This is a genomic window from Novosphingobium sp. YAF33, assembly GCF_052113265.1.
GTDB lineage: Bacteria > Pseudomonadota > Alphaproteobacteria > Sphingomonadales > Sphingomonadaceae > Novosphingobium.
Genome location: NZ_JBFRCW010000005.1, coordinates 1 through 115,343 on the forward strand (window position 1 = coordinate 1; position 115,343 = coordinate 115,343).

The following is a 115,343-nucleotide window of genomic DNA, read 5'->3' on the forward strand; positions in this document are numbered from 1 at the left end:
GGGGGCCTTCTCTACCAGCGAACGCAAGTGCATCATCGGATCGGTCATCGTGATTCCTTCCGTCAGGTTTGAGCTTCACAACCCAAACCTACCCGAAAATCACGGTGACCACCTCAGCCTTCAGCTACACCACGTCCTGGGACACGATCGCATGAAGGACCTGCCAAACGATTAATCCGTCGACATAAAAKCGCTACGTAAACTTCCTTATTGCAAGGGAGTGCGGACATGTGGATAGGCCCGCCGCGTTACATGCTTGCGCGCCCATTTACCTTTGAAAGGCGCGCAATGCCTGTAAGTCATTGATTTACGGCGGATTAGCAATTTGGGGTGCGATCCGTCCGGCAATGACGAAATGGGGTTAGATTTTTGGTGGGGCACATGACGGAATCCAAGCAGAAGAATCGCAAGAGCGCTGGCACCGCGGCGCCGGCAACGAGTGGGCCGCAGGTCAATGGCAGCCTTCCGCTCTATCGGGACCCGCGCCCGGTCAACAGCGCGACGCACGCCGATGCGGCTGTGATCGTCGCGCCGACCGACTTCGGTTTCGCAGCCGGCGCGCCGATGGTCCAACTGACGGTCGACGAGTTCGAGCGGGCCGGACTCGACTATCCGATCCTGTTCTTCGGCGAAGATCGTCAGCCCTACGCCGTCACCGGCCTGGAAGCCGAGCACAACCTGTTCGTATCCGAGGGCCGCTATCAGAATGGCGCTTACATCCCGGCCTATCTGCGCCGCTACCCCTTCGTTTTCGCGCGCGACGAAGGCAGTGATCGCCTGATCCTCTGCCTCGACCACGCTTCGGGCCGGGTCGGCGACAAGGATGCTGAAGATGCGGTCCGTCTGTTCGAAGGCGCCGAGCCGACCGAACTGACGCTGCAGGCGCTGCGTTTTTGCGAGAGCTACGAGGCCGCACAGGCCCGTACCGGCGTGCTGATCGCGCTGCTGGACGAGCTTGACCTGTTCGAGATCAAGCGCGTTCACTACACGGCACCGGAAGCTGCCGAGCCCAGCCTGCTGGTGGAATTCCGGACCATCGACCGGACCCGCTTCGAAGCGCTTTCGGCCGAGCAGTTCCTGCGCCTTCGCGACGCCGGTGCGCTGCCCGCCATCCACGCGCAGATCGCCTCGCAGGCGAAGTGGGACGCTCTGGCCGCCGTTACCCGCGCGACCTGATCCCTGCCGGATCGAAGGCCGTCCAACCTGCGCCGTCCATGCGGCGCGGGAAGGGCGGACTCGGCGCATCGGGGCGCCGAAACCAATCGGAAATAATTTCCTAACACGCTGATAAGCAGGAAATTATTTCGTCATTTTCTATGTGTTGTTCCGGATTCCTGCTGCGCCAGAGCTGGCGTACAGCACGGGAATCCCGCTCCCGAGGGGCGGGGCCGGGGCGACTTGCCGAATAGGCACCCTGGGGGCTTACCGTGAACACTTCTGAACCTTTCGCTGGCCGTTCCACCGCGAGCAAGGGTGAAGCGCGCCGCGCGCGCACCTGGCGCGCAAGCGCCTCGGTCGCCACTCTTGCAGCGATGATGGTGATGAGCGGCGTGATGCCGGTCCAGGCCTGGGCCCAGGCGTCTCCGGCGCCCAGCCCGACCCCCACACCTACCCCCACCCCGATCGTCACGCCTCCGGTAGGCGCGCAGATCAAGAACCCCGTCACCGGGGCCTTCGAAACGGTGACCGAACAGCTGTCACCCGCGCAAGTGAAGACGGATGCCGACAACGTCATCCTGCTGGCAAGCGAAGTCGGCCAGACGTTCGAAGTTTCCGGCACGACTTACACCGTTACCGAAGTCCAGACGGATACCAACGGCGTCGTGACTTCGGTCAAGCTGTCCAATTCGGTCAACGACAAGATCAGCGAAAACGCGGTCGTCACCTCGATCGCCCCGGCGGCGAATGCGACCGGCGCCGACCCGATTTCGCTGCCGAGCAATCCCGGCGACAGCACCTACCGCAACGTCCAGCGCGGCCGCGGCGGCGGCAACGGACATATAGGCCTGCTGTTCATATCGGCAGGCGACGGCGGTTCGGGTGCCAATGGCCCGGCGATCACCGATAACATTTCGGGCACCATCTCGTCCCAGTCCAGCGGCCTGGCTGCGGTCATCGTTCAGAGCATCGGCGGCAACGGCGGCAACGGCGGCGACGGCTATCTCGGATCGGACGGCGGCACCGGTGGCACGGCTGGCGTGGGCGGCAATGTCAGCCTGGTCAGCACTGCCAATGTGGTGACCACGGGCACCAGCGCTTACGGCATCCTGGTCAGCAGCTCGGCCGGCAAGGGCGGTGCGGGCGGCGACGGGTTCCTTTCCGGCGGTGGCTCGGGTGGCGGTTCGCCGGGCGTGGGCGGCAATGCGAGTGCCACCAACAACGGCACCGTAGCCACCAGCGGCGCGGGCTCCATCGGCATCCTCGCCCAGAGCCTGGGCGGCACGGCGGGTAGCGGCGGCGACAGCTACGGCCTCGTCGCGTCCAGTGGCGGGGGCAGCTTCGGCGGCAAGGGCGGCGACGTCGTCGTCAATCAGAACGGCGTGGTCCAGACCTCTGGCGAAGGCGCGCACGGCGTTCTCGCGCAGTCGGTGGGCGGATCCGGCGGCAGCGGCGGTACCAGCGGCGGCGTCTTCGCCGATTCCAGCTCGGGCGGTGCAGGCGGCCCCGGCGGCAATGCCACGATCACCGCAGGCGCCAATTCCTCCACGAAGACGACCGGCGACTATGCCCATGGCTTCTTCGCACAGTCGGTCGGCGGCGGTGGCGGCAACGGTGGCACGACCATCGGCGCAGTCGCGCTGGGCAGCGCCGGCAGCCAGGGCAGCGATGCCGGCACGGTCAACATCGCCATTGCCGAAGGCGCCTTCGTATCCACCGCGGGCCTCGGCTCCTACGGTGTCATGGCCCAGTCGATCGGCGGCGGCGGCGGCAGTGCGGGCGTCACCGGCGGTCTCGCGGCGCTGGGCGGTACCGGCGCGGGCGGCGGCAACGGCAGCACCGTCACGGTGTCTTCGGGCGCCACGATGGTGACGACGGGAGAATCTGGCAAGGGCATCTTCGCGCAGTCCATCGGCGGCGGCGGCGGCTCGGCTTCGGGCACCGGAGGCCTGGTGTCTCTGGGTGGGTCCGGCGCGGGCGGCGGCAATGGCGGGCTGGTTCAGATCACGCAGACCTCGGGCGGTTCGATCACCACGTCCGGGGCCTGGGCGGATGCGATTTTCGCGCAGTCGGTCGGCGGTGGCGGCGGTTCGGGCTCCGGCTCGGTCGGTCTCGTGGGGCTGGGCGGCAAGGGGGCGAGCGGCGGCCTTGGCGGCACCGTCATTGTCGACAACCAGGGCGCGTTGAAGACCACGGGCGACTACGCCCGCGGGATCTTCGCGCAATCGGTGGGCGGCGGCGGCGGCGCGGGCGGCAATTCGACCGGGCTCGTCGGCATCGGCGGTAGCGGCGCAGGCACCAGCCCCGGCGGCAATGTCTCGGTGACCAATGGCGGCTCGATCTCGACTGCCGGGGTACGCTCGATCGGTATCCAGGCCCAGTCGGTCGGCGGTGGCGGCGGCGACGGCGGCAGCTCCACCGGCCTGATCTCCATCGGCGGATCGGGCGGCGGCGGCGGCAACGGCGGCGTGGTCACCGTTTCGAACAGCGGCACGATCACCACCAAGGGCGACAAGGCGCTGGGTATCATCGCCCAGTCCATCGGCGGTGGCGGCGGCAACGGCGGCTCGACGACGGGCGTGCTCGCCATCGGCGGTGACGGCGGCAACGGCGGCCAGGGCGGCAAGGTCGTTCTCAACCAGACCGGCCTCGTGTCGACCTCGGGCGACGATGCGACGGCGATCTTCGTGCAGTCCATCGGCGGCGGCGGCGGCAACGGCGGTTCGGCGGTTTCGGCGGGGCTCTTCGTGAGCGCCGCTTTCGGCGGTTCGGGCGGCGGCGGCGGCGCCGGCGGCGACATTTGCGTCAACACCAATTCGGCCTGCACCACGGCCAGTTCGAGCATGGGCTCGGCTTATATCGAGACCTTTGGCGAGCGTTCGACAGGCCTCTTCGCGCAGTCGGTCGGCGGCGGCGGCGGCAACGGCGGCTTCGCGCTTTCGGCCTCCGCGGGCCTTGGCGCGACGGCCTCCATCGCGTTCGGCGGTTCGGGCGGTTCGGGCGGCTCGGGCGGTGCGGTGCGTCTTGGCCTTCAGGGCTCCATCGCCACCAAGGGTGACCTTTCCGACGGTATCTTCGCCAGCTCGGTCGGCGGCGGCGGCGGCAATGGCGGCTTCTCGGTCGCCGCGGGCGCCTCGCTCGGCGGATCGCTGACGATGAGCTATGGCGGCGCGGGCGGCGTGGGCGGCACGGGCGGCCTCGTCGATGTCGCCAGTGCCACGCAGATCACCACCGAAGGCGAACAGTCGCGCGGCATCTTCGCGCAGTCGGTCGGCGGCGGCGGCGGCAACGGCGGTTTCGCGGCCAGCGCGGCCCTCGGTGTCGGCGCGATCACGTCGACTTTCGGCGGCGTTGGCGGTGCGGGTTCCGACGGTTCGACCGTCAGGGTCGTTTCGGTTGGCAATATCTCCACCAAGGGCACTCAGTCCGACGCGATCTTCGCCGAAAGCATCGGCGGCGGCGGCGGTAACGGCGGCTTCGCGGTCGGCCTGGCAGGCGGCGCTGCAGGCGCTGTCAGCCTGACGTTCGGCGGCGGCGGCGGCAATGGCGGGGCGGGCGATGACGTCTATGTCTCCTCGACCGGCGATCTCGCGACCGAGGGTGCCAGCTCCAACGGCGTATTCGCGCAATCGGTCGGCGGCGGCGGCGGCAACGGCGGCTTCGCGGTGTCCGGCTCGGCCGGCGGCGTCGGCGCGATGTCGGCGGCATTCGGCGGTAGCGGCGCCAATGGCGGCATGGCCGGCAAGGTGACGGTGGACAGCACCGGCACGATCACCACGATCGGCGCTCTCTCCAATGGCATCCTCGCCCAGTCGATTGGCGGCGGCGGCGGTAATGGCGGCTTCTCGGCCGCAGTTTCGGGCGGCGGGATCGGCGCCGCGGGCGTTTCCATGGGCGGCGCGGGCGCCAATGGCGGCAACGGTGACGAAGTTTCGGTCACTTCGGACGGCGGCATCTGGACGCAGGGTGCGGCTTCGGCGGGCATCCTCGCACAATCGGTCGGCGGCGGCGGCGGTAACGGCGGCCTGGCGATTTCGGCCAGCGGCGGCTGGGCAGGCGGGGCCTCGCTGGCGTTCGGCGGCGGCGCGGGCAATGGTGGCACCGGCGGCAAGGTCACTCTTGTCAGCACCGGTAACATCCTGACCGAGGGCGACAGCGCGCAAGGCCTGTTCGCACAGTCGGTCGGCGGCGGCGGCGGCAACGGCGGCGGCGCCATCGCGGCTTCGGGCGGCCAGGGCGGCGGTATTTCCGCTTCGTTCGGCGGCGAGGGCGGCGACGGTGGCTCCTCGGGCGATGTCGGCATCCGCAGCATTGGCGACATTCAGACTCTCGGCGACAATGCCGATGCGATCTTCGCCCAGTCTCTGGGCGGCGGCGGCGGCAACGGCGGCTTCGCCATCTCGGCGGCGGGCGGCCAGTTCGGCGCGGTCAGCCTGTCGATGGGCGGCTCGGGCGGCGTCGGCGGTTCCGCGGGCGATGTTTCGGTCGATTCCGATGGCGACTTGACGACGTCGGGCGACTTCTCGGCCGGCGTGCGCGCGCAGTCCATCGGCGGCGGCGGCGGTAACGGCGGCTTCGCGATCTCTGCATCGGGCGCCCAGTTCGGCGCCGTTGCCCTTTCCTTCGGCGGTAACGGCGGCACGGGCGGCGCGGCGGGCGATGTCACGCTCGTTTCGACCGGGGACATCTGGACCGAAGGCAACTATTCGCAGGGCCTGTTCGCGCAGTCGGTCGGCGGCGGCGGCGGTAACGGCGGCTTCTCCGTCAGCGCCGCGGGCGCACAGTATGGCGCAGCAGCGATTGGGTTTGGCGGCACCGGGGGCACCGGCGGCGCGGCGGGCGACGCTGATCTCACCAACACCGGCGACATCGTCACCAAGGGCGACTTCAGCGCCGGCGCGCAAGTCCAGTCCATCGGTGGCGGCGGCGGCAATGGCGGCTGGAGCGTCAGCGCGGCGGGCGGCCAGTACGGCGCGGTCGCCATCGGCTTCGGCGGCAAGGGCGGCGCGGGCGGCACGGCGGGCGACGTAACACTGACGTCCACTGGCCAGATCGGCACGCTGGGCGACCAATCAAGCGGCCTCGTCGCGCAATCCATCGGCGGGGGCGGTGGCAATGGCGGCTTCTCGGCCGCCGTGGCGGGCGCGCAGTACGGCGCGGCGGCGCTCTCGTTCGGCGGCACTGGCGGCACCGGCAACGATGCCGGCACGGTCACGCTGGCGAACACCGGCGACATCTACACCGAGGGCACGCTCTCCAACGGCATCTTCGCGCAGTCGGTCGGCGGCGGCGGCGGCAACGGCGGCTTCTCGGTCGCTGTCGCAGGCGCGCAATACGCATCGGCGGCGCTGGCGCTCGGTGGCTCGGGCGGCTCGGGCGGCGCGGGCAAGGCGGTCTCCGTCGTCTCCGCAGGCAATATCACCACGCTGGGCGACCAGGCGGACGGCATTCTGGCCCAGTCGATCGGCGGCGGCGGCGGTAACGGCGGTTTCGCCATTTCCGGCACGCTGACGACCAGCAGCGACGGCATTTCGGCTTCGGTCGCCATTGGCGGCAAGGGCGGTTCGGGCGGCGAGGCGGGCGATGTCTCGCTCGTCAGCACCGGCGATATTTCGACCAGCGGCGCCAGCGCGGTAGGCCTGTTTGCGCAGTCGGTTGGCGGCGGCGGCGGCAATGGCGGCTTCGCCGGCGCGCTCTCGTTGTCCGTGGGCAATGCAGTGGCCGTCGGCATCGGCGGTTCGGGCGGTACCGGCAACACGGCGGGCAACGTCTCGCTGAACTCGACCGGCAATGTGGCCACTTCGGGCAACCTTGCGGCGGGCATTCAGGCCCAGTCGATCGGCGGCGGCGGCGGTAACGGCGGCTTCAGCCTGACCGCCTCGGCCACGGTCGAAGGCCAGTCGATCGGCAACAGCAGCGGCGGCACGGGTGGCAGCGGCGGCCTTGCCGGGCATGTCGACGTGACCAGCCTCGGCACCGTGCAGACCACCGGCGAATTGGCCAACGGCATTTTCGCGCAGTCTGTCGGCGGCGGCGGCGGCAATGGTGGTTTCTCCGTCAGCGCCAGCCTGTCTGCCAAGGGCGATTCCGACACCCAAAGCGTCGGCGGCAATGGCGGCAGCGGCAACGATGCCGGGATGGTCAGCGTCTCCGCCACGGCGGGCGCCAATGCAGCGATCCTGGATTACTCCGTCGTCACATCGGGAACGGGTTCCAACGGCATTCTGGCGCAGTCCATCGGCGGCGGCGGCGGTTCGGGCGGCTTCTCGGTCGGCGGTGCGTTCTCGGGCGAGGGCGACGCAGCCTCGAACCAGGTGGGCGGCAGCGGCGGCGCGGGCGGCAACGCCTTGACCGTGGAGGTCGTCAATGTCGGCAAGATCCAGACCAGCGGCAATATCGCCAATGGCGTGTTCGCCCAGTCGGTCGGCGGCGGCGGCGGTAACGGCGGCTTCTCGGTAGGCGCGGGCGTCTCGATCAAGGGCGACGCATCGTCGAGCGTCGGCGGCGGCGAAGGCGGCGCGGCGGGCAATTCCGACGATGTCAGCGTGGACACCACCGGCACGATCTACACCGAAGGCGCGGCCTCCAACGGCGTGCTGGCGCAGTCGGTGGGCGGCGGCGGCGGCACCGGCGGCTTCTCGGTCAGTGCCGGCTTCAGCGCGGAAGGCGATTCCACCAGCGACAGCGTTGGCGGCGGCGGCGGATCGGGCGGCAACGCCGGCAACGTCGCTGTCGTGGCGCGTGAAGGCATCACCACCAAGGGCGATGGTTCCAACGGCGTCTTCGCCCAGTCGGTCGGCGGCGGCGGTGGATCGGGCGGTTTCGCCGTGGGCCTCGGCGTCTCCATCAAGGGGGACGCGGAATCGAGCGTTGGCGGCGGCGCCGGTTCGCTCGGCGGCACGGCGGGCGACGTTGCGGTCACCACCGAAGGCACGATCTGGACCGAAGGCGCGGCGGCAGCCGGTATCTTCGCGCAGTCGGTCGGCGGCGGCGGCGGCAATGGCGGCTTCTCGGTCGGCGCGGGCTTCTCCAGCGAGGGCGGCTCCTCGTCCACCAGCGTTGGCGGTGCCGGTGCGGGCGGCGCGACGGCGGGCAACGTCTCGGTCCATGCGGACAGCGATATCCAGACCAAGGGCACCGGTTCCAACGGCATTCTTGCCCAGTCGATCGGCGGCGGCGGCGGTAACGGGGGCTTTGCCGTGGGCCTTGGCGTCTCGATCAAGGGCGACGCGGATTCCAAGGTCGGCGGCGGCGGCGCGGGCACCGGCTCGGACGCGGGCGATGTGACCGTGACCGGAACCGGCACGATCGTCACACTGGGTGACCAGGCCAACGGCGTCTTCGCGCAGTCGGTSGGCGGCGGCGGCGGCAACGGCGGCTTCTCGGTCGGTGCGGGCCTCAGCCTCGACGGTACGGCGACCAGCGACAGCGTGGGGGGCTCTGGCGGCGGCGGCGGCAATGCCGGCACCGTCACCGTGGACCGCACGGGCGACATCGGCACCAGCGGCGCCAATGCCAACGGCATCCTGGCCCAATCTGTGGGCGGCGGCGGCGGCAACGGCGGTTTCGCCGTGGGCCTTGGCGCATCCATGAAGGGCGATGCGGAATCGAGCGTCGGCGGCGGCGAAGGCGGCACCGCCGGCGACGGTGCGGACGTGTTCGTTTCCGACGTGGGGACGATCGTTACCAGCGGCACCAATTCCAACGGCATCTTCGCGCAGTCGGTCGGCGGCGGCGGCGGCTCGGGCGGCTTCTCGGTCGGCGCGGGCTTCAGCCTCGAAGGCGGGGCGACCAGCACCAGCGTCGGCGGTTCGGCTGGCGCGGGCGGCAGCGCGGGCACGGTTTCGGTCAGCCATGACGGCGATATCCAGACCTCCGGCGCTTCGGCCAACGGCATTTTTGCGCAGTCGGTGGGCGGCGGCGGCGGTGTCGGCGGCTTTGCCGTGGRCCTCGGCGCCTCGATGGATTCGGATGCCAAGTCCAGCGTCGGCGGCGGTKCGGGCGGGGCGGCCGGTTCGGCTTCCGATGTCACGGTTGAGCAGACCGGCACGATCATTACTGCGGGCGCGGCGGCCAATGGCGTGCTGGCGCAGTCGATCGGCGGCGGTGGCGGTGTCGGCGGCTTCTCGGTTTCCGCAGCGCTCTCCTCCTCGGGCGGCGCGGCCTCGGATTCGACCGGCGGCGCCGGTGGCTCCTCGGGCAATGCCGGAACGGTGAGCGTTTCGGTCCAGGGCGATATCCAGACCGACGGCGCCCAGGCGCGCGGCGTGGTGGCGCAGTCGATCGGCGGCGGCGGCGGTTCGGGCGGCTTTGCCGTCGGCGCCGGTGCCTCGATCGAGGGCGACGCAGAATCGGCGACCGGCGGCGGCGCCGGCGGATCCTCGGGCAATGCCGGTGACGTCAGCGTGGCGGTGGACGGCAATGTCGTCACCAAGGGCGCCGCATCGGTAGCGCTGCTGGCGCAGTCGATCGGCGGCGGCGGCGGCGCTGGCGGCTTCGCCGTCGGCGCGGCGCTCTCCAGCAGCGGCGGCGCGACCGCGGAATCGACCGGCGGTGACGGCGGCTCGGCAGGCGACGCAGGCAATGTCAGCGTCACGCACACCGGCGGCATCGAGACGTTCGGCGCGCAATCGGGTGCGATCCTGGCGCAGTCGATCGGCGGCGGCGGCGGTTCGGGCGGCTTCTCGGTCGGCGGCGCGCTGAGCGTCGAGGGCGAGGCGAACTCGACTATCGGCGGCGGCGCGGGCGGATCGGCTGGCAACGCCGGCACGGTGGACGTGGCCAATACCGGCGACATCTTCACTCACGGCGCCAATTCCACCGGCGTGGTCGCGCAGTCGATCGGCGGGGGCGGCGGCAACGGCGGCTTCTCGGTTTCGGCGGGCCTCGCCCTTTCGGGCGCGGATGCGGTGTCCAGCTCGACCGGCGGTGCGGGTGGATCGTCCGGTTCGGCCGACGATGTGACCGTGACCTCGATCGGCAACATCAAGGTCGATGGCGATCACAGCCGCGGCATCGTCGCGCAGTCGATCGGCGGCGGCGGTGGCACCGGCGGCTTCTCGGTCTCCGGCGCGATTGCCACCAAGGGCGCGGGCGCGTCCGACAGCGTCGGTGGTGCCGGCGGTGCGGGCAATGCGGCGGGCAATGTCACGGTCCTTTCGGCGGGCCAGATCCTGACCTCGGGCGACGCCACCAATGCGGTGCTGGCCCAGTCGATCGGCGGCGGCGGCGGTGCGGGCGGCTTCTCGGGCAGCCTTGCGGCGGCGCTGGGCGGTGGCTCGGCGGTCAGCTCGGTCGGCGGCGCGGGCGGAGTGGGCTCCGACGCGGGCAATCTCGACCTGACCCTGAGCGGGGCGCTCGGTACGCTGGGCAATGGCTCGGCGGCAGTCGTCGCGCAGTCGATCGGCGGCGGCGGCGGCGTGGGCGGCTTCTCGCTCGGCTTGGCGGCGGCTTCGGACGGTGAGGGCGCGAGCGCAGTCACCGGCGGTTCGGGCGGCGACGGCGGCGTGGGCGGCAATGTCCTCGTCTCCACCAGTGCCTTGATCCAGACCCACGGCGCGCTGTCCGACGGCGTGCTGGCGCAGTCGATCGGCGGCGGCGGCGGTTCGGGCGGCTTTGCCGTGGCAGGCACGCTGGCGCTCGGCGAAAAGGCGGCATCGAGCGCCACCGGCGGCGCGGGCGGTTCCGGCCAGAATGCCGGCACGGTCACCGTGCAGAACACTGGCGATATCTATACTTTCGGCGCGGCATCGAACGGCGTGGTTGCGCAGTCGATCGGCGGCGGCGGCGGCACCGGCGGCTTCTCCGGCTCGCTGACGATCTCCTCCACTTCGGAAGCGGTCGCCAACAGCTTGGGTGGTTCGGGCGGCGTCGGCGGCGATGCCGGTTCGGTCAAGGTCGTGACCACGGGCAATATCCAAGTCCTGGGCGATCGCTCCACGGCCATCGTGGCGCAGTCGATCGGCGGCGGTGGCGGCTCGGCGGGCTTCTCGCTGGGCGCGGCAGCCTCGAAGGCGGCTTCGGCCAGCGACGCGGTGGGCGGCAGCGGCGGCGCGGGTGGTGACGGCGGCACGGTGGAAGTCGCCAACGGCTCGACCGGCACGGTCGTGACCACCGGCAACTTCGGCTATGCGATCCTTGCCCAGTCGATCGGCGGCGGCGGCGGTTCGGGCGGCTTCGCCACGGGCGGCGCGCTCTCGCTGTCCGAAGGCGCGACCTCCTCGGTCGGCGGCGGCGCCGGCGGTGCGGCCGGTGACGGCGGCAATGTCGGCGTCAACAACTACAGCCTGATCCAGACCAGCGGCGACGGCGCCGTGGCGGTCTTCGCGCAGTCGATCGGCGGCGGCGGCGGCTCGGGCGGCTTCGCGGTCGGCGCGGGCCTCGCGGGTGGCAGCGACAGCACGCTGTCCAACGCCATCGGCGGCGGCGCGGGCAGCGGCGGTTCGGCGGGCACGGTCTCGCTCTACAACGACGGCACGATCCTGACGCAGGGCGCCAACGCGACGGCGGTGCTGATGCAGTCGATTGGTGGCGGCGGCGGCAACGGCGCCTTCGCGGTCAGCGGTGCGCTGGCCAAGGGCGGCGCGGCGAACAGCTCCATCGGCGGTGACGGCGGCACGGCGGGTTCGGCGGGCGATGTCACGCTGGTCAACTCGGTGAATGCCACGATCGTCACCGAAGGCGCGATGTCGATTGCGGTACAGGCCCAGTCGATCGGCGGCGGCGRCGGTTCGGGCGGCTTCTCGGTCGGCGCGGGCCTCGCCCTCGAAGGCGATGCCAGCTCGGAAGTCGGCGCAGGTTCGGGCGGCGCGGGCGGTTCGGCCGGTGTGGTATCCATCGACAACGCGGGCGATATCGGCACACGCGGCGACGGTTCGCTGGCAGTGCTGGCGCAGTCGATCGGCGGTGGCGGCGGTTCGGGCGGCTTTGCCGTCTCGGGCGGCCTCAGCGTCAAGGGCGGCGCGGCCAGCAATGCCATCGGCGGCCAAGGCGCGGGCGGCGGTGACGGCGGCCTCGTTTCGGTCACCAGCAGCGGCACGATCCAGACCCTGGGCGCCAATGCGACCGCGGTACTGGCCCAGTCGGTCGGCGGCGGCGGCGGTACGGGCGGGTTCTCCGCCGGTGCGGCAGCGGCCAGCGCGGATGCGGCCTCGAACCTCGTCGGCGGCAGCGGCGGCGCGGCAGGTGCGGGCGGCGACGTCACGATTGCCAACAACGGCGGTACGATCACGACTGACGGCGATTTGTCCTACGCGGTCTATGCGCAGTCGGTCGGCGGCGGCGGCGGTTCGGGCGGCTTTGCGGCCGGCGCGGGCCTCAGCCTCGAAGGCGATGCCGAATCCGGTGTGGGCGGCGGCAGCGGCGGTGGCGGCGGTGCTGGCGGCCTCGTCAGCCTCGACAACACCGGCACGATCGCGACCAAGGGCGCGGGCTCGGTGGCGGTCTTCGCCCAGTCCGTGGGCGGTGGCGGCGGCGCGGGCGGCTTCGCGGTGGGCGCTGGCCTGACCGCGCAGGGCGGCTCGGTATCCGACAGCGTCGGCGGATCGGGCGGCGCGGGCGGAGCCGGCGGTGTGGTTTCGATCACGACCGACGGCCTGGTCCAGACCGAGGGCGCCAATGCGACCGCGATCTTCGCGCAGTCGGTCGGCGGCGGCGGCGGCAAGGGCGGCTTTGCCGTGGGCGCCTCGGCGTCCAAGGCGGACAGCGCCTCGACCGTGGTCGGCGGCAGCGGCGGCGCGGGCGGCGATGGCGGCGAAGTGACCGTGGCCAATGGCGCGGACGGCGAAGTCGTCACGCTGGGCACGCTCTCCTACGCTGTGTTCGCACAGTCGGTAGGCGGCGGCGGCGGCCAGGGCGGCTTCTCGGCCGGTGGCGCGCTTTCGCTTGAGGGCGACGCCAATTCCTCGGTCGGCGCGGGCGACGGTGCCGGGGGCGGCATCGGCGGCGTGGTTTCGCTGAGCAACGCCGGCAAGATCGGCACGGCCGGGGATGGTTCCATCGCGGTCTTCGCCCAGTCCGTGGGCGGTGGCGGCGGTGCGGGCGGCTTCGCGGCGGGCGGCGGCCTGACGATCGAAGGCGGCGCGGCCTCCAACGCGGTCGGCGGTGCTGGCGGTGACGGCGGTGCGGGCGGCGTGGTTGCGCTGGTCAACACCGGATCGATCCGTACTGAAGGCGCCAATGCCACGGCGGTCTATGCCCAATCGGTGGGCGGCGGCGGTGGTGCCGGCGGCTTCTCGGTCGGCGCCAGTGCGTCGAAGGCGGACAGCGCCTCGAATACGGTGGGCGGCTCGGGCGGTGCTGGCGGCGACGGCGGCGAAGTCTCCATCGACAATGGCGCGAACGGCGCGATCACTACCCTGGGTGACTTCTCCTACGCGGTCTTCGCACAGTCGGTCGGCGGCGGCGGCGGTTCGGGCGCCTTTGCGGCCGGTGGTGCGCTGAGCCTCGAAGGCGATGTCGACTCCAGTGTCGGCGGCGGCGCGGGCAGCGGCGGCGGTATCGGTGGCAATGTCACGCTTTCCAGCCTCGGCGCGATCCAGACGGCGGGCGAGGGCGCGATTGCGGTCTTCGCGCAGTCGATCGGCGGCGGTGGCGGTGCGGGCGGCTTCGCGGCCGGTGGCGGTCTCTCGGCCGAAGGCGGCGCGACCTCGAACACGGTCGGCGGCTCGGGCGGCGCAGGCGGCAGCGGCGGCACGATCGCGCTGGACAACGGCGGTTCGATCCTGACGCTCGGCAGCAATGCGACCGCGCTCTTTGCGCAGTCGGTGGGCGGCGGCGGCGGTGTCGCTGGCTTCTCGACCGGCGGCGCAGCGTCCAAGGCCGGTGCGGTTTCGCAGGCGGTTGGTGGCGACGGCGGCACAGCGGGAGACGGCGGTGACATCACCGTCAGCAACGCGGCCGGCGGCAAGATCGAGACCGACGGCGCTATCTCCTACGGCGTCTTTGCGCAGTCGGTTGGCGGCGGCGGCGGCGCGGGTGGCTTTGCGGCCGGTGGCGCACTGGCGCTGGGCGACGACGTGGAGAACGGCGTCGGCGGCGGTATCGGCGGCGCGGGCGGCCTTGGCGGCACGATCGCGGTCGACAATGCCGGTCAGATCGTCACGCTGGGCGACGCTTCGATCGCGGTCTTCGCGCAGTCGATCGGCGGCGGCGGCGGTGCCGGTGCTTTCGCGGCGGGCGGCGGCCTCTCGGCCGAAGGCGCTTCGGCCAGTTCGTCGGTCGGCGGAGCCGGCGGCGACGGCGGTGCGGGCGGCGCTATCACGGTCTCCAACAGCGGCCTCGTAGCGACGGCCGGCGATCAGGCGGTGGCGATCCTTGCCCAGTCGGTCGGTGGCGGCGGCGGCGTCGGCGGCTTCGCCGTCGGCGGCGCGGCTTCGCAGCTCGATGCCGTGTCCGACACGATCGGCGGCAGCGGCGGGGCTGGCGGTATCGGCGGTGACATCACCGTGGACACCAGCGGCGCGGTCTATACCGAAGGCGCCTTTGCGTACGGCATCCAGGCGCAGTCGATCGGCGGCGGCGGCGGTAACGGCGGCTTTGCGGCCGGCGCGACCGTGGCGCTTACCGGCGATGCGCAGTCCACCATCGGCGGCGGTGCCGGCGGTGGCGGCGGCCTGGGCGGAACGATCGCGCTGACCAACAGCGGCACCATCGAAACGCTGGGCGCCAGCGCGGTTGCGGTCTTCGCCCAGTCCGTGGGCGGTGGCGGCGGTGCCGGTGGCTTCGCCGGCGGCCTCACCGGCTCGGGCGACGGCGCTTTCGGCTCGACCATCGGCGGCGCCGGTGGCGATGCCAGCCAGGGCGGCGACATTGCTGTCAGCAACAGCGGGCAGATCCATGTAGCGGGTGCCAATGCGGCGGGCGTCTTCGCCCAGTCGGTCGGCGGCGGCGGCGGCCTTGGCGGCTTCTCGCTGGCGGCGAGCGGTGCGGTCTCCAGCTTGTCCAACACGCTTGGCGGTTCGGGTGGAGCCGGCGGTGACGGCGGCGCGATCAGCGTTACCAACGCGGCAGGCGCGACCATCGTGGTCGATGGCGACTTGTCCTACGGCGTCTTCGCACAGTCGATCGGCGGCGGCGGYGGTTCCGGCGGCTTTGCGGTCGACGGCACGATTGCCACCGGCGGCGCGGTCAATTCGGCCCTCGGCGCAGGCTCCGGCGGCGGTGGCGGCAATGGCGGCGCGATTACGCTGACCAATGGCGGCAACGTGCTGGCGCAAGGCGCGGGCTCGGTCGCGGTCTTCGGCCAGTCGGTCGGCGGCGGTGGCGGTTCGGGCGGCTTCGCGGGCGGACTTTCCGTCGGCGCAGGCGGTGCGATCAGCCAGAGCGTGGGCGGCGCAGGTGCCGGCGGCGGCAACGGCGGCGATATCGCAGTCATCAACAGCGGCACGATCCAGACGCTGGAAGCCAACTCGATCGGTGTCTTCGCGCAGTCGATCGGCGGTGGCGGCGGCCTGGGCGGCATGTCTATCTCCGGCTCGCTCAGCACCGGCAGCTCCACCACGACCAGCCTCGGCGGTTCGGGCGGCGCGGGTGGTGACGGCGGCACGATCACGGTCAGCAACAGCGGCGTGATCGATGCCAAGGGCGACTTGTCCTACGGCGTCTTCGCCCAGTCCATCGGCGGCGGCGGCGGCACGGCGGGCATGGTGGTCTCCGGCACGCTCAGCACCGGGCTTGGCGGCATGACTTCAGCTCTCGGCGGCAGCGGCGGCGCGGGCGGCAATGGCGGCGACATCACCGTCACCAACACCGGCGCGATCCTGGTGGAAGGCGCGGCTTCGGTCGGCATCCTGGCCCAGTCCATCGGCGGCGGCGGCGGTGCGGGCGGCTTCACCGGCTCGCTGGCCGTCACCGGCGGCTCGCTGAACACGCAAGTGGGCGCGACCGGCGGCGCGGGCGGCGATGGCGGCGACGTCACCGTCACTTCCACCGGCAGCATCGCCACCCTGGCGGACGATTCCATCGCAGTGCTCGCCCAGTCCATCGCGGGCGGCGGCGGCCAGTCGGCCTATGCCATCGCGGCGCAGGCGGGCGCGTTCGACGGCGTCAACCTGACGCTGGGCGCGCAGGGCGAAGGGATCAGCGGCAAGCAGGGCAAGGTCGTCGTCAGCCTCTCGGGCGGCATGCTCCAGACGGCGGGCGCGCTTTCCTACGGCTTGCTGGCCCAGGCCATCGGTGCGGGCGGCGGCAATGTCGCGCTCTCCGTGCCCGATCCGCTGGAAGTCGGCTCTAACGGCCTGACCCTGCAACTCGGCAGCACCGGCGGCGTCGCCGGTGACGGCAATGTGATCGACGTGACGAACGCCAACGAGGTCCAGACCAAGGGCGCAGGCGCCATCGGCTTCGCGGCGCAGTCGATCGGCGGCGGCGGCGGCACCGAAGGTGTCACCGGCGACGTGGTGCTGGGCAGCGGCGATGCCGTGTGGTCCACCGTGGTCGGCGGCAGCGGAGACTCGGCGGGTTCGGGCGCGGCCATCGCCATCGCCAACAGCGCGACGATCGTTACCGAAGGCGACGGGGCTATCGGCCTGCTCGCACAGTCGGTCGGCGGCGGCGGCGGCGTGGGCACGATGGCGCTCGGCCTTGCCGACGGTTCGCTGGCGGGGGCTTCGCTGAATGTCGGCGGTGCGCAGACCACGGCGGGTAACGGCGGCGACGTGACCTTCACGACATCGACCGGTGCCATCGGCACTTCGGGCAACCTCGCTTCGGCGCTGGTGGTCCAGTCGATCGGCGGCGGCGGCGGCGTTGCCACCTTGTCTTCGATGGAAGGCGGCGCGCTGGGCGACATCACCCTGGCAGCCGGCGCGACCGGCGGCGCAGGTGGTGACGGCGGCAACATCACGCTCGACCAGAAGGCCGACGTGGTGACCAGCGGCACCGGCGCCAATGCGGTGCTCGTGCAGTCCATCGGCGGCGGCGGCGGTCTGGCGACCCTCGACAACACCGGCGGCACCGGCACGGTCACGAACGTCGATCTCGGCGGCGCGGCCAGCGGTTCGGGCGGCACTATCGACTTCGCGCTCGATGGCCGTGTCCAGACCACCGGTGCGGGTGCGGCGGGTGTCGTCGTGCAGTCGATCGGCGGGGGCGGCGGTTACGCCAGCGCCGTGGGCGCCAATGCCCAGGGCACGTTGACGCTCGGCACCTCGAACGGCGCGACCGGCAATGGCGGCGACGTTTCGGTGGCGATCAACCAGACGATCACCACCACCGGCGCGGGTTCGACGGCCCTGTTGGTGCAGTCGATCGGCGGCGGCGGCGGCGCGGCCTCGGTGGTCGGCGCGGACGGCACGGTCCAGACGCTGGACGTGGTCAATGCCGGCGCGGTGAGCACGCTGCGCATGGCCCGCCTCATGACGCTGGCGGCCTCGATCGGCTCGGTCGATGCAGGCGCGGTGGACGTCACGGTAGGCGCGGCGATCCGCACCAGCGGCGCCAATGCCAACGGCGTGGTCGTCCAGTCGGTCGGCGGCGGCGGTGCGGCCACGGGCTCGGGAACGGGCGTGCTGGCGGGCTCCGGCGCGGGCAATGCGGTGAACCTCACCGTCAATGCCGATGTCGTGACTTCGGGCGCCGGTTCGAGCGCGCTGGTCGCGCAGAGCACCGGCGGCCTTGGCGGCGGCGCGATCGTATTGGATATCGGCAAGGTCAATGTCGTCGGCGGTCTGGGCGGTCATGCCGTCTCGCTGCTCGGCGGCGCGGCCAATACCGTGACCAATGCCGGTACGCTCCAGACCATGGACGGACAGGAAGGCCTGGTGATCTACGCGGAAGGCGGCGACAACACGATCGTCAACTCCGGCACGATCGTCGGTTCGATCGATCTCGGCGCGGGCGTAGGCAGCTTCACCAACGTCAATGGCGGCATCTTCCTGGCCGGTTCGCTGGTCAACGTCGGTGCGGGTTCGTTCGTGAACTCGGGCATCCTCAATCCGGGCGGTGGCGGCGTCGTGTCGCAGCTGGCGGTGAGCGGCGGCCTGACCCTGACGGCGCAGAGCGAGTACAACCTCGATCTCGACCTGAAGACCAACACGGCGGACAAGGTCGTCGTCTCCGGCGCGGCATCGCTCAACGGGCGGGTCACGACCAATCTCCTCAACCTGGGCTATGCCCGGGCCGGGGCGAACGACGTGGTCATTCTGGAAGCGGCCGGCGGCATCACCGGCCAGGACCTGGTCAAGCTGGTTGCGCCGACATCGGCGGTCGCGACTTTCGGGCTCGACTATTCCTCGGCGAACCAGCAGGTCATCCACTATGTGATCGAGTATGCGCCCAGCGGTCTGACCCAGCGTCAGGCCATGATCGGCAACCTGCTCGACCGCATTCAGGAAACCCCGACCGACGCTTTCGCACCGACGGCTGCCGCGATCATCTCGATCCCGACGGTGGGTGCGCTGGGCACGGTCTACGACAGCCTGACCGGCGAAGGCGTGGTGGCAGCGCAGAGCGCGGCGCTTTCCGCGATCGGCAACAGCCACGATGTGATCGACGGCCAGATCGTCAGCCGCGTGGGCACCTTTGCCTCGGCATGGCACAAGGAGCCGCTGGGCAACCTCTGGATGGCCGTGCAGGGCGGCCGCCAGCGTCTGGACGGCACCGACGGGGCGCACGACGTGCGCACCAGCGGTTATGTCGTGCAGGGCGGCTGGGACTATCGCCCGGACGCGCGCAGCGTGGTCGGCGCCACCTTTGGCTTCGATCCGCAGAGCTTCTCGGTTCCGGATGTGAGCACCTCGGGCAAGACGAAGGTCTACACCTTCGGCGCCTATGCGGGCTTCCATCCGGGCGCCTGGACGCTCAGCGCGGACCTGCTCTACAGCGCGGCCAATACCACGACGGTGCGTGACATGTGGCTCTATGCCGATGGCAACGTGCAGGCGCATGGCGATTTCACCATGCATGCCTGGTCCGGCCGGGCCCAGGTGGCGCGCCAGTTCGGCAGCGGCAACCTGGTGTTCCAGCCTTTCGCGGCCGTGGAAGTCACTCGCCTGTCGCTGCCGGGCTATGTCGAGAACCAGGCCGAAGGTCAGGAAGACGCGGCGCTCGGCCTCGCCTTCTTCGGCAAGGACTGGACGCGGACCCGCACGTTCGCGGGCGGCAATGTCGCGGGCCGTATCGAACTGCCGCAGGGCAAGGCCCTCGTCACGACGCTGCGCGCGGCCTGGGTGCACGATTTCGACCCCGATCGCTCGGTCACGGCGGCCTTCGCCGGGGCGCCGGACTACCGCTTCGTCACCACCGGTGCGCAAGCGGTGGGCGACAGCGGCCGGATCGACCTGCGTTCGACCCTGCAGATGCGCAAGGTCGACCTCCAGTTCAGCGTCGGGGCCAATCTCGGCAAGGGCTACAACGATCTCACCGCCATGGCGGGCGTCCGGTTCCACATGTGATCCCGATGCCCCTCGCTTCCATCCTTTCCAGCTTTCTTTCGATCTTGGGCGGGTCCGTTCTGACCCGCCCCACAGAACTGCGCTAACAGGAGAATTGCCTTGAAGACCAAGCTCATGGCCGGCGCCTCGGCGCTGACACTCGTAATGATCGCCCCCGGCGTGTCCCTCGCGGCTCCCTACGGCGAGTGCGGCGTGCCGAACACCTCGGCCAACCCGAACGTCGCTTCGTGTATTTCGGATTCGACCCAGTTCCAGGACGGCATCAAATACGACCAGTCGACTTACGGTACCCCGGCCAATCTCAAGGTAGATCTCTACGGAACCGTGGTCGTCAACGCGACCACCGGTACGACGGGAGTCAACGTCAACGGCTCTACCGACCATGACGCGCTGATCGGCGCGCGCAACGGCGCGAAGATCACCGCGACACAGGTTGGTCTTCAAACGCAGGCCACCGGCACCGGCAGTGCCGGCATCGAAAACCACGGCACGGTGGCGGCAGGCATCGTCGGCGCCCAGGCACTCGCTTTCGGCACCGGCACGGCATCGATTATCAACGCCAGCGATGGTAAGATCACCGTCACGCAGTCCTCGGCCAGTATCGGCGGCGCCGGTCTCGCCGTTACCGGGCAGACCGGCAGCGCGGTCAACCAGGGTACCGTCAGGGTGGACGCGATAGGCGCGGCCGGCTCCACTGCTTACGGCATCGGCGGCATGGGGCTTGGCGGCGGTACGATCACGCTGACCAACGCCAACAGTGTCACCGTCACGAACACGGACGGCGATGCACTGGGCATCGGCACACCCGCTAGCGCAGGGAACCTCGTCCTCGCCAACAACGGCAGCCTCGCCGTGACGTCCGGGTCAGGCAAGGCAACCGGTCTTGGCGCGGTAGGCAATGGGACGGCCGGCACGACGGTGGTGACCAATACCGGCGCGCTTTCCGTCACGTCGCAGAACGGCTTGGCTGTCGGCATGTCGGCCGCGGATCGCAGCGATGTCGCCCTGGCGGCCACGCGCACCAGCGCCGCGAGCGCTTTCACGGTCTCCGGCGTCGATGCCACGGGCTTCCAGGTCACCGGGGCGACCGGCGCGGTCAGCGTGGCGGGCACCGGCCAGACCGTGCAGGTCACCGGATCCAACTCTGCCACCGGAGTCTCGGTCGCGGGCGGCACGACCCAGAGCGTCGCTTTCACCCCCGCCACCGTGGGCGGCACCGCCTACGCGGGCGACGTGAACGTCAATGCGGGAGGCCAGGCCCTGGGCGTAACCCTGAGCGGCGCGACGGATGCCGTTTCGGTCGACTTCACCGGCGCGCGCCTCTCGGTTACCAGCACGGGTGCCGGCGCGACCGGGATTGACGTGGCCGGCGGCAGTTCGGTCGAGATCTCGGTGATTCCCGGCAACGGCAGCGGCGCGACGTTCGCGGTCTCCGCAGCGGGCGGTGAGGCCATCGGCATTGCCACTTCGGGCGCGACTGCTGCGCAGAACGTGCAGATCGGCGACACCTTCCGCGTCACCAATACAGCAGGATCGGCCACCGGCATCACTCTGGCTGACGGCACCGACCAGACCGTCACGCTGGATCATGGCGCGACCGTCACGGGTTCGGCAGGCGCGACCGGCATCGGTCTCGAAGGCGGCAGCGGCCTGCTGGCCGTGACCAGCAACGGTGCGCTCATCATCGATGGCGGCACCGGCGACGCCTTCGGCGTGACCGTCAGCGATGGTACGAGCCAGAGCGTGACGCTCACCGGCGCCCTTCAGGTTACCGGTGCGGGTGCGGCCACGGGCGCCAGCCTGTACGGCGGGACAGACCAGACCGTTTCGCTCGCTTCGGGCGCGACGGTGACCGGCGGAACCGATGCAACCGGCATCCGCCTCGGCGGCGGTAGCGGCGCGCTGGTCGTGACCAGCAATGGCGCGCTGACTGTCGCTGGCGGCACGGGCGAAACAGACGGCATCCGCGTCAGTGACGGTGCCAGCCTGGCGCTTTCGATGGACGGCGCACTGACCGTTTCGGGCGTGGGTGCGACGCGGGGCATCGATATTCAGGATATCCTCGGGACCATCTCGATCGACGCCGCCGACACTGTTCAGGTCACGAGCACCGATGATACTGCTGCCGGTCTGCAGGCGGGGGGCGACGGTGACGTCAGCGTCGAACTTGCAAAGGGGCTGAACGTCCAGGGCAAGCTCGGCGCCGGCGGCGCTTTCGTGGCGGGCAGCGGCGCGCTGTCGCTGGTCTCGGCGCAGGACTTCGTGGTGACTTCCGAAAGCGGCCTGGCCATCGGCGGATATATGCTGGGCGGCACCGCGCAAGTGGCGCGCTTCGATGGCGATGTCACACTGTCCGGGGCGACTGCAGGAGTCGGCGCGCTCCAGGTCAATGCCAGCGGCCCGGTATCGCTGTCCGTTGGGGGTGATTTCACCGGGACCAACCTTCAGCAGGGCCTCTTCCAGTTCGCGGGCACAACCCAGTCCATCGATCTGGCCGGCAACTTCTCGCTGACCTCGGCCACCGGCGATGTCCTGGGCGTCGCCCAGTCCGGCGCCGGCGATAGCGCAAGCCTCACCGTGGCGGGTGCCTTCGATGTGACCGCGGCCGCGGGTTCCGCCAGCGGCATCGTTCTCGACGGCGCCAGTGCCTCGGTCTCGCTGGCCCAGGGCATGACCGTTTCGGCCGCGGGCAGCAATGCCACGGGTCTTTCGGCCAACCTCACGGGTGACGCGCAGATTGTGCTGGGCGGCGCGCTGAGCGTAACCAACGACGCGGCTTCGACCGGCGGCAGCGCCACCGGCCTGGCGCTGTTCGGCAGCGGCGCGCAATCCGTCGCGTCGAGCGGCCCGGTCACGGTTTCGGCCGATGGCACGGCCACCGGCTTCGACCTTGCGGGCAGCACCGGCGCAATCGACCTGGTTGCAACCGGTCTCGTCACGGTTGCGAGCGCCAGTGGCGATGCCCTCGGTCTCTCGATCGACGGCGGCGCCGACCAGAACGCGGTGCTGAACGGCGGCCTGACCGTCTCCGGCGCGGGCACCGCCACGGGCGTGGTACTCGCCAATGGCACCGGCATCGCCAGCCTCGACCTGCCGGCGGCCCTCTCTGTCTCCAGCGGTGCGGCCGATGCCACCGGCATTTCCGCCGCCAACGGCGCGGGCCTGGCGATCGACGCGCTCGGCGACGTGACCGTCTCGGCGGCCACCGCTGCCACCGGCGTACAGTCCGCCGGCTTCACCGGCGCGCAGGATGTGGCGCTCGGCAATGTCGCCGCCATCGCGGGCAGTGGCAGCGTCCTCGGCGTCGGCCTCTCGGGTAACGGTGCGATCACCCTGGCGGATGCCGGTTCGATCGTCGCTTCGGGCATGGGCGGCTTCGGCGTCTCGGTCGAAGGCACCGGCACCGACGGCGCGATCTCGGTTTCGCTGGCCGATGTCCAGACTTCCGGCGACGGCGTGACCGGCGTGAACCTCGCCCAGACCGGCGCCGGTTCCAGCGGCGACATCGCTGCCAGCCTCGCTTCGGTGGTCACGACCGGCGCCGATGCGGCGGGCGTCACCGTGCAGGCTGGGCAGTCGGGCAATGTCTCGTTGACCCTGGGCAAGAGCGCCGCTCCGGCCCAGGCCCGCGTCGCCCTTGCTGCTACCGTGACGAACGGCGTCTCCACGCAGGGTGCCAATGCCAATGGCGTCACGCTCACCGTCGTCGACGGCACGGGTACGCTGACCAACTTCGGCACCGTCTCGACCACCGGCGCCAATGCCGCAGGTATCGCGGCAACAGCCAGCGGCAGCGGATCGATCGTCCTCGACAGCGCGGCCGTGACGACCACGGGCGCGGGTTCGGATGGCATTTCGGTCCAGACCGGCACGGGCGCCCAAACCCTGACGGTGCAGAGCGTCATCGCCAGCGGCAACGGTTCGCGCGGTATCGCCGCGACGACCGGCAGCGGCGTAATTGGTCTGGCGGCCAGGACGGTGACGGCTTCCGGGAATGCCATCGAACTGACCTCCTCCAGCGGCGACATCTCGGCGGCTTTGGCGGGCGGCAAGATCGACTCTGCAACCGGCGCAGGCCTTGCCATCGTTACCGGCGGCAGCGCCAAGGTAACGCTGGCCAGTGGCGGTACGCTTCATGGTGCGACTTTCGGCCTGTCCTCGGACGCCGATGGCGGCCAGGATGTCCTGCTCGCGGGCACGGTGGGGGCTGGCAGCAACCACGCCGTTGCCCTTTCGGGCGGCGTCGCCACGCTGACCAACTCGGGCACGATCGACGGCTACATGACCTTCGAAACCGTCTCGACCACGCTGACCAACAGCGGCACCTGGAACGCCTTTGGCGGGGACACCGCGTTTGCCGGCAACGCCACGCTGGTCAACGGCGGCACGATCAACATCAATCCGGCGGCCGCCGCGGCTGCCACGATGAAGATCACCGGTCTCACCACCTTGCGCAATTCGGGCACGATCAGCCTCGTCAACGGTCACACCGGTGACGTGCTCGATCTGGGCAACGCGGCCTTCGTGGGCAGCGGCAATTCGCGTGTCGTGCTGGAAGCCAACCTCGGCGCCAGTGCAGTGGGCGCCAATGCGGCTCAGTCGGCGGATCAGCTCAATGTCGGCGCGGTTTCGGGCACCACGACGATTGCCATCAAGGACCTGAGCGGCGCCACCGGCGCGCAGTTCAATTTCGAGGGCATTCGCCTGGTGAACGCGGCTTCGGTCGCCACCGGGGCCTTCGTCCTCGAAGGCGGCGCGGTCAACAAGGGCTTCGTCGACTACCAGCTTCTGACCGATGCGGACGGCAACCTCGATCTCGTCGGCGTGCCCAGCACGCAGGCCTTCGAACTCGTCCGTACCGGCGCCGAAGTGCGCCACTACTGGCGTCGTTCGGGTGATGCCTGGTCGGACCAGATGCGCGCCACGGCGCCGCATGACGGCATGGCGCTCTGGGGCCAGATCCTGGGCGGCAGCGAAACCAACCGCTCGCGTCCGGTCTATTCGGAAACGGTGCTGGGCACGGCCACGAGCTTCGCGCCCAATCTCGACGTGCGCGACAGCTGGTGGGGTGGTCAGTTCGGCCTCGACTGGGGCCGTGGTGGCGATTGGTCCGTCGGCGTGACCGGCGGCTATGTCTCGCAGGAAGGCAAGGTCAAGTCGACTGGCGACCGCATCAAGCTCGACGGCGGCAACCTTGGCCTCTACGCCCGCTACCGCAGTGCTGACGGGCTCTTCGCCCACGCCCTGGCCAAGCTCGACCGTTATTCGCTCAAGTACGACCTCGGCAACGGCGCCAGCGCACCCAATTCGAACGGCACCAGCTACGGCGTCGAAATCGAGGCCGGATATCACATCCGCACCGGCAGCGTGTTCTTCGAGCCTTCCGCCAGCGCTTCGTGGTCTGACGCAGACCTCGACGGCTTTGCCGCAGCGGGCGGCGTCGGCGCGAAGTTCGACCATGTCCAGAGCTTCTACGGCCGCGCGGGCATGCGTGCAGGCGTGGAAACCCACTCGGGCGACTGGGCGCTCCAGCCCTATCTGGGCGTGAACTGGGAAGGCGAGATGAACGGCCGACCGGGCGCCACGCTGTCTTCGGGCGGTCAGGATCTCTACTTCCGAGATGCTTCGGAGGGCGGCCGTGCACGTTGGGAGGCCGGCATTCAGGGCGCCTCGCAGGGGCTTTCCGCCTTCGCCAAGGTGGAAGGTGTGACCGGTTCCGGCACCAGCGGCATCGCCGGCCGCGCGGGTGTGTCGATCCGCTGGTAAGCAGGGAAACGCGAAGCGCCGTCTCCTGATAGAGGGCGATCCGCAAGATAGGGGGCCGGCGCACTGCGGTGCGTCGGCCCCTTTTTTCATGTCGGCCGGTATCGCCGTCGGCCACGCACGAAGGGATGTGTTCGGGAAGAATTACGGCCAGGCTTCGTTGCGGCTTCAGGCGCAAAAAAATCGGCTGGGAAAGTCCATTTGTGCCGGATTTCCTCTAAAAACAAAGCATCCCCCCGTTCGCGCCGAAGCGGCTCACGCATTTGGCGAAATCCCAGAGGAAGTGATGCGCCACGCCATGGTAGTTCCGGATTCGGTGACGGTTCGATCCGCTCACCAATTCGTGGCAGTTCTCCGCGCGAAGCTTGAAGAAGATCAGGACGTCGATCTTGATCTGTCTTCACTGGCCGAAGTCGATCTTGCTTTCATCGAGATTATTTACTCTGCGCGCGGACAATGGGCGCGTGCGGGCCGCGATCTGCGGCTGACGCAGCCCGCCAGCGGCGCCGTTGCCGCCCTGCTCGAACGCGCGGGCTTCCTGACGGACCTTACCCCCCCGGACATCGAATTCTGGTTCCACGGAGAACTGCCGCAATGACTGCCTCTATCCTCACCGTCGACGATTCCCCCAGCCTGCGCATGGCGATCCGCATCGCGCTGACCGGCGCGGGATACGACGTCACCGAAGCCGGCGACGGCGTCGAGGGCCTTGCCGCGGCCGGTGCGAAGCGGTTCGACCTGATCATCACCGACCTCAACATGCCCAATATGGACGGGCTGACGATGATCCGCGAACTGCGCAAGGCGCCCGAACAGGCCGGCGTGCCGATCATCTTCCTCACCACCGAGAGCGACGATGCCATGAAGCAGCAGGCCAAGGCGGCCGGCGCCACCGGCTGGCTGGTGAAGCCCTTCGTGCCTGAACAGCTCATCAAGGTTTCGCGCAAGGTGCTGGGCCGGTGAGCACGCAGGACCCGGTCGCGGCGTTCCGCGTCGAGGCGGGCGAACTGCTGGACCAGATCGAGCACGGCTTGCTCGACCTTGGCCACCGGCTGGACGACCGCGCGCTGATCGATGAAGTGTTCCGGGGGCTGCACACGCTCAAGGGATCCGGCGCGATGTTCGGCTTCGACGCGCTGGCCGATTTCACCCACCACTGCGAGACCGCGTTCGACCGCGTGCGCAAGGGGCTGGCCCCCGCGACGCAGGAACTGGTGGCGGTGATCCTTTCCGCGCGCGACCATATGCGCGCGCTGATCGAGGGCGACGGCACGGGGTTGGAGAGCGCTGGTGCGGCAATCCTGCAGCAGCTTCAGGCAGCGATCGACGCGGCCGGGGGCGAAGCATCCGCTCCTGCTGCTTCTGCCGCGCCGACGGCGCAACCGAAGCAGGTCGCGTGCGGCGGCTGGCGCCTGTTCTTCCGGCTTCCCGCCGACGCCATGGCGAATGGCACCAACCCGTTGATGCTGCTCGACGAGCTGCGCGAACTGGGTGAATGCAAGATCGTCGCGCGCACCGATACGGTGCCGCCACTTGCCGAACTGGTTCCGACCGAATGCCACATCGGCTGGGACGTCGAACTGCGCGGCGACATCTCGCGTGACGATATCGATGACGTCTTCATCTTCGTGATGGATGACATGGAATTGACCGTCGAGCCGCTTGGTGACGAGGGCGCCGAGGCTGCGCCCGAAATCGTCGAGGAAATGCCTGTCGTGGAGGCGCCTGCCACCGCGCAGGACGGTCCAGCGAACCGTGCCGGCGCCAACCCGAGCGGCAACCCGAGCGCCAAGCCCGCTGGTGAAAGCGTGCGCGTTCCGGCCGAGCGGCTGGACGAGCTGATGGACCGCGTGGGCGAACTCGTGATCGTGCAGAGCCGCTTGTCGCAGCTTGCCAGCGGGCAGGGTTCGGCAGTCGGCAACGAACTGGCGCTTCGCTCGATTTCCGAAGAAATCGAACGGCTTGCCGGCGAATTGCGCGATACCATGATGGTGCTGCGCATGGTGCCCGTTGCCAGCCTGTTCAGCCGCTTCCGCCGCCTAGTCCACGATCTTGCGCGCGAAACCGGCAAGACCATCGAGCTTTCGACCGAAGGCGAGACCACCGAAGTCGACAAGACCATGATCGAGCGTCTGGCCGATCCGATGGTCCACCTGATCCGCAACGCCTGCGATCACGGGCTGGAAACCCCCGAGGATCGCCTTGCCGCCGGCAAGCCTGCGGCCGGACAGGTTCGCCTTTCCGCCCATCAGGCGGGCGGCGAAGTGCTCATCACCATCCGCGACGATGGACGCGGTATCGACCGCGCCCGCGTGCGCGCCAAGGCGGAAACGCAAGGGCTGATCCAGCCCGGCCAGCAGGTGTCCGATCACGATCTGTTGCAGATGATCTTCCACCCGGGCTTCTCCACGGCGGCGCAAGTGACCAACCTTTCGGGGCGCGGCGTCGGCATGGACGTGGTGAAGCGCACGATCGAAAGCCTGCGCGGCGCCATCGACATCACCTCGGCGCCCGGCGAGGGCTCTACCGTGGTGCTGCGCATTCCGCTGACGCTGGCGATCATCGACGGGCTGCTTGTCCGCGTGGGCGAGGGCCGCTACGTGATCCCGCTGGGCGCGGTGGAGGAATGCCTCGAACTCAGTCTTGAGGAAGACCTGCGCTCGCGCGGTCGCAGCTTCATCACCTTGCGCGACCGGCTGGTGCCGTTCCTGCGCCTGCGCGAGATCTTCGACACCGGCACGCGGCCCGATCCGCACCAGAAGATCGTCGTCATCGCCACCGGCACCGAGCGTGTCGGCCTGGTGGTGGACCAGATCATCGGCAGCCACCAGACGGTCATCAAATCCATGTCGCCGCTGCACCGCGACGTGGCGACGTTCGCGGGCGCCACGATCCTGGGCGACGGCGGTGTCGCGCTGATCCTCGACGTCGCGCAGCTCGTCATGCTCGGCCAGAACCAGGAGGAGCGGCTTCGCGCCGCCGGATAAGCACCCATGAGCGCACAACCAACCGCCACGCAGTGGGATGCCGAGGGCAATCTCGAAGTGCTGACCTTCAATCTGGGCGCTGAGACTTTCGCGCTGGAAGCCACCCTGGTCCGCGAAATCCTGGACCTTCTGCCGGAAACCCGCGTCCCCGGCGCGGCGCCGCTGCTGGGCAGTGTCGTCAACTTTCGCGGCAAGATCATCCCGATCGCCGACCTTCGGCTGGCCTTCGCCATGCCGGCGGCCGAAGCGACCGTCGACAGCCGCATCGTCGTGATCGAGACGCAAGTCGAGACGGATGCCGGGGGCGAAACGTTCCAGATCGGCATTCGCACCGACAAGGTTCACGAAGTGGCGACGCTGCAGCGCGCCGCCAGCGAGGAACCGCCCGCCGTCGGCATGCGCTGGCGCCGCGATTTCGTTCGCGAGCTGGTTCGCCGGCAGGACGGCGTGGTCGTCCTGCCCGATCTGGCCGCGATTTTCCACTCGCTGGTCGGCGGCACCGATGCCGCCAGCCAGCCGTCCACCGTCCATTGAGCCCAGCCGATCAACCGAGCCGATCGGCCGCGCCGACAAACCGCGGAGCCACCATGCGCGCAACCATCAAGCTGAAGCTTTGGGGGACCTTCGGGCTCCTGCTGATCATCATGACGGCGACTATCGTGGTCGGCGTTTCCCGCCTCACCACGCTTAACGACGCTGTCGGCAACCTGGTGACAGGCCCCGCGCGGCAGCTCGACCGCGCCCGCGCCATCGACAGCGGCGTGAGCATGATGGTGCGCGCCGAGAAGAACCTGGTCCTCACCGAGGATGCGGTGGAGCGCCGCGAGCTGGAAACGCGCATTGCCACCACGCGAGACCGGGTCGACCAGGAAGTGGAACAGGGCAACACCGCCGCCTCGGGCGAGACGCGCAGCGCCTGGGCGCAGCTTCGCGAGCAGTGGACCGCGTTCAAGCCGGTGAACCAGCAGGTGAGCGACCTCAGCAGCCGCGACAAGGCTGCCGCCGCTGCGCTGACCATGGGCGAATCGCGCGATCGGGTCCAGGCCGTGACCAAGACCGTCGAAGGCCTGGTCCAGGTCGAGCAGCGGACGATGGCGAAGGCCGACGACGACACCGAAGTGACGTATGGCGCGGCCCGTTCGCTGATGATCGGCATGGGGCTTGCAGCCGTGCTGATCACCGTGATCGCCGCGGCCTATCTGGGACTGGTGATCTCGCGCGGACTGAAGGCGGCGGGCGATGCCATGCGCCAGGTGGCCGACGGTGACCTTACCCGCACCGCCGAAGTCAGGTCCAACGACGAGATCGGCGATCTGCTGGGCCATGTGAACACCATGATCGAGCGCCTGCGCGGCGTGGTCGGGGATGCCACCGTGGCTGCCGAGAACGTCTCGGCGGGAAGCCAGGAGCTTTCGGCCAATTCCGAGCAGGTCTCGCAAGGCGCCACCGAACAGGCCGCCGCTGCCGAGCAGGCTTCGGCCTCGATGGAAGAGATGGCCGCCAACATCAAGCAGAACGCCGACAATGCCGCGCAGACCGAGAAGATCGCGCGTCAGTCCTCCAAGGATGCGGAAAGCAGCGGCGTTGCCGTGAACCGCGCGGTCGGCGCCATGCGCACGATTGCCGAGAAGATCGGCATCGTTCAGGAAATCGCCCGTCAGACCGACCTTCTGGCGCTTAACGCGGCCGTGGAAGCGGCGCGTGCCGGTGAGCATGGTCGGGGCTTTGCCGTGGTCGCATCCGAAGTGCGCAAGCTGGCCGAACGCAGCCAGCACGCGGCAGCGGAGATCGGCGCGGTTTCCACCGAGACCGTGCAGGCGGCGGCCGAGGCGGGCGAGATGCTTTCCAAGCTGGTGCCTGACATCCGCCGCACGGCCGAACTGGTCTCGGAAATCAGCGTCGCCTGCCGCGAACAGGATATCGGTGCCTCCCAGATCAACGAGGCGATCCAGCAGCTCGACCAGGTGACCCAGCAGAACGCCGGCGCTTCCGAACAGATCTCGACGACTTCCGAGGAACTGGCCGCGCAGGCCGAGGAGCTTCAGGCTTCGATCGCTTACTTCCGCGTCTCCGATCACGCCAATCGCCGCAAGGCCGCGCCGGTGGCGGTCCGTCAGGCGGTCCAGGCGGCAGCCGCGCCGCGCAGGGCACCGGCCCGGCCGCCGCGCGCGCTTTCGGTGGCCGACCAGCAGGCCCGCGCCCGCGGCTTTGCGCTCGATCTCTCCACCGGCGGTCCCGACAGCGAGGACGAGGCGTTCAGCACCCACGCGGCCTGACGGCCCCGCCGACCAATCCACTTCAGATTACCGACTTTCCCCCCAATCCGCCTTCCAGGATTCCCATTGCCATGCGCGCTACCATAAAGATGAAACTGGGCGTGACCTTCGCCATCATCCTGATCCTGCTTGCAGTCGTCGTCGGCGTCAGCCTGACGCGCCTCGGCACTCTCAACACCGCCATCACCGACCTCATCAGCGGCCCGGCCGCCCGCCTCGACCGCGCGCAGCAGGTCCAGGTCGTGTTCGGCACGCTGGCGCGCAATGAGCGCAACATGACGATGACGAACGACCCGGAGCTGGTGAAGGAATTCGACGACAAGGCCAGCCGCTCGATGACCGAATTCGATCGGCTGCTGGAAGAAGGCGAGGCGAATGCCCAGGCCGAAACCAAGCAGGCCTGGCGCGAAATGCGCACCTCGTACGAGACCTTCAAGCCACTGGACGCCCGCATCAGGGCAATGGCCCGGGCCGGTCAGAACGACGAAGCCGCCGTGCTGGCGCTGGGCAGCGCCCGCGATTCCCTGGACCGCGTCACCAAGCTGACCGAGGACCTCGTCGCCCGCGCCCGTGAAGACATGGGGAAGGTCGATAAGGAAACCGACGCGCTCTATGCCTCGGCACGGGCCACGCTGCTGACCGTCGCCGCCGTCGCCTTCATCGGCGCGCTCGTGGGCGCGGTGTGGATCTCGCTGATCGTCTCGCGCGGTCTCGGCCGGGTCGGCACTGCGATCAATGCGGTGGCCATCGGCGACCTCGACAACGACGTGGAAGTGACCTCGAACGACGAGATCAAGGACCTTGTCGACACCGTCAACAAGATGACCGCGAACTTGCGCGTCAGCGCCGTCCTGGCCGACAAGATCGCCGACGGCGACCTGACCGTCAGCCACAAGCCCCTGTCGGAACAGGACAAGCTGGGCCATGCGCTCGTCCGCATGATCGAGCGCTTGCGCGGCGTGGTGGGCGATGCCACCGTGGCGGCCAACAATGTCGCCAGCGGCAGCCAGGAACTCTCCTCGACTTCCGAACAGGTCTCGCAGGGCGCCACCGAGCAGGCCGCTGCGGCAGAGCAGGCCTCCGCCTCGATGGAAGAGATGTCGGCCAACATCAAGCAGAACGCCGAGAACGCCGCCCAGACCGAGAAGATCGCGCGCCAGTCGGCCCAGGACGCCGAAGCCAGCGGCATCGCAGTCGACCGTGCGGTAGGCGCCATGCGCACGATTGCCGAGAAGATCGGCATCGTGCAGGAAATCGCCCGCCAGACCGACCTGCTCGCGCTCAATGCGGCTGTCGAGGCGGCGCGCGCGGGCGAACATGGCCGCGGCTTCGCCGTCGTCGCTTCGGAAGTGCGCAAGCTGGCCGAACGCAGCCAGGGCGCGGCCGCCGAAATCGGTGCCGTTTCGTCCAATACCGTCGATGCCGCCACCGAAGCGGGCGAGATGCTCTCCAAGTTGGTGCCCGATATTCGCCGCACCGCCGAACTGATCTCGGAAATCAGCGCTGCCTGCCGCGAACAGGACATCGGCGCGGGCCAGATCAACCAGGCGATCCAGCAGCTCGACCAGGTCACCCAGCAGAACGCCGGAGCCTCGGAAGAAATTTCCGCAACATCGGAAGAACTGGCGGCCCAGGCCGAGGAACTCCAGGCCTCCATCGCCTACTTCCGCGTCGACGATGCCGGCAAGGCGCCCCGTGCCGCCGCCCCGGCCCGCAAGCCAAGCTCGATCTCCGCATTGATCAAGACGGCGGTGAAGGCGCCCGCGAAGCGCCCTGCGGCCGCCAATGGCCAGGCCCGCACCAACGGCTTCGCGCTCGACCTCGCCATGGGCGGGCCGGACGATCACGACGACGCCTTCGGGATGCACGCGGCATGAGCGACGTCCAGGAGATCCAGGCCGTTACCTTCGGCCTGGGAGCGGAGATCTTCGCGGTGCCGGTGACACTGGTCCGCGAGATCCTGGACTACCGCGAAACCTTCCGCATTCCGGGCGGGCCGGACTACCTGCTCGGCCTCACCGACATGCGCGGCGAAGGCGTGACCACGATCGACTTCCGCCTGCGGCTGGGCCTGCCGCAGACGGAGCCGACCCCGGCGACGCGCATCCTCGTGGTGGACATTCCGCTGGAGGACCGCGTGCTGGTGCTGGGGCTGGTGGTGGACCGGGTGATCGAGGTCACCAGCTTCCGGGCGGACCAGATGGGCGGCGCGCCCGATGTCGGCGTGCGCTGGCCGTCCGAATATATCGGCGGGGTGGTGAAGCGCGAAGAGGGCTTCACCGTGCTGGTGGACATGCCGCGCATCTTCTCGGCCGAGGAAGCCTCGCGCCTGTCGTTCGCTGCCTGACGTCTTTCGCTGCCTGACCCTCAATTCGAATTCCGGAGCCGCGCAGATGACCGCAACCGCGCAAACGACAGCCTTGGCCAATCGCACTTCGTCCAGTGCCCTCGCCGCAGGGCACCATGGCAGCGACCCGATGAGCAAGCGCAATTTTGCGCGGCTGGCGGCCTACATCTACGAATATTCCGGCATCAAGATGCCCGAGAGCAAGAAGACCATGCTCGAAGGCCGCCTGCGCCGCCGCCAGCGGGCAAGCGGGTCGCGCACGCTCGACGACTACTGCGATTACATCTTCGCTGGTGAAAACCTGGCGCAGGAAGGGCTCTCGCTGATCAACGCGGTCACCACCAACAAGACCGACTTCTTCCGCGAGCCCGGCCATTTCGATTACCTGAGCAAGGTCATCCTGCCGGAGATGACCGCGCGCGGCGTGCGCTCAATCCGCGCCTGGAGCGCAGCCTGCTCGACCGGGCCGGAACCCTACACCCTGGCCATGGTGCTGGACGATCATGCCGAGACCCAGGGCGGGCCGGACTACGGCATCCTGGCGACCGACCTCGATACCGACGTGCTCGAAGCCGCGCGTGCCGGCATCTATCCGGCGGAACTCGTCGATCCGGTGCCGGAAGCTCTCCAGCGCAAATATGTGATGTTCCCGCGCGATCCGGCCCGGAACGACGTGCGCATGGTGCCCGCACTGCGCAGCGCGATCGGCTTTGCCCGGCTCAACCTGATGGACGATCGCTATCCGGTGGGCGAGCCGATGCACCTGGTGTTCTGCCGCAACGTGCTGATCTATTTCGACAAGCCGACGCAGCGCAAGGTCGTGTCCCAACTGGTCGATTGCCTGAAGCCGGGTGGACATTTGTTCCTGGGTCATTCGGAATCGATCACCGGGCACGACCTGCCGCTGACGCAGGTGGCCAATACCGTGTTCCGGAAGGGCTGAGGCAATGGTCACGGGCAAGAAGATCCGCGTTCTCGTCATCGACGATTCCGCCAGCGTGCGCCAGACGATGACCGCGATCCTCCAGGAAGATCCGGAGATCGAGGTGATCGGCTCCGCCCCCGATCCCTTCAGCGCCGCGCGGCGCATCCAGGAGGAAGTGCCCGACGTCATCACGCTGGACGTGGAAATGCCGCGCATGGATGGCATCACTTTCCTGCGCAAGCTGATGTCGCAGTGTCCGGTGCCCGTGGTCATGTGCTCCTCGCTGACCGAAGAAGGCTCCGAAACGCTGCTCCAGGCGATGGAAGCGGGCGCCGTGGACGTGATCCTGAAGCCGCGCATCGGCGTGGCCGACCATCTGGCCGAGCACAATCTCCAGATCCGCGACGTGGTGAAAGGCGCCTCCCGCGCTCGCGTTCGCGGCCGGTCTGCCGTTCGTGAGGCGAAGCCCGAAGCGCCCCAGAAGAAGTTGACCGCCGATGCCGTGCTGCCGCCGCCGAGCGGCCGGGCGATGAGCCGCACGACCGAGATGGTGGTCTGCCTGGGCGCCTCCACCGGCGGCACCGAGGCGCTGCGCGAAGTGCTGGAGGCGCTCCCCGCCAATGCGCCGGGTGTCGTCGTGGTCCAGCACATGCCGGAGAACTTCACCCGCGCTTTCGCCAAGCGTCTCAACGGTCTTTGCGAAGTGGACGTGAAGGAAGCCGTGGACGGCGATCCCGTGCTGCGCGGCCATGTGCTGATCGCGCCGGGCGGCAAGCACCTGATGCTGGAGCGGCAGGGCGCGCGCTACCACGTCGCGGTCAAGGACGGTCCGCTGGTCTCCCGCCATCGCCCTTCCGTGGACGTGCTGTTCCGCTCCGCCGCGCGCTCGGCCGGATCGAACGCGGTGGGCGTCATCATGACCGGCATGGGCGACGACGGCGCGCGGGGCCTGCTGGAAATGAAGCAGGCCGGCGCCCGCACATTCGCGCAGGACGAGGCGACCTCGATCGTGTTCGGCATGCCCAAGGAAGCCATCGCGCGCGGCGCCGCGGACCGGGTGGTGCCGCTTGGCGCCATCGCCCGCGAACTGCTTGCGGCAACCAACCGATGATGACGATGGAAGAACATGGCTGGCCGATGATCGATAGCGCTTATTTCCCCGAACCGGCTCTGGACGAACCGGGCGAGGCCGATCTCCACGGGGGCGTGAACCCTGTCGTTCTCTCGCCCGATGGCCCGGTTGCCCCCGTCGTGTCCGGTGCTTCGCTTGGCGAACTGGCCGAGGCCATTGCCAGGATCGCGGGCGGCCTCGATGCGCGCTTCGTGGCGGCGGGCACGGCGCTTGCCCGTGCCTACGAGATCGTCGAAGGCCTGATCGGTGCGCTGGAAAGCGTGACCAATGCCTTCGAGCGCGATGCCGCCGATGCCGCCGTGGGCAATATGCGCGGCACGGCCGACCGGCTGACGCGCCTGCCCGCGATCCAGGCCGCGCGGAAGGAGGCGCTGGTGTCGATCGAGCGCGCCAGCGCGGCGCTGGCCAACCAGATCGATCAGGTCAACCGCACCCTCAGCTTCCTGCGCATCTGCGGCCTCAACATCAAGGTCGCGGCGGCGGGAGCGGGAGACTTCTCCGGGTTCGCCGATACCATGTTCGTCAAGCTGGACCTCGGCGAAACCGAGATGGAGGGTCTTTCGAAGGAGATCGGCTGGCTGTCGGAAGCGGTGCCGGCGATGTTCGAGGTCGAACGCCAGCTGGCCGGCGAATGCGCGCTGGTGATACCGCATATCCCCCGCAAGCTGTCCGCCGATGCCGTCGCTCTCCAGCAGCATCAGCTGGAGCTGGCGGAACGCGCCTTGCGGATCGCCGAAGTGGCCCGCCATATCCGCGCGCAAGTCGGCACGGCCCTGGGCGCGTTGCAGGTAGGCGACAGCACGCGGCAGAGACTGGAACATCTGGCCGACGGGCTCCACGATGTGAGTGCCTTCATGGCCGCGCCGGGCGCGCTTTCCGCAGAGGTCGCCGGAACGGTGGCGGATCATGCCTTGGCCCTGCTTTCGGCGCAGACGCTCGATACGCTGGACACGTTCCAGCGGGAATCGCGCCTGCTCGCCACCAGCCTGCGCGGGATCGGACCGAGCGCGGCCAGCCTGCTCGAACTGCGCGAGACCGATGACGGTTCGGGCGACGGTGCAGATGGGCGCGCAGGTGGGGGTGAGGGCGTGTTCCTTCACCGGCTTGAACGCAGCGTGGCCGAAGTGGCGACTGTCACCGAGCGCTTGCGCGAGGCCGATGCCCGCTCCAGCCGCCTGAGCAGCCTGGCCTCGACGACGGCGGAAAACCTCGCGCAGCGATTGGCGACCGTCCACCGCATCACAGGCGAAGTCCAGCAGATGGCCTGGAACACCGACTTGCGCTGCTACCGCATGGGCGAGGAAGGGCGGGGCCTTGCCGTTATCGCTTCCGAGATCCGCGGCTTCGCGGCCACGCTGGCGACGATCGCCCTGGGCATCGCGCAGTCCTTCGACGGACTGACCGCCGCGGCCGGCGTCATTCGTGGCTCCGAGGAGGATGCGCCGGTCGACGCCGGGGCGGCACTGGCGGAATCGCTGGATTGCATCCGCGATGGCGGAGAGCGCATGCGCTCCGGCCTCTCGGAACTCGATGAGGGTGCGGTTTCCGTGACCGCCATCCTGGAGGAAACCACCGGCAGGATCGATTGCGAGGCCGAGGTCGGCGGTCCGCTCGCGGCGATTGCGGAGCGGCTTGCCCTGCTCGGCCGGGAGGCGGACGACATGCCAGAGGACGGTGCGGAAGCGCTCGGCCAGCTGCTGGGCGCGATCGGATCGCGCTATACGATGGCCCGTGAGCGCGAAATACACCGCGCCTTGCAGCCGGGCGGCGAGGCGGATACGGCCCCTGCCGCCGATCCGTTCGACCTCGCCCTCGATGACGACGATTTCGACGACGGTCTGTTCTAGGAACCGCCGATCCCAGAGCTGGCCGCCGCCGGGGCACGGGTCGCGGAGGCGCCGTGGCGGTAGCCAGGCTGCGCGGGTTCGCCGAAGGCCGCGAGGATGCGCTGCTGGCGCGCGGCCAGGCTGTCGCGATAGGCGGGGTGCGTGACGATATAGGCCTCGTCGTTCTGCACGGCTTTCACCACGGCGCGGCCAAGCCAGAGCGGATCCATCATGTTGGCCTCGATCATCGCGGCGCGTTCGGGATCGTCGGCGGCGCTGGCGGCCGCATCGTGCTGCGCCATCCGGCTGCGCGTGAGGCCGGGGAACAGGGTGGAGACCCCGACGCCGGCCGGCGCCAGTTCCTCACGCAGCGCGTCCGACAGCCCCAGTACGGCGAACTTGCTGGCCGAATAGGCCGCGAAACTGCCGAATGGCGTGAGACCGTTCATCGACGAGGTATTGACGATATGCCCTGCGCGCCGGGCCACCATTTCCGGCGCAAAGGTTCTGGTGCCGTTGAAGACCCCGGCGACGTTGATCGCCATGACATTCTCGAAGGCTTCCGGGGTCACGTCCAGCAGCGGGCCGAAGCCCGTGGAGATGCCGGCGTTGTTGCAGAGCACGTCGACCTCCCCGAAGCGCTTTGCCACGGCCTCCTTGGCCCTTTGCCAGCTATCGGGATGGCGGACGTCCAGCTTCACGATCAGGACTTCGGTGCCCGGTGGCAGCGTTTCCGCTTCTTCCTGCGCGAAGTCCGGGCTCAGGTCGGCCAGCACGATACGGGCGCCGCGTTCGGCGAAGGCCCGGGCCATTCCGCCGCCGATGCCGCCACCGCCGCCGGTGATGAAGATCGTCTTGCCGCTCAGTTCGAACATGATGAAATCCCCTGATCCGCCGTGGAGCGATCGATCCGCATCCGGTCTCGCCAGACGGCACTTTTCACTTCGTCCGGTCCCTGGATCTCCACCGCCAGGGCGACATGGCCGAGCGACAGCATCAGGTCCATCAACTGCCGCCCGGCGGGGGCCAGGGTGGCGAGGTCCCGGTCGTCGAGCCAGGTGAGCGCGGCCTCCAGCAGCGGGCTTGCCGCCTCGAAGAAGGCTTCGCGGGCCTCCGGGCTCGATGCCGTGCGCTGCGCCGCCCGCCTCGCGGTGCCGGACAAGCCCCATTGCGCAACGAACGGCTCCAGCGCGGTGAAGCCGTCGGGCAGGGATGACGCCTGGTTCATGGCCTCTCTCCCCGCAAACGGGCATGGGCCTGAACGCGGGAGTCCACTTCATTGAAGAGATGGCGGCAGAGCGCTTCCATGCTCTGGAAATGGATATGGTCCAGCGCACCGCTGGCCAGGCCCTTCTGCCCGCGTTCGATCATCGCGATGTCCTCGCAGTGGATGTCGCGCAATTGCGCCAGGGCATATTCGCGGGCGAAGCGGGTGCTGGCGTTCCCGTCCTCGCCCACCCAGTAGAGCCGCACGACGCCGCGGGAGCGGTCGGCCGAGATCGGGTAGACCGTGTGCGAGAAGGGCTGCGTGGGCGTGCCGATGACGAAGAGGTTGGGGAAGAACGCCAGGTAGTCGCGACCGAAGGGCAGGTCGAGCAAGCCCTGTTCGGCCACGGCGGGAAGGCCCCGCATCGCGGCGGCGCGCTGGAAGGGCTTGAGATCCGGCGCGGGGTTGGACCAGATACGCTGGGTGCGGTGCGGACCGTCGAAGCCCAGGCTGGCCGGGTATCCGAAGGGATTGTCGCCGCCGATCCCGGCGCCGCCGGAGCGGGGGTGGATGAACCGCAAGTGGTAGTTTTCCTGGAAGTTGTCGTACGTCAGCTTCCAGTTGGCGTCGATCTCGTAGGAGTATTGGCTGAAGGTCGTGGCCCGCGCCGCCGGCATCTGCTCCAGCCGTTCGGCATAGGCGCCGAGCCATGCGCGCAGGGGCGGCGCAGCCGGATCGAAATTGACGAAGAGCATGCCGCCGCATTCCTGAAGCGCGACGCGGGGAAGCGCGCAGGCGGGCTTGTCGAGATGGAAAGCCTCGAAGTCCGGCGCGGACAGCAGCGCGCCGTCAGCTCCGTAAGTCCACATATGGTAGGGGCAGGTGAATTTCGACTGGCGGCCCGACGCCTCCTCCACCAGCTGCGTCCCGCGGTGCGTGCAGACATTGTGGAATGCCCGCAGCACGCCGTCCCTGCCGCGCGCGATCAGGAGGGAGGCTCTCGCAAATTCCAGATCGCGGCGCACGAAGCAGCCCGGTTCCGGCAATTCGCAGACATGCGCCACATGGATCCAGCTCTTGAGGAACACCGCCTGGCGTTCCAGCTCGAAGTAGGCGGGATCGTGATAGGCCCGCGCCGGGATCGGCCCGGTGCCCAGCCATGCCAGTTCATCGGGTGGGATGCGCTGAAAACTCGAAGCGGCGTCAGGCACGGAGCGATCCTCTCGTTGCGGATGATCGCGGGTGTACCGGGGGTATTTTATATTTCCAACAGACCTGTTGTAAAAATGGCCGATCACGGTCCGATGATCGTCATGGCGAAGTTCTTTCCGGCGCCTGGGGTCATCGTCACAGGATCAGGGGCGCGGGTGGTGCCGCCCGGCGCGTTGGGGAGAAAGCCGGTCGGACCCGCAGCAAAAGCGGGCTTTCCGGGCGATGCGTCTTGAGAGTCGTTCGCGGGGAACAAGCGCGCCTGCGCAACCATTGCAACGCCAACAATCCCTAGCGAGGAAACGACCATGACGAAGACCACCCAGGACCGCAGCGCCTTTCTGACCGACGTGGAAACCCTGCGGGCCCGTGCCCGCAAGTCGCTGGACGACGGGGCGGTGATGCCCAGCTACCAGGGCGATGTCGAAAAGACGATCGAGCTGCTGCAGACAGTGGTGGCAACGGAACTCGTCTGCGTCCTGCGCTACCAGATGCACGCCATCGCGGCCGACGGCATCACTTCGAAGAGCGTCGCGGCCGAGTTCGAGGAACACGCCAAGAGCGAGCACGACCACATGCTGATGGCGGCAAACCGCATCGATCAGTTGGGCGGCGAGCCGAACCTGAACCCAGAGGGCCTCGCGTCGCGCTCGGCGACGGAATATGGCGACGGCGGAAATCTCGTGGAGATGATCAAGCAGAACCTGATCGCGGAACGGCTGGTGATCGAGCACTATCAGGAGCTGATCCGCTATTTCGGCGACAAGGATCCCACGACGCGCATCATGCTGGAGCACATCCTGGCCGACGAAGAAGATCACGCGGCCGACATGCACGACCTGCTCGTGGCGCACGAAGGCCAGCCGTTCCTGAAGGGCTGACACCTCGCCGGATCCGGGCTGTCACGGCCGGGGTAGGCGCGGGGGCGTCGCCCGGCCGGCGCTATTTGCCGGCGGTCTCTTTCGCGGGCAGCAACCGGGTCCAGCGCGCGTCCAGTGTGGCCTGCGCACCGCGCGCGCTCACCCGCGAGACCAGCGACACGCCGCGCAAGGTGATGCTGTGGCCGCCCAGCCAGTGGCCGGAGATGCTGTACCCGACATCGTAGATCGCCACGTCCTCGTGCGCGGTGCCGTCCACCAGGAAGCGCGTGGTGATGGCCACGGGCAGCCGTTCGTCGCCTCGGCTGTCATCGGGCAGGTGGGCTTCGTTTCGGGCCTTCTTCAGCGCCCGCTCGAACCAGGAAGCCTCGATCCGGGGCTCTCCCGTGGTTTCCGCAGGCGAGATGCCGAGCGGCGAGGGGAAGGCGAGGCGCTGGCTCTGGACGGACTGGTCGGCAAAGGCGGGCCTGAGCGCGATCTGATCGCCGCCGGAGCCTGACGACACGAGCACGAGTGTCGCCGCCTGTGTCGACGCGCGGCGGGCATCGGCGCTTTTGGACGCCTCGGTTTCGCTGCGCTGGCTCCAGCTGTTCCATAGAGTCAGGCCGGAAATGGTGACGGCGATCACTGTCAGCACTTCGCCCAGTGTTATCCAGCGGCGCCGGATCGCGGCGGCCTCGTTGGCACGGGCTTCGGCTGCGGCGCTAGCCTTGGGGTCGGGTGTGGAATCGGAATCCGGGGCGCTGTCGTTCACGGCGGCGATTCCATCATCCACGGCCATCGCCGTCAAGCGCAAGCTGTCTACCAGGTGCCGCCGCCCAGCGCACCTTGGCGATATTCCGCGATCCGGCGCAAGGTTGCGGGGGAAGTCGTGGTCGGCAGGCCGTCCAGCGCGAACCAGCCTGCCTGGGCGATCTCGGCCGTATCGTTGCGCTTCAGGCCGTCCGCGCTTCCGTGCGGAGTACGGGCGACGTAGATGACGATGTGATCGTCCTTGCCCTCGCCCCGGCTGTGGTAGACGCCCAGTATGCGTTCGATCGCGGGGCGGGAGATCGCCACTTCCTCTTCTAGTTCGCGCAGCAGGGCCGCCTCCACGCTCTCTCCCTTCTTCACCCCGCCGCCCGGCAGGTACCACTGATCCATATAAGTGTGCCGCACCAAGGCGACACGGTCGTCCCGGTCCAGCAGGACGGCGCGGACGCCGATGGTCCGGGGCCTGGTCACTTTCCAGACGATCCGCGCCGCCTTGCCGAGAAGCCGATGATGCAGCGCCATGAAAACTCCCAGGAGGCGGTGTCCGGCCGCATGTCGAAAGTGGACCAGCGCCGCCCGCCCGGCAAGCGGGATTGCCGCATTCCGGCCGTCCCGCGCGATTGCAAGGTCGCCAATTCGCCCCAGGCCGACTATCGCGCCCGATCGTTCGGTGAAAGGATGATGGGCGAACATGGCAGGATACGAACCGCCCCGCATGGATCTGCGCCTCTTGCGGCAATTCGTGGCCGTTGCGGAGGAACTGCATTTCACGCGGGCGGCCACCCGGCTCGGCATGTCGCAGCCGCCGCTGACGGCAGCGATCCGGCGGCTGGAGGAGGAAGTCGGCGCCACGCTCATCGAGCGCGGCCGCAAGACCGTGCGACTGACGCCTGCGGGGCTGGTCATGCTGGAGCAGGCCAGGCGGCTGATGCGGGCGGCGGAAGAAGCGCTGGCGCTCACGCGCGACACCGCGGAAGGCAAGCGCGGCAAAGTGCGGCTCGGCTATGTCGGCAGCRCCATGTACGGACGTTTGCCCGCCGCCCTGCGCGCCTTTCGCAGGGCCTGCCCCGATCTGCGGGTGGACCTGCATGAGATGACCACGGTCGCCCAGGTTCGCGCGCTGAGAGAGGGCACGCTCGATCTGGGGATCGTGGTTCCGCCGCTGTTCGACCTTGCCGGACTGCGCACGGCCTCTTTCGACGAGGACAGGCTGGCGATCGCCCTGCCGGTCGGTCATCCGCTGGCAGGCGGCGACGCCGTCAGTGTCTCCCGTCTCGTCCACGAGCCCTTCGTATGCTGGCCGCGAAGCGAAGGGCCGGGCTTCCATGACCAGGTCGTGAACTTGTGCGGCGAGCAGGGCTTCGCGCCGCAAGTGGAGCAGGAGGCGCACAGCATGCATGCCGTGCTTTCGCTGGTCGCGGTGGAGGCGGGCGTGGCGATCGTGCCGGCCAGCATGCGGCAGGTGCGCGCCGCCGAAATCGCCTATTTCCCGATTGCCGGGGACACCGCGCGCTTCGATCTTCTGCTCTGCCGTCCCGAAGGCAGCGTCCCGGCAGCGACCTCCCGACTGGAGGCCGCGCTGCTTCGATAGCCTGCGCCTATCACGGCGGCCTGTCATCGATATTGGACCGGGCCGTGCCTGCCCGCCATTTCGGCCGCGAACGAGGACAGGCATGATCGATTTTTCCGGACGAGTAGCTTTGGTGACCGGCGCCGGACGCGGGCTGGGCCTTGCTTATGCAAAGGGCCTGGCCGCGCGCGGAGCGACCGTCATCCTGCAGGACAGCGGCACGCTGGCGGATGGTTCGGGCCGGGATCCTTCCGTGGCGGAGGCTGCGACGCGGGCGCTGCGGGAAGCCGGCGCAACGGTCTTCGCGGCACCGGGCGACACGGCGAGCCGCGCGGCCTGCCGTGATCTGGTGGCCGAAGCGATAGGCGTCCACGGCCGGCTGGATATCCTCATCCACAACGCGGGGTGGGTGGGCTACCAGCCGATCGAGGAACTGGAGCCCGATTTCCACGCGCGGATGATGCAGGTCGGCGTCGATGCGCCATTGTGGCTGGTGCAGGCGGCCTGGCCGGCCATGCGCGAAGCGGCGTTCGGGCGCATCCTGCTCACCACGTCCGATCGGGCGATCTACCCGCAATATGCGCAGGCGGGCTTGGCCTCTTATGGCGCGGCCAAGATGGCGGCGATCGGTATCGCCAATATGCTCGCCCACGAAGGCCGGCCTTACGGCATTACCGCCAATGTGATCTCGCCCGTGGCCAAGACCCGCATGTGGGGCGTCGAAGGCGAGCCGGACGAACTGCGGCCCGACGCCGTCGCGCCCGGTGCGCTCTATCTCGTGGCGCCCGATTGCACCGCCAGCGGATGGGTCCTGCGCGCCGCGAACGGTCAATTTACCGCTACGCAGGCCCGTGAGGCGGCAGGCGTGACCTATCCCCGCGACCTGAACGCGCTCGCCGCCGCGACGCCGGAGGATCTGGCCGCGGTATGGCCGCGGATCGCGGCCGCATGGCCGGAAGCCCGTGCCGATACGCGCGGGCCTCTGGCGGCCAGCCCCTTGCAGGCTTCCTGATTTAGGTCCAACGGACCATGTTTCCCCCATTAAGCTCTTGAGGAGAACGGAAATTCAGAAGGTAGTTCAAGTGATCGTCGTCGTGCTGGTCGCGTTTACGGTCATGTTCGGCGGACGCTGGTACATGTATGTCGCCCAGGCCGAGAGCCCCTATGACGAAGTGGGCATCGCTCTCAACGGCTATATGCCGGGCCCGCTGCGGACCTGGGGTTGCCACAAGCTGAAGTCCCGTTTCGAAAGCCAATTGCCGCCCTATGGCTGCGGCGGTGCGGACGGTCGCACCTGGATCTGACGCAGGCCGGGCAGGGCGACGATCCGCGTCGACCTGCCCGCCGGGGCGTCCGCCTGGATGGAAAGCGGGGCCTCGATGGAAAACCGACCGACCGACCGGCTTCCGCTCGGATCGGCCCCACGGTGGAATTTGAAATGATACAGACTCGATTTGCGGCAACGCTGATGATCGCCGGACTTGCGGGCCTTCCGGCGCAGGCAGACGCGGCGCGGTCCCCGCTGCTCGCGCAGCCCGCGCAGGCACAAGTGCAGGCGCTCGAAAAGGCGCTGGCCTCGGCGCCTCCGGCCTTGAAGGCGGACGTGGCCGCAGCGCTGCCCACCCTGCGCCCCTACATCGCCACCCTCATGTGCGTGCAGGACGACAGGGCCACGCAAGGGCTGGTCGAGAAATTCGTCGGATCGCGCGGGACCGCCATGTTCAACGGCTGGGCCGGCGCGATGTCCCCGGCCAAGCGCATGCGCCACCACGACATGTCGGGATGCGTCACGGTCACCCGCATCCAGAACTGGAAGCGCGTCGCCGCCAACGAGTTCAGGTTCGACATCCTGTTCACGGCGGAAGACAGCGGCGAGAGCTATCTCTGGAACAATGTGGTGCACAAGGAACCGGACGGAACCTGGCTGATCGGCTGATCTTCCGGCAGGTCGGCGGGGCCGGACAGTGCGTCCACGGGGGCGCTATCGCTGTTCGCGCCGACCGGCCCCGCGCCCGAGGGGGAGAGCGGGAAGGATAACGATGGCGGCGATCATCGGCACTGCCAGGGCGATGCAATAGGCCGCGCGGCTCCAGCCGGCGGCCATCAGCATGCCGGCCAGATACGGCCCGGCCACCGCGCCGATCCGTCCGCCCCCCAGGCCGATCCCCGTCCCCGTGGCCCGCATCTCGGGCGGGAACACTTGCGGCAGGATCGTATAGAGGCAGGTGATCGCGGTGTTGAGGAAGAAGCCGGTGATGAAGGCCGCCGCGATCAGGGCGACGGCGCGCGGCGGCGCCAGTCCATAGGCGGTGAGCGCCAGCCCCATGCCCACGAATACCGCTGCGGACAAGTTGCGAAGGCCGAAGCGGTTCGCCAGCAATCCGAACAGAAGGCAGCCGATGGCGCCCGCGACGTTCATCATCATGGAGGCGTAGATACCGATACTGTCGCTGAAGCCCAGTTCCGAGAGTATCTTCGGCGTCCAACTGATCSCGAAGTAGACCGTTGCCATCACGCACATGTTGAGCAGCATGACCAGGACAGTGGCGGTGAGCATCCGGCGGCGGAACAGATCGGCAAAGCCGGGGCGGTTCTCGGCCGTCCGGGCCGCGAGCGGCGGCAGCCTGTCGAGCGGCGCGCGGCCGAGTTTGCGCTGGACCCGGTTGATCTTGTCCAGCGCGCCTGCCGGGCGGCGCGCCGAAAGGAACTGGATGGACTCGGGCAGCAGCCAGAGCACCAGGGGGACGAGCAGGGCAGCCGCCGCCGCGCCGAGCAGGTAGATCGATCTCCACCCGAAAGCCCCGATCAGCGGCACGGCGGCCAGAGCGCCGACAGTCGCGCCGACGGGATATCCCAGCGCCATGCAGGAGATCGCAAGGCTGCGGCGGCGCGGAGACGCATATTCCGCCACGACCGTGTTGATGCTCGCCAGGATGCCGCCGATGCCGAGGCCGGTCAGCACGCGGGTCGCTGCCAGTTGGCCGAGATCGCCGGCAAAGGCCGAGGCGAACATGCCGGCGGCGAGCAGGGCCAGGCAGAACAGGATCGCCGGCCGCCGCCCCAGCTTGTCCCCGAGCGGAGAGATGGTGAACGCGCCGATGCCCATTCCCGCCAGCCCGGCGCTGAACAGCCCTCCCACCTGGGTCGGTGCCAGGCCCCATTCGCGCGATATGGCCGGCGCGGTGAAGGCCACTGCCAGCACGTCGAAGCCGTCGAGCGCATTGATCAATACGCAGACGCCGATAGCGGCGATCTGGAAGACGGACATCGTCTCCCGATCGTCGGTCCCGATGGTGGGCGGCCCTGCCGCCGTGACACTTGCCATGGTCATCCTCTCCAGTCAGCATCCGCTGAAGCGGTGCTTTGGGGGGGATGCTAGGCATGCTGCCTGCGAACGCCCGTATCGCATTCATGCTGGGAGCTATGCCGCTCCTGTTATAGCGGCGCGGTGGCTAGAGGGAACGCCGAAGCGTTTCGCCCATGGCCATGCTGCTTTCCTGCGTGGTCGCGTGTTCGCGAAACAGCATTTCGGCGCGCAAGGCGTCGCCCGCGCGCAGCGCATTGACGATCGCGTGATGCTGGCGCTGGGCATAGCGCATGAGGTCCATGATCTCGGCGTCCTCCAGTTCTTCGAAGGCGATGACCGCGGGCGATGTGAAGGGCACGACGTTGCAGCGGGCGATGAGGTCCCGCAGCAGGGGATCGTCGGCGCCTTCCACGACAGCGGTGTGAAAGCGCTCGTTGAGTTCGCCGTAACGCTCTTCCAGCACTTCCGACAATGTCCCGGCCTGCAGCAGTTCGTCCACTTCGGCGATCAGCGGGGCCAGCGCATCGGCAATCGCCTTGCCTCGCCCGGCCAGCACGATGCTGCGCGCGGCATAGCCTTCCAGCATGGCGCGGAGATGCAGGGCCTGGAGGCTTTCGGCGCGCGTGAACGAACGAACCGCATAGCCGCGCACGCCCGCCTGGACCAGCAGGCCTTCCAGCGCCAGCGCAGGAAGCGCCTGGCGTATCGGCGTGCGGGACATCGCAAGCCGCTCCGCCAGCTCGACCTCGCGCAGCCGCTCGCCCGGCTTCAGCGTGCCGCGCAGGATCATTTCGCGCAGCCGGGTCAGCGCCGAAGACTTGGCACGAAGGGTGGTGGCGTCGTCCGGAAGAGAGCTGGTCATGGCGGCGAACCTACACACCTGCTGCGGACCCGCCAAGTTCCGTGGATCCAAAAATGGGATCCAAACTCGCCGTAAATCGACAATTATGGAAAGGTATTGACGTACTTTGGATCCAAAGTGATTATCGAGGCATCGAATCGCGGCTGAGATCGCAATCGGTTCCACAGGAACGGGCTAACAAGGAGAGGCCGGTGCACGGGCAATTGATCGACATGGTGGTGGCAGGCGTGCGCCAACTCACGCCGCGCATCCGGGAGTACGTCCTGGCCTCGGCAGACGGTTCTCCGCTGCCTCGCGGGGCGCCGGGCGCGCATGTGGAACTGCACATGCATTCCGATCTCAGCGGGCCGATCGTGCGGCACTATTCGCTTGTCGGCGGCCAGGGGCTCGCGGAGGATCGGGCCGATCATTACCGGATCGCCGTCCAGCGCGAGGATCGCCAGCGTGGGTCGGCGCATATCCACGATACTTTCGCCCCGGGAACGCGGCTCAAGGTCTCGCGGCCCAGGAACAACTTCCCGCTCGACTTGCGCGACCGGCGTAGTCTCCTGATCGCCGGCGGCATCGGCATCACGCCCATCTATGCGATGCTGCGAAGCGTGGTGCGGCGAGGGCGGCCCTTCGCATTCGTCTATGCCGGCCGCACGCAGGACCATCTTGCCTATGCCGCCGAAGGGATGGAACTGGCAGGTGCCGCGGGCAGGCTGCACGTCAGCGGTGATCCTGCGACCGACCACCTCGATATGGCCGCGCTGCTCGCCGCGCAGAGCGACGATACCACGGTCTACGTCTGCGGTCCCCTGCCGATGATCGAGGCCGTCCACACTGCCGCGCGGACCCTGGGCTGGCCCGATGCGCGCGTGCGTTCGGAGCGGTTCACCGCCGGTCCCGCTCCCGACGATGCGCCTTTCGCCGTCGAACTGCGGCGCACTGGTCGCACTGTCGAGGTCGGCCGAGACGCCAGCATCCTCGACGCCCTGACCGCCTCCGGCATCGATGTCCTCTCGGATTGCCGACGCGGGGAGTGCGGATTGTGTCCGCTCCCCGTCCTGGAAGGGGGAGAGCGGATCAGCCACCGCGACAGCTATCTTTCCGACGAGGAACGCGCCGCAGGGAACACGCTGTGCATCTGCGTGTCGCGCCTGCCCGGCGGCACCCTCGTACTCGACGCCTGACCGGAGACCTGACATGAACCAGATGACCGCCATCCCCGCCGCCGCCTCGCCGCTGGAAATGGGCCGCTTTGCCGACCAGAACACGCCGCTCGTGCGCAATTGCTGGTATGTTGCAGGCTTCGCGGACGAGATCAGCCGCGACATCATCAGCCGCCGGCTGCTGGGCGTGGACGTCGCGCTTTACCGGACCTTGGCGGGAGAGCCGGTGGCGGTGCGCAACCGCTGCCCGCACCGCTCCTTCCCGCTCGCCAAGGGGCGGCTGGAGGGCGACGTGCTCGTTTGCGGCTATCACGGCATGCAGTTCGATCCTTCGGGGCGCTGCCTGGCCATGCCCTCGATGCCGATCGTGCCGACCAATGCCAATGTCGCCGCTTTCCCCACCGCGGAGCGCGGCCCGTTGGTGTGGATCTGGATGGGCGACCCCGACCATGCGGACGAGGCGCTGATCCCGGATACGTCCTGGCTTGCAAGCCCCGAGTGGAAAAGCGTGCGCGGGGCCTATCACATCAAGTCGGACTATGTGGCGATGCACGAGAACCTGCTCGACCAGACGCATTTTCCGTTCCTTCATCCCGGCACCGTGGGCACGCCGGAGTTCGCGCGGTCGAAGCTGGACGTGCGGCTGGAGGGCGATGTCGTCGTCATCTACCGCGCGCTCAGGGATGCGCCGCCGCCGGGTATCTACGGCGTGCCGATGGGGCTGATGGACAAGCGCGTCGATCGTTTCTCGGAAGCGCGGTACGTCTCCCCGGCGCTCCACACCGCCTATGCCAGCGTCACGGACAACGCGGACGCTTCGGGCACGCCGAAGAAGTACCGCTTCAACATCACTCATCTCATCACGCCGGAAACGCAGACTTCGCTCCACTACTGGTGGTTCAATTCGCGYGACCGGAAGCTGGACGATGCGGAAGCGGACGCGTTCCTGCGCACGGCATCCGAGAAGGCGTACCTGGAAGACGTGGATGCGCTGGAATGGATCGCGCAGACCGTCGCGCAGGATGCCGAACCCCAGTTCGACCTGAATTTCGCCCCCGACAAGCCCGGCCTGCTGATGCGCCGTTCGATCTTCGAACGGGCCGAGGCCGAGCAGGCCCGCGGGCTCTGAGGAGACAGACATGGCCAGGATAATCGGCGGTATCGGCACGTCGCACGTACCCACCATCGGCGTCGCCTACGACAAGGGGCGTCAGGAGGACCCGGTCTGGGCCCCGCTGTTCGAGGGCTACAAGCCCGTCGCGAAATGGCTGGCCGAGAAGCAGCCCGACGTCCTGCTGTTCTTCTACAACGACCACGCGACCACGCTGTTCTTCGACCTCTACCCGACGTTTGCACTGGGCGTGGGCGAGCGCTTCCCGATTGCCGACGAAGGCGCGGGCCTTCGGGGCCTTCCGGATATCCGGGGGGACGTGGACTTCCAGGCGCATATCGGCGAAGCGCTGGTGAACGAGGAATTCGACCTGGCGTTCTTCCAGAACAAGCCGATCGACCACGGCATCGCCTCGCCCCTGCCGCTGCTCTGGCCGCATGAGCCGGACTGGCCCGGCACCGTCGTACCGATCGCCATCAACGTCCTGCAATATCCCCTGCCCACGGCCCGGCGCTGCTACCGGCTGGGGCAGGCCGTGCGCCGCGCGGTGGAAAGCTACCCTGAAGACCTCAAGGTCGTCGTCGTCGGTACGGGGGGGCTTTCGCACCAGATTCACGGCGAGCGAACGGGCTTCAACAATACCGAGTGGGATCTCGATTTCCTCGAAACCTTGCGTGACGATCCCGAGCGGCTGACTCAGCTTACCCATGCGGACTACGTGCGACTGGGCGGCGCGGAAAGCGTCGAGCAGATCATGTGGCTGGCGATGCGCGGCGCGCTCGGCGCTTCGCTGGAGGAGATGCACCGCAACTACTACCTCATGACCACCACAGCGATGACCGTCGTCACTTACGAGGAACGCGAGACTGCGGCGGCGGCGCAGCAACGCGAGCAGGAGGCCGCCTGATGTTCACGCAGAACCCGCAGACCGTGGGAATGCCCGAGGGCACTTACGTCTTCGACTTGCGCACCTGCAACCGCCGCCTCGCGTTCAACCGCTTCTTCTGGAACATGATCCGGCCCGAGGCGCGCCAGGCTTTCTGGGACGACGAGGAAGCGGCGATGCGCGCGGCGGGTCTCGACGAGGAGGAGATGGCGCTGGTGCGCGCGCGCGACTGGCTGGGCATCGTCCAGGCCGGCGTCAACTTCTTCGTCCTCGAAAAGTGGGCCCGCGTCGTCCGGAAAACCAATCTGGAAGTCTACGCGATCATGCGCGGCGAGAGCTTCGAGGAATTCATGCAGACCCGCGCCGTGCCGCACGCACGGTGAACGGGGCTTGGGAGAAAAACCATGACAACACAGACATTTCCGATGAACGCCTGGTATGTCGCCGCGTGGGACGCGGAAGTTGGGCGCAGCCTGCTGTCGCGCACGATCTGCAACCGCAAGATGGTGCTCTATCGCCGGCAGGACGGCACGCCGGTGGCGCTGGAGGATGCCTGCTGGCACCGCCTGGTGCCGCTCTCGATCGGCACGCTCCAGGGTGACGACGTACGCTGCGGCTATCATGGGCTGGTGTTCGGCCCCAACGGGCGCTGCACGCACATGCCCTCGCAGGAGACGATCAACCCCTCGGCCTGCGTGCGCGCATTCCCGGTGGCGCAGCGCCACCGCTTCGTCTGGGTCTGGCCGGGCGATGCCGCGCTGGCCGACCCGGCGCTCATCCCCGACCTGCCGTGGCCGGACCACCCGGATTGGGCGGGCGACGGCAGCATGACCGAGGTCAAGGCCGACTACCGCCTGGTGATCGACAACCTCATGGACCTGACTCACGAGACGTTCGTCCATTCCTCCAGCATCGGCAACGAGGCGCTCGCCGAGGCGCCGTTCGATGCCTATCACGGCGAACGCACCGCGCGCGTCGAACGCTGGGTGCTGGACGAGGAGGCGCCGCCGTTCTGGGCTGGGCAGCTCGGCAAGCCCGGCAAGACCGATCGCTGGCAGGTCATCAACTTCCTGGCGCCTTCGGTGATCTATCTGGAAGTGGGCGTGGCGCCCGCCGGAACCGGCGCGCCGGAGGGTGATCGCTCGCAAGGCGTGGACATGCGGGTGCTGCACTTGCCCACCCCCTCGACCGACAAGACCTGCTACTATTTCTGGGCCCATCTGCGAAACTACAACATAGGCGATCAGGGCCATACGCGCCGCGTCCTCAATGCAGGCGGCGGCATCATGCTGGAAGACGAGACGGTGATCGAAGCGCAGCAGCGCGCCATCGACGAGCATCCCGATCACGTCTTCTACAACCTCAACATCGATGCGGGCTCGATGTGGGCGCGTCGCGCCATCGACCGCATGATCGCGGCGGAGAGTGCGCCGGAAATGGCGGAGGCTGCGGAATGAGCGGCGAAATTCCCGCCGGTTGGCAATCGGGCCGCGTGACCTCCATTCGCGATGTCACGCCGACCATTCGAGAGTTCGGCATCGTCTTGGACCGCGCCGCCGCCTGCCCGCCCGGCAGTCACGTCAAGGTGCAGGTCGATGTCGGCGGCAGGATCGACCAGCGGTCCTATTCGGTCGTCGGCCAGGAGGGTCCCACCTTGCGCATCGCCGTGAAGCGCCAGCCGGAGAGCCGGGGCGGCTCGGCCTATATGTGGCGCCTCCAGCCCGGTGACGCCCTGGCCGTCGCGCCGCCGCGTTGCGATTTTCCGCTCATGCATGGCGCTCCGCATTACCTGCTGGTGGCCGGAGGTGTCGGCATTACGCCCATGGTGGCGATGGCCGCGCAACTTGCGGCGCGCGGAGCAGGCCTGCGCATGGTCTATGCGGCGCGCTCTGCCGACGAGTTCGCCTATGGCGAGGAACTGGCCGGGTTCCTGGGTGACCGGCTGACCCTTTTCGCGTCCGATCGCGGCGAGCAGATCGACATCGCGGACGAGATCCGCCGCCTGCCTGCGGACGGCGAACTCTACATGTGCGGGCCGCTGGGGCTCATGGAAGCGGTACGCAGCGCCTGGGAAGAAGCGGGCCGTCCGCGCGCCGGGCTGCGCTACGAGACGTTCGGATCGAGCGGCAGCCACGCGGCTCAGGCGTTCACCGTGAAGCTCCCGCGCCTTGGCGCAGAAGTGCTGGTCCGCGAGAACGAATCCATGCTGGATGCGCTTGAAGCGGCAGGCGTCGAGGTCGTTTTCGAGTGCAGACGCGGAGAATGCGGCCTTTGCGCGGTCGATATCGTCGAGACGGAAGGCGAGATGGATCACCGCGACGTCTTCTTCTCTTCGCGCCAGCACCGCGAAAACCGCCAGATGTGCGCCTGTGTCTCACGCGTGGCGGGGGGCAGCGTGACGATCGAACCGGCGTGGCGAGGCGACGATGCCTTCGCTTTCGGCGGACCTGAACTTTCCATGGGAGAACCTGCATGAGCAGCAATCGCGGCGTCGTCTATCTGGAACCCGGCAAAGTGGAGGTCCGGGACATCCCCGACCCCAAGTTCGAGGATCCGCGCGGCCGGAAGATCGATCACGCGGTCATCCTCAAGATCGTGACCACCAACATCTGCGGATCCGACCAGCACATGGTGCGCGGCCGGACGACCGCGCCGGCGGGTCTGGTGCTGGGCCACGAGATCACCGGCGAAGTGATCGAGAAGGGCGCCGATGTCGAGATGCTCGACGTGGGCGATCTGGTCTCGGTGCCGTTCAACGTCGCCTGCGGCCGCTGCCGCACCTGCCGCCACGGCGACACCGGCGTGTGCCTGACCGTGAACGACGGCCGTGCCGGCGGGGCTTACGGCTATGTGGACATGGGCGGTTGGATCGGCGGACAGGCGCGCTACGTCATGGTGCCCTATGCCGACTTCAACCTGCTCAAGTTTCCCGACCGCGACCGGGCCATGGCGAAGATCCGCGACCTGACGATGCTGACGGACATCCTGCCCACCGGCTTCCACGGCGCGCTCAACGCGGGCGTGGGCGTCGGTTCGACCGTCTATGTGGCAGGGGCAGGGCCGGTGGGCCTCGCGGCAGCGGCTTCCGCCCGCCTGCTCGGCGCGGCCGTGGTGATGATCGGCGATTTCAACCCGGATCGCCTGGCCCATGCCAGGAAGGTCGGTTTCGAGCCGATCGATCTCTCCAGCCACGATCGGCTGGGCGACCTGGTGGAGCAGGTAATCGGCGTGCCCGAAGTGGATAGCGCCATCGACGCGGTCGGCTTCGAGGCGGTCGGCCACGGCGGCAAGGAGCAGCCTGCCATCGTGCTCAACCAGATGATGGAAGTGACCCGCGCGGCCGGTTCCATCGGCATTCCGGGACTTTACGTCACCGAAGACCCCGGCGCGCACGAGGCACAGGCGAAGACCGGCAATCTCAGCCTGCGATTGGGCCTGGGCTGGGCGAAGTCGCACAGCTTCCACACCGGTCAGACTCCTGTGCTCAAATACAACCGGCAATTGATGATGGCCCTGCTGCACGACCGTCTGCCCATCGCCGACATAGTCAACGCGCAAGTGATCTCGCTGGAGGATGCCCCGAAGGGCTACGAGACTTTCGACAAGGGCGCCGCCGCCAAGTTCGTCATCGACCCCAATGGCATGGTGGCATCCTGACTTGGCGCACTATCTCGAGCAAAGGCTGAAGATCCGCCATCTGCGGGTGATCGACGCGCTGGAGCAGCACAAGAGCCTGCTCCGCGCGTCGCGTGCGTTGCGGGTCAGCCAGCCCGCCCTGTCGCGCACCTTGCAGGAGGTGGAGGAAATCATCGGCGCCGAAATATTCGAGCGCCATCCTCGCGGCGTGCGGCCCAATGCCACGGGCGCGGTCCTCACCGCGGGCGCGCGCAAGCTGCTGACCACCATTCGCGAGCTGGAAGGGCAGCTGGACCGGCTTTCCGATGGCCAGCGGCGAACCATCCGCGTCGGCGCGCTTCCGGTGGCCGCGCACGGTCTGCTGCCTGCCGTTCTGGCCAATGCCGGCGAACAGGCCGCCCGCCTGACGATCTCCGTCATCGAGGGCAAGACCGACCAGATGATCCCGGCGCTGCTGTCAGGCGAAATCGACGTCATCGTTGGCCGCCTCTATCCCCCGTCGCAGCCTGACGATCTGGTTCGCCGGGTGCTGTACGACGAGCCGATCTCGCTGGTGGCCCGCAGCGACCATCCGCTTTTCGCGCTTCCCTCCGTCAGCGCCGCGGACGTGCAGCGCTATACGCTGGTGCTGCCGTCGGTCAGCACGCTGATGGAACGCGACGTGCGCGAGATACTGGAACAGCTTCGGCTGGATACCGATGCGGCCGTGCAATCGACATCGGTGGGCTTCATGCGCGAACTGCTGCTTTCGGGCACGTTCGTCAGTGCCGTGCCGCGAGTTCTGGTCGCGGGCGACCTCGCGCGCGACACGATGCGCATCCTGCCGGTGGCAGTGCCGTCAGCCCCGCGCCCGGCCGGCATCATCCACCGCGGACCGCTGGGAGAGGCTGGAAAGCTGCTGCTGGCGGAACTGCAACGCGAAGTTGCCCGGCTGGAGGAAAGCGACATCGTCGAAAGCGTGGCCTGACCCGACATCAGAAGCGGAAATCGGCCCAGAAGCCGAAGTAGTCCGAACTGCGTCCGCCGCCGGACTGCAACGAATCGCTGGCGATGAAGTGCGTGAAATAGGCGTGGAAACTCAGGTTCTTCGTCGCCAGATAATCGGCCTGGAGGTTCAGCCCCGTCCCCACGAAGCGGCCGCCGTCCGTCGGGCGCAGAAGCGGAAAGTTGGTCGGCCCGGCATAGACCGCGTCGGCCGCCGTGGCGCGCCAGAACAGTTCGGGTCCGCCGACCAGCGAGAGCTTCTTGCTCGGCTTGAGCGTCAGCGTGGGCGTCACGTCGATCAGGTTGGACATGTTGAGCCATCCCGCATCGCTGTAGAGCGGCGTGCGCGGGAAAGGCGGTGCGAAAGTGCCGATCTTGCCGTCGTTCGGATCGTCATCGCCGCTGAACCAGTTGAACCGGCCGCCGAGGCGCGGCTTCATCGGAAGATCGGCGAAAGTGTAGCCCCCCTCCAGCAGCATGCCCCAGGCCTGGATCTTCTGGCCGGCGAAGCTGCCACTCTGGTAGGTGCCTTCCGCGTCCCAGTCGAAGCCGCTGGCGCGCCCGGAGAGGCGCAGGCCCCAGCTCTGGCGGCTTTCGGTTCCCGTCAGCGTGGTATAGCGGGCGTTCTCGCGGTAGAGATCGTACCAGTAGAGGTCGACCGCCAGGTTGGGCGCCAGCAGCCCCGGCGCGCTGGCCACGTAAACGCCGTTGAAGTGGCGTCCATTCTCGGGGCCGTCGTCGAACATGCCGGGTTCGAACGTCACCGGCTTGACCGCGAAGGCATCGACCCGGACCTTCCCTTCCTCGATCAGCGTCCCGCGAATGCCCTGATAGACGTAGCGCACGTTCACGCCGTCTCGCAGGCCGACCAGCTTGCCATTGCCGATCGGCATTTCGAAACGGCCCGGACGCAGGGTCAGCTTTGTGGTGTCGCCCAGCGGCAGCGTCACGTCGATGAAGGCCTGGTTGATGTCCAGCTTGTCGCGGTTGGGCGGCGTGGCGAATGTCTCGAAGAATTCGCGGTTGTCGCCCAGTTCGAGGAAAGCGCGCACGTTGCGGCCCAGGTGCAGGTCTGCCACCAGGCGAAGGCGCTGCTGCAGGGCGGAGAGCTTGTCCTTGCCCTTGGCGCCGAGGTTGAGCGCGCTCCAGTACGTATAGTTGTAGCGGGCCTCGCCGCCGATCGAGAGATAGACCTCGGGATCGTCGCCCAGCGGCAGATAGCGCAGCGCTTCCAGCGGAGAAGTGCGCTTGGCGGGATTGGCCAGGCAGGTCCAGTCCTCGGTCCAGCGCAGGCTCTGCGGGGTGCAGGGCGTTGCCGTCCGCCCGCCCGGTACCGGCTCCGGGATAGGCGGCGAGGCGGGCGGCGGGACCGGTGGCGGGGCGCCGATCTCCACGGGGGGAAGGGGACGCATGGCGCGTTCCTGCGCAGCGGCGGCGGTCACGATCACCGGCACGGGGACAGGGGTGAGGACAGGCGGGGCGCCCGGCGCAGAAGGGACTGCAGAGGCGGGCGCGGCGGAAGATGCATCGCGGTTCGGCGCCTCGCCGCCGGCCTGCTGCGCCAAGGCGGGCTGGGCCAGCGCCAGCAGGGCGCAGGCAGCCGTCATCTCTGGGAAAAGCCCAAGGGCCATTCGGGAATCCTCGTCTATCGGAAGGGTATGTCGGTGCAGGAACATGCCCGGCGCCTTCCCCGTCACGATGGAGGGGAGGGCGGGCACGAAGGGCCTGGCTAACGCAGTGCGGCTGTCATGGTGCATCCTCTTCCGCCTGCTGTGCAGGTCGCTTCTGTCTTCGCGGCTCCGATGGAACCGATGGGCAGAGGTTACGCATCGATCCGGCCATAGGGCGTATGCTTTCCGCCAAGGCCGCTATCACCAATTGCGATAGCGGCGACATGCCGGAAGCGCATAACGTGGCGCGGCAATTGAATAGGACCGGATCGTCCCGCAGTGCTCTACCCGGTGGGACAACCCGGCAACCAGCGAGCGCTTGTGCGACAGACGATCATCCTGCTTCCCGGCCTGTTGTGCGATGCCTGCGTGTGGGAACATCAGGTGGAGCACCTCGGCCGATCCTACGAGGTTCAAGTGCCCGACCTGCGGCATTTCGACAGTATCGCGGCCATGGCGCGCCATGTGCTGGAGCAAGCGCCCGCGCGCTTCTCGCTGGCCGGCCATTCGATGGGCGCGCGGGTCGCGCTGGAAACGGTGCGGATGGCGCCGGACAGGGTCGAGCGACTGGCGCTGCTGGACACCGGCATTCATCCCGTCCGCCCGGGCGAGGCCGAGCGGCGTCAGGCGCTGATCGAGCTTGGCGAGCGCGAAGGCATGGAGGCCCTGGCAAACGTCTGGCTCCCGCCCATGGTGGGCAAGGGTCGCCTCGATGCCGATCCGGAACTGAACGACCGTCTTCATGCGATGGTGCACCGGATGGGCGCTGCGGTCCATCGCGGCCATATCGCCGCGCTGCTGGGACGGCCCGATGCGGTGGCCGCCCTTGCCGCAGTGCGCTGCCCGGTGCTGATCGGCGTCGGAAGCGAGGATGCGTGGAGCCCGCCCGCCCAGCATGAGGAGATCCTCGCGGCGCTGCCGGGCTCGCTCTACGTGGTGTTCGACGGCAGCGGCCACATGGCGCCGATGGAAGCGCCCGAAGCCGTGACCGCGGCGCTGGAACGATGGATGGCATTGCCCCTGAACAAGGAAGCGGGAACCGCATGACACGCGAGGTTCAAGATATTTCAAACGCTTCGGAGATACCCGGCGCTGCAGGGAGCCTGGCGATCGAGCAGGCCGTCGTGCGCCAGATCCATCGTTTTGCCCAGGCGAACGATGCGCACGATCACGATGCCCTGGCTGCCATGTTCACGCAGGACGGCACGTTCGCTCGGCCGACGGCACCCGGCGCCCCGGTCTGCGGACGCGAGGCCATACGCGCCTTCTTTCGCGACCGCCCGGCGCGGCGTACCCGCCACGTCATGGCCAACACCGTCGTCGACGTGCTGGGCGCGTCGCGCGCCCGTGCGCGCAGCTATGTCGTGCTCTATAGCGGCGAGCGCGGCGAGACCGTTCTGGTGGGTGACTTCGATGACGAACTGCACCTGGAGCCGGACGGCGTCTGGCGCTTTGTCAGCAGACGCGGATCGCTGGCATTCGCGGAGTGACGGCGCCCCGGCCCAGGTCTTGACGGTTCGGAGCGGCACCGTCCGAGCGCCCTGGCCCGGAAGGTGCGCCCCGCGGATCAGAACTTCTTGCTGACGCCGAACTGGACGATGCGGCCGATGCTGAAGCCCGTCCCTTGGGTAGTGTCGAAACCGAGGCTCGCGGCCGAGCGGAACTCGGAAGGCGAAACGTCGAACAGGTTCTGGACATTCAGCGTGAACGACAGGTCGCTGGCCCAGGCGGACTTCGCCTTGACGTCGTACTTGAAGAACAGGTTGATCGTGTCGAAAGCCGAAACCTTGGTCTGACCGAATTCCACGAGGCCGCGCTTGTAACCGGACGTGTGGTTCCAGATCACTTGCGCGCGCAGCCCGCCAACTCTGGTTCCCAGAGTGCCCTGGATGCGGAACACCGGGGTGTTGAAGGCAAGATCGTCGGACAGCGGCAGCGAGGGCAGGGCAYGCGATTCCTGCGAAAGACGGTAGTTGCCGTTCACGCTCGCATCGAACGAGGCAAACCTGGTGTCGAGCACGTAGTTCGCGGAAAAGTCGATCCCGTCCAGCGTGGCGGTGCCCAGGTTGCGCGAACGCGTGTCGAGCGCGACCAGCACCGGTGAACTGGTGCCGCCCGAAGTAATGAGCGCCTGGCCCGGGGAGGTCGGGTTGGCCACGGTGAAGTTGAAATTGGCCGGATCGAACTGCGTGAGATAGGCCGCCAGTTCCTGGCCGCTGGGCCGCACCGAATAGAGCTGCGGGAAGTTGGCGTAGTAGTCGCTGAGGTCGGCGCCGGTGACGGGCCTTCCGATCGTTCCCTTCAGATCGATGTTGTAATAGCTGACATTCAGCGTCAGCCCCGACAGGAACGGCGGTTCGATCTGGGCACCGATCGACCAGTTGGTGGCCTTCTGCGGCTGAAGGCCCGGCGCGGTGCCCGAAACGAACAGCCCGATTTCGCCCGGAGCCGCAGTCACGCCGGGGGGCGTGCGCAGGAATGCAGCCGGCACCGTCGCCACGGCGGAGGCCAGGACGCCGAGCTGGTCGACCGGGGAAGGCGCCGTGAACGACTTGCCCCAGTTGCCGCGGATCGCGATCCATTCGACCGGGCGCAGGGTGGCGGCGAGCTTCGGATTGAAGGTGTCGCCGAAGTCGCTGTACTTGTCGTAGCGGCCGGATGCGGAAAGGGTCAGCTCGTTGATGAAGGACATCGCGTTTTCATCGCCGACGATCGGGATCGACAGTTCTCCGAATACCGAATCCACTTTCTGGATATACGTGGCCGGGTTCTGGAGCGCATAAGTGGATGCATTCGTGGTGCGCCGGGTGAAATTGTCCTGCATGTGCTCGTAGCCCGCGGCTGCGCGCAGCATGCCGCCCGGCAGCGCGAAGAGGGGTCCATTGACGATGGCCCGGTAGTCGTAGAACTCGTTCCGTCCGCTGCCGCTGGCATAGCGCAGCAACCCGGATGCCACGCCGGGCGCGGTGGCGCCGACGTCGTAGGGATTGAGAGTGCGCGCCGCGAGCGCGGCAGACTGGGCGGCCGCGCTGATCTGGGCGTTGTTGAAGGACGTCGTGGCGATGCCGTAGCTGAACAGGCCGCTGAATTCCCAGTCCGAGCCAAGCTCCACCGAGACGGAAGGGGCAATGCGCCAGGTTTCCAGATCGGTCTGCTGGGTGGCGGACCGGGTTCCGAAGAGCGGGCTGTAGTCGAACCTGACCACTTGCGGCAGCCCGGCATTGGCGTCGGCGGTCGGGCGGTAGAACGGCGAGGCGGCCGTCAGCGTGGCCTGCCCTGCCGCACCCGTGCCCAGGGCGCCGGTGCCCAGGGTTCCGTTGACCTGGCTGATCGCGCGATTGGCGTAGAGCGCGGTCATGTCGAATTTCACGCCGCCGGAAAGCCGCTGGTTGAGCCGGGCGAACACGGTATGCAGTGTCGAAGTCGGATAGATGGCGACCGGATCCGAGAAATCGCAGACATTGGGTCCGCCCGCGACGAGGCCCGATCCGGAAGGCACATAGGCGGTGGTGCCGATGGTCGCGTTGGGCGCGGCGCAGTTGCGGCCGGTGGGGATGTCGGTGTTCCAGTCGACCTGCTTCACCCAGTCCCGATCCGCGCCGTAGACGCTGTCGTGATGGGAGTAGCCGTAGGCGACGTAGAAACCGCCCGAGCCCCAGTCCTTGCCCGCCAGCGCGCTGGCTTCGATCGACTGGTAGTCCTCGCCGATGCCGTAGCGGGCATCGGCCTGGATGCCGTCGAACCGGTCGCGCGTGACGAAGTTGATGACGCCGCCGATCGCGTCCGAGCCATATACCGCCGAGCCGCCATCGGTCATGGCCTCGACGCGCGCGATCACGCCGGGCGCGATGATGTCGGGATCCACCGCGACCTGCTGGATGCCCGCACCGACGACACGCTGGCCGTCGAACAGGACCAGCGTCTGGGCGCCGCCGCTGGTGTTGGCGCCRGGCAGGTTGCGCAAGTTGGGACGGTTGATCGGGTTCGACCCGTTGGAGCCGGGCTGCTGCGATATGCCGGCGGGCAAGGCATTGAAGAAGTTGCCGACTTGCGGAATGGTGCTGAGCACCTGGCTGGTCGAGGCCGCGCCGGTGGCCGCGATCTGGTCAGTATCGACATTGATGACGTTGTTGCCGGCCGGAGCGATGCCGCGAATGAGCGTGCCGATCACGACGATCGGTTCGCTGGTCACCTGGTCTGCCAGCGGCTGCTCGGGCGCCGGAGCTGGCGCCTGGGTCTCGGTCTGGGCCATCGCTGCGGCGGGTAGCAGCGCGATGGTTGCCGCTCCCAGTGCCAGCCGGGTCGCCGAACGCGTGTAGATGTTTGCCATTTCCTGTTTCCTCCCCTGGAAAAATGTTTGGAATCCGTCTTCAAATCCGTCTCGTCAGCTTTGATCTGATCGAGACGATTCAGAGTGGCAGTTGCACCTCGTTGACCGAAGTCACCACGACCTTCCCGTCCTGATTGGTCATGCGGACCTCGATGCGCACGACGGGGAAACCCCACTCGGAATTCTCGATCTTCTCGATCACCTCACCCTCGATCCAAGTTACGTCGCCTTCGAAGGCGGGGCCCCGGAACTCGCTCTTGGCGTGGCGGACCATGCCGTCGTGGCCGGCCCAGAAGGCCAGGTAATCGGTGTTCCAGGCGGCCATCGTGGCGCCGTAGCCATAGGCACGGTGCATGCCGATCTCGCTGGCGCGGCCGTCGTCGATATGGCCGCGCGAGGGGCCGAGGTAGAGGCCGTCGCGCAGGCGCGGGTCGACAAGGGCGCCTTCCTCGTCGAACGAGAAGCCCTCGATCCAGCCCATGTCCTGATTGACCCAGCAATCGGGCACGCCTTCGATGCCCTGCCAGTAGAAGCTGCCCCAGATGTTGAACACGAAGGCGCGGTATTCGGTGGTGAAGCTGGCGATCGAGTGAGGGCCGATGACGCGGCGCGGAAGCTTGTCGCCCACCGCGACCGCCTCGAACCGGGGGGAGACGCCGTCGCGGTTGGACAGGAACCAATCGCGCCGCGCCTGGTCGATCCCGGCAAGTTCGGCCTGGGTCCACTTGTGCGGGGTGCCGGCGGTGGAGGCGTACATTCCCCGCTTTTCCGCTTCCTTGGCAAGATAGCGGATGACCGTGGGGCAGGACTTGGCAATGAGATCGCCGCGCTGGTTGCGGTGGATCGTGTCGCCGCGCTGGAACAGGGTGGGGCCGGCGAAGCGGGTGTCGGTCAGCTTGTAACCCGTGAAGATGCGCTCGTGGGAAATCCGGTCTCCGGGGCGCACGTTGGTGCCGTACCACCACCATTCCTCGCCGCCGAAAATCATGTGCTGGCCTTCGATGCGTCCGACGCAGGCCTGATTGTTGCCATGGCCGTAGTCGAGCGCCACCAGCATCGATTGCGGCGCAATGAGATCGCCGAACTTGCTCTGCTGGGCGAAGCGCTGGTCCCAGTGCAGCGGGTTGACGTAGTCCATCGCCATGACCCAGCGGCGGATATCCGTCTTGTTGCAGGGCTCCCAAAGCTCGCCGCCGCCGACCTGATGGCCCAGCCGCCATTCGACGTCGCTGATGTCCATGATCGCGTCTTCTGCCGTTTCAGCCAAAGGTGCATCCTCCGTTCGTTATGCAAAGGAGAGATGCTGCACCGGCCCGGATCAGACTTGTCGTATCCGGACAATCATGGCCCGGCCGGATTTACAGTCTGGCCAGCGCGCTTTCCCGCAAGGCGCGCGCCCGCAAGTCGCGGGGGCTGGAACCCAGCATCTGCTGCGAGAAATGGGACAGGGCGGATTGCTCGGCAAAGCCCAGCCGGCGTGAAATGACCTGCAATTCGACGTCCGTTCGCCCGATGTAATAAGCCAGGTAATCGCAGCGGACCTGGTCCTTGATCCGCTGGAAACTCGTCCCTTCATCGTGGAGGCGCCGGTTCATCGTGCGGGGGTGAAGCGCCAGCAACCGCGCGACGCGTTCGCTGGTGCATTCGTTGGTGCTGAGCCACTGCATGACGATTCCGCGCACCCGCGCGCTCACCGAGGGACGGACATCCCGGAAGGTCGAGCGCAAGTGGGCGATGGCTTCGGTGCGGGCGTGGGCATCCGCGTCATGGATGGGGAAGGCCATGTCGGCGGCGCGGAAGGCTATGCCGTCCTCGGTGCGGCAGAAACGCACCTCGCAGCCGAAATAGCGGCGGTAGCTGCGCAGCGTTGCCAGGTTGCCGTGCCGGAAATGCACGTCCCTGGCCCGCGCCCGGCCGCCGGTGAGCACCATGGCGCCGAGGTGGCCCAGCAACATGAGTTGCTCCACGGCCTGACAGCGGCCCAGCAGAGTGCCGACCAGCACGTCGTGCCCCAGGAAGACATGGGCGCCGGAAGCGGTCGCGGCTTTCCAGACCCGCGCAGCAAGCGAGTGGGCATTGTTGTGGACCACCGCCAGCGTCGTGGCTTCGCCGAAAGTGCGGGCATGGGCCATGAGCGTCCCGAGCCGGCCGTAGACGCCGCGGCCGCCCTGCCGCAGGGCGAGCCGCATGCCGAAGTCGGCCGCGCCCAGTTCCCGCGCGGCTCGGTCCACCAGGGCCATCCACTGCTCGTAAGAGGCGGCGCCTTCCCGTTCGCAGTCGGCTTCGTCGAGCCCGGATTCGGCCAGCATGACCTGCGGCTGGCCGCCCAGTTCGCGGACGAGTTCGGGAAAGTGGCGCAGCAGGCGCGCGCCCAGCAGATGGCCGCCGGCTTCGCTGTTCGAAGCCCTGCCGCCCTGAGGAGCCGGGTGCCTTGCTTCCATTTCCATCCGCAAACCTCGAACGATGGGGGACACGCCTTTCCGGCATGCTTTCTCCGCGCGTTTCGATCAAGCGTTCGCGCGCCTCCACCGCGTTTCATCGCCTGGCCGAAGTCGGAACGCGCGCCGGACGGATTGTCCCGATCCAGCAAGTCGGGCCGAAGAATGCCCGGCAAGGCTCTGGCGGTCCGGCCGGAGTCGGCTGCGGGGGTGCCAGATCCGATCACGGGGTCAGGTGCAACAGGGGAGAGTGTCATGGCTGAAGCGCGTTTCGCGGGCGCTGCATCGTTTTATGGATTGATGGCGGCATTGCTGATGTTTCCGCAAGTCGGACATGCGCAGGATCAGGCCGCGCCGCAGCCGGCAGCCGCTTCCTCCGAGATCATCGTCACCGCGCAGCGCCGCGCCGAACAGTCGCGCGACGTGCCGATCAGCGTCACCTCGCTGGGGGCGGAGCAGTTGGCGACTGCCAATGTCCAGCAGCTTTCCGATACCGCGCGGGTAACGCCGGGCCTGCGTTTCGACAGCCAGGGACCGGCGGTGCAGCCCACCATTCGCGGCGTCGGCACGGCCATAACCACTTCCGGCGGCGGTCCCAATGTCGGCATCTATGTCGATGGGTTCTTCCAGGCCAACACCTACATGTCGGACTTCGACCTGCTCAACGTTCGCAATATCCAGGTGCTGAAGGGACCGCAGGGTACGCTGTTCGGCCGCAACACCACGGGCGGCGCGATCCTGGTGACCACGGCCGATCCCAGCACGGATACCGGCGCGGAGGCCAAGGTCAGCTATGGCCGCTTCAATGCGCTGAAAGCGCAGGCCTATGCCACGTTCGGCATCAGCGACCGCGTCGCGATCGACGTGGAGGGGCTCTATCGCCGCGGCGACGGCTATTTCACCGACCTTGCCACCGATGACGACGACATCGGCAGGTACGAAAACTGGTCGCTGCGCGTGGGCATGAAGGCCGATCTGACCGACGACGTCTCGCTGCTGCTGCGCTGGGTCCATGCGGAAACCGACGATCCGACCACCCAGCTGGTGAACGCCTATGTCGACAAGAGCGGCGGCGCGGGCTTCCTCGACAAGGTTTCGCCCGCCGGTCAGGCGATCTACGGGGCGTCCAGCTCCCAGGGACTGCCGCTGGTCTATTTCTATGCGCCGTCATCGACTTATGCCACCAAGCCGGGGCAAGTCCTGCTCAACACCCCGGTCGATTTCCGCACCAATTCGGACGCGCTTCAGGCAACGTTGAAGGCCGATCTGGGCCTTGCGGAGTTCACCTCCTACACCCAGTACCGCAAGGACCTGTCGCCCTATCACGGCGATCTGGACGCGACGGCGCTGCCGTTCTTCAACATCTACGTTGGCGTGAATGACGAGACCTGGAGCCAGGAATTCCTCATCAATTCGAAGGCGGGATCGCCATTGCAGTGGACGGCGGGCCTCAATTACTTCCAGATCCGCGACACCTGGGACATCGGCGCCAGCTTCGGCGGATCGCCCTATGGTCAGTTCGGCGGATCGAGCACGACGACCAAGTCCTACGCCGCATTCCTGGACGCGACATATGCGGTGAGCGACCAGCTGTTCTTCACGCTGGGCGGCCGGTACAGCCATGACACGGTGGGCGATGCCTACTTCGTCACCAACGCGACGACCACGTCCTACATCGGGCCGGACGGCCTGCCGGTGCCCTATTCGGGCGGCGCGGGCGTGCGCATCCCGGTCAACAGGCTGAAAAACGACAGCTTCACGCCGCGCGTGGTGGTCCGTTACAAGCCCAGCGAGGAATCGAGCGTCTACGCATCGTGGACGCGGGGCTACAAGGCAGGCATCCTGAACGTCGGCGGCTATTCGCAGCAGCCGGTGAAGCCCGAGAAGATCGATGCCTTCGAAGTGGGCTTCAAGTACGACGACCGCCGGTTCTCGGCCGATCTTGCCGGGTTCTATTACGATTACAAGAACCTGCAGGTTTCCAGCTATCAGAATGGCGCGGCGCAGATCCGCAATGCCGCGTCCTCGGAAATCTACGGACTGGAGGCGCAGCTTCGCTACAAGGTCAGCGATGCGTTCTCGCTGCTGGGCGGTGCGGCCTGGACCCATGCGCGGTACAAATCCTTCACCAACGCGCCCTATTACAGCTATTGCGATCCGGCGATTGCGGACCTGAGCAATGCGATGGCCTGCATCCCCACCGCTCTGGGCGGGTTCGGACCGGGCGCGATCACGCAGACCTCCACCGATGCCTCCGGCTACAAGATGCAGCGCGCGCCCGATTTCACCGGTAATATCGGCGCCAGCTACCGGCTGGACCTGGCCGGCGGCGGGCTGACGCTGTCGGGCAATCTCTACTACACCTCCAGCTTCTATTTCGATCCCGAGCAGCAGTTCAAGCAGAAGGGCTACGAAGTGCTGGCGCTGCGGGCGGAGTGGACGGACCCGTCGGAGCGCTACACCGTGGCGGTGTTCGGCGATAACGTCACCAACACGCGCTATCGCACGCAAGTGCTGTTCAACACGCTGGGGACGGGTTCGGTCTGGAACGCCCCGGTGACCTACGGCATCCAGCTGGGCGCGAAGTTCCGGTGAAGGCCATGCGCCTTGCGCCCGCGGGCGGCGAACGGCAGCTCGAACTGGTGGAGCTGCCGGCAGCGGAGGCTCTGAGGCCGGGCGAGATACGCGTCCGCGTGCACGGCGCATCGCTGAACTTTCGCGACGGGCTGGTGATCGGGGGCATGTTTCCCTCGCCGCCGGGGCTGATCCCGCTGTCCGACTGCGCGGGCGAAGTGGTGGAAGTCGCTGCGGGCGTGACGCAGTTTGCCCTGGGCGACCGGGTGATCAGCACTTTCCACCCCAATTGGCGCGACGGCCATGTCGACCGCGCCGAACTCGACAATGCGCCGGGCGGTCCCGCAGATGGCTTCGCTTGCGAGGAAGCGGTGCGTCCGGCCTCGCACTTCACGCGCGCGCCGGGCAATCTCTCGCTGGTGGAAGCTGCATGTCTGCCCTGCGCGGCGGTGACGGCATGGCGCGCAGTAATCACGGACGGGCGCGTCAGCCCGGGACAGCATGTGCTGGTGCAGGGCACCGGCGGCGTTTCGCTGTTCGCGCTGCAATTCGCCAGGGCGGCGGGCGCCACCGTCATCGCCATCGGTTCGACCCCGGAAAAGCGGGAGCGCCTGCGCGAACTGGGTGCGGACCATGTGATAGACCGCATCGCCACGCCGGACTGGGGAGACGCCGTGCTGGAACTGACCGGCGGCCTAGGCGTCGAGCATGTGATCGAGGTGGGCGGCCCGAACACGCTGGCGCAGAGCTTCAAGGCGGCGCGGACCGGCGGCCACATCGCGATCATCGGGGCGGTGGCCGGGTTCGATGTCGATACGATGCCCTTCGCCGCGGTCCAGGCCAAGCGCCTCTGCCTTCAGGCGGTGACGGTCGGCAGCCACCGCGACCAGATCGAGATGGTTCGCGCGATCGAGGCGCATGATATTCATCCGGTGATCGACCGGGTGTTCCCGCTTCACGCCCTGGAAGACGCCGTCGCGCACATGCGTTCGGGCCAGCAGGTGGGCAAAATCTGCATCGAAATTTGAATGAATTCGGGCTGACACCGAAAACGGAGAGGACCAATGACGCCAGACATCCAGACCCTGCTCGACCGCGAGGCGATCCGCGATTGCGTCGCCCGCCTTGCGCGCGGTGAGGACCGGCGCAGCGCGGACCTGATCCGCTCCTGCTGGTGGCCGGAGGCGCGGTTCGACTACGGCGTCTATGCTGGTGATTTCGACGCCTATCTCGCCTGGGTCGTGCCCGGCGCCGATGCCATCAAGGATACGCAGCACCTGATCGGCCAGTCGGTAATCGAACTGGACGGCGATAGCGCACGCGTCGAAAGCCATGTCTTCTCCTATCACCGCGTGGACATGGGGGAGGGAGATCGCGACACCTGCATCGGCGGCCGCTACCTCGACACGTTCGAGAAGCGCGACGGGCAATGGCGCATTGCCGACCGGGTGATGCTCTACGATTGGGAGCAGGACTGGGGCGCCGCCGCCGACTGGTCGAAGGGCGTGATGGGCTATCCCTTCACCGCCGAGCACTTCCCCGGCCGCGCCAAGGGCGACTTCAGCGAGCGCTGGTTCGCCGGAGAAACGGCATGAGCGCGCCGCTGGCCGGCAAGGTCGCGCTGGTTACCGGCGCCAGCCGGGGCATCGGCAAAGGCATCGCGCTGGTCCTGGCCGAACAGGGCGCGACCGTCTACGTCACCGGGCGCACCGTGCGGGAGGGGGACTACTACCTGCCCGGCACCGTGGGCGGAACGGCGGCCGAATGCGACGCGCGCGGCAGGGACAGCGGCGGGCGCGGTGTTGCGGTGGCCTGCGATCATGGCGACGATGCCGCCGTGGCCGCGCTGTTCGAGCGGATAGCCGCCGAGCAGGGACGACTCGACATCCTCGTCAACAATGCCTTCACGCTCTCGGACGACTTGTTGGAGCCCAAGGCCTTCTGGGAAAAGCCGCTCTCCAACCTGGAGATGTGGGACGTGGGCGTGCGCTCCAACTACGTGGCGGCCTGGCACGCTGCCAGGATCATGGCGCCGCAGAAATCGGGGCTGATCGTGGCGATTTCCGGCTTCGCAGCCGTCACTTACACGTACAGCGTGATCTTCGGCACGTCCAAGTCGGCGGTCGACCGCATGGCGCGCGACATGGCGATCGAACTGGAACCGCACGGCGTCGCCTCGCTGACGCTTTGGCAGGGCTTGACCTTGACCGAGAAGGCGCAGGACAATCTTGCCAGGATGGGCGACAAGATGACCGCCTCGATCACCCAGATGCACGGCAGCAGCGTGGAGCATCCGGGCCGGGTGATCGCCGCGCTGGCCGCCGATCCCGCTGTGATGAAGCGCTCCGGCGGAGAATTCGTTACGGCCGAACTCGCGCAGGAATACGGCCTGACCGACGTGGACGGCCAAGTGATCCAATCCGCCCGCGCCTCGCGCGGTTCGCCCCTATGGAAGCCCATTGCGGAGGTAGACTACCGTGGCAAGTGACACCCCCCGAGACCGCGCGGCGCGGTTGGACGAACTGCTGGACAAGCAGGACATTCGCGAATGCCTGGCCCGCTTTTCGCGCGGGATGGACCGGTTCGACCGGGACATATACCTCTCGGCGTTCTGGGACGATGCGACGATGGCGGCCGGGCCTTTCGTGGGGTCGGCGGCGGATTGCTGGGACTGGGCGGTGCCGATGCACGAGGCCGGGCAGATCCTCACCCATCACGCGCTGCTCCAGACCACCATCGATCTCGACGGCGACACCGCCCATACCGAAACCTATTATCAGTTCGTCGGCCGCAATCGCGGCGAGCTGCTGTGGATCGCAGGCGGCCGTTACATCGACCGGCTGGAGCGGCGAGGAGATGTCTGGCGGATCGCGCTGCGCACCAATGTCATCGAATGGGGTTCCATGCCCCCGCCGATGGCCGTTCCCTTCTCGGACGTTCCGGGCATCGCGCTGAACGGCGTGTCCAGTCGCGACAAGGACGATCCATCCTACCAGCGGCCGCTCGTCAACCGCCGCGCGCCCAGCAATCCGGCAAGGAAGTGAGCGAGGTGGGCCGGATCTCCGACGGACTTGTCGGGAAAGTCGCGGTCGTGACCGGGGCCACGCGGGGAATCGGCAAGGGCATCGCCTGCGCGCTCGCGGAGCAGGGCGCGACCGTCTACGTCACGGGCAGGACGACGGGCGCGGGCCAGAACCCCTTGCCGGGAACGCTTGCGGAAACGGTGGCGGAGGTGGATGCGCGCGGCGGCAAGGGCGTGGCCGTCGCGCTCGATCTCAAGGACGACGCGCAGATCGCCGCACTGTTCGCGCAAGTGCGCCGGGACGAAGGGCGGCTCGATATCCTCGCCAACAATGCCATGGCCATTCCGGAGGCCATGACCCGCCGCGACGGGTTCTGGGAAAAGCCGCTGGATGCGTGGGAAATCTGGGATACCGGCATGCGTGCCGCCTATATTGCCGCCTGGCATGCGGCGCGGATCATGGTGCCGCAGGGTTCCGGCCTGATCGCCGCGCTCTCCGGCTATGTCGGCGTGACGTATACCTACGATGTCGTGTTCGGCACCACCAAGACCGCCACGGACCGGATGATGCGCGACATGGGGCACGAGCTGCGCGATACCGGCGTCAGCGCCGTCTCGCTCTGGCAGGGCTTCACGTATACCGAGCGGGCGAGGGAAAACCTGAAGACGGTGCCCGGCATGGCCGGCCAGCTCAACAGCGCGGTCGGCTCCTCGCCCGAGTTCCCGGGGCGGGTGATCGCCGCGCTGGCAATGGACCCGCAGGTTCAGGCCCGGTCGGGCGGGACTTTCATCAATGCCGAACTCGCCGCCGAATATGGCGTGACGGACAAGGACGGCCGCACGATCCCCTCCCTGCGCGAAACGCGCGGGGCGCCGCTGTGGAGCGCCGGCGAAACCACCTGGAGCAGGCCATGAGCGAACGCCGTTTCGATGGAAAAGTGGCCGTCATCACGGGCGGCGCGCGCGGGTTGGGCCGTGCCTATGCCGAATTGCTGGGCGGGCTGGGCTCGCGGATCGTGGTCGCCGACAACGGCAGCGCCCTCTCGGGCTCCGGATCGGATGCCGGCCCGGCCGAGCAGGCCGCCCAGGCCCTTCGCGGCGCCGGGTGCGAGGCGGTGGCCTGCACCGAGAGCGTGGCCACGGAACCGGGCGGCAAAGCCATTGTCGAGGCCGCGCTCGATGCCTTCGGGCGGGTCGACGTGGTGATCCACAACGCGGGCAACAACCGCTTCGCGATGCTCGACGAGATCAGCTACGACGATTTCCGCAGCGTAGTGGACGTGCACTTGCTGGGCGCTTTCCACGTCGTGCGCCCGGCTTTCGAGCGCATGGTGAAGCAGGGCTACGGCCGGGTGGTGCTCACCGGGTCGATCGGTGGGCTCTATTCGATGCCGAGCGTGGTCAACTACGCCGTGTCCAAATCCGGCATGATCGGGCTGAACAACATCGTCGCCATCGAAGGCGCGGCGCATGGGGTGAAATCGAACATCATCCTGCCGGGCGCGGTGACGCGCATGGCCGAGGGACTGGATACCTCGCAATATCCCGCGATGGGCCCGGAACTGGTCGCCCCGGTGGTGGGCTGGCTGGCGCATGAAAGCTGTTCGGTGACCGGCGAGATGTACGTCTCTATGGGTGGCCGCGTGGCCCGCGCCTTCATCGCCGAGACCGAGGGCGTCTACCGGCCGGACTGGACCATCGACCGCGTGGCGGCGGAAATCGGCGAGATCCGCGACATGTCCCGCCAGTGGACCTTCCACCCCGCAGAGGACGGCTTTTCCGAGCATATGGCGCGCAGTTTCGAATTGGTGCGCCGAGGCGTGGAGGCGGGCTAGGCGTTCGGTTCCATCGTTTGACGGCCGTGCGGAAAGGTTCGGCTCAGGCGGGTTGAGGCGCGCGGCTGTCGACCAGCCCCGCTTGGGCAAGGGCGCTCCAGAAGCTCTCGGGGATCGGCGTGGACATCAACGCCAGCGCGGCATCCAGTTCGGCCTTCGTGGCGATGCCGGGAATCACGGCGTCCACGATCGGATGCCGTACCGGAAACTGCAATGCCGCCGCCGCCAGCGGAATGCCGAATTCGGCGCACAAGTCTTCGATGCGGCCCACCCGCGCGATGATATCGGCAGAGGGCGCGCCATATTCGTAAGGCGCGGGCAGGCCATTCCGCACCCCGCGCGCGAGAATGCCGGAGTTGAAGGGCGCCCCGGCGACGATGCGCACTCCGCGCGCGGCGCATAAGGGAAACAGGCGATCGAGCGGCGATTGCTCCAGCAGGGTATAGCGCCCGGCCAGCAGGATGACGTCGAGATCGGCGTGGTCCAGGACTTCCTCGCAGACCGCGGTTTCGTTCACGCCGAGGCCGATCGCGACCACCGCGCCGCCGTCGCGCAGTTCCTGCATGGCGCGCAGGCCCCCGTCCAGGAACTGCCGCATCCTTTCGGCATGGTCGGCGCTATGGGCATAGCTGCCGATGTCGTGTGCCAGCAGGATATCCACGCGATCGCGTCGCAGGCGTTTCAGGCTGGCCTCGTGCGAGCGCAGGACGGCGTCGTAGCCGTAGTCGAACACGCTTTCGAACGGCTCGGGCGAGACGAAACCCTGACGTAGGGCGGTGAGATCGGCAAGGGGGGCCGGATCCAGGCGGCGGCCGACTTTCGTGGAGATGACGGCTTCACCTGCCGGGTCCAGCGTGGCCAGCGCTTCGCCTAGCCGCTTTTCGCTCAGCCCGAAGCCGTAGTGCGGCGCAGTGTCGAAATAGCGCAGGCCCGCCGCCCAGGCAGCCTCGATCACCGCGAAGGCCTCCGCGTCGGGGACCGGGCGATAGAGGTTGCCGATCGCGGCCGAGCCGAAGCTCAGCGGTGCCGGGAACGATTGCGTCGCCATGCTTACTCCAGTCCGTAGAATTGACGTGCCGCGCCTTCGAACAGGCGTTGCCGGTCGGCCGCGCCAAGATCGCCCACCAGCATCAGGGTATCGTCGATCCAGTCGGCATAGCTGTCGCCCATGTGCAGGAGCACCGGCCAGTCGCTGCCCCACATGGTGCGCGCGCCGAAGCATTCGAACACATGCGCGGCATAAGGCGCCAGCGCGGCGGCGTCCTGCCCCTTTGCCTGCTGCGTGCGCAGACCCGAAAGTTTGCACCACACGTTCGGCAGCCGGGCGAGGGCGGCAAGGTCCGCGCGCCAGGGGTCCATGGCAAGGACGGCCGCGCCGGGCTTGCCGGCGTGGTCTATGACGATGGGAATCTGCGGCCAGGCCTCTGCGAAGCGGGCGAGAGCGGGCAAGTGGCGCGGCTCGACGAGGGCATCGAAGCGCAGGCCCTGCTCGGCCAGGGCCGCGATGGCGGGGTGCAGTTCGTGTCGCAGGAGCCATTCGCTGTCGGCCATGGCCTGGAGCATCGGACGCAGGCCCACGCATTTGGGGCGCCCGGCCAGCGCGGCGATGCGCTGCGGCGCGCAGGGCGCGTCGAGCGCGGCCCAGGCGACGATGCCCAGCACCATCGGCTCTTCGGCGGCAAGGGCGAAGAGCCAGTCCGTATCGCGGTCGTCGGGCTGGGACTGGACGAGCACCGTGCCCGCAAGATCGACACCCGTGGTGGCCGCGGCCAGGTCGGGCGGAAGGAAATCGCGGTTCAACAGTGGCCAGTCGGCATCGGGCCAGCTACATTCCGGCGCAAAAATGCGCCAGAAGTGCTGATGCGAATCGAGAATGCGCGGACGCGTCACCGGCGCCGCCCCGGATGGGGCCGACGGCGCGCCGCGGCTCTGCAGCGGGTCGTCCGAAACGCGGCGGTCATGTCCTCTCCCTTGCCTTCCGGCCTTGCGCCCTGAATAAACATACGACATCATACAACATGCGATGCGGCTGTCCATGCCGCCCTGACAAATCAAGACGAAAGGATGCCAAGAATGAAACTCTGCCGCGTCGGCGAAGCCGGAAACGAGCGCCCAGCGATGATCGATGCCGAGGGCGGCATCCGCGACCTTTCCGGCCATGTGGGAGACATCGATTCCGGGGCGATTTCGTCGGACGCCTTGTCGCGCCTTGCCCAGATCGACCCGGCTTCGCTGCCGCTGATCGAAGGCCCGGTGCGCTATGGCCCTTGCGTGGGCGGGACGCGCCAGTTCGTCGCCATCGGCCTCAACTATGCCGACCATGCCGCCGAATCCAACCTGCCGATCCCCGAGGAACCGGTGGTCTTCAACAAGTGGGTGAGCTGCATCCAGGGGCCGAACGATCCGGTGACGATCCCGCGCGCCTCGCGAAAGACCGATTGGGAAGTCGAACTCGGCGTGATCATCGGCACAGAGGCCTACAATGTGGACGAAGCTTCGGCGCTCGATCATGTCGCGGGTTACTGCGTCGTCAACGACGTGTCGGAGCGGGAGTGGCAGCAGGAGCGCGGCGCCACCTGGGACAAGGGCAAGGGCTTCCCCGGCTTCGGGCCGATCGGACCCTGGCTGGTCACGGCCGACGAAGTGGGCGATCCGCAGGCGCTGGGCATGTGGCTGGAGGTCAATGGCAAGCGCGTGCAGGACGGCAGTTCCTCGACGATGATCTTCACCGTCGCCCAGATCGTGTCCTACCTCAGCCAGTTCATGACGCTGCTTCCCGGCGACGTCATCACCACCGGCACCCCGCCGGGCGTCGGCCTCGGCCAGAAGCCGGAGCCCTGGTACCTCAAGGCGGGTGACGTGGTGACCCTGGGTATCGAGAAGCTGGGCACGCAGCGGCAGGAGTTCGTCGCGATAGACTGATTGACAGCATGCGCCCCATGCGCTTAATTCATCATACGTATTATGTGGTGATGGAGAGGGTATGGGGCGTCTTGCTGGTAAGACTGCACTGGTGACGGCGGCCGGACAGGGTATCGGCCGCGCCAGTGCCGAAGCGTTTCTGCGCGAAGGCGCGCGGGTGATCGCGACGGACATCCGCGCCGATGTGCTGGCGGACTTCGAGGGCGCGGAAACGCTGGTGCTCGACGTGACCGATGCCGATGCCGTAAAGGCTGTTGCGGCGGCGCATCCCGACATCGACGTGCTGTTCAACTGCGCGGGCTTCGTCCATCCCGGCACCATTCTCGACTGCGACGAGGAGGCCTGGGCCTTTTCCAACGCGCTCAATGTCACCGCGCAATACCGCATGATCCGGGCCGTGCTGCCGCAGATGATCGCGCTCGGGCGGGGCTCTATCATCAACATGTCGTCGGTGGCATCCAGCGTGAAGGCCGTGCCCAACCGCTTCGCCTATTCGACTACCAAGGCGGCGGTGATCGGGCTGACCAAATCGGTCGCGGTGGACTTCGTCACTCAGGGCATCCGCTGCAATGCGATCTGCCCCGGCACGGTGGAAACGCCCTCGTTGCTCCAGCGCCTGCGCGACACCGGCGATTTCGAGAAGGCCTATGCGGAATTCACGGCAAGGCAGGCGATGGGCCGCTTCGGCCGACCGGGGGAGCTGGCAGCGCTCGCGGTCTATCTGGCTTCGGACGAGTCCGCTTTCACCACCGGCGGGATCCATGTGATCGACGGCGGCTGGACCAGCTGAATCCGCACAAGAACAAGAATCCGGACAAGAACAAGAAAAGGGAGACGGAACTATGATCGAGGCCCGCCGCATCGCGCGCCTTCTGGCCCTGCTGGCGGCGGGCGCCAGCGCCCTGCCGGCCATCGCCCAGGAGCGCGCCGTCGAAGTGCACGTCTCTCCGCAAGGCGACGACCGCAATCCCGGCACGGCGGCGCGGCCGGTCCGCTCGCTTCCCCGCGCGCAGGCCCTGGTGCGGCGCAGCAATGCCAAGGCGGATGTAACGGTGCTGCTGGGCGAGGGGACCTACCGCCTGGAGGCGCCGCTCTCGTTCCGGCGCGGCGATGGCGGGCTGGGCGGTCATGCGGTGACATGGAAGGCGGCGACGGGCGCGCATCCCACGATTTCCGGCGGCATGGCGGTGACGGGGTTCAAGCCTTACGATGCGGAGCGCCGCATCTGGGTCGCGGATGTGCCCAAGGGCCTCGATACCCGGCAGGTCTGGGTCGACGGCACGCTGGCGGAGCGGCCCTGGGTGGAGATCCGCGCCGCCGACGTGAAGTTCGATGCGCAGGGCTTCACCGTGGTGAACCCCAAGCTGGACTGGCTCTCCACGCTGGCCCGGCCGGACCGGGTGGAGCTGGAGGCGACCGGCTTCTTCACCGATCGCTTCTCCCCGGTGAAGGCCATCGCGAGCGGCCGCGTGACGATGCAGCAGCCCGCCTGGGACAACAACACCTGGGGCTACGACACGATCTCCAAGCCGATCTTCCCCGACGACAGCCGCCTGTTCCTGACCAATGCCCTGGAATTCGTCGGCAAGGCGAACGAGTGGCACTCGCGCCCCTATCAGTGGGTGATCGACCCGCAGGCGGGCAAGCTCTATCTGCGCATAGGCCTGGACGAGGACATCGCCGGGCGCGAGGTGATCGTGCCCCGGCTGGAGGCGCTGGTTTCCATCGCGGGCACGCCCGAGGCGCCGGTGGAGCGGCTGCACTTCGAAGGCCTGCGTTTTTCGCATACGAGCTGGCTCGGCCCCTCGCGCCCCACCGGCTATGCCAACCAGCAGAGCGGCGCGTTCCTCTACGAGACCTCTCCGATCCGCCCCGCCGATGCCTGGCAAAGCTGCGGCTGGGGCTGTACCGAATTCGAATCGATGCGCCAGAAATGGCACCAGATGCCTGCCGCCGTGCAGGTCTCCGCGGCGCGCGACGTCACTTTTGCAGGCAATACCTTCTCGCAGCTCGGCCAGGTGGCGCTCGGCATCGGCAATGACGCCAATGCCAACCTTTCGGGCGTGGGGCTGGCGGCGCAGGGTGTGCGCGTGACGCGCAATCGCTTCGCCGTGCTCTCGGGCAGCGCGATCATGGCGGGCGGCGTCCGGGTCGAGGCGCACCACCCGGCGGATCCCCGCCTCGTCAACCGCGACCTCGCGATCGAGGACAATACGGTCGTCACCGTCAGCCAGGACTACCGCGACAACGCGGCGATCCTCACCACTTACGTGACCGGCGCGCGCATCGCTCATAACGACATCAGCGATGCCCCCTATGACGGGATCGCCGTCGGCTGGGGCTGGGGCTACAACGATGCGGGCGGCAACCCGAATTACGACGAGAACGCGAAGGGCTACGTCCACAACACCAGGTTCACCACGCCCACGACGCTGCGCGATACCGTGGTGGAGGGTAACCGCATCCACGGCGTGAAGACCTGGTTCATGGACGGCGGCGCGATCTACAACCTTTCGGCCAACCCGGACTCGGTGATCCGGGGCAATCACATCTTCGACATCGGCAACCGCATCGCGATCTATCTCGACGAGGGCTCGAAGCACTTCAGGATCGCCGGCAACGTCGTCGAGACGGGCGGCAAGTGGCTCAATATCAACACCGCGGGCGCCATGTACAAGCGGCGCATCTCCACTGACAACCTGGCCACCGGCAACTGGCACACGGTCAACACCACCGGCGGGCGCTGGCTGGAGGAGATCGGCAACGTCGCGCGGGACAATCCGCTGGTGCCCGACCGGAACTGGCCCGCCGAGGCGCAAGCCGTGATCGACGCGGCCGGGGTGCGCAAGTGAGCGGGGCCGGCCTTGACCGCCGCGCGCTGCTCAAGAGTGCCGGCGCGCTGGGTACAGCCGCAGGGATGCCGCTGGGTTCGGCCCTGGCGCAGGAGGCGGCGGCGCTGCGCGTGGTCGATCTTCGCGCCGAGGGACTGGTCGCGCCGATCGGGCTCGACCAGCAGGACGTGCGGCTCTCGTGGCGGCTGGAAAGCGACCGGCGCGGCGTGACCCAGACCCGCTGCGAGGTTCAGGCCGCGTCGAGCGCCGCGCTGCTGGAGGCGGGCACGCCGGACTTGTGGCACGCGGGCGAGGTGCTCACCCGGCGCAGCATGGACATGGGCTGGCTCGGTGCGCCGCTGAAGTCGCGGCAGAAGGTCTACTGGCGCGTCCTCGTGCGCGACGATGCGGGCCTGCGCGCGACCAGTCCGGTCGCCACGTTCGAAATGGGCCTGCTCGACAAGGCGGACTGGCAGGCGCAGTGGATCGAGGCGCAGACCGAGCTGGAACGCGCCGACCGCGCGGCCGGTCTCGTGTGGATGCGGGGCGACCGCACGGCGGACGATACCCCGCGCTTCTTCCGCCTCGCCTTCGATCTGGCAGAACCCGGGGACGTGACGCTGTTCACGGCGGCGAACTTCAAGTCGACGCTCTGGCTGGATGGGGCGCAAGTGGAAGTCCCCGTGGGTTTCAAGCGTTTCGGTATCGATCCGGTGGCGGTGACGACGCGCCGGCTGGCGGCGGGGCGTCATGTGCTGGGCTTCCAGGTGGAAAATCCGCGTGGCTTCAACGGGCCGAAAATCCACGAGATCGCTGCTACCGCGATGATCCGTACCGCTGGCCGGCGCCTGACCAGCGAGACGATGCGTACGGCCGTCCAAGCGCCCGAGGGGTGGTCCGAGGCGTCTTTCGACGATGCGCGCTGGGCCGCGGCGACCCGCTCCGCCGACCAGCCCCAGGCCTGGCCGAGAAGCGGTGCCTATATGCTCAGGCGCGAGTTCCGGCTGGCCAAGCCGGTCCGGCAGGCGCGGCTGCGCATGACGGCGCTCGGCGCTTATGTGGCGGAAATCAACGGCGCGCGTATCAGCGATGTCTGCCTTGCACCGGAAAGCAGCGATTTCCGTTCCACCGCGCTCTACCGCACTTACGACGTGACCGCGCTCCTGCGTCCGGGCGCCAACGCCATCGGCGCGATGCTGGGAGAGGGATGGTATGGCAGCTACCACGCCCCGGCCGGGCGCTATGCTTTCGGCGATCCGCCGCTGCGGCTGTTCGCGCAGCTCGAGGTCGAGCACACTGACGGCACCCGCTCGCTTGTCGCGACCGACAAGGATTGGCAGCTGCGCCCCGAAAGTCCGGTGACGCAGGCGGAAATCTACTACGGCGAGGATTACGACGCCCGGCTGGAGCAGCCCGGCTGGTCGCAGCCGGGGTTCCGGGGCGCAGGCTGGGTGCCGGTGCGGATCGGCGAGACCCCGCCTTGTGCGCTGGTCGCTCACGTCGGCCCGCCGATCTGCCCGATCGAGCGCATGGCGGCGAAATCCATCACCAGCTTCGACGGCGACCGACACGTCATCGACTTCGGCCAGAACTTCGCGGGCTGGGTGGAACTGAAGGCCCGCGGCGCGGCCGGGAAGCAGGTTTCGCTGCGCTTTGCCGAAATCCTCGGCGCGGACGGTCATGTCGATCAGGCGAACTTGCGGTCGGCGCGCTGCGCCTGTCTCTATACCCTGCGCGGCGATCCGGCGGGCGAGACGTACCAGCCGCACTTCACCTATTTCGGTTTCCGCTATGTCGAGGTCAGCGGACTGGGCCGCGCACCCACCGCAGACGAGATCGCGGGGATCGTCGTATCCAGCGCCCTGCCCGAAACCGGGCGGCCACTGATCGAGAACCGGATCATCCAGGGCCTGTGGCAGAACAGCCGCTGGAGCCAGCGCTCCAACTTCTTCGGCGTGCCTACCGACTGCCCGCAGCGCGACGAGCGGCTGGGCTGGACGGGGGACGCCAACGTGTTCTGGGACGCGGCGGCCTTCACCATGGACGTCGGCCCGTTCACCCGCCGCTTCATGGGCGACATGCGCGACGCCCAGGGGCCGCGCGGGGAATTCCCGGACTATGCGCCTTCCGGCTGGCGCGACCAGTTGCTCGGCGCCTCGCCGGGCTGGGCGGATGCCGGGGTGATCCTGCCCTGGACGGTCTGGCAGCGCTACGGGGACACCGCGATCGTGGAGCGCAACTGGCCGGCGATGACGCGCTACATGCGCTTCATCGCCGACAGCAACCCGGACCATGTCTGGCGCCACTTGCGCGGCTACGACTATGGCGATTGGGTGGCGCTGGACGCCAAGGAGCCGGGGGACGAGACCACGCCCAAGGACCTCATCGCGACGGCCATGTGGAAACGCTCGGCCGATGCCATGGCGCAGATGGCGCGCGGGGCGAAGCGCCAGCCCGAGGCGGAACGCTACGAGCAACTGGCGAAGGACATCACCGCCGCCTTCGCCGCGGCCTTCGTGCGGCCGGACGGCAGTGTCGGCAACGGGTCGCAATGCGGCTACATCCTCGCGCTGCGTTTCGGACTGGTGCCCGAGGGCCTGCGCGCGGCAGCGACGGCGAAGCTCGCAGCGGATATCCGGCGCCGCGGCACTTTGCTCTCGACCGGGTTCCTGGGCACGCCGTTCAGCCTCGATGCCCTGGCGGACCAAGGCGAGCATGCGCTGGTCTACGACCTGCTGCTGCGCACCGCCTTTCCCTCGTGGGGCTACATGATCGCCAAGGGCGCGACCACGATCTGGGAGCGCTGGAACGCCGACATGGCGGACGCTTCGATGAATTCGTACAACCACTATGCGCTGGGCGCGGTGACGGGTTTCGTGTTCCGCCGCGTGGCCGGGATCGACCCGCTCGACGCGGGCTTCCTCAAGTGGCGCTTCGACCCGGTGCTGGACCCGCGCCTGCCGCGCGGCGGGGCAAGCTACGACAGCGTGCTCGGCCGTATCGTCACGGAGTGGAGCAACGCGGCCGGGCAGTTCGATGCGCGGCTGGTGGTGCCTGCGAATTCGCGCGCGGAAGTCTGCCTGCCGGCCGGCTCGGCCGATGCCGTTCGCGAGAGCGGGCGCGCGCTCCCGGACGCACCGGGGGTGGAGATTGTCGGCATGCGCGGCGATCGCCTGGTGATCGAGGTCGGTTCGGGCGAGTACCGTTTCACGGCCCAGGGTCCCTCGTCCCGGAGCTGATCCGGGGCGAGGGGGACGCTCAGGGCCGGGTCGTCCAGTTCCAGGTTACGGTATCGATCAACGTCCCGGCGCGCGCTTCCACGCGGTTGCTGCCCGGCGCGAGCTCCACCGTCCATGCGGCGATATGGTCGTCCACCGGCACTTTCGTCCAGGCGCCGCCGTTGAGGCGCATCTCCACTTCGGGGCGGTTGGTGAAAGCCTGCGCCACGACGCGCTGCGTGCGCTTGTTCACGTCGCGGCGGCTGGCGAGGTGCAGCATCGGCGTGTCCGACCAGTTCGCCTGATACCAGTACCAGGCATCCTTGCGCGTCTTGCGGTCCTCGGTGACGAGGCCCTTGTCGTTGATCGCGGGACGATCCCCCTCGTTGCGCTTGAACGAGGGGTAGTCGATGCCCACCCACACGAAGCTGGACCAGAGGAACGGCCGTTTCTTCATCTCGCGCCAGTGCTTGATGTGAAAGTCGGTCTGGTACTGCTCGGGGTGCCAGTAGCCGTTCGATTCCGGGCGCTTCATCACCGGGTCTTCCTGGTGCAGGACGCTGGCGCCCGCGCCGTATTCGCTGACGCCGAACGGCCGGCCCGGCATCTTGGCGTGAAGCGCGTCGGCCCAGGGGCCGATGTCCTCCGAATTCGTCCAGTACCAGCCAAAGTAGCGGTTGTAGGACACCGTATCGCTGTGCTGCGCGATGGGATCGCTGTCGTCGAGGCAGCAATGCGCGTAAGTCGTCGGACGCGTGGGATCGAGGGCTTTTGCCGTGGCCTGGAGTTCGGACAGGATGCGGTTCGAGGCTGCATCCGACTTGCGGATCTCGTTGCCGATGCCCCAGAGCGCCACGGAGGGGTGGTTGCCGGTCTGCGCGATCAGCTCGCGCATCTGTTCGACCAGGTTCTCGCGGAAGGCATCGGAAGGATCGTGATCGTCGATCAGCGGCACTTCGGTGAGCACCAGCAGCCCCAGTTCGTCCGCGCGTTCGTAGACACGGCTTGGATGCTGCATGTGCGCCAGGCGCAGGCCGGTCGCGCCCATCTCCGCGAACAGGCCCAGGTCCTCGTCGATCTCGGCATCGGTCACGACCGGGCCGCGGCCGAAGCGGGTGGGCAGTTGCAGGTTGACGCCGTGAAGCGGGTAGGGCGTGCCGTTCAGCAGGAAGGTGCCGTCCTTGCGCACCGCCACGGTACGCACGCCGAGCGGTACGCTGGCGCTGTCGATCACGCGGCCGGATTCGGCGATTTCGGTGACCACGCGGTAGAGATAGGGGGCCTTCACGCCCTGCCAGAGCCGCGCATTGTGCAAGGCGAGCGACTGCTCGATGCTGGTTTTCTCGCCTGCCCCAAGCAGGACGGTGCGCGAGGCGCGGGCGACGACTTTGCCTGCGGCGTCGAGCACGCGGGTGTCGAGGCTGAAGCGCGCAGCCGAGGTCCGCGCATTGCTCAGCGCGGCAGTGAGCGTCACCGCCGCCTCGCGGCCCTTCAGCGAGGTGGTGCGGACCTGCACGCCGGGTCCGGCATGGTCGAGCCGGTCGAAAGCCAGCGCGTCTTCCTCGATCAGGCCGACCGCGCGGGCCAGGCCGCCGAAAACGTTGAAGTCGCCGTTGAGCGGGGCGATCTGCGTGTCGCGCGCATTCTCGACGCGCACGGCCAGGACATTGTCCCCGCTGCGCAGAGCCTCGGTGGCGTCGAAGCGGAAGGCGCCGTAGCCGCCCTTGTGCTGGCCCAGCCGGCGGCCGTTCAGCCAGACCTCGGCCTTCAGCGAGGCCCCGCCGAAGTTCAGCAGATAGCGCTTGCCTGCTTTCGGGCTGGCCGCAAAGCCGAGGCGGTACCAGGCGGGGCCGCGATAGTAGACTCCTTCCGGCTCGCCGCGCGCCTTGGCGCCGCCGATGCCGGAGTCCTGCGCATTGTAGGTGTGCGGCACCGAGACGCTCTGCCAGGCGCGGTCGTCGAAGGCGGTCGCCTCGGCACCGGCGGCATCGGACTTCACGAAATGCCAGCCCTCTGCCAGCGGCCGCTCGCTGGCGGCCAGCACGGGAACCGGCGCTCCGGCGAGAAGCAGGCCGAGCAGGGGGCGCAGGGATCTCTGGATCATGGTCGGTCTCTCAGGCGAGTTTCACGACGGCGCCGATGGCGATGTCGCTGCTGGCGGTGGCGCGGATCGCTTCGCCGCGCGCGTGGGGGGATCGCAGGCCATCGACCATTGCGCCGGCCACGTCGTCGAACAGCACGGCGGGGCGCGCATCGGGCGCGGCGACATCGAACGTCACGTCGTGCAGCACCACGTTGCGGGCATGGCGCACGTAGAGGCCGTGGGCCGGGAACGTACCCATGAAGCTAGGTTCGAGACTGGAGGCGGGCCGTTCCGGGATGGCGCGGGCGGCGTCTTCGGCCGTGCCGCCGCCTGCCGCGCGAACGTGGACGTCGGAAAAGGTCACGTCCTCCACCGGGGCACCGGGATTGCCGATGATGCCGCAGGCATAGGGACCGGGCGCGCCCGAGACGTTGATGCCCGAAAACCGCACGCGGCGCACTTTCGAGGGTCCGGTCCCCACGGGCGCGCGGTTGCGCGCGGCGAGGCGGACGAAGATCGGATGGTTCACGGGATTCTTCAGGTTGATGTCGCGGAAGGTCACGTCCTCCAGAACGCCGCCGTCGATCGCCCCCAGCTGCAATCCGCGCGTGTTCTCGCACGTGCAGTCCGCGATCAGGATATTGCGGAAGCCGGTGGCGGAATCGGTGCCGAGCTTGATCCGTCCGAGCACGCCCACGTCGTCCACCGAGCGATAGGGCGAGAGGCGATACGTGCCGTCCACCAAGGAGCCGAGATCGTAGCCACTGGTCTTGCAGCCGATCACCGATATCTCCTCGCAGAACACCGGCGCGTTCAAGGCATAGCTGCTCTTGAGGACGATGGCGTCGTCCTTCGGGGCGTTGACCGTGCAGCCGGTCACCCGCACGTCGCGGCAGCAGTCGATGTCGATGCCGTCGCGGTCGGTATCGACGGTAAGATTGTCGATGGTGACGCCCTGCGATCCCAGCACGTAGCAGGCGAAGTGGCCGCCTTGCAGGATCGTGAAGTCGCGCAGCAGCACGTTGCGGCAGCGCTTGAGCGCCACGGCCTTGTTGCCGCGCCCCTCGTAGGCCATCTCGCGCGGGATGGCGCGGCGGGCGGCATCGGGGGACAGGCCCTGCTCGCGGGGGGATTTCCAGCCTGCGATACCGTGCCATCGCGGCGCCGGTCCCTCGCGGTCCAGCCCGAGGCCGTGGATCATGCCGCGCCCGATGATCGCAACGTCGCTCAGGTCGATGCCGTAGATCAGCGCATTGCGGAAATGGGCGACGCCGTAGTCTACATATTGCTCCTCGAAGATGCCTTCGGGGAGGTCGTACCCGCCCTTGTGACGGCGCGGGTCGGCCGCCTCGATGACGCTGCCGGGCATCAGCAGCAAGGTAACGTGGCTGCGCAGGCGTATCGAGAAGCACAAGTAATGGCCGGGAGGCACGACGACGGTGCCCCCGCCCGCATCGCTCGCGGCGGCAATGGCGCGGTTGAACGCGTCGGAATCGATGGCCGCCCCGTCGCCTCTGGCGCCGTGGTCGCGAACGTCGTGGAATCCGGAAAGGGCACCTGCCGCGCGCACCGGCACGGCGCTCATCGCAAAGGCCGCGCCAAAGCCGAGCGTCACGGCGCGGCGGCTGAATTCCGCCCGTTCGATAACGCGGTCCATTCCTGCTCCCCCAAACTTATGTTGTATGACGTATTACATAAGCCAGAGGCGCTGCCAACTCTTTCCGGCCGGTTACACCAGCATGTCGCGGGTAATGTCCTTCACCGATGTCACCCCGCTCAGGGCCATCGTCACTTTCATGCCCTGGGCGATGAGGTCGAGCAGCCTGGTCACGCCGGCCTCGCCTTCCGCCGCCAGCGCGTAGATATAGGCCCGCCCCAGCAACACCCCGCGCGCGCCGAGCGCCAGCATGCGCACCACGTCGAGGCCGGTGCGGACGCCGCCGTCGACCAGCACGGTCAGTTCGTCACCCACGGCATCGGCGATGGCGGGCAGGGCCTCCGCGGTCGAGATCGCGCCGTCGAGCTGGCGGCCGCCGTGGTTGGAGACGATCACCCCATCGGCGCCGAGCCGCACCGCGTCGCGCGCATCGGCCGGATCGAGCACGCCCTTGACGATCATCTCGCCCGGCCAGAAGTCGCGGATCCATTCGAGGTCGGACCAGGTGATCGATGGATCGAAGTTGGCGCCCAGCCAGCCGATGTAGTCGGCAAGGTCGGTCGGCTTCTGCCGGTAGTGGGAAATATTGCCGAGATCGTGCGGCCGGCCCAGCAGGCCCACGTCCCAGGCCCAGCGCGGGTGCGTGACCGCTTGCAGCATCCGGCGCATCGGCGCGGCGGGGCCGCTCATGCCGGAATGGGCATCGCGGTAGCGGGCACCCGGCAGCGGCATGTCGACGGTGAACACCAGCTTGGTCACGCCCATCGCCTGCGCCCGTTCCAGCGCGTGCCGCATGAAACCGCGGTCCTTGAGCACGTAGAGCTGGAACCAGATCGGCGCGCCGCTGGCCGCGATCACGTCGGCCAGAGGGCAGACGCTGACGGTGGAGAGGATATAGGGCACGTTCGCCGCCCGCGCGGCGCGGGCCACCTGCAATTCGCCGCGCCGCCGCATCATGCCGCCAAGCCCGATCGGGGCCAGCATGACCGGCATGTCCATCGTCTCGCCCAGGATCCGGGTCTCGAGGCTGAGCGCGGAGACATCGCGCAGCACGCGCTGGCGCGGGCGCACGGTTTTCAGCGCCGCGCGGTTGGCCTCCATCGTCTCCTCGGAGAAGGCCCCGCCATCGACATAGTCGAACAGGAACGGCGGCAGGCGGCGGCGCGCCGCTTCGCGAAAGTCGAGCGGAGAGGAAACGATCATGAAGGGTCCCTGAGACTGCGGTCGGGATTGAGGTGGAGCACGAGGTCGGCCCGGTCCGGCATCTCGGCGAGGATGTGGCGGGTAAGGCGCTCGTAATGCTGCACGAAACGGTCGAGCGCGGGGTCATCCATGACCTGCGAGCCTTGCGCTTCGCCGCGGGCGATGCGGTCTCGCAGGACGGCCTCCTGCTGTCCGCGCCAGCCGCGCACAACCTCGAAGCCGGGCGCGGCGAGCAGGACGAGACGGTCGATGCGCGCGAAAAGCGCGGCGTAAGTGCTTTCCAGCAAGCTGTTCACATGGCGGCGCCAGACGGCGTCCGGATCCTCATCGCGTTCGAGGGCGTTGATCGGCGCCGCCAGCGCGGATTCGCCTTGAGGGCGGGCGGCCAGGCACCAGCCTTCGAAAACGAGCAGGTCTAGCCCGGCGGGAACAGGATCGCCGTTGGGCACGGGTTCGTCCCGGCCCTTGTCGAAACGGGGCAGGGTGACCGGCGCACCGGCGCGGATGGCGTCGAGCAGGGCGGTGCCGCGTGCGGCATCGTGTGTGCCGGGAACGCCGCGCGTGGCGAACAGCGGATGGACCTCGCGCGCCAGATCCGCGCGCGCGGCGCGGCCGAGGTAGAGGTCGTCGAGGGAGAGGACCGCGACGCGGCGGCCCAGCGCCTCCATCCGCAACTTGAGGTCTTCGGCCAGCGTGGATTTGCCCGAGCCCTGCGATCCGCACAGGCCCAGCACCAGCGGGCCGCTGCGCGGCGCCTCCAGCCAGCCCCGGACGGCCGCGGCGACCCGCTCAGACGACTGGGTCAAGCAGTGGTTCCCCCGCGAAGAAGCGGTCGAGGTTGTCAGCGACTTTCATGCCCATGGCGGTACGCGCCTCGATCGTCGCGCTGCCGAGATGCGGCAGCAGGACGACATTGGGAAGGGCGACGAGCCCGGGGTGGACCTTGGGCTCGGCTTCATAGACGTCGAGGCCCGCGGCGGCGATCTGCCGGGCAGCGAGGGCCTCGGCCAGCGCCGCTTCGTCGATCAGGGTGCCGCGCCCGGTGTTCACCAGCACGCCGTGGGCAGGCATTCGCGCCAGCAGGGCGGCATCGACCATGTGCCGCGTCTCGGCGCCGCCGGGCGCGTGAAGGGAAAGCATGTCGGCGCGCTCGGCCAGTTCGCCGAGGTCTGCGAAGTAGGCGTCCTGCGGCATGTCCGGCGCAGGGCGGCGGCTGTGGTAGGCGATGCGCATGCCGAAGGCTTCGGCCCGCTTCGCCGTCGCCCGTGCGATCCGTCCGAATCCGACGAGCCCCAGCAGCTTGCCCGAAAGCGACTGGCCGACGAGGTGCGTCGGCCGCCAGCCGGTCCATGCCCCGGCGCGAAGCTCGCGCTCGCCTTCTCCGGCGCGGCGGCTGGCCATGAGCAGCAGGGTCATGGCGATGTCCGCGGTGGCTTCGGTCAGGACGTCCGGGGTATTGGTGACGGCAATGCCGAGGGCGCGCGCGGCGGCGAGATCGATGTGCTCGAAGCCGGCGCCGTAATTGCCGATGATGCGTGCGCGGCGATCGTCTACTTCCATGACAGCGCGGGTGATGCGGTCAGTGACGGTGGGGCAGAGCGCGTCATGCTCGCGCATCGCCGCGGCCAGTTCGGCCTCGCCCAGCGGCATGTCGGTATCGTTCAGGGTGACGTCGTAAGCGGCGGCAAGCCGGGTCTCGACCGCTTCCGGCCAGCGGCGGGTGAGCAGGATTTTCGGCTTCGCGCTCATAGCAGTCCGCGCCCCGCCAGGTTGCGCATCAGGGCGCCGGCGCCGAAGTCCCAGGGCGCGCAGCGGTCCGTGGCGGTCACCCGGTTCACCAGCGCGCCCAGCGGGCCGGCGGCGATCCGCACCACGTCGCCCGTCTTGTGCGTGAAGCCATGCCCCGGCTCGTCACGGTCCTGCGTTGGCGCGAACAGCGTGCCCAGGAACAGGACCAAGCCGTCCGGATAGCGGTGATGCGCGTTGCGTGCCTGCGCCGCGAGGTCTGCCGGCGCCCGGCTGATCTCGCGCATTTCAGAACGTCCCTGCATCACGAAGCCATCCTCGCCGGTCACTGTCAGCGTGAGGCTTAGGGTCTCTACCGAGGCAAGGTCAAACGCTCCGTCGAACAGGCGCACGAACGGCCCTATCGCGGCAGCGCCATTGTTGTCCTTGGCTTTTCCGAGCAGCAGGGCGGAGCGGCCTTCCACGTCGCGCAAGTTGACGTCGTTGCCCAGCGTCGCGCCGACGATCCGGCCATCCGAGGCGATGACGATCACCACTTCGGGTTCCGGATTGTTCCAGGTCGAAGCGGGGTGGACGCCGATTTCGTGGCCGGTGCCCACGCTGGCCATGGGCTGGGCCTTGGTGAAGATCTCGGCGTCGGGACCGATACCGACTTCGAGGTACTGGCTCCAGGCGCCGGCCTCGATCAGGGTCTGCTTGAGCGCCATGGCCTCGGGCGAGCCGGGCCGCAGGGCGCGCAGATCGTCACCGACGAGGCCCCGGACTTGCGCGCGGATCTCGGCGGCGGCTTCGGGATTGCCACGCGCGCGTTCCTCGATCACGCGTTCGAGCATGGACGTGACGAAAGTGACGCCCGCCGCCTTCACGGCCTGGAGGTCTATCGGCGAAAGCAACCAGGCGCGCCCGGCATCGCGCCTTGCCGGATCGCTGTTGGCAAGGATCGCCGCCAGCGGGCCGAGGTCCTCGCCCTGAGCCTGGCGCAGAGCGGTTGCCGGATCGGCTGCTTCGCACAAGTCGCGCGCCGTGGGGAAAGCCGCGCTGATGTCGGTCACGCGTTCGCCGTCGATACGCACCAGCGAGGGGCCTTCCGCCTCGGGCCGCCAGACGCGGCCGAACAGCAGGGCGTGGGGGTCGGCCGGGAGGATCGCCGCGGGCGAGAGGTCCATGTTCAGCGCCTTTCGAACACGGGCGCCCGGCGCTCCGCGAAAGCGGCGCGGCCTTCGGCGGCGTCGGCGGTGGCGAAGCAGATAGCCTGCAAGTCGCGCTCGTACTCGATGGCTTTTTCGTAAGGCATCTGGTGGGCGGCGCGCAAGTTGAGCTTGGCGGTCTCTGCCGCGATCGGCGCGCGCGCGGCGATCTGGCCGGCGATTTCGCGGGCGCGGGGCAGCAGGGCGTCCGGCTCGGTGACCTCGCTGACGAGGCCCCATGCCTCGGCGCGGGCGGCGTCGATCATCTCGCCGGTATAAAGCATCAGCGCCGCGTTCGACATGCCGACGGAGTGCGTCAATCCCACTGCCATGCCGCCGCCGCCGATCCAGCCGAGCTTGATCTCAGGCGCCGCGAAGCGGGCATTGACCGAGGCGATGCGGATGTCGCAGGCCATGGCCGTTTCCAGCCCTCCGCCGAGCGCATAGCCGTTGATCGCCGCGATCACGGGCTTTCGGCAGGCCCGCAGCGCGTCGCAGTAGTCCTGCCGGTTGCGGAAGTCCCACGGCGTTGCATAAGCATCGAGAGTCGCGATGTCGGAGCCGGCGCTGAACGCCTTGGCCCCCGCCCCGGTGACGATCGCCACGCGGACCTCGTTCGAGGTGTTGCAGGTGGCCACGGCCTCGACCAGCGCCTGGGCCATGTCCGGCGTCATGGCGTTGAGCTTTTCCGGGCGGTCGAGCGTGATCGTGGCGATGTGATCGGCGATTTCGAAGCGCAAGTTGGCGCTCATGTCTCGGTTCCCTCGATGTGGTGGCGGGCGAAGGCGGCCTCGATATCGGCGAGGACCGGCGCGGCGGGTTCATGGGCGAGCAGGCCTTCGCGCAGGCGGGCGGAGGCTTCGGTCTGGAAGGCGATGGCGCCGTCATGGCGGGGGCGCAGCGAGGCCGCTTCCAGCGTGGCACGGGTGGCGGCGTAGAAGCCGCGCCACTCCTGGTCGACGGCCGGATCGTCCCATGCCCGGCGCAAGGCGGGCTGGCCATCGTGGGCCGGGATGAAGCGGCGCTGGGCTTCCTCGCCCATCAGCCACGACAGATGCGCGCGCAGTTCGTCAGTCACCGTGCAGCGGCGCGAGACGGCAATGCCGGTGCCGCCGAGCATCGAGCCGATCCCGGCGCGCCCGCGCGGGGCATCGGCGAAGGCGGCGCCCTCCTTGGCGTAGTTCACGTAGCCGTAGACGAGCGGGACCAGCGCGAGGTCCTCCCCGCCCGACAGGGCTTCGAGCAGGGCGATGGGGTTCTGGTCGATCCGGGCGCGGGTGGCATCGCCCGTCAGCGCGGCCATCCATTCGTAAGCTTCGCGGCCGGTTTCGGGATCGACGAAGCGGTCCCCGGGCCGGCCGTTCGAAGACAGCGACGCCGCGATGGACTGGAAGGTGAGCGCGGCATGGGGGCCGGACAGCGACAGCGCCACCGGTTCACGCCGGGCAAGGTCCACGACCGCCTGCCATGTCGTGGGCGGCGCCTCGATCCGTGACGGGGCATAGGCCATGACCTGGCTTGCCGCGTCGAGGGGCAGTGCCCAGTGCGCGCCCGCATAGTGGTAGCTTGCCAGCGAACGGCCGATCGCGGTGGTTTCCAGCGCGGCCAGGGCTTCCGCGCCGACGACCTGCGCCATCGGGATCAGGCAGTCCTGCGCCACTGCCTCTCCGACGTGCGGATGGTCGAGCACGATGAGGTCGTAGCGCTCGGCAAGGTCGGCGATGGGATGGGATTCGAACCCTTCGAGCGGATGGCGGTCCCAGGCGATCGACAGCCCCTGCGCGGGCGCGACGCTTGCGGCGGCCGCCTCCAGCGCGCGGTAGCCGCGCGGGTGGTCCCAGGTGAGGCCGCGGTAGGCAGGCCCGGCCGTTTCAACGTCGCTCATGTGTGCTGGCGCACCACGCCGGACTCGATGAGCTGTGCGATGTCCTCGGCGCTGCGGCCGGCTTCGCGCAGGATGTCCTCGCTATGCTCGCCCACCAGCGGCGCGCCGCGCGTGATCGCGGAAGGCGTGCGCGAGAAGCGAATGGGGAAGCCGGGCACTTTGACGCGGCCTTCGGTGGGGTGATCGTACTCGACGAACGTGCCGTTGTGCTTGATCTGCGGATCCTCGACGAGGTCGGCATAGCCGTAGACCGGGCCGCACCAGATGTCGGCGGCGCGGAACTTCTCCAGCCAATGCGCCGTGGGCTGCCGGACGAGATGGCCCCGGATGCGGGCGAAAATGGCATCGCGCTGGGTCCAGCCGTCGCGCTCCTCCTCCATGCCGGCGAAGAAGGGGTCGTCGAGTTCGCGCGCCAGCGTTTCGAAGCGCGCCATCGCCAGTGTCATGTAGCCGTCCGCCGTCTCGAACACGCCGTAAGGCGCGCGGATGTAGCTGTGCGCATGAGGCTCGGCCGAGCGGGTCTGCGGCTTGCCGCCGACGGTGAACACCGACAGCTCCTGCATCTGGATCGTGGTGATGGCATCGAGCATGTTGACTTGCACGAGCTGCCCTTCGCCGGTCCGTTCGCGGTGGAACAGGGCCGCCAGCGCCCCTTCGAAGGCGCTGTAGGCGGCGATGGCATCCACGAGGTACTGGCCGGCGGGGGAAGGCGGCGCGCCTTCGCTCCCGGCCGAGAGCATCGCGCCCGACATGCCCTGCAGCAGCAGATCCTGCCCCGGCAGCATGCGATAGGGTCCGTCCTCGCCGTAGCCCGACATCGAAACGTAGATAAGGCGCGGGTTGATGGCGCTCAGGGTGGCGTAATCGACACCCAGGCGCTCGGCCACGCCGGGGCGGTAGTTCTGGAGAAAGACGTCGGCGTCCTTCACGAGGTCCAGCAGCACGGCCTTGCCCTCGGGCGACTTGAGATCGATCGCCAGCGAGCGCTTGTTGCGGTTGAGCGAGAGGAACGAGACGTTGATACTGTTGCCCGCCGCGCCGCCCGCCGAGGCATGGCGCTGCCATTCGCCGCTGGTAGGCTCTACCTTGACCACGTCCGCGCCCATGTCGCCCAGGCGCTGGGCGGCGAAAGGCCCGGCCATGGCGATCGAGCAGTCGAGCACGCGGATTCCATTGAGGATCGTCATTTTCTGGTCCTTCAGGACATGGTCCAGCCGCCGTTGACCTGCAGCGTCTGTCCGGTGATGAAACCCGCTTCGTCGGCGGCGAAGAAGGCGATGGCGTGGGCAATGTCGGACGCGGTGCCGCGCCGCTTGATCGCCTGCGCATCCAGCACCATGCGGTCGTACCCCTCGGGATCGGGGTGGATTTTCTCGGCATCGGTGGGGAAGGCGCCGGGGGCGATGGCGTTGACGGTCACGCCCCAGGGTCCGAATTCTCGTGCCCAGGCGCGGGTCAGGCCGACCAGCGCGCCCTTGGAGGCGACATAGGGGGACAGGTTCGCCCAGCCGCCCGAAAGGGTGATGCTGGAGATGTTGACGATCCGCCCGAAGCCTTTCGCACGCATCCCCGGCAGCGCGGCCTGCACCGCGACGATTCCGGCGTCCACATTGATGCGCTGGACGAACTGGTGCTCCTCTATCGTGTAGTCCTCGAAAGGCTTCGAGGGATAGATCGCGGCGTTGTTGATGACCACGTCGATGCCGCCGTGGCGCGCGGCCAGGGCATCGAGCGTGGCGCGCAGGCCGGGCAGGTCTGCGAGATCGGTGCGCGAGACGGTCAGCCGGCCGGGACCGCGCCCTTCGGCGGCAGCCACGAGAGCGGCGATCTTGGCATCGTCGTTATCGAGGGCGATGACATGGGCGCCGCGTTCGATCAGCAGCAGCGTGGTGTCGAGGCCGAGCCCGCCGGCGGCGCCGGTATAGAGGATGGTGCGGCCCTTCACGCGGCGCCTCCGATGGCGGGGAAATTGCCGGTGGGAACCGGATATTCGTCCTCGGGCTGGCGCGCCGCACCRTCGATTCGCGCGATGGCGGCAGAGACGGCGGCCTCATCCGGCAGGACCCGCAGGACCGTGTCGTAGCGGCGCTCCTCGCCGTGATCGAGCAGGATCAGTTCGCCGCGCTCGCGGGCGAAGTCCTTGCCGAGGACATGATTGGTGGCCGGCTCGATACCCACCGCATAGTGGCCGGCGTGAAGGTTCTGCCACTCGAACATGCAGGGGAACTGATCCTTGCGGGTGGTGACGGAGAAGCCGAACCCGATGGCCTCGTTGACCAGGGCGACTTCGACCCGGCCTGCCGCGTCGGGCGCCATGTCGTGCTGCCAGACCTGCTCGTGGAAGTTGACGATGGGCGCCGGCATTGTCCGGTAGCCCACGCCCTGCCGGCGGTAGTCGTCCGCATGGGCGGCCCAGAGCACTTCGCGCACCGGCGCCACGTAGCGCGCGCCTTCGGCGACGACCGGATGGCCGACGTTGATGTGGTAGCAGAACATGTGCGGCGTGGTGTAGAAGCCGTGGTTCACCACGCGGTCGGTCATGCGGATTTCGTCACTGCCGAGGTCCGCCTCGATGCGCCGGATGAGGTGCAGGTCCTCTCCGAAGACGGTGGACTGGCGCACCACGCCCTCGGCCCAGAAGGTGCAGGAATCCCCCTCCCAGCGCTCGCCGTAGCCGGTGAGCTGCGCGGGGATGGTGCCGACGCGGCCGTGGAGGGAGGAGGAAACGACCTCGCGCGGGCCGTAATTGTAGTGGCCTGCCGGATCGTCGTGCATGAACAGGATATGGTCGAGGCCGCAGGTGATGTTCAGGCCCGACATCGAGCGGAACCAGCCGAGGCCGCCTTCACCCTCGTAGTCGTGCAAGGCCGGGTTGCGGAAGCCGGAGGGCGAATGCCAGCCAACCGCGCGCCCGGCGTGATCGCACTCGGCGATGTCCATCGCGCGGTCCACCAGCACCGTGAAGCGCAGGCCGGACCCGGTGCGGAATTCCAGCAGGCGCACGCCGCGCTCGACGCCGTCGCCCAGCGTCATCAGGCGCACGCCCGCGAACTGCGACAGGGATCCGGTACGCTCGGCGAGATGCCGTCTCGACATCTGCGCGCCATATAGCAAGGCCATGCCTGCCCTCTCCATCTTGTAAGACGTATGATGAATACGTAAGGAGATGGGAAGCGTCAACTGGGAGAGTGGAATGAGCCAATTCGTGCGCAGGTGCTTCGCCGTGGACCTGGTGGACGAGCCGGAAATGATCGCGCGCTATCGCGCCTGGCATGCGCCTGGCGGGCCGCCCGCGGCCGTGACCGAAGCGATCCGCGCCGATGGGGTGCGCGATCTCCAGATCTGGCTGGTGGGCGACCGCATGTTCATGACGATGGAGCAGGATGCGGCCATGGCCGCCGATGCGGAAGGCAAGGCGGCGCGCGATGCCGCCAATCCGGAAGTGCAGGCGTGGGACGCGCTCATGCGCACGTTCCAGCGCCCGCTGCCTTTCGCGCCGGACCGGACCTGGGCCGAAATGGAGCGGATCTACGCGCTTTCGGAGCAACCCTGAAAGCGCCCGCGCACGGTCGAGCCGGAGGGCCCGACCCTGGCGGCTAGGCCTGAGGGCCGCTCGCCCGGCGCCGCGCCCATGACGATTCGATATGTTCGCGCATGGCTCTCGACGCCGCTTCGGCATCGCCATCGACGATCGCCTGGTAGACCTTGCGATGCGCGGCATGGGTGTTGCGGACGTGCTCGACATTGAGCGTGCCCGAATAGCCGTGGGTGTTGAGGGCGCGTGACTGGATGCCGTCGATGATCGCCTTGCTCAGGCGGTCGCCCGACATGCGCATGATCACATCGTGGAAATTCACGTCTTCGTGCACGTAGGCCGCGGGGATTTCCACCAGGCTTTCCAGCTTGTCGATCTGGGCCTTGAGTTCGGCCAGGCTCTCCGCCGTGGCGCGCTTCGCCGCCTTGGCCGCCATCGAGGCTTCGAGGGAGGAACGGATTTCCGAAAGGTTGTCGAGATAGGCCAGGCCGTCCTCGCGCCGGAACAGCGCCGCCAGGATCATCGGGTCCAGCAGGTTCCAGTCGCTCTGCTCGCGCACGATGGTGCCGCGTCCCTGCAGCGAGACAACGAGGCCCTTTTCGGTCAGCGCGGTGGTCGCTTCCCGCACCACGGTGCGGCTGACGCCGAAGTGGTCGCACAGCATGTTTTCGGGGGGAAGGGCCGAACCGGCGGGATAGACTTCGGTGACGATGGCGCTGACCAGTTCCTCGACCACCGCTTCCGCAAGGCGCGGACGCCGCCGTGTCTTCGCGGGCGCTCCGAGGCCGACAACCCTATCCTGCATGCTCTTTTACGCCCTTGATTCATGGTGACGCGCGTCCTTGGCGCCTGATTTACGCTGAACCGACTTGACCAAGCGCGTCAAGGGTTGTCAAACGACATAGATCATACATAATACGAATTACGAACAGGCCTTAGGTCAGGGGATTCCCGAATGAAGATCACAGGCTACCGCAGCCTCACCGCCTTTCACGACTGGCAGCGCCCCGTGGGCGACGTCAACGGCATCGTCGAATCGGGCATTACCGAAGTGCCGGTCCTGCTGGTCGAGACCGACGGCGGGCTGACCGGGATCGGGTTGGGATCGCACCGCGAGATCGACCGGCTTTTCCCCGCCGTGGAAGGCGCGGACCCGCGCGGGGTCGCTACGCTCTACGATGCGATGCTCTCGCATGTCTTCAAGAGCGGCCATGCCGGCGCCACGTTCGGAACGATCGCGGCCATCGACATGGCGCTCTGGGACCTGAAGGCCAAGATGGCGGACGAGCCGCTGTGGCGCACGCTCGGGGCCGGGGACCGTTTCGTGCCGGGTTATGCCTCGGGCCTGTGCTACGGCCTCGATGACGAGGCTTTCGCGGCGCATTACACCCTCTGGGCCGAGCGCGGATTCACCGCCGCCAAGATAAAGGGCGGACGCGACCTGGACCGCGACATCGCCCGGCTCGAAACGGTGCGCGGCATTCTTTCGCGCAACACCACGCGCCCTGCGGTCATGCTCGACGTCAACGAAGCGTGGAACACCAAGCAGGCGATCCGCCACCTTGCCGAGATCGAGAAGCGCGTCGACCTGACGTGGATCGAAGAACCGGTGCGCCGATGGGACGCGGCCGGGCATGCCCAGATCGCCCGCGCCGCGCGGACGGCAGTGGCGACGGGCGAAAATCTCACCGGGCTGGAGCAGTACGGACCGTTGTTCGATGCGCAGGCGGTGGATATCGTCCAGGCGGGCAGCGTCTGGGGGATCACACATTTCAATCGCGTCGCAATGGCCGCCCATGTGCGGGGATTGCCGGTATCGCCGGTGGCCTACAACGCCAATCCGGTCGCGCATGCGGCGGCGGCGCTGCCCAACATGATCGGCATCGAAGTGCAGGACTTCGGCTTCCCGACCGGCTTCACGGTCGACCAGCAGATCGCCGAGGGCGGCATCATCCTCGGTGACACGCCGGGCCTCGGGATCTCGATCGACGAGGCCGCGGTGGCCCAGTCCGTCACTGCCATCGGCTGGGGCGAGCGCGGCGGCCCGCATCGCCGGCCGGCCGGCGCGGGGCTTCGGCTCGTTCCCGATACGCGGCGGGCGGCGGAATGATGCACGGCTCTGCAACCCAGGGCGCAGAGGCCCGAACGCCCTGGGTCCAGGGCGCGGCGCGCTGGCGCCTGCAACTGTCGCTCATGGTGAACTTCTTCCTGCTGATGGGGCTCTACAGCGGCGTGCTGGGCGTGCTGCTACCCAACCAGATCGCGGAGCTTTCTCCTGCGTCCAAGGAGAACAACCTCGCGCTGCTCTTCGCGATCACTTCGGTATTCTCCACGCTGGCGACGCCGATCGCGGGGGCCCTGTCGGACCGCACGCGCAGTCGTTGGGGACGGCGCGCGCCGTGGATCGCCATCGGCTCGCTGATCGGCTCTGCATCGCTGTTCGGAGTGTCGATGATGACCGGGTTCTGGTCGCTCATGGTGCTCTGGGTCATGGCGGCGGTGGCCTACAATTCGATGCAGCCGGCGATGACCACGTTGATCGCGGACCGCTTCGCGCCCGAGACGCGGGGCAGTGTTTCCGGCATCGTCGGCGCGGGCATGACGGCCGGGCTGACCGCAGGCACGGTGGTGGCAGGCTATCTCGCCTCGCAGCGAATGCTGGCCTACGGTCTTTTCGCGGGCGCCATCGCCGCATCCTGCGTGGCTTTCGTCGCGCTCAACCGCGAACCGCCCAGCGATGCCCTGCCGCGCCGCCCGATCCACTGGGCCGCCTTCTTCAAGAGCTTCTGGATCAGCCCGCGCGAGCATCCCGATTTCGCCTGGGCCTTCGCAAGCCGCTTCACGATCTACATGGGCTACCAGGCGGTGGCGGCCTACCTGCTCTATATCCTGCGCGACTACGTGGGGCTGGGCGACGACGCCTCGAACCTGGCCATTGCCAACATGGCGATGGTGACGCTGGTGTGCCTCGTCGTCTCGTCGCTGGCATCGGGCTGGCTTTCCGACCGTCTGCAGCGGCGCAAGCCCTTCGTGATCGGCGGCAGCCTCTTCATGGGCGCGGCGATGGTTGCGCCGCTGCTGGCGCCCTCGATGGCCGGGATGTGGGTCTACGCGGCGGTGATCGGGGTGGGCTACGGCATGTTCATGTCCATCGACATGGCGCTGATGACGCAAGTGCTGCCCAAGGCCGCGCTGGGCGATGAGGGCAAGGACCTGGGCGTCCTGACCACCGCCGTAAACATCCCGCAGATCATCAGCCCGGTCATGGCCGCGGTCCTGCTCGGGATCTTCGGCGGCGACTACCGGGCCATCTTCATCGCGGCGGTGGTCTTCGTCTTCGGCTCCGCACTGTGCGTGCTGCCGATCAAGTCGGTACGGTAAACATCATACATATGATGTAAGTTGACATGAAAACGATAGCAGGTCATAAGATCTGCAAAGAATTTGGAGGGAGAGTCGAGATGTCGAACGAGGGAAGGTTTCGCAGTGCGGCCAGGTCGGCGCTGCTTTTTTCTGCCGCATCGGTGCTAGCGCTGGCAACTTCGGCGCAGGCGCAGGAGGCCGTGGGTAACCAGGGCGCTTCGGAGGCTGCCGACAGCGAGGCCGAGAATGTCATCATCGTTGCGGGCATCCGCGCCAGCCAGAAGGTCGCGATCGACATCAAGCGCGATTCCATCGCGGTTGTGGACTCGATCGTCGCCGAAGACCTGGGAAAGCTGCCCGACCAGAACGTCGCGGAATCGCTCCAGCGCATCGCCGGCGTCACCATCGAGCGTAACCGCGGCGAGGGCCGCTACATCACCGTGCGCGGCTTCGGGCCGAAGTTCAACGCGGTGACCGTCAACGCCCGCACGCTCGCTACCGACAACAACGGCCGCGAATTCTCGTTCGACGTCATGCCCTCGGAAATCATTTCGGGCGCGGACGTCTACAAGTCGCCCCAGGCCAACATCAACGGCGCCTCGATCGGCGCCACCGTTGATGTGAAGACCCTGCGCGCGATCGACCAGAAGGACCAGTTCGCCATCAGTGCCTCCGCCGGGCAGATGTGGGCGGAGCTGGCCGACAAGTTCAATCCCGAGGTTTCGGGCGTGGCGTCCTGGCGCAATGCCGACAAGACCATCGGCGTGTCGATTTCGGGGGTCTATACCAAGCGCGACACCCGCAACGACGAATTCACCATCGGCGCGGGCCATGTCTATCGCTCCAGCACGGACTCCTACTACAACGCCGGCGGGGTTCCGGGCGCGCGCATCGGGCCGAACGTGGCGCCGTTCAGCCGCGTCTCGATGCCGTCGAACCTCTCGCCGTTCTTCTTCGAGCGCAGCCTCGAACGCTACGGCTTCTCCGGCTCGCTGCAGTTCCGGCCGACCGACACGCTGACGCTGTCGTTCGACGGGCTCTACTCCAAGGCGGACTTCCGCGAGCAGCAGACCGGCCTTGCCTACGACTTCTCCGGCGGCACGCTGGTGGAGCAGGTCGTGGAGGACAACGAGGCCGTCTACCAGCGCTACCAGGGCGGCTTCGTCGACCAGATCCTGCAATACGACCACCGCAAGGTCATGACCAACCAGTTCGGCGGCAACATCGAGTGGAAGCCCACCGAGACGCTCAAGATGAGCTTCGACGCCTCGCGTTCCAAGGCGGAACGGCGCGGCAAGGAGGACAACCTCTTCACCACCATCCGGCGCAAGAACATCGACTTGTGGTTCGATCGCCGGTCGGGCAGCCCGATCTACGAATATGGCTTCACCAGCCCGAACTACCCCAATGCCTCGACCAACCCCAACGGCATCACCGCGCACGATTACATCTGGGGCGGCGGCACCGATGTCGACGACAAGATCGAGGAATACCGCTTCGACAACGAGTGGAAGGCCACGTCCAACCTTTCGCTCTTCGCGGGCGCCATGTATTCGCGGCGCACCAAGACGCTGACGGGCGACGAGATGCCCTTCGGCGAGCAGTGCGCCTATTGCGGCTCCGACCGCGTCCTGCCGGCTTCGCTGTTCAGCCCGACCAACCGCAACTTCTTCCAGGGCAGCGGCCCCAGCAACATCGTCCGGGACTGGGTGATCTACAGCCCGCAGCAGCTCGTGGGCGTGATCGACCAGTTCGCGGCCGCGGACGGGAAGGCGTTCAACCCGGCGGTATTCTCGCCTTCGGCCTCCTCGGTCGTCGATGAGAAGGTGAAGATCGGCTATTTCATGGCCAACTTCACGACCGACCTCGGCTCGATGCCGCTGACCATCAATGCCGGCGTGCGCTATGAAGGCACGACCTACACCTCGACCGGCGCATCGCGCACGGTCCTCAGCGCCCAGCCCAATGGGCAGGGGCAGAACATCATCGTCGTCTCGCCCATCGTGCCGGTCGGCTTCGAGGGCAAGTACCATGACTGGCTGCCATCGGTGAACATCAAGCTGGAGGCGACCAACGAACTGATCCTGCGCCTCTCGGCCTCCAAGGTGATGACGCGCCCGACGCTGACCGACCTCTCGCCGCGCCAGTCGATCCAGACGAACCCCGGCAACGAGACGATCAGCCGCGGCAATCCCGACCTCAAGCCGTTCCGGGCCAAGCAGGTGGAGGCTGACATCGAGTGGTACTTCACCGGCAACGCGCTGCTCTCCGCGGCCGTGTTCTACAAGAAGATCGACTCCTTCGTGACGCTGGTGACCACGCCGCAGCTGGTAGACCAGGTGACGTTCCAGGTGACCGTGCCCGATAACGGCAAGGGCGCGACCGTGAAGGGCTTCGAACTCGGCTATCGCCAGGCCTTCACCACCCTGCCTTCGCCTTTCGACGGCCTCGGCGTGCAGACCAGCTTCAACTACACCAAGTCGAACGCGAACTACACGAACCAGGTGGCGGGCGTCTCCTATGGGCTGGAGGGGCTTTCCAAGACCTCCTACAGCCTCGTGGGCTTCTACGAGAAGTACGGCGTGCAGGCCCGCCTCGCCTATACCTGGCGCGACAACTTCCTGCAGGTGGCCTCGGGCCGCAACGGCGAGCCGGAGTATTTCGACGCCTATGGCCAGCTTGACGCGGGCCTGTCCTACGAAGTGACGCCGCAGTTCACCGTCTTCGCGGATGCGCTCAACCTCAACGATGCCAAGGAGTTCATCTACTCCGTCAGCACCGATCGCACCAAGGAGTACCGCAAGACCGGTCGCCGCTTCTCGGGCGGTGTCCGCGTCCGCTTCTGACGACCATCCGTGGTGGACCGGGGGCGCCTGTCGCTCCCGGTCCTTCGCGCATCCGGGGAACATGCATGTTGATGAAGCGCCTGGCTCCGGCCCTGCTTGCACTGGCCCTGCCGGGATGGACGGCGCCGGGATGGACAGCGCCGGCAGAGGCGGCGGCGGCCGTGCAGACCGCCGCCACCAAGCCGCGCGTGATCGTCCTGACCGACGTGGGATCGGACCCGGACGACATGGAATCGATGGTGCGGTTCCTGCTCTACACCAATGAATTCGATGTCGAGGCGCTGATCCCTTCCACATCGCGGCACCTCAAGGATTCGGTCCACCCCGAGCAGATCCTGCGGCGCATCGACGCTTACGAAGCCGTTCTCCCCAACTTGCGTGCTCACGCCAGAGGCTGGCCCTCCGCTGCGGACCTTCGCGCGAAAGTGAAGCCCGGACGGCCCGAATACGGCATGACGGGCGTGGGTGCGGGCAAGGACACCGAAGGCTCGCGCGCTATCGTCGCCGCGCTGGAAAGCCCCGATCCCCGGCCGCTGTGGATCTGCGTCTGGGGCGGGGCGGTGGATCTGGCGCAGGCGCTGTGGTCGCTGCGCGAAACGCGCCCGGCGGACGAGGTGGCCAGGCTCGCGGCCAGGCTGCGCGTCTACTCGATCTCCGACCAGGACGACGCCGGGCCCTGGGTGCGGCGGCAGTTCCCGGATGTGTTCTGGATCGTCAGCCTGACCGCGCACCGGCATTACAACCTGTCGACCTGGGGCGGCATCTCGGGCGACCGGATGTACTACTTCGACGGCCCGGACTTCACGACCGTTTCGAAGGAATGGCTGCGCGAGAACGTGCAGATCGGCCCGCTGGGTTCGCTTTATCCGAACTACGAATTCATCATGGAGGGAGACACGCCGAGCTTCCTCTACCTGATCCCCAACGGCCTCGGCGATCCCGAGCATCCCGATTATGGAAGCTGGGGCGGGCGCTACGGCAAGGTCTCCGAGTGGGACGGCATCTGGACCGACACCAGCGATCTCGTCACCGGGATCGACGGCAAGCCCCGGCAGACCAACAAGGCGACGATCTGGCGCTGGCGCGAGGCTTTCCAGAACGATTTCGCCGCGCGCATCCAGTGGACTCTGCAGTCCGCATTCAAGGGCGCCAACCATGCCCCCACGCTCGTGCTGAACGGCGCCGGCGGGACCGCGCCGGTGGAGATTGCCGCCCGGCCCGGCGAGACGGTGCGTCTTTCCGCGGCAGGATCGCGCGATCCCGACGGCGATGCGGTGGACTATGGCTGGTGGCAGTACCGCGAGTCCGAGGCGGTCAACCGTAACCCCCGCGTCGAACTCCAACGCGGAGACCCTGCCGAAACCCGTTTCGTGGTGCCCGACGTGAGCGAGACAACCCGCTTCCACGTCATCCTCGAAGCCCGCGACAAGGGGGCACCCGCGCTCACCAGCTACCGGCGCGCGATCGTTACGGTAAGCCCCCGGCGCTGACGGCTCGGGCGCCTGTCAGAGGTCCAGGCGTTTCGCCGGCTGGCGGCAGGGCATGCGTAAAGTGAAGCGGGTTTCGGCGGCGTCCGACGCGGCCGTGAGTTCACCGCCGTGGGACCGCGCGATTTCAAGCGCGATGTGAAGGCCGAGGCCCAGGCCGCTCTGACTGGATCTGCCGGGCCCGCGCACGAAGGGTTCGAACAGGCGGCTCATGGTTTCCGCCGGGATGGGATCGCCGCCGTTCACCACCGAGAGTTCGAAGATCCCGTCCCGCGTGAACGCGCCGAGGCGAACCGGTCGATCCGCGGCGCCGTGCGTGAGCGCATTGCCGAGCAGGTTCGACACCAGCTGGCCGAGGCGGCCGCGATCGGCCTCGACGGGAGCGTCGATCTCGATCAGGGCCTCGATCACGCGCGGGCCGGCAATGGACCGCATTTCGGCAACGACCTGGTGGAGGACCGGTGAAATGTCCGTATCCTTGTCGGGAACGATGCCGATCCCGTCCCCGAGCCGGGCCTTCGCGAAGTCCATGACGTTGTTGATCAGCGCCGATGCGCGCGAGATGCTGCCGTCCATCAGGCCCAGGACTTTGCGGCCGCGCGGGCTGATCGGTTCTTTTTCGAGCATGCGCAGCCCGCTCGTCAGCGAAGCGAGGGGGTTGCGCAGATCGTGACCCAGAACCGCGATGAACTGCTCGCGAAGATCGGAGGCGGCTTTCTCTTCACGCGCGTCCGCTTCCGCCGCCGCCCGCGCCGTGCGCAGGTTCTGTTCGTAGCGGCGGCGCTCGACGGCGTTGGAGATCGTGATCCGCACGAACAGGGGATTGCCGTCGGCATCGCGGCGCTCGGCGGCATTGATGAGGACGGGCAGTTTATCTCCGCCCGCGCAGGCCAGGTCCAGCGCGACTTCGGTGAACGATCCCTGCATCCGCAGAAGCGGGGCGAAATGGGTTTCGTAGAAAATCTTGCCGCCCATCGTCAGCAGATCGGAGAGACGCTTGCCCTTCAGCGCCGAGGGCACGGTTCCGATCCAGTCCGCCAATGTCTTGTTCGCCCGCAGGATACGGCCGTCCTTGTCGGCGGAAATGTAGCCGCAGGGGGCGTTTTCGAACAGGTCTTCGAGATCGTCCAGCCCGGCCTGATCCTCGATGGCGGTTCGTTCTTCTCCGCTCAAAGGAAGCTCTTGATCGCTGCGATCGTCTCTTCAGGGGCGCTCAGGTTCGGGCAATGCCCCGTGGCTTCGAGGATGACGAGTTCGCTGCCGGGAATCGCGTCATGGACGAATTCGCCCACGCTCAAGGGCGCGATCACGTCGTCGCGGCATTGCAGGATCAGCGTTCGGGCCTTCACATTCGCAAGGTCTTCGCGATTGTCGGACAGGAAGGTCGTGCGGGCGAACTGCTTCGCGATGGCCGGATCGGTGCGGCAGAAACTGTCGGTAAGCTCCTGCCCCAGTTCCGGCCGGTCGGGATTGCCCATGATCGTGGGGGCCATCGCCTGCGACCATCCGAGATGGTTGCTGTCGAGAAATTCCAGCAATTCGGCGATCTGGTGCTCGGCGAACCCGCCGACGTAATCGCCGTCATCGATGTACCGCGGCGAAGGACCGACCAGGACCAGGGTATCGAACAGTTCAGGCGCGCGCTGGGCCGCGATGATGCCGATCATCGCGCTGACCGAATGGCCGACGAAGATGCCGTTCTCGACACCGGCCGCGCGCGCCAGCGCGATCACATCGTCCGCATAGCCCGAAAGCTCGCGGTGCCGCTGGTCATAGGCCGAAAGGTCGGAGCCGCCGAAGCCGATATGGTCGAACAGGAGCACACGGTAATCGTCTTCGAAGGCGGGGGCGACGAAGCGCCACATGTTCTGGTCGCAGCCGAACCCATGGGCGAAAAGCATGGTCCTGGCGCCCGAACCGCTGATCCTGGCATTCTGGCGATCGAACACTTGCGACATAGCCGTCTTCCTAGGACAAGTTTTCGGGTCGATCCATCGATAATCGCTGGCCTTTGGCGGGGCGGGGGGCATCGGTGCCTGCCAGGCGCCTGCTCGCAACGTAGGAATTCGCCGCGTCCCGGCAGGCGGGCGATGGCTGGACGAAGCGCGCGAGGGGCGCGCGGCGCCCCTATAGAAAGGGGCTATGGCATCGCAAAATCTGGCTATTTGACCCTGTCTGCGGTGCATGTCATCCAAACGGCAAGACAGAACAGAGGGGAGAGAGGCCGATGCCGGCAAGGAACGCTTTTCGCATGCTCGCGGCCGTCAGCATGCTGGTTTCGCAGGGTCTTCATGCGCAGCCGGCGGATTATCCCGCCCCCGCACCGGCCCAGGCACCGGCAGAGCCGGGCGCCATCCCGCTCTACGGCGCCAAGACCCCGGGTTCGACCGGCACCGAAGTCTGGGCCCGCTATTTCGGGAAGGACTATTCGGTCCGCAATGTCACGCGGCCGACGCTCACCCCCGTGCTTCCCGATCCGGCCAAGGCGACGGGGGCTGCCGTGATCGTCGCTCCGGGCGGTGCATTCATGGCGCTCTCCATGTCCCACGAGGGCTGGGACGTTGCCAAGGCTCTTGCCGATCGCGGCATCGCCGCATTCGTCCTCAAGTATCGGCTGCTGCCGACGCCGAAGGATGAGCAGGAGGCCGGCAGATATGTCTGGAAGAAGATGAGCGAGGGGATGCCGGACCCTGCGAAGATGCCCGTGCTCGGCAATCCCAAGGCCACCGAGGACGGCCTCGCCGCGCTGAAGATGGTGCGGGACAATGCCGCCAAGTGGCGCGTCGATCCTGCAAGGGTGGGCATGATCGGATTTTCGGCCGGCGCCATGACTTCGCTGCAGACCGTGCTCGCCGCCAGGGTGGGTGAACGTCCGGCGTTCTTCGGGTACATCTATGGCCCGCAGGCCAGGATCGAGGTGCCCGCAGATGCACCGCCCCTGTTCGATGCGATCGCCCTGGACGATCCTCTGTTTCCTGCAATGGGCTTCCCCATTGCCCAGGCATGGCAGGCGGCGAAGCGGCCCGTCGAGATTCACGGCTATCAGCAGGGCAGCCACGGGTTCGGGCTCGGCAAGCCGAACACCACGACGACGCTGGTGATGGATGAGTTCACCGCGTGGCTGGCCATGCAGGGCTTTCTCACGCCCAAATGAAAGACCAACTGCGCCGAGGCGGCCCCATGACGCATGAGAGCGCATGGAGCCCGCCTCGGCGATGCGGGGATCAGTTCGAGGCGCCGACCCGGATTACACCGACGCCGCGCTCGATGACGATTTTCGTGCCGTAGGGCTGCGAGAGCGTTTGCAGCCGGGCAAGGATGCGGGCGCCGGTCGCCGCATCGGCCATGTGCGGCACACCGCGCCCGGCGCCGCTGGCGTTCACGCCGAGGTCGACGGGGTAGAGCCGCACTTCGGCAAGCTGGCCGTCGTGGTAGCGGGAAGTGGCGATCACCGTCTCGTAGAGGTTGGGGTCGGAGAATTCCTTGGCGTTGCGCGCGGCCAGAAGTTCGGGCGTCGTGACGGTGCCGGGGGTGACGCCGAACTGGTCGTACATGTCGGCCGGCACGTCATCGAGCGAGTTGTTCATCATCGCAAAGTTGCCGAGCGAGTAGAAGATCGGCTTGCCCTTGTAGATCTCGATCCCGCGAAGCTGGTGCGGACCGTGGCCGACATAGACATCCGCGCCGGCATCGATCGCCTGATGAGCCAGCCCTTGCGCGAACCCGGCAGGTGTCTTGCTGGCGTTGCCGGGTTCATGGTTGTGCAGGGAGAACACCGCGAAGTTGCCGTTCTCCTTGGCCTGCCGGACCGCCAGCAGGTTTCCGGCCACGTCCTTCGGGTTGAGGTCGTACTCGATCTTCATGGGCGAGACGGCATCGGCGGCGAGGCGGTATTCGCGGCCCTTCATCTTCACCGGCGCACCGTCCTTCGTTCCTGCCAGGCGGGCGATCACGGCAAGGTCGGTCTGCGACACCAGCCCCACTTCGGTGCTGCGGATCGTATTGGCGCCGCCGCGTCCCGGTACCTGGCCCAGCGGATCGGAGGCTGGCGACATCGGCGTGAACGTGGTGGTCGCCGAAACCAGGCCGATGCGGCCATGGCCGGCGTCGAAGTAGGCAGGCGCCCGCGCGGCGGTCATCGAGCGGCCGGTGCCGGCATGGACGACATGCGCCTTGTCCAGCAGGTCCAGCGTGTCGATCATGCCTTCCACGCCCCAGTCGGTGGCATGGTTGTTGGCGTGGCCGACGATATCGATGCCCATGCCGGCCACGTCCCCCGGCACTCTGGGGTCCGCGAGCATCCAGGTGCCGCCGGATTCGGCTTGCGGCGATCCCTTGAACGTCTTGAGGTCGAGCGCGGTCGTCTCGAAATTGCCGAAAGTCACGTCGGCGCTGCGCAGGAGGCGGAGCATGTCGGGCGACTGCCGCTCCAGCGTCTCCAGCATCGGGCGCAAGTAGATGAGATCGCCGACGGCCGCGAAAGTGAAGTCGCCGGCGATGGGCGAGCTGGGGACGGTCGTGACGGCCGGCAGCGCGCCGCCTTCCTCTTCTTCCTCCGCGAACGCAGGCATTGCGACGGCGGCGAAGGCAGCGGCGCCCGCGACAAGCAGGGCGCGGAAGGCGCGGTGGCGGATAGGCATGACGGAATTCCCCTTGGACTGGCCCGATAATGGCTGGCCTTCCGGGTTATCGCCTTGGGCTGACACGAACCTGTCGCGCCGGCAAAGTCGGGAACCGGGTCAGGCCGCCGCGGCGGAAAATTCCACTCTGGCACAGAGGCCCTGCCCGGTGCGGCCATCGTCCAGCGTCACCCGTGCGCCGAGCCGCTCGGCCAGGGCCCGGGCGATCGGCAGGCCGAGGCCCGTGCCGGAGGCCTGGCTCTGCCCCCGCACGCGGTAGAAGCGTTCCCATACCCGTTCGCGTTCTTCGGCGGGAATGCCCGGCCCGGTATCGTCGATCTCGACGAAGGCATTTTCCCCGCGCCGGCCGAGATGGACCGAAACCGCGCCGCCCGGCCGGTTGTAGCGAATCGCATTGTCCAGCAGGTTGCCGATCAGTTCGGCAGCCAGGCGCGGCTCGCCGATGGCGGTGACGGCGCCGTCGCTCTCGTCCTCATAGCTGATGTCGATATTGGCCGGCGCCAACGCGGCTCGATCCGCGGTGACCGACGACGTCACCTCCGACAAGTCGAAGGGTTCGAGCAGCGTACCTTCCTGATCCTCGCTGCGGGCAAGCGCGATGAGTTGGCGCAGCAATTGCTCCAGTGAATCTATCGCATAGGGAATGTCCTGAAGCGCGGCTTGCCCTTGCGGCGATTCCGGGCCGTAGCGGTCGAGCACGTCCAGCTGCACGCGCGCGACGGCAAGCGGGGTGCGCATCTGGTGAGAGGCGTTCGACGTGAACTGGCGCAGCGAATCCGCCGCCCGGTCCAGCCGCGCCATCAAGCCGTTGAACGCGGCAACGAAGGGCCGCATCTCCACCGGCGCCGTCTGCGACGCCTGCAGCCGGAAGGAGGGCGATGCGTCCTGCCGGGCCTGCTCGACTTGCCGCGTCATATCCAGCAGGGGGCGCAGGCCCCAGTGGATCGCCCACCAGAACAGCAGCCCCGTCACGGCGAGCGCGGCAAGGCCCACGAGGAAGACGCGCAAGGTGAAGTTCTTCTCGAAGGCGGCGCGGTCGTCCACATAGTCCGCGATCTGGATGGCGATCAGGCCGTCGTCGCCCGCGGCGCGGCGGATCTCGGTGGCGATCCGCACCGGCTTTCCGCGCAGCGTCCCGTCGCGCAGATAAGCCGCCTGCGTGACGGCCTGCGCGTCGGCCGGCTCCAGGTAGCCCCGCACCAGCCGGTGCTCGCGGTAGGCATTGTAGAAGGTGGCGGGGGCATGCGCATCGGTCACGCCGTTCCACTGGCGCGCATAGTCCGCGGGCGGCAGCAGGGCGGCGTCACCCGCGATCGCCCTGGCGCCGCGATAGACGCTGTAATGCACCACCGGCCGGGCACGGCGCTTGAGCAGGTGGATCGCCAGGGGGACCAGCCGCACGCGGTCCTGCGGCGGACTGTCGTAAGCCAGACTGAGCGTGCGGACCGAGCCGACCAGCACGCGGTCGACCGTATCGGCCTCGGTATTGTGCGTGACCAGCACTGTCACCACGCCGAAGAACAGCACGAGCGCGGCGAGCGGCAGCATGACCGCGCCGGTCAGGCGCACCCGAAGGGAGGGCGCGCGGGGGGAACGAACGTGAAGCATGGGGTCTGGCGTCGGTGCGTCTGGCGGCGGTTCAGGCCGCTTCGATCATGTAGCCCAGCCCGCGCACGGTCCGGATCGCCGGGCCGGAGGGCTGGAGCTTGCGGCGAAGGCGGCCGACGTAGACCTCCAGCGCATTGGGCGTAACCGCATCGTCGAAGGCGAAGACCTGGGCGGAAAGGCGTTCCTTGGGGATGACCTTCCCGGGGCGGCCCATCAGCGTTTCCAGCACGGCCAGTTCGCGGCGGCGCAAGTCGATCACGCTGTCGTCGAGGGAGACGGTGCGGCTGGACCGGTCGAACACCAGCGTACCGATGCGGAGCACCGGATCGGGCGTGCCCTGACTGCGCCGGACCAGCGCCCGGATCCGCGATTCGAGTTCGCGCGGGTCGAAGGGCTTGGCCATGTAGTCGTCCGCGCCGCGGTCCAGGCCGTTGATGCGATCGTCCACCATGTCGCGGGCGGTGAGAATGATGATCGGCGTCATCTCGCCCCGCGCGCGCAGGCGCGAGAGCACGTCCAGACCGTCGAGGTCGGGCAGGCCGAGGTCGAGGATGATCGCCGCATAGGGCTCTGCGCCGGCCATCTGCAGCGCATCCTCGCCATTTTCGAGCCGGTCCACCGAAAAGCCCGCAGCCTCCAGCGAGGCTGCGACGCCGCGCGCCAGCCTCTCATCATCTTCAACCAGCAGCAAACGCATCAAAAAATCCCCGAACAGCGACCCGTTTCCCTCCCCCAAGGATGTGAAATTTCGCCATGCATGGCTCTACGCATAACAAATGCCAAGCCTTTGCGACATGTTCTTGCAAATGATTGCACAAAAGCTTGACGCTGGGCGCACATGTCAGGTTCGTGACAGCGAGACCGTCTAGCGCCCCTATCGAACGCAATACCGCCTGCGCCGGAGGTCGATCGGCCCTGGAGCGCGGGTTGCGGGATCGAAAAGGGATCTTGCGACATGAAGTTGAGCCTGACGCCGATTGCCGGCGCGATGACTGCGATTGGAATGGCCGGCGCGGCTTACGCGGCGCCTGCGCCGGTCACGCCCGCTGCGGCCACCGAAGCCCAGATCGCGCAAGTCGACGCGATCTTCGCACGCTGGGCGCATCAGGATACGCCGGGCTGCGCGGTTGCCGTATCGCGCGGCAGCGAGATCCTTGCCCAGCGCGTCTACGGCATGGCCAGCCTGGAACTCGGCGTCCCGGCAAAGCAGGATTCCATCTATGAGGCGGGATCGGATTCCAAGCAGTTCACCGCCGCTGCCACGCTGATGCTGGCGCGCGAGGGCAAGCTCTCGCTTGACGACGACATCCGCAAGTACGTTCCCGAAATGCCGGACTACGGCGCGCCGATCACCATCCGCCACTTGCTGCACCACACCAGCGGCCTGCGCGACTGGGGTTCCGTCGCCGCGATCGAAGGCTGGCCGCGCAACAGCCGCACGGCGGACAACAAGGACATGCTGGACATTCTGGTCCGCCAGAAGCAGCTGAACTTCGCCCCCGGCGCGCACTACCTCTACAGCAACAGCAACTTCAACCTGCTGGCCATCATCGTCCAGCGCGTCAGCGGCCAGTCGCTGGCGGACTTCACGCACGACCGCATTTTCGTGCCGTTGGGCATGAGCCACACCCGCTGGCGCGACGACCATGGCGAAGTGGTCCCCGGCCGCACCGGCGCCTACGAATTCGAGAACGGCGTCTATCGCAACGACCAGGTGATCGAGGACGCCTACGGCAACGGCGGCTTGCTCACGACGGTGGACGATCTGGTCAAGTGGCAGGCCGCGCTGGATGACGACCGCTTCGGTCCGGGCTTCACAGAGGCCATGCAGCAGCCGACCCGGCTGAACGACGGAACCCGCATCGCCTATGCCCTGGCCGTCGTGAACCTCGACCATCACGGCGAGCAGGAAGTCAGCCACTCCGGCTCGACCGGCGGCTACCGCGCGTGGATGGCCCGTTATCCCAGGCAGAAGCTGGCTGTCTCGCTGCTGTGCAACGGCGGCAATGCTGATACGCCGACGCTGGGCCGCGATGTCGCGGACGTCTTCCTGCCCGCTTTCAAGTCCAGGCCCTACACGCCGAAGGGCGCGCTGCCGACCGGGCTCTATGCCGACGGCATGACCGGCTTCCCGGTTCGCTTCGCCGCCGATGCGCAAGGCCAGCTCACGGCCGACGGCCGCGCGCTGGAGCCGGTAGGCCCCGGCCGCTGGGCCCTGCGCGAGGATGTGTTTGCTTTCTCGAAGAGCGGCCTCGTGCGCGAAAACCGGGAGGGCGAGCGCATCGCCTACCGCAAGGTAGAGCAGGTCTCCGCCTTCGATCCCAAGGACTACGCAGGCCGTTTCTGCGGCGTCGATACCGGCGGCTGCCTGACTTTCCGCCAGCAGGGCGATACGCTGGTCTATGACGGCCCGCGCTGGTCGGGCCGTCCGCTGACCGCGGCTTATGCCGATGTCTTCACCGGCGACGCGCTGCCGCAGTCCTCATCCATGACCGTCAAGTTCAGGCGCGATGCCGGCGGCAAGGTCACCAGCCTGCGCTTCGGCGAAAGCCGTGCCTACGATGTCGAGTTCCGCCGCACCGACGGCTGAGCCCGTTCCCAGAAAACTCACCAAAAAAGAAGCCGCTCAGGGGCGGCCGGATAATCTCAAAAAGGGGTCCAAGAAAATGCGTGATACCAACCGGAAGTTTCGCCAGTTGCTAAGCGGCGGCACCGCCGCCCTCGGCCTGACCATGGCCTTTGCCCAGCCGGCAATGGCGCAGGATACCGCGCCCGTCGGCGCCGCCGAACAGAGCGGCCCCGACATCGTCGTCTCGGGATCGCGCATCGACCGCAAGGGCTTCGACGCGCCGACGCCCACCACGGTCGTCGGCGAAACCGAGCTGCGCCTGGGCGCCCGGCCCAGCCTGGCACAAGTGCTGAACGACCTTCCGCAGTTTCGCGCCACGCAGACGCCTGCCAGCACGGTGGCCAACACCAATTCCAGCGCTTCTGCCATGGACCTTCGCGGCCTGGGCGTGACCCGCACGCTGACCTTGCTCAACAACCGCCGCTTCACCGGCGCGGCCGACCTCAACACCATTCCGCAGGGCCTGGTGAAGCGCGTGGACGTCGTCACCGGCGGCGCGTCGGCGGCATGGGGTTCGGGCGCCATCGGCGGCGTGGTCAACATCATCCTCGACGACGAGCTTGAGGGCCTGACCATCGGCGCGCAGAACGGCATTTCCACGCGCGGCGACGGCTATCGCTACAGCTTCGACGGCACGTTCGGCACCAAGTTCGCGGACGGCCGCGGCCACTTCATGTTCGGCGCCGAATACCAGAACGACGAAGGCATCCTCGACCGCAATTCGCGCAAGAACGTCGGCAGCTCGAACCTGTTTTCGCCGGTTGGCGGCGATCACGACTATGTCCTGGTGCGCGACGTCAACGCCTCCAACACCAGCCTTGGCGGCCTGATCACTTCGGGCACGCTCAAGGGCCAGACCTTCAATGCGGACGGCAGCTTGCGCGCCTTCCAGTATGGCAGCCAGATCAGCGGCACCACCATGGTCGGCGGCGAAGGCGTTGCCACCAATGACGAATACGCCCTCACCAACCCCTACCAGCGCGTGAATTCCTACGCCCGCGCCAGCTTCGAAGTGGGCGACGCGACGTTCTGGGCAGACGGCAGCTACAGCCGGATATGGGCCAGCTATCCGTTCTACGCGGAAAGCGGCACTTACACGATCTCGGCCAGCAATCCCTACGTGTCGGACACGATCCGCAGCCAGCTTGCCGCCGCCGGCGAAACCAGCCTGAAGGTCGGCCGCGTGTTCGAGGACTACGGCTACCGCACTTTCGACTACTACCGCCAGAACGTGGAAGGCGCGATCGGCGTGGACGGCAGCTTCGCCGACGGCAAGTGGCGCTACAGCGCCTATTACAGCCACGGCGAAATGCGCAACATGCAGAGCTACCACAACCAGATCACCGGCGCGAACCTGACCAATGCGCTGGACGCGGTGACCGATTCCAGCGGCAACATCGTCTGCCGCGTGGCGCTGACCGATCCCACCACCGCCTGCGCCCCGCTCAACATCCTGGGCACCGGCACTGCCAGCCAGGCGGCGGTCGACTATGTGTTCGGCAACGATGCGCGCGCCGTCTACACCATCAAGCTGGACACGACCGGCGCCAGCCTGCGCGGCGATCCGTTCTCGACCTGGGCAGGCCCGGTCTCGATCGCGGTCGGCGCCGAGGCACGCTGGGAGGAACAGGTGACCAGCGGCCTTGACGCCGTCTCGGCCGCCAAGGGCTTCAGCCGCTTCAACTTCTCGCCGCTCAATGGCGGGTTCAATGTGCAGGAAGCCTTCGGCGAAGTGGCCGTGCCGCTGCTCGACAAGCCTTTCAGCAAGATCGACGTCAACGGCGCCGCCCGCTACAGCCACTACAGCACCAGCGGCGGCATCTGGTCGTGGAAGCTGGGCCTGACCGACCGCATCTTCGACAACCTGCTGCTGCGCGTCTCGCGTTCGCGCGACATCCGTTCGGGCAGCCTCAGCGAACTGTTCACCACCACCACGACCAGCTTCTCGACCGTGGCGGAGAACGGCAACACCTATTCGGTCACTCGCTTCGGCGGCGGCAATGCGAACCTGAAGCCCGAGATCGGCAGCACGCTGACCCTGGGCGCGGTGTTCACGCCCACCTTCCTGCGCGGCTTCAACCTCTCGGTCGATTACTACGACATCAAGCTGCGCGATGCGATCACCTCGCTGGGCGCGCAGGACATCGTCACGGGATGCAACAACGGCAACACCTCGCTCTGCAGCCAGATCGTGCGCGACAGCTCCGGTGCGCCGACCACGATCTACACGACCTACATCAACCTGGCGGAGTACAAGACCAAGGGCGTGGACATCGAGGCCACGTACCAGTTCCCGATGAGCACGATCGCCTCCAACCTGGGCGGCAACCTGCGCCTGCGCGGCCTGGCGACTTACGTGCCCAAGGTGCTCATCAACGATGGCACCACCACCGTGGACCGCGCGGGTGACGTGGGCGACAACGTCAGCTTCGGCACGCCGCACTGGCGCGCCAGCGGCATCGTCACGTATACGAGCGATACCTTCTCGCTCGACACCCGCGTGCGCTATGTCGGCGGCGGCAAGTTCAACCATGCGCTGGACATCGCCAACAACGACATTTCGGCCCGCGTCTACGTGGATCTTGGCGCGCAAGTGAACGTCGACAAGTTCACGATCTTCGCCAACGTCAACAACCTGTTCGACCGCGATCCGCCGCTGACCACGTACGGCGCGATCCACTACGACACCATCGGCCGCTACTTCACGATGGGCGCCAAGGTTCGCTTCTGAGCCAACCGGACGAAGCGCAAGGAATGGCGGTCCCTCGGGGCCGCCATTTCCGTATCCGCCAAAGGCCGACAGCCGCCGCCGCGGGCAGAACGGCCGCGGTGGTTCAGAACTTGTCGGTCGTCGACGATTTGCCGGTCTGGAGCCGGTATTCCACCGGGGTGTCGCGTTCTATGGGGACGGTCCAGTCGGCGTTCGCGTAGAGGCGCATGGCTGGCAGCGATGCGCAGTTCCTGCCCGCCGCGTCGCATTGCCTGCCTTCGGACATTTCCACGCTGGCATTCGAGCCATTGTGGAACGTGATCGCCCTGGCCGTTCGCGTGGCCGTGACTTTGCCGGTGGCCACTGCCGGGCGGACGATAATCAGCACGTCGTAGCCGATGAAGACCTTCAGGGCGCTCTGTTCTGCCGATATCGATCCGGCCACCGGCTTGATCGCCAGGCGATAGACCCGCTCGTCGCTGCCGCGCGGCGCCACCAGCGCTACCCGCACCAGCTTGCGCTCGCCGGGCTCCAGCACCAGTTTCTGCGGCGTGACCAGCAGGCCCGTCACGGCGGGGTCGGCGGAATCCACGCGCTTTTCCTGGGGCGTGCCCGGAGCCTGGATCACGGCAGGCTCGGCCAGGACATATTGGCGCTCGTTGCTGTCGTTGCTCACTTCGATGTCGTCGCGCGGCGGGGTGTCGGCGGGCAGATCCACGATCACCTTGCTCAAGGCGATGCCCGCCTCTGCGGGAACCGCGCCGGCCATGGCGGCAAGGGGCAGGGCGGCCCGGATCGCGATGCGGCGCAGCAACTGCGGTTGCGAAAGGCTGGGAGCAGGCATCATCATGGTTCGACCTTGGTTTGGCTGGGCGGAGAATCGGAATCGGCGGCCAGCCGCGCGACCGGCTGGCAGATGAGGTCGCCGACGGCGGCATAGCCGTCGACGGGATCGAGGGCGTCCAGGGCGACCTTGCAGACCGAGCCGTCGCGGCTGCGGACGATCAGGGTCGCGCCCCGGCTGGTCTGGATAAGGAAATGGCCCCGCTCGTCGCTTTGGGCCAGGTCGCCGCCGGCGGCGATCTCGGCCTGGACGATCGGCTGGCCGTCGGCGCGCACCAGTCGCCCGAACACTGCCGCGACCGGCCTTGCGCGCCAGACGAGTTGAACGACATTGCCGGGGTAGAGGCTCACTTGCCGCGCCTTCGCGTCGTAATCGCTGAGAACCTGGCCCTTGGCACGAACGCGCACGGCATAGGCACGATAGGAGGGCAGGGTCACGGTGAGGTCCTTGCCGCCTCGCGCGGTTCCCATCACCCGGTTGTCCACCAGCACCTCGAAGAAGGCGTCGGCATCGCCGTCGTCGATGTGGACGACCACCATGGCATCGCCGTTCCTGCCTTCGTTGAAGCGGACGCCGCCCTGGCCCACGACCAGCGCGGTGTTCAGCGATGCGGCGTACTGGGTTGCGCCGCCGGAGAAAGGCTGGACCAGATTGACGTTGCCCCCGCCCACATCGCTGCGCGCCTGGACTTGCGCCTGGGCGTAAGTAAGGCCGTTGGCGTGCTGCACGCCGCCGTCGGCCTGGACTTCCGCACCCGCCACGTCGTCGAACCGGCGCGAGACGTTGATGCCGCCCTGTAGCCCGTCGCGCAGCCCCTCGTTGCCCGGACCGACCTGGCCGGCGCCGGTCACCGTGTAGCTGGTGCGGGGGCGGGTGACGATCAGGTTCAACCCGACGTAGGCCTGCCGCCCCAGGCTCGTGAAGGTGTAGTTCCCGTTGAAATCGAGCGATGCCGAGCGCCAGCGCTTCAGCGGGAGATAGAGGGCCGGGCCCAGCGAATAGTCGCGGCTGGCCTCCTGCCGGCGGTAGGTGCCGACAAGGGACAGTCGCCCCTGCCCGATGCGATAGCCCACCGCGCCGCTGAACTGGGTGTAGGCGCCCGAATAAGGGGCATATTCAAGGCCGCCCGGTGCCGGCAGGACCAGGTCAGTGGTCGCCAGCAGCGGCCCTCCGCCCGGGTTCGCGATATGGCGGGCGTCGAGGTCGAGACTGAGCCGCCCCGCGCTTGTGCGCGAAATGTGGCCGTAGAGCCCCAGGCCGCCGCTGTTCGAGACATGGACCGAAGCGTCCAGTTGCCAGTCGCCCTGGAGCACCGTGGCGCCCGCCGCGCCCCATTGGCGCTTGTCAGTGCCGATCACGGCCAGGTTGACGGCCAGAGCGGGCGAGATGCGCCGCGCCCAGCCTCCCTGGAGCAGCGGCGTATGGGTGATGTCTCCGATCAGGCCCCGGTTGTTGCGCACCAGCGCGCCCGCATAAAGGAAGAACGCGTCATGCCCCGTCATCGGCAAGGTGCTGCTGCGCGAGAAGAAGCGCTGCTCGTCGCGCGTCGCGCCCGAAGCCGAGGTAATCCGCAGGATCACCGTGTAAGAGCCTTCCGGCAGTGCGGACGTATCGAGGGCCTGGTTCCCCGCATCGTACATCTGCGATGCCATGATGCGCCCGTTCACCAGAATATCCACCCGCGCGCGCTGATCGAGGAACAGGATCAGCGGGCTGCCCATCAATTGGTCGCGATCCAGCCTGGTGTTGAACTGCGTGGCGAGGCCGAGGCCGACCATCTTGACGCGGTCCAGCAGGGTGTCTCCCGGAATCCAGAAGGCGCCCGCGGTATAGCGCAGTCCGGGACGGTCGAGTTCGCCGGCCAGCGTGTCGGTCTGGAACCCGGAATAGCTCGCCTGCTGGAAACTGGCGCGGATGCGGCCCGTGCCGATCCCGATGACGGCGGTGTCCTGAAGGTAATACTCGGCCGCTTGCCCGCGCGCGCCGGTGATGGTTCCCGAGATGAAGTTGACCAGCGCGGGCGTGTCGGCGGGAGGCGGCAGGTTCTGCATCCGCACTGCCGCCTGAACCGAGAGGAAGCGCGGGGCGACGATGATATCCACCCGGTAGCGCGCGGGATCGAAGACGATGGCAACGACGTCCGGCTTGGGCCGGGGGCAGGGGCTGGAACTCTCCACCGGGCAGATCGCCTCGGGATGGGGATCGAGGTCGGGCGCGCCAAGGGCGGCCGTCAGCCGGGGGCGATCGCTGATGTCGGGCAGGCTCTCTACCAGCTTCTGCGCGTCCACGAAGCGGAAATGGCCGGGCTGCACGACCGCCACGGCCTCGCCTATCCGCACGCCGCCCATGTAGACATCGAGCACCACCTGCTGCGGACCGGTCAGGTCCTCGAAGCCGGGCGGCGCGTCCACCTTGAGGGCGGGGGCGGCCGCGGCCGGGCTTGCGATCGCTCCTGCGCCGGTGATGGCCATGCCGCCCAGAGCGACGAGAAAGCGTGCCCGCGCCATGCCCCGCCGGTCAGTTCGGCGACACCATGAGCGTCAGCGTTCCGGTATAGGTTCCGGCCTGGGCGGCACTCAGACTGGCGGCGGGCAGGGAGACGATGAGACTGGCGCTGCTCGCCAGCAGGCCGCCCAGCGAACAGAGAATGTTGATCCCGTTGGGCGAGGTGAGGGGCTGGCCGGATGTCATGGCCATGCCGCTCGTCTGCCCGCCGG

81 protein-coding genes (1 of these 81 running past the window's edge) are annotated in these 115,343 nt (G+C 67.9%); 48 read left to right on the plus strand and 33 right to left on the minus strand.

The window, feature by feature from the left end; translation table 11 throughout:
- The first annotated feature begins 381 nt into the window (after positions 1–381).
- The 13 genes from AB4Z00_RS11230 to AB4Z00_RS11290 all read left to right on the plus strand — a co-directional run bounded on the left by AB4Z00_RS11230 (position 382) and on the right by AB4Z00_RS11290 (position 36,827).
- Complete coding sequence (locus AB4Z00_RS11230) at positions 382–1,176, plus strand: SapC family protein (protein ID WP_314466777.1); 795 nt, start codon at positions 382–384, stop codon at positions 1,174–1,176.
- 251 nt (positions 1,177–1,427) lie between these two features.
- Entirely contained in the window at positions 1,428–19,550 is an 18,123-nt protein-coding gene (locus AB4Z00_RS11235; RefSeq protein ID WP_442045984.1) for a hypothetical protein, read from the plus strand.
- 99 nt (positions 19,551–19,649) lie between these two features.
- On the plus strand, positions 19,650–25,316 hold the full coding sequence (locus AB4Z00_RS11240; protein ID WP_442045985.1) for an autotransporter outer membrane beta-barrel domain-containing protein: 5,667 nt from the start codon (positions 19,650–19,652) through the stop codon (positions 25,314–25,316).
- Between the two features lie 88 nt (positions 25,317–25,404).
- Positions 25,405–25,911, plus strand: a complete 507-nt coding sequence (locus AB4Z00_RS11245) for an STAS domain-containing protein (protein ID WP_442045986.1) — start codon at positions 25,405–25,407, stop codon at positions 25,909–25,911.
- Entirely contained in the window at positions 25,908–26,276 is a 369-nt protein-coding gene (locus AB4Z00_RS11250) for a response regulator (RefSeq protein ID WP_086492540.1), read from the plus strand. Before AB4Z00_RS11245 ends, AB4Z00_RS11250 begins: the two co-directional genes overlap by 4 nt.
- Positions 26,273–28,300, plus strand: coding sequence for a chemotaxis protein CheA (locus AB4Z00_RS11255; RefSeq protein ID WP_442045987.1), 2,028 nt, complete (start codon positions 26,273–26,275; stop codon positions 28,298–28,300). Before AB4Z00_RS11250 ends, AB4Z00_RS11255 begins: the two co-directional genes overlap by 4 nt.
- Before the next feature lie 6 nt (positions 28,301–28,306).
- Positions 28,307–28,834 carry a chemotaxis protein CheW gene (locus tag AB4Z00_RS11260; protein WP_132267025.1) on the plus strand — a complete coding sequence of 176 codons (528 nt, stop codon included), beginning with the start codon at positions 28,307–28,309 and terminating at the stop codon, positions 28,832–28,834.
- 53 nt (positions 28,835–28,887) lie between these two features.
- Positions 28,888–30,576 (plus strand): methyl-accepting chemotaxis protein, encoded by a 1,689-nt coding sequence (locus tag AB4Z00_RS11265; protein WP_442045988.1) that lies wholly within the window; start codon positions 28,888–28,890, stop codon positions 30,574–30,576.
- Between the two features lie 71 nt (positions 30,577–30,647).
- The gene (locus tag AB4Z00_RS11270) at positions 30,648–32,453 is read left to right on the plus strand and encodes a methyl-accepting chemotaxis protein (protein ID WP_442045989.1); all 1,806 of its coding nucleotides are present in this window, start codon (positions 30,648–30,650) and stop codon (positions 32,451–32,453) included.
- Positions 32,450–32,923: a chemotaxis protein CheW gene (locus AB4Z00_RS11275; RefSeq protein ID WP_132267019.1), complete on the plus strand. Its 474-nt coding sequence runs from the start codon at positions 32,450–32,452 to the stop codon at positions 32,921–32,923. The genes AB4Z00_RS11270 and AB4Z00_RS11275 overlap by 4 nt, the downstream gene beginning before the upstream one ends.
- A 130-nt stretch (positions 32,924–33,053) precedes the next feature.
- On the plus strand, positions 33,054–33,866 hold the full coding sequence (locus tag AB4Z00_RS11280) for a CheR family methyltransferase (RefSeq protein ID WP_442045990.1): 813 nt from the start codon (positions 33,054–33,056) through the stop codon (positions 33,864–33,866).
- Between the two features lie 4 nt (positions 33,867–33,870).
- Positions 33,871–34,959, plus strand: coding sequence for a protein-glutamate methylesterase/protein-glutamine glutaminase (locus AB4Z00_RS11285; protein WP_442045991.1), 1,089 nt, complete (start codon positions 33,871–33,873; stop codon positions 34,957–34,959).
- Positions 34,956–36,827 carry a hypothetical protein gene (locus tag AB4Z00_RS11290; RefSeq protein WP_442045992.1) on the plus strand — a complete coding sequence of 624 codons (1,872 nt, stop codon included), beginning with the start codon at positions 34,956–34,958 and terminating at the stop codon, positions 36,825–36,827. The genes AB4Z00_RS11285 and AB4Z00_RS11290 overlap by 4 nt, the downstream gene beginning before the upstream one ends.
- Here the strand turns inward: AB4Z00_RS11290 and AB4Z00_RS11295 are convergent.
- From AB4Z00_RS11295 to AB4Z00_RS11305, 3 genes are read right to left on the minus strand one after another with little or no spacing between them, the layout of a single operon-like run.
- Complete coding sequence (locus AB4Z00_RS11295) at positions 36,824–37,681, minus strand: SDR family NAD(P)-dependent oxidoreductase (RefSeq protein ID WP_442045993.1); 858 nt, start codon at positions 37,679–37,681, stop codon at positions 36,824–36,826. The genes AB4Z00_RS11290 and AB4Z00_RS11295 overlap by 4 nt on opposite strands.
- Entirely contained in the window at positions 37,669–38,034 is a 366-nt protein-coding gene (locus tag AB4Z00_RS11300) for a hypothetical protein (protein ID WP_442045994.1), read from the minus strand. Before AB4Z00_RS11300 ends, AB4Z00_RS11295 begins: the two co-directional genes overlap by 13 nt.
- Positions 38,031–39,224, minus strand: a complete 1,194-nt coding sequence (locus AB4Z00_RS11305; RefSeq protein WP_442045995.1) for an aromatic ring-hydroxylating oxygenase subunit alpha — start codon at positions 39,222–39,224, stop codon at positions 38,031–38,033. The genes AB4Z00_RS11300 and AB4Z00_RS11305 overlap by 4 nt, the downstream gene beginning before the upstream one ends.
- Positions 39,225–39,239: 15 nt before the next feature.
- Here AB4Z00_RS11305 and AB4Z00_RS11310 point away from each other — a divergent pair, with 15 nt between their 5' ends.
- The gene (locus tag AB4Z00_RS11310; RefSeq protein ID WP_442045996.1) at positions 39,240–39,458 is read left to right on the plus strand and encodes a hypothetical protein; all 219 of its coding nucleotides are present in this window, start codon (positions 39,240–39,242) and stop codon (positions 39,456–39,458) included.
- Positions 39,459–39,530: 72 nt separating this feature from the next.
- The gene (locus AB4Z00_RS11315) at positions 39,531–40,103 is read left to right on the plus strand and encodes a ferritin-like domain-containing protein (protein WP_134094264.1); all 573 of its coding nucleotides are present in this window, start codon (positions 39,531–39,533) and stop codon (positions 40,101–40,103) included.
- Positions 40,104–40,164: 61 nt separating this feature from the next.
- On the opposite strand, the gene AB4Z00_RS11320 is transcribed toward AB4Z00_RS11315, so the two are convergent.
- Both AB4Z00_RS11320 and AB4Z00_RS11325 read right to left on the minus strand, forming a co-directional pair.
- Positions 40,165–40,854 carry a hypothetical protein gene (locus tag AB4Z00_RS11320; RefSeq protein ID WP_442046213.1) on the minus strand — a complete coding sequence of 230 codons (690 nt, stop codon included), beginning with the start codon at positions 40,852–40,854 and terminating at the stop codon, positions 40,165–40,167.
- Positions 40,855–40,901: 47 nt separating this feature from the next.
- The gene (locus AB4Z00_RS11325; RefSeq protein WP_442045997.1) at positions 40,902–41,375 is read right to left on the minus strand and encodes an NUDIX domain-containing protein; all 474 of its coding nucleotides are present in this window, start codon (positions 41,373–41,375) and stop codon (positions 40,902–40,904) included.
- A 169-nt stretch (positions 41,376–41,544) separates the two neighbouring features.
- Here AB4Z00_RS11325 and AB4Z00_RS11330 point away from each other — a divergent pair, with 169 nt between their 5' ends.
- From AB4Z00_RS11330 to AB4Z00_RS11345, 4 genes are all read left to right on the plus strand, one after another.
- Positions 41,545–42,444 (plus strand): LysR substrate-binding domain-containing protein, encoded by a 900-nt coding sequence (locus tag AB4Z00_RS11330; RefSeq protein WP_442045998.1) that lies wholly within the window; start codon positions 41,545–41,547, stop codon positions 42,442–42,444.
- Between the two features lie 82 nt (positions 42,445–42,526).
- The gene (locus AB4Z00_RS11335; protein ID WP_442045999.1) at positions 42,527–43,435 is read left to right on the plus strand and encodes an SDR family NAD(P)-dependent oxidoreductase; all 909 of its coding nucleotides are present in this window, start codon (positions 42,527–42,529) and stop codon (positions 43,433–43,435) included.
- Between the two features lie 70 nt (positions 43,436–43,505).
- Complete coding sequence (locus tag AB4Z00_RS11340) at positions 43,506–43,727, plus strand: hypothetical protein (RefSeq protein ID WP_442046000.1); 222 nt, start codon at positions 43,506–43,508, stop codon at positions 43,725–43,727.
- A 134-nt stretch (positions 43,728–43,861) separates the two neighbouring features.
- The gene (locus AB4Z00_RS11345; RefSeq protein ID WP_442046001.1) at positions 43,862–44,359 is read left to right on the plus strand and encodes a hypothetical protein; all 498 of its coding nucleotides are present in this window, start codon (positions 43,862–43,864) and stop codon (positions 44,357–44,359) included.
- A 45-nt stretch (positions 44,360–44,404) separates the two neighbouring features.
- On the opposite strand, the gene AB4Z00_RS11350 is transcribed toward AB4Z00_RS11345, so the two are convergent.
- Positions 44,405–45,748: an MFS transporter gene (locus tag AB4Z00_RS11350; protein ID WP_442046002.1), complete on the minus strand. Its 1,344-nt coding sequence runs from the start codon at positions 45,746–45,748 to the stop codon at positions 44,405–44,407.
- 127 nt (positions 45,749–45,875) lie between these two features.
- On the minus strand, positions 45,876–46,592 hold the full coding sequence (locus AB4Z00_RS11355) for a GntR family transcriptional regulator (RefSeq protein ID WP_134094269.1): 717 nt from the start codon (positions 46,590–46,592) through the stop codon (positions 45,876–45,878).
- Between the two features lie 191 nt (positions 46,593–46,783).
- Between AB4Z00_RS11355 and AB4Z00_RS11360 the strand changes: the two genes are divergently transcribed.
- Genes AB4Z00_RS11360 through AB4Z00_RS11395 form a run of 8 tightly spaced genes read left to right on the plus strand, consistent with a single transcriptional unit; the run spans position 46,784 to position 54,346 of the window.
- Positions 46,784–47,767: a PDR/VanB family oxidoreductase gene (locus tag AB4Z00_RS11360; protein WP_442046003.1), complete on the plus strand. Its 984-nt coding sequence runs from the start codon at positions 46,784–46,786 to the stop codon at positions 47,765–47,767.
- A gap of 13 nt (positions 47,768–47,780) precedes the next feature.
- Entirely contained in the window at positions 47,781–48,875 is a 1,095-nt protein-coding gene (locus tag AB4Z00_RS11365; RefSeq protein ID WP_442046004.1) for a Rieske 2Fe-2S domain-containing protein, read from the plus strand.
- A gap of 10 nt (positions 48,876–48,885) precedes the next feature.
- Positions 48,886–49,764, plus strand: a complete 879-nt coding sequence (locus tag AB4Z00_RS11370; protein WP_442046005.1) for a gallate dioxygenase — start codon at positions 48,886–48,888, stop codon at positions 49,762–49,764.
- Positions 49,764–50,126 carry a hypothetical protein gene (locus AB4Z00_RS11375; protein ID WP_442046006.1) on the plus strand — a complete coding sequence of 121 codons (363 nt, stop codon included), beginning with the start codon at positions 49,764–49,766 and terminating at the stop codon, positions 50,124–50,126. Before AB4Z00_RS11370 ends, AB4Z00_RS11375 begins: the two co-directional genes overlap by 1 nt.
- Before the next feature lie 21 nt (positions 50,127–50,147).
- Positions 50,148–51,200, plus strand: a complete 1,053-nt coding sequence (locus tag AB4Z00_RS11380; RefSeq protein ID WP_442046007.1) for an aromatic ring-hydroxylating dioxygenase subunit alpha — start codon at positions 50,148–50,150, stop codon at positions 51,198–51,200.
- Positions 51,197–52,219 carry a PDR/VanB family oxidoreductase gene (locus AB4Z00_RS11385; protein ID WP_442046008.1) on the plus strand — a complete coding sequence of 341 codons (1,023 nt, stop codon included), beginning with the start codon at positions 51,197–51,199 and terminating at the stop codon, positions 52,217–52,219. The genes AB4Z00_RS11380 and AB4Z00_RS11385 overlap by 4 nt, the downstream gene beginning before the upstream one ends.
- Positions 52,216–53,400 carry a formaldehyde dehydrogenase, glutathione-independent gene (gene fdhA / locus AB4Z00_RS11390; protein ID WP_132266986.1) on the plus strand — a complete coding sequence of 395 codons (1,185 nt, stop codon included), beginning with the start codon at positions 52,216–52,218 and terminating at the stop codon, positions 53,398–53,400. The genes AB4Z00_RS11385 and fdhA overlap by 4 nt, the downstream gene beginning before the upstream one ends.
- Before the next feature lies 1 nt (position 53,401).
- Positions 53,402–54,346, plus strand: coding sequence for a LysR substrate-binding domain-containing protein (locus AB4Z00_RS11395; RefSeq protein ID WP_165921430.1), 945 nt, complete (start codon positions 53,402–53,404; stop codon positions 54,344–54,346).
- A gap of 7 nt (positions 54,347–54,353) precedes the next feature.
- Here AB4Z00_RS11395 and AB4Z00_RS11400 read toward each other — a convergent pair whose 3' ends face one another.
- On the minus strand, positions 54,354–55,994 hold the full coding sequence (locus AB4Z00_RS11400) for an alginate export family protein (RefSeq protein ID WP_442046009.1): 1,641 nt from the start codon (positions 55,992–55,994) through the stop codon (positions 54,354–54,356).
- 360 nt (positions 55,995–56,354) lie between these two features.
- Between AB4Z00_RS11400 and AB4Z00_RS11405 the strand changes: the two genes are divergently transcribed.
- Both AB4Z00_RS11405 and AB4Z00_RS11410 read left to right on the plus strand, forming a co-directional pair.
- On the plus strand, positions 56,355–57,080 hold the full coding sequence (locus tag AB4Z00_RS11405) for an alpha/beta fold hydrolase (RefSeq protein WP_442046010.1): 726 nt from the start codon (positions 56,355–56,357) through the stop codon (positions 57,078–57,080).
- Entirely contained in the window at positions 57,077–57,523 is a 447-nt protein-coding gene (locus AB4Z00_RS11410; RefSeq protein WP_442046011.1) for a nuclear transport factor 2 family protein, read from the plus strand. The genes AB4Z00_RS11405 and AB4Z00_RS11410 overlap by 4 nt, the downstream gene beginning before the upstream one ends.
- 77 nt (positions 57,524–57,600) lie before the next feature.
- Here AB4Z00_RS11410 and AB4Z00_RS11415 read toward each other — a convergent pair whose 3' ends face one another.
- From AB4Z00_RS11415 to AB4Z00_RS11425, 3 genes are all read right to left on the minus strand, one after another.
- Positions 57,601–60,363 carry a TonB-dependent receptor domain-containing protein gene (locus tag AB4Z00_RS11415; RefSeq protein WP_442046012.1) on the minus strand — a complete coding sequence of 921 codons (2,763 nt, stop codon included), beginning with the start codon at positions 60,361–60,363 and terminating at the stop codon, positions 57,601–57,603.
- Between the two features lie 79 nt (positions 60,364–60,442).
- Positions 60,443–61,630: a MaoC family dehydratase gene (locus AB4Z00_RS11420; protein WP_243654273.1), complete on the minus strand. Its 1,188-nt coding sequence runs from the start codon at positions 61,628–61,630 to the stop codon at positions 60,443–60,445.
- A 91-nt stretch (positions 61,631–61,721) separates the two neighbouring features.
- Positions 61,722–62,804: an AraC family transcriptional regulator ligand-binding domain-containing protein gene (locus AB4Z00_RS11425; RefSeq protein ID WP_442046013.1), complete on the minus strand. Its 1,083-nt coding sequence runs from the start codon at positions 62,802–62,804 to the stop codon at positions 61,722–61,724.
- 252 nt (positions 62,805–63,056) lie between these two features.
- Between AB4Z00_RS11425 and AB4Z00_RS11430 the strand changes: the two genes are divergently transcribed.
- Genes AB4Z00_RS11430 through AB4Z00_RS11460 form a run of 7 tightly spaced genes read left to right on the plus strand, consistent with a single transcriptional unit; the run spans position 63,057 to position 70,232 of the window.
- Positions 63,057–65,396 carry a TonB-dependent receptor gene (locus AB4Z00_RS11430; RefSeq protein ID WP_442046014.1) on the plus strand — a complete coding sequence of 780 codons (2,340 nt, stop codon included), beginning with the start codon at positions 63,057–63,059 and terminating at the stop codon, positions 65,394–65,396.
- Positions 65,397–65,401: 5 nt separating this feature from the next.
- The gene (locus AB4Z00_RS11435) at positions 65,402–66,403 is read left to right on the plus strand and encodes a zinc-dependent alcohol dehydrogenase family protein (RefSeq protein ID WP_442046015.1); all 1,002 of its coding nucleotides are present in this window, start codon (positions 65,402–65,404) and stop codon (positions 66,401–66,403) included.
- Positions 66,404–66,439: 36 nt separating this feature from the next.
- Positions 66,440–66,970 (plus strand): nuclear transport factor 2 family protein, encoded by a 531-nt coding sequence (locus tag AB4Z00_RS11440; RefSeq protein ID WP_442046016.1) that lies wholly within the window; start codon positions 66,440–66,442, stop codon positions 66,968–66,970.
- Positions 66,967–67,863 carry an SDR family NAD(P)-dependent oxidoreductase gene (locus tag AB4Z00_RS11445; RefSeq protein WP_442046017.1) on the plus strand — a complete coding sequence of 299 codons (897 nt, stop codon included), beginning with the start codon at positions 66,967–66,969 and terminating at the stop codon, positions 67,861–67,863. The genes AB4Z00_RS11440 and AB4Z00_RS11445 overlap by 4 nt, the downstream gene beginning before the upstream one ends.
- A complete protein-coding gene (locus tag AB4Z00_RS11450) occupies positions 67,853–68,419 on the plus strand; it encodes a nuclear transport factor 2 family protein (protein WP_134094284.1) in 567 nt (188 codons plus the stop codon). The genes AB4Z00_RS11445 and AB4Z00_RS11450 overlap by 11 nt, the downstream gene beginning before the upstream one ends.
- A 5-nt stretch (positions 68,420–68,424) precedes the next feature.
- On the plus strand, positions 68,425–69,312 hold the full coding sequence (locus AB4Z00_RS11455; protein ID WP_442046018.1) for an SDR family NAD(P)-dependent oxidoreductase: 888 nt from the start codon (positions 68,425–68,427) through the stop codon (positions 69,310–69,312).
- Complete coding sequence (locus tag AB4Z00_RS11460) at positions 69,309–70,232, plus strand: SDR family NAD(P)-dependent oxidoreductase (RefSeq protein ID WP_442046019.1); 924 nt, start codon at positions 69,309–69,311, stop codon at positions 70,230–70,232. The genes AB4Z00_RS11455 and AB4Z00_RS11460 overlap by 4 nt, the downstream gene beginning before the upstream one ends.
- 43 nt (positions 70,233–70,275) lie before the next feature.
- Here the strand turns inward: AB4Z00_RS11460 and AB4Z00_RS11465 are convergent, their stop codons facing one another.
- Both AB4Z00_RS11465 and AB4Z00_RS11470 read right to left on the minus strand, forming a co-directional pair.
- Entirely contained in the window at positions 70,276–71,280 is a 1,005-nt protein-coding gene (locus AB4Z00_RS11465) for an aldo/keto reductase (RefSeq protein ID WP_442046020.1), read from the minus strand.
- 2 nt (positions 71,281–71,282) lie between these two features.
- Positions 71,283–72,122, minus strand: a complete 840-nt coding sequence (locus AB4Z00_RS11470) for an amidohydrolase family protein (RefSeq protein WP_442046021.1) — start codon at positions 72,120–72,122, stop codon at positions 71,283–71,285.
- A 183-nt stretch (positions 72,123–72,305) separates the two neighbouring features.
- Here AB4Z00_RS11470 and AB4Z00_RS11475 point away from each other — a divergent pair, with 183 nt between their 5' ends.
- The 4 genes from AB4Z00_RS11475 (at position 72,306) to AB4Z00_RS11490 (ending at position 79,224) form a co-directional block, all read left to right on the plus strand.
- Positions 72,306–73,154, plus strand: a complete 849-nt coding sequence (locus AB4Z00_RS11475) for a fumarylacetoacetate hydrolase family protein (protein ID WP_314466814.1) — start codon at positions 72,306–72,308, stop codon at positions 73,152–73,154.
- Between the two features lie 61 nt (positions 73,155–73,215).
- Complete coding sequence (locus tag AB4Z00_RS11480; RefSeq protein WP_442046022.1) at positions 73,216–73,944, plus strand: SDR family oxidoreductase; 729 nt, start codon at positions 73,216–73,218, stop codon at positions 73,942–73,944.
- Positions 73,945–73,996: 52 nt separating this feature from the next.
- Positions 73,997–76,006: a right-handed parallel beta-helix repeat-containing protein gene (locus AB4Z00_RS11485; protein WP_442046023.1), complete on the plus strand. Its 2,010-nt coding sequence runs from the start codon at positions 73,997–73,999 to the stop codon at positions 76,004–76,006.
- Positions 76,003–79,224, plus strand: coding sequence for a family 78 glycoside hydrolase catalytic domain (locus tag AB4Z00_RS11490; protein ID WP_442046024.1), 3,222 nt, complete (start codon positions 76,003–76,005; stop codon positions 79,222–79,224). Before AB4Z00_RS11485 ends, AB4Z00_RS11490 begins: the two co-directional genes overlap by 4 nt.
- A 19-nt stretch (positions 79,225–79,243) precedes the next feature.
- On the opposite strand, the gene AB4Z00_RS11495 is transcribed toward AB4Z00_RS11490, so the two are convergent.
- The 11 genes from AB4Z00_RS11495 to AB4Z00_RS11545 all read right to left on the minus strand — a co-directional run bounded on the left by AB4Z00_RS11495 (position 79,244) and on the right by AB4Z00_RS11545 (position 92,084).
- Positions 79,244–81,307 (minus strand): glycoside hydrolase family 2 protein, encoded by a 2,064-nt coding sequence (locus tag AB4Z00_RS11495; RefSeq protein WP_442046025.1) that lies wholly within the window; start codon positions 81,305–81,307, stop codon positions 79,244–79,246.
- Positions 81,308–81,317: 10 nt separating this feature from the next.
- Complete coding sequence (locus tag AB4Z00_RS11500; protein ID WP_442046026.1) at positions 81,318–82,943, minus strand: rhamnogalacturonidase; 1,626 nt, start codon at positions 82,941–82,943, stop codon at positions 81,318–81,320.
- A gap of 72 nt (positions 82,944–83,015) precedes the next feature.
- The gene (lldD, locus tag AB4Z00_RS11505; RefSeq protein ID WP_442046027.1) at positions 83,016–84,146 is read right to left on the minus strand and encodes an FMN-dependent L-lactate dehydrogenase LldD; all 1,131 of its coding nucleotides are present in this window, start codon (positions 84,144–84,146) and stop codon (positions 83,016–83,018) included.
- Entirely contained in the window at positions 84,143–84,952 is an 810-nt protein-coding gene (locus AB4Z00_RS11510; protein WP_442046028.1) for a kinase, read from the minus strand. Before AB4Z00_RS11510 ends, lldD begins: the two co-directional genes overlap by 4 nt.
- Positions 84,936–85,895 carry a 2-hydroxyacid dehydrogenase gene (locus tag AB4Z00_RS11515; RefSeq protein ID WP_442046029.1) on the minus strand — a complete coding sequence of 320 codons (960 nt, stop codon included), beginning with the start codon at positions 85,893–85,895 and terminating at the stop codon, positions 84,936–84,938. Before AB4Z00_RS11515 ends, AB4Z00_RS11510 begins: the two co-directional genes overlap by 17 nt.
- The gene (locus AB4Z00_RS11520; protein WP_442046030.1) at positions 85,892–87,058 is read right to left on the minus strand and encodes a fumarylacetoacetate hydrolase family protein; all 1,167 of its coding nucleotides are present in this window, start codon (positions 87,056–87,058) and stop codon (positions 85,892–85,894) included. Before AB4Z00_RS11520 ends, AB4Z00_RS11515 begins: the two co-directional genes overlap by 4 nt.
- A gap of 2 nt (positions 87,059–87,060) precedes the next feature.
- Positions 87,061–87,831 carry an enoyl-CoA hydratase/isomerase family protein gene (locus AB4Z00_RS11525; protein ID WP_442046031.1) on the minus strand — a complete coding sequence of 257 codons (771 nt, stop codon included), beginning with the start codon at positions 87,829–87,831 and terminating at the stop codon, positions 87,061–87,063.
- Complete coding sequence (locus tag AB4Z00_RS11530; protein ID WP_442046032.1) at positions 87,828–88,964, minus strand: extracellular solute-binding protein; 1,137 nt, start codon at positions 88,962–88,964, stop codon at positions 87,828–87,830. The genes AB4Z00_RS11525 and AB4Z00_RS11530 overlap by 4 nt, the downstream gene beginning before the upstream one ends.
- Positions 88,961–90,151 carry a CoA transferase gene (locus AB4Z00_RS11535; protein ID WP_314466825.1) on the minus strand — a complete coding sequence of 397 codons (1,191 nt, stop codon included), beginning with the start codon at positions 90,149–90,151 and terminating at the stop codon, positions 88,961–88,963. The genes AB4Z00_RS11530 and AB4Z00_RS11535 overlap by 4 nt, the downstream gene beginning before the upstream one ends.
- An 11-nt stretch (positions 90,152–90,162) precedes the next feature.
- The gene (locus AB4Z00_RS11540; protein ID WP_442046033.1) at positions 90,163–90,909 is read right to left on the minus strand and encodes an SDR family NAD(P)-dependent oxidoreductase; all 747 of its coding nucleotides are present in this window, start codon (positions 90,907–90,909) and stop codon (positions 90,163–90,165) included.
- Positions 90,906–92,084 (minus strand): aldose 1-epimerase family protein, encoded by a 1,179-nt coding sequence (locus AB4Z00_RS11545; protein ID WP_442046034.1) that lies wholly within the window; start codon positions 92,082–92,084, stop codon positions 90,906–90,908. The genes AB4Z00_RS11540 and AB4Z00_RS11545 overlap by 4 nt, the downstream gene beginning before the upstream one ends.
- Positions 92,085–92,157: 73 nt before the next feature.
- Here AB4Z00_RS11545 and AB4Z00_RS11550 point away from each other — a divergent pair, with 73 nt between their 5' ends.
- A complete protein-coding gene (locus AB4Z00_RS11550) occupies positions 92,158–92,517 on the plus strand; it encodes an L-rhamnose mutarotase (RefSeq protein ID WP_132266937.1) in 360 nt (119 codons plus the stop codon).
- A 43-nt stretch (positions 92,518–92,560) separates the two neighbouring features.
- Here AB4Z00_RS11550 and AB4Z00_RS11555 read toward each other — a convergent pair whose 3' ends face one another.
- Positions 92,561–93,304: a FadR/GntR family transcriptional regulator gene (locus AB4Z00_RS11555; protein ID WP_442046035.1), complete on the minus strand. Its 744-nt coding sequence runs from the start codon at positions 93,302–93,304 to the stop codon at positions 92,561–92,563.
- Positions 93,305–93,454: 150 nt separating this feature from the next.
- Here AB4Z00_RS11555 and AB4Z00_RS11560 point away from each other — a divergent pair, with 150 nt between their 5' ends.
- From AB4Z00_RS11560 to AB4Z00_RS11575, 4 genes are all read left to right on the plus strand, one after another.
- Positions 93,455–94,609: a mandelate racemase/muconate lactonizing enzyme family protein gene (locus tag AB4Z00_RS11560; RefSeq protein WP_442046036.1), complete on the plus strand. Its 1,155-nt coding sequence runs from the start codon at positions 93,455–93,457 to the stop codon at positions 94,607–94,609.
- Positions 94,609–95,880 carry an MFS transporter gene (locus tag AB4Z00_RS11565; RefSeq protein ID WP_442046037.1) on the plus strand — a complete coding sequence of 424 codons (1,272 nt, stop codon included), beginning with the start codon at positions 94,609–94,611 and terminating at the stop codon, positions 95,878–95,880. The genes AB4Z00_RS11560 and AB4Z00_RS11565 overlap by 1 nt, the downstream gene beginning before the upstream one ends.
- A gap of 182 nt (positions 95,881–96,062) precedes the next feature.
- Positions 96,063–98,708 (plus strand): TonB-dependent receptor, encoded by a 2,646-nt coding sequence (locus AB4Z00_RS11570; RefSeq protein WP_442046038.1) that lies wholly within the window; start codon positions 96,063–96,065, stop codon positions 98,706–98,708.
- Positions 98,709–98,773: 65 nt separating this feature from the next.
- Positions 98,774–100,198, plus strand: a complete 1,425-nt coding sequence (locus tag AB4Z00_RS11575; RefSeq protein WP_442046039.1) for a nucleoside hydrolase-like domain-containing protein — start codon at positions 98,774–98,776, stop codon at positions 100,196–100,198.
- A 15-nt stretch (positions 100,199–100,213) separates the two neighbouring features.
- Here the strand turns inward: AB4Z00_RS11575 and AB4Z00_RS11580 are convergent, their stop codons facing one another.
- Together AB4Z00_RS11580 and AB4Z00_RS11585 are read right to left on the minus strand one after the other, a co-directional pair.
- Positions 100,214–101,368 carry an ATP-binding protein gene (locus tag AB4Z00_RS11580; protein ID WP_442046040.1) on the minus strand — a complete coding sequence of 385 codons (1,155 nt, stop codon included), beginning with the start codon at positions 101,366–101,368 and terminating at the stop codon, positions 100,214–100,216.
- The gene (locus tag AB4Z00_RS11585) at positions 101,365–102,153 is read right to left on the minus strand and encodes an alpha/beta fold hydrolase (protein WP_442046041.1); all 789 of its coding nucleotides are present in this window, start codon (positions 102,151–102,153) and stop codon (positions 101,365–101,367) included. The genes AB4Z00_RS11580 and AB4Z00_RS11585 overlap by 4 nt, the downstream gene beginning before the upstream one ends.
- A gap of 293 nt (positions 102,154–102,446) precedes the next feature.
- On the opposite strand from AB4Z00_RS11585, the gene AB4Z00_RS11590 reads away from it, so the two are divergent.
- Entirely contained in the window at positions 102,447–103,349 is a 903-nt protein-coding gene (locus tag AB4Z00_RS11590) for an alpha/beta hydrolase (RefSeq protein WP_243841015.1), read from the plus strand.
- 70 nt (positions 103,350–103,419) lie between these two features.
- Here AB4Z00_RS11590 and AB4Z00_RS11595 read toward each other — a convergent pair whose 3' ends face one another.
- The 3 genes from AB4Z00_RS11595 to AB4Z00_RS11605 all read right to left on the minus strand — a co-directional run bounded on the left by AB4Z00_RS11595 (position 103,420) and on the right by AB4Z00_RS11605 (position 107,140).
- Complete coding sequence (locus tag AB4Z00_RS11595; RefSeq protein WP_442046042.1) at positions 103,420–104,835, minus strand: CapA family protein; 1,416 nt, start codon at positions 104,833–104,835, stop codon at positions 103,420–103,422.
- A gap of 99 nt (positions 104,836–104,934) precedes the next feature.
- Positions 104,935–106,443: an ATP-binding protein gene (locus tag AB4Z00_RS11600; protein WP_442046043.1), complete on the minus strand. Its 1,509-nt coding sequence runs from the start codon at positions 106,441–106,443 to the stop codon at positions 104,935–104,937.
- 31 nt (positions 106,444–106,474) lie between these two features.
- Positions 106,475–107,140: a response regulator transcription factor gene (locus tag AB4Z00_RS11605; protein ID WP_442046044.1), complete on the minus strand. Its 666-nt coding sequence runs from the start codon at positions 107,138–107,140 to the stop codon at positions 106,475–106,477.
- Between the two features lie 258 nt (positions 107,141–107,398).
- Between AB4Z00_RS11605 and AB4Z00_RS11610 the strand changes: the two genes are divergently transcribed.
- Both AB4Z00_RS11610 and AB4Z00_RS11615 read left to right on the plus strand, forming a co-directional pair.
- Positions 107,399–109,033, plus strand: a complete 1,635-nt coding sequence (locus tag AB4Z00_RS11610) for a serine hydrolase domain-containing protein (RefSeq protein WP_442046045.1) — start codon at positions 107,399–107,401, stop codon at positions 109,031–109,033.
- Between the two features lie 76 nt (positions 109,034–109,109).
- Positions 109,110–111,803: a TonB-dependent receptor domain-containing protein gene (locus AB4Z00_RS11615; RefSeq protein ID WP_442046046.1), complete on the plus strand. Its 2,694-nt coding sequence runs from the start codon at positions 109,110–109,112 to the stop codon at positions 111,801–111,803.
- A gap of 103 nt (positions 111,804–111,906) precedes the next feature.
- On the opposite strand, the gene AB4Z00_RS11620 is transcribed toward AB4Z00_RS11615, so the two are convergent.
- The 3 genes in view from AB4Z00_RS11620 to AB4Z00_RS11630 are tightly spaced (at most 10 nt apart) and all read right to left on the minus strand, a layout consistent with a single transcriptional unit that may run on beyond the window.
- On the minus strand, positions 111,907–112,632 hold the full coding sequence (locus AB4Z00_RS11620; RefSeq protein ID WP_442046047.1) for a fimbrial biogenesis chaperone: 726 nt from the start codon (positions 112,630–112,632) through the stop codon (positions 111,907–111,909).
- The gene (locus AB4Z00_RS11625; RefSeq protein WP_442046048.1) at positions 112,629–115,133 is read right to left on the minus strand and encodes a TcfC E-set like domain-containing protein; all 2,505 of its coding nucleotides are present in this window, start codon (positions 115,131–115,133) and stop codon (positions 112,629–112,631) included. The genes AB4Z00_RS11620 and AB4Z00_RS11625 overlap by 4 nt, the downstream gene beginning before the upstream one ends.
- Before the next feature lie 10 nt (positions 115,134–115,143).
- Positions 115,144–115,343, minus strand: partial view of a hypothetical protein gene (locus AB4Z00_RS11630; protein WP_134094314.1) — the end only. 295 nt of this gene lie beyond the right edge of the window; only the last 200 of its 495 coding nucleotides appear in the window; the start codon falls outside the window, past its right edge — the gene reads right to left on this strand; the stop codon is at positions 115,144–115,146.

What these genes read in the sequence shown, in the direction of transcription:
- AB4Z00_RS11230 (WP_314466777.1), top strand. Translation starts at nt 382, where the DNA reads ATGACGGAATCCAAGCAGAAGAATCGCAAGAGCGCTGGCACCGCGGCG.
- AB4Z00_RS11245 (WP_442045986.1), top strand. Translation starts at nt 25,405, where the DNA reads ATGTCGGCCGGTATCGCCGTCGGCCACGCACGAAGGGATGTGTTCGGG.
- AB4Z00_RS11250 (WP_086492540.1), top strand. Translation starts at nt 25,908, where the DNA reads ATGACTGCCTCTATCCTCACCGTCGACGATTCCCCCAGCCTGCGCATG.
- AB4Z00_RS11260 (WP_132267025.1), top strand. Translation starts at nt 28,307, where the DNA reads ATGAGCGCACAACCAACCGCCACGCAGTGGGATGCCGAGGGCAATCTC.
- AB4Z00_RS11265 (WP_442045988.1), top strand. Translation starts at nt 28,888, where the DNA reads ATGCGCGCAACCATCAAGCTGAAGCTTTGGGGGACCTTCGGGCTCCTG.
- AB4Z00_RS11270 (WP_442045989.1), top strand. Translation starts at nt 30,648, where the DNA reads ATGCGCGCTACCATAAAGATGAAACTGGGCGTGACCTTCGCCATCATC.
- AB4Z00_RS11275 (WP_132267019.1), top strand. Translation starts at nt 32,450, where the DNA reads ATGAGCGACGTCCAGGAGATCCAGGCCGTTACCTTCGGCCTGGGAGCG.
- AB4Z00_RS11280 (WP_442045990.1), top strand. Translation starts at nt 33,054, where the DNA reads ATGAGCAAGCGCAATTTTGCGCGGCTGGCGGCCTACATCTACGAATAT.
- AB4Z00_RS11285 (WP_442045991.1), top strand. Translation starts at nt 33,871, where the DNA reads ATGGTCACGGGCAAGAAGATCCGCGTTCTCGTCATCGACGATTCCGCC.
- AB4Z00_RS11290 (WP_442045992.1), top strand. Translation starts at nt 34,956, where the DNA reads ATGATGACGATGGAAGAACATGGCTGGCCGATGATCGATAGCGCTTAT.
- AB4Z00_RS11295 (WP_442045993.1), bottom strand. Translation starts at nt 37,681, where the DNA reads ATGTTCGAACTGAGCGGCAAGACGATCTTCATCACCGGCGGCGGTGGC.
- AB4Z00_RS11300 (WP_442045994.1), bottom strand. Translation starts at nt 38,034, where the DNA reads ATGAACCAGGCGTCATCCCTGCCCGACGGCTTCACCGCGCTGGAGCCG.
- AB4Z00_RS11315 (WP_134094264.1), top strand. Translation starts at nt 39,531, where the DNA reads ATGACGAAGACCACCCAGGACCGCAGCGCCTTTCTGACCGACGTGGAA.
- AB4Z00_RS11325 (WP_442045997.1), bottom strand. Translation starts at nt 41,375, where the DNA reads ATGGCGCTGCATCATCGGCTTCTCGGCAAGGCGGCGCGGATCGTCTGG.
- AB4Z00_RS11335 (WP_442045999.1), top strand. Translation starts at nt 42,527, where the DNA reads ATGATCGATTTTTCCGGACGAGTAGCTTTGGTGACCGGCGCCGGACGC.
- AB4Z00_RS11345 (WP_442046001.1), top strand. Translation starts at nt 43,862, where the DNA reads ATGATACAGACTCGATTTGCGGCAACGCTGATGATCGCCGGACTTGCG.
- AB4Z00_RS11355 (WP_134094269.1), bottom strand. Translation starts at nt 46,592, where the DNA reads ATGACCAGCTCTCTTCCGGACGACGCCACCACCCTTCGTGCCAAGTCT.
- AB4Z00_RS11370 (WP_442046005.1), top strand. Translation starts at nt 48,886, where the DNA reads ATGGCCAGGATAATCGGCGGTATCGGCACGTCGCACGTACCCACCATC.
- AB4Z00_RS11375 (WP_442046006.1), top strand. Translation starts at nt 49,764, where the DNA reads ATGTTCACGCAGAACCCGCAGACCGTGGGAATGCCCGAGGGCACTTAC.
- AB4Z00_RS11380 (WP_442046007.1), top strand. Translation starts at nt 50,148, where the DNA reads ATGACAACACAGACATTTCCGATGAACGCCTGGTATGTCGCCGCGTGG.
- AB4Z00_RS11385 (WP_442046008.1), top strand. Translation starts at nt 51,197, where the DNA reads ATGAGCGGCGAAATTCCCGCCGGTTGGCAATCGGGCCGCGTGACCTCC.
- fdhA (WP_132266986.1), top strand. Translation starts at nt 52,216, where the DNA reads ATGAGCAGCAATCGCGGCGTCGTCTATCTGGAACCCGGCAAAGTGGAG.
- AB4Z00_RS11400 (WP_442046009.1), bottom strand. Translation starts at nt 55,994, where the DNA reads ATGGCCCTTGGGCTTTTCCCAGAGATGACGGCTGCCTGCGCCCTGCTG.
- AB4Z00_RS11410 (WP_442046011.1), top strand. Translation starts at nt 57,077, where the DNA reads ATGACACGCGAGGTTCAAGATATTTCAAACGCTTCGGAGATACCCGGC.
- AB4Z00_RS11425 (WP_442046013.1), bottom strand. Translation starts at nt 62,804, where the DNA reads ATGGAAGCAAGGCACCCGGCTCCTCAGGGCGGCAGGGCTTCGAACAGC.
- AB4Z00_RS11430 (WP_442046014.1), top strand. Translation starts at nt 63,057, where the DNA reads ATGGCTGAAGCGCGTTTCGCGGGCGCTGCATCGTTTTATGGATTGATG.
- AB4Z00_RS11435 (WP_442046015.1), top strand. Translation starts at nt 65,402, where the DNA reads ATGCGCCTTGCGCCCGCGGGCGGCGAACGGCAGCTCGAACTGGTGGAG.
- AB4Z00_RS11440 (WP_442046016.1), top strand. Translation starts at nt 66,440, where the DNA reads ATGACGCCAGACATCCAGACCCTGCTCGACCGCGAGGCGATCCGCGAT.
- AB4Z00_RS11445 (WP_442046017.1), top strand. Translation starts at nt 66,967, where the DNA reads ATGAGCGCGCCGCTGGCCGGCAAGGTCGCGCTGGTTACCGGCGCCAGC.
- AB4Z00_RS11460 (WP_442046019.1), top strand. Translation starts at nt 69,309, where the DNA reads ATGAGCGAACGCCGTTTCGATGGAAAAGTGGCCGTCATCACGGGCGGC.
- AB4Z00_RS11465 (WP_442046020.1), bottom strand. Translation starts at nt 71,280, where the DNA reads ATGGCGACGCAATCGTTCCCGGCACCGCTGAGCTTCGGCTCGGCCGCG.
- AB4Z00_RS11475 (WP_314466814.1), top strand. Translation starts at nt 72,306, where the DNA reads ATGAAACTCTGCCGCGTCGGCGAAGCCGGAAACGAGCGCCCAGCGATG.
- AB4Z00_RS11480 (WP_442046022.1), top strand. Translation starts at nt 73,216, where the DNA reads ATGGGGCGTCTTGCTGGTAAGACTGCACTGGTGACGGCGGCCGGACAG.
- AB4Z00_RS11485 (WP_442046023.1), top strand. Translation starts at nt 73,997, where the DNA reads ATGATCGAGGCCCGCCGCATCGCGCGCCTTCTGGCCCTGCTGGCGGCG.
- AB4Z00_RS11495 (WP_442046025.1), bottom strand. Translation starts at nt 81,307, where the DNA reads ATGATCCAGAGATCCCTGCGCCCCCTGCTCGGCCTGCTTCTCGCCGGA.
- AB4Z00_RS11500 (WP_442046026.1), bottom strand. Translation starts at nt 82,943, where the DNA reads ATGGACCGCGTTATCGAACGGGCGGAATTCAGCCGCCGCGCCGTGACG.
- lldD (WP_442046027.1), bottom strand. Translation starts at nt 84,146, where the DNA reads ATGATCGTTTCCTCTCCGCTCGACTTTCGCGAAGCGGCGCGCCGCCGC.
- AB4Z00_RS11515 (WP_442046029.1), bottom strand. Translation starts at nt 85,895, where the DNA reads ATGAGCGCGAAGCCGAAAATCCTGCTCACCCGCCGCTGGCCGGAAGCG.
- AB4Z00_RS11520 (WP_442046030.1), bottom strand. Translation starts at nt 87,058, where the DNA reads ATGGACCTCTCGCCCGCGGCGATCCTCCCGGCCGACCCCCACGCCCTG.
- AB4Z00_RS11525 (WP_442046031.1), bottom strand. Translation starts at nt 87,831, where the DNA reads ATGAGCGCCAACTTGCGCTTCGAAATCGCCGATCACATCGCCACGATC.
- AB4Z00_RS11530 (WP_442046032.1), bottom strand. Translation starts at nt 88,964, where the DNA reads ATGAGCGACGTTGAAACGGCCGGGCCTGCCTACCGCGGCCTCACCTGG.
- AB4Z00_RS11535 (WP_314466825.1), bottom strand. Translation starts at nt 90,151, where the DNA reads ATGACGATCCTCAATGGAATCCGCGTGCTCGACTGCTCGATCGCCATG.
- AB4Z00_RS11550 (WP_132266937.1), top strand. Translation starts at nt 92,158, where the DNA reads ATGAGCCAATTCGTGCGCAGGTGCTTCGCCGTGGACCTGGTGGACGAG.
- AB4Z00_RS11555 (WP_442046035.1), bottom strand. Translation starts at nt 93,304, where the DNA reads ATGCAGGATAGGGTTGTCGGCCTCGGAGCGCCCGCGAAGACACGGCGG.
- AB4Z00_RS11560 (WP_442046036.1), top strand. Translation starts at nt 93,455, where the DNA reads ATGAAGATCACAGGCTACCGCAGCCTCACCGCCTTTCACGACTGGCAG.
- AB4Z00_RS11565 (WP_442046037.1), top strand. Translation starts at nt 94,609, where the DNA reads ATGCACGGCTCTGCAACCCAGGGCGCAGAGGCCCGAACGCCCTGGGTC.
- AB4Z00_RS11575 (WP_442046039.1), top strand. Translation starts at nt 98,774, where the DNA reads ATGTTGATGAAGCGCCTGGCTCCGGCCCTGCTTGCACTGGCCCTGCCG.
- AB4Z00_RS11585 (WP_442046041.1), bottom strand. Translation starts at nt 102,153, where the DNA reads ATGTCGCAAGTGTTCGATCGCCAGAATGCCAGGATCAGCGGTTCGGGC.
- AB4Z00_RS11590 (WP_243841015.1), top strand. Translation starts at nt 102,447, where the DNA reads ATGCTCGCGGCCGTCAGCATGCTGGTTTCGCAGGGTCTTCATGCGCAG.
- AB4Z00_RS11595 (WP_442046042.1), bottom strand. Translation starts at nt 104,835, where the DNA reads ATGCCTATCCGCCACCGCGCCTTCCGCGCCCTGCTTGTCGCGGGCGCC.
- AB4Z00_RS11600 (WP_442046043.1), bottom strand. Translation starts at nt 106,443, where the DNA reads ATGCTTCACGTTCGTTCCCCCCGCGCGCCCTCCCTTCGGGTGCGCCTG.
- AB4Z00_RS11605 (WP_442046044.1), bottom strand. Translation starts at nt 107,140, where the DNA reads ATGCGTTTGCTGCTGGTTGAAGATGATGAGAGGCTGGCGCGCGGCGTC.
- AB4Z00_RS11610 (WP_442046045.1), top strand. Translation starts at nt 107,399, where the DNA reads ATGAAGTTGAGCCTGACGCCGATTGCCGGCGCGATGACTGCGATTGGA.
- AB4Z00_RS11615 (WP_442046046.1), top strand. Translation starts at nt 109,110, where the DNA reads ATGCGTGATACCAACCGGAAGTTTCGCCAGTTGCTAAGCGGCGGCACC.
- AB4Z00_RS11620 (WP_442046047.1), bottom strand. Translation starts at nt 112,632, where the DNA reads ATGATGATGCCTGCTCCCAGCCTTTCGCAACCGCAGTTGCTGCGCCGC.
- AB4Z00_RS11625 (WP_442046048.1), bottom strand. Translation starts at nt 115,133, where the DNA reads ATGGCGCGGGCACGCTTTCTCGTCGCTCTGGGCGGCATGGCCATCACC.